We start from the raw sequence: 110,066 nt of genomic DNA on the forward strand, positions 1-110,066 counted from the left end.
GCCAGGACGGCATCGCGTTCTGGTGGAGCAGCGCGTAGGCCAGGTCGGCGCGGCCCTCGTCGGTGAGGACCGGGGCGAGGACGTTCACGCCGAGGAAGCCGACGGAGAGGGTGTTCTCGGCGTACTGGACGCGGGTGCTGCCGGGGTGGGCCTCCTTGTAGGCGGCGTCGTTGCCGATGTTCTCCGCGAGCAGGCCGACGAGGGCCCGGCGCTGTGCCTCGGTGTCGTAGAAGCCGAGTTTGAGGACCCAGAGGAGGGCGGTCTGGCTGTCGTCCTCGGGGTCGGGGCCGTTGATCGGTTTGCCGCCGCGGCTGGAGCGGACGGTGACCTTGCCGTCCGCCGTGTCCAGGTAGGCGGCCATGAAGGCGCGGCGGATACCGGCGAAGAGGCGGTCGTAGGTGTCGGCCTCGCCGGCGCGGCCGGTGGCGCGGGCCATGTGGGCCATCAGGCGGACGCTGTAGCCGTAGTAGACGTCGCTCATGAGCTGGGTGCCGGTGCTCTGCGGGGCCAGCCAGTCGGCGAACAGGGCGCCCTGGCCGGTGTGGCCGTCGGCGCTGCGGCCGCGGATCCAGTCGACGTAGCGGGTCATCGCCTCCCAGCTGCGGTCGACGACGGTGCGGTCGCCGGTCATCTGCCACACCGTCCACGGGACGACCACTCCGCAGTCGGCCCAGCCGCTGACCGGTTGCGCGGCGTTGTAGCGGTTGCCCGGTGAGACGGCGGTGAACTGGGCGCCGTCGACGCCGTAGATCCGCTGGGAGTCGATCAGGTTGTCCTGGAAGTGGCTGAGGAAGGTGACGGCGTCGGCGTTGTAGAGGCCGGTGGCGGCGAAGACCTGGGTGTCGCCGGTCCAGCCGAGGCGCTCGTCGCGCTGCGGGCAGTCGGTGGGCACCCAGAAGTAGTTGCCGCGCTGTCCCCACCGGACGTTGCCGATCAGCTGGTTGACCTTGGCGTCGTCGGTGGTGACCGTGCCGGTGTCGTGGACGGCGGAGGTGGCGACCCGGCCGGTCAGCGCGGTGAGCGTGACCTCGGCCGTGGTGGTGACGGAGACGTAGCGGAATCCGTAGAACGTGAGGGAGTCCTGGTGCGTCTCGCCCGTCGGGTCGCCCTTGAGGACGTAGGTGCTGGTGGCCTTGGCCGAGCGCAGGTTGGCCCGGTAGACGGAGCCCTCGGGGCCGTCGGCGCCCGCGCTGGTGTCGTTGAGCATCTCGCCGAAGGTGAGGACGACCTGGGCGCCGGACGGGCCGCGCAGGCTGTAGCGGGGGACGCCGACCATGTTCTGGCCGAGGTCGAGGACCGCGGTCTCGCCGGGCCGCAGGACGACCTGCGCGCGGGCGGCGCGGCCGGGGTCGGTGACGGTGCGCTCGGGGTCGGCGACGACGCGGCCCCTGCCGTTCGGGCTACCCTCCTGGCCGGTGACGCCCGTGTGGACGGTGACGGAGCGCGGGCGCAGGTCCCACTCGGGCACGATGCGGGCCGATTCGCCGGGATGGGCGACGACTCGGGCGTCCGGGAACCGGGCGGCGAGGTCGTGTTCGGCGACCTCGGCCCAGCCGGAGGTGTCGTAGCCGCCCGCCGCCCAGCCGGGCAGCTCCCGGCGGGCGTCGTAGGTCTGGCCGTCGTAGATGTCGTCGGCGCGCCAGGGACCGGTGTCGGTGGCCCGCCAGCCGTCGTCCGGGGCGGTGACGAGGCTCTGCGTGGTGCCGTCGGCGTAGCGGATCAGCAGTTTCGCCTTCAGGGCGAGCGGGTTTCCGTCCGCCGAGTAGTACGTACTGCCCTCGGAGACGCGGCTGTTGTACCAGCCGTTGCCGAGCACCGCGCCGAGGGTGACCCGCGAACGGTCGGCCGTCACCAGGTCGGTGACGTCGTAGGTGAGGTAGTCGACCCGGGCGTCGTAGTTGGTCCAGCCCGGGGTCAGCAGTTCGGCGGTGCTGCCGTCGCCGTGCGGTACCTCGACGCGCCGCCCGTTGACGTACGCGTCGTACACGCCGAGCGCCGAGACGTACAGCCGGGCCTCGGCGACCCGGGCGCGGCGCAGCGGCTCCTGGCGGCGCAGGAGTGGGGCTCCGGCGCTGTTCGGCGCCTTGCCGGCCATGCCGATCCAGCGGGCGCCGTCCCAGTGGGTGACGCCGTCGGTGCCGAGCAGGCCGGTCTCGAAGCGGGCGGCGGGGGCGGTGCGGGCGCGGCCGTGCTCGTCCCAGACCGTCACCGTCCAGTGGTAGCGGGTCGTGGCGCGCAGGCCGGGCCCCGCGTAGGGCACGGCCACCGAGTCGGGTGAGGTGACGCGGCCGCTGTCCCACACGTCCGTGCGGCCGGCGGCGAGGCGGCGCGGGTCGGTGGCCACCAGGATCCGGTACGCGGTCTGCCTGCGGCCCCGGGCGGTGGAGTGCGTGCGCCAGCCGAAGCGCGGGCGGGGGGCGTCGGTGCCGAGCGGGTTCGTGCGGTGTTCCGTGGTCAGGCCGGTCACCGAGGTGCCGCCCCCGTCGGCGGGGGTCTCGACCGGTGCGGCCGTGGCGGGGGATGCGGCGCCCGCCTGGTAGGCCATGACCGCCGGCAGCGCGCCGAGCGTGGTGGCCAGGACCGTTCTGCGCCGCACCGTGGTGCGCTCCTCGTGCTCTCCGTGCACTCCGTCCTCCATGCCGTCATCCCTTTCGGCCGTCGGTATTCCCGGGGAGTTGTATCGATTCAGAGCGAACGACGGCGAACCTAGTGACAGTTCCGGCAGGTGTCCACGGGTCGAACCGAAATATTTCGACCGCTGCACTTCAGACAACTTTTGAAACTTTTCAAAACCGGATTGAACCGTTCATCCTCCGACGGGACGTCACCGGTGAGCGGCGGGCCGCGCCCGCGTCTAGCGTGAGGTCATGATCCGGTTCGAGGACGTCACCAAGCGCTATCCGGACGGGACGACGGCCGTGGACGGCCTGAGTCTGGAGGTGGCCGAGGGCGAGCTGGTCACGCTCGTCGGCCCGTCGGGCTGCGGCAAGACGACCACGATGATGATGGTGAACCGGCTGATCGAGCCGACCTCGGGGCGCATCCTCGTGGACGGCGAGGACGTGGCGAGCGTCGACCCGGTGCGGCTGCGGCGGCGGATCGGGTACGTCATCCAGCAGGTGGGGCTCTTCCCGCACCGGACGGTGCTGGACAACACGGCGACGGTGCCGGCGCTGGTCGGCTGGAAACGGGCGAAGGCGCGGGAGCGGGCCGCCGAGCTGCTCGACCTGGTCGGCCTGGACCCGGCCCGGTTCGGGCCGCGCTATCCGGACCAGCTCTCCGGCGGGCAGCGGCAGCGGGTCGGCGTGGCGCGGGCGCTGGCCGCCGATCCGCCCGTGCTGCTGATGGACGAACCGTTCGGGGCGGTCGACCCGGTGGTACGGGCGCAGTTGCAGGACGAGTTCCTGCGGATGCAGGCCGCGGTGCGCAAGACGGTGCTGCTGGTCACGCACGACATCGAGGAGGCGGTGCGGCTGGGCGACCGGATCGCCGTGTACGGGGAGGGACGCATCGAGCAGTACGACACGCCCGGCGCGGTGCTCGGCACTCCCGCGACGCCTTACGTCGCCTCCTTCGTGGGCGCGGACCGCGGCCTGAAGCGGCTGTCGGTGACCGAGGTCGAGCCGGGCGACCTGGAACAGCCGCCGGTGGCGCGGCTGGACGAGCCGGCCGGGCGGGCCGCCGCCGGACTGCGGGCGCGGGGAGCGCGGTGGGCCGTCGTCCTGGACGACGAGGGCGAACTGCACGGCTGGGTCGGTGTCGACGACCTCGGCACGGACGGGACGGTCGGCGCGCACGCCCGCCGGATGAAGGCGTGGGTGCCGGTGGGCGCGCCGCTGAAGCAGGCGTTCGGGGTGATGCTCCAGCACGACGCGGGCTGGGTCGCGGTCCTGGACGGGGCCCGCTTCCTCGGCGTCCTGACGCCCGCCAAGCTGCACGAGGCGCTGCGCAGGTCGGTCGACGCGGACGCGCTGGGGGTGCCGCGGGACGAGGTGCCGTTCGACTCGGTGGCGGACGCCTGAGGGGTGGGTGCCGCGGCCGTCAGCCCTTCAGCAGGCCCTTGTCCCGGAGGTAGGAACGGGCCACGTCCTCCGGCAGCCGGCGCCAGCTGTCCACCTGTTGGTTCAGGTCGGCCAGGTCGGCCGTGGTCAGCACCGCGTTGAGCTGGTCGAGCGCCTTGGTGACGCCCTTGCCGCCCGCCCGGGCCCGGTTGACGACCGGGACGATGTAGTCGGCGTTCTGGAGCTTCTTGTCGTCGGCGAGCAGCACCAGGCCGAAGGCGTCCAGGGTGGCGTCCGTGGTGGTGGTCAGCACGAGCTGGTCCTCGCCGTTCTGCACCGCCCGTTTCGCCTGCGTCGTGCCGACGCCCTTGGGGTCGACGGCCGTGATGTCGATGCCGTACGTCTCGCGCAGTCCCGGCGCGCAGTACGGCCGCTCCACGCACTCGTCGCCCGCCGCGAGCCGCACCTCCAGTCCCGAGTCCCCGAGGTCGCCGAGGGTCTTCAGACCGTGCCGGCGGGCGTAGGACCCGCTCACCGCGAAGGCGTTCTGGTCCACCGCCCGGCCGGGGTCCAGGACGGTGAGTCCGCGGGGCGCGGCCAGCCCGCGCAGCGCCCGCATCGTGGTGTCCAGGTCGGGCGAGCCGACCGGGGGCGCGTCGGCGCCGCGGCTCTTGGCGTTCAGCCAGTCGGCGAAGGTGGCGGCGTACTCGGGGACGACGTCGATCTGCCCGGACTCCAGGGCGGGTTCGTACAGCTCGCGGTTGGCGACCGTGATCAGCGACGTCTCGTACCCGGCGTCGCTCAGCAGCAGGGCGTACATCTGGGCCAGCAGGTCGCTCTCGGTGAATCCGGCGGACCCGACGGTCAGCCGTCGGCTGTCGCCGGGCGGCGCGGTGACCGACCCGCGGTCCTCCAGGGACGGGCCGGTGGCGCATCCGGTGAGGACCAGGAGGACCAGGAGGACCGTGGGGGCCGGCCCGCGTCGGGTCTGGGGCGGGCGGGTCATCCCGCGCCTCTCGCCCACCGCGGGGACAGCCGTTCGGCGAGTTCGAAGAGGCCCTCGACGACCAGCGCGAAGGCGGCGACGAGGACGGCACCGGCCACGACCTGCGGCGTGCTGGCGAGGTTGAACCCCGCGGTGATGATCCTGCCCAGCCCTCCCCCGCCCGCGAGGGCGGCGATGGTGGCGGTCGCGACGAGCTGGACGGCGGCGATGCGTACCCCGTTCATCACCATGGGAAGCGCAAGGGGCAGTTCCACGCGGAAGAGCATCTGCCGCCCCGTCATCCCCATGCCGCGGGCCGCCTGGACCACGCCCCGGTCGACCTCGCGCATGCCGACGTAGGCGTTGGTGAGCAGCGGCGGCACGGCGAACAGCACGAGGGCGACGACGGTCGGGCCCTCGCCCCAGCGGCCCACGGGGGTGAGGAGCAGCAGGACCAGCACGGCGAAGGTGGGGACGGCCCGGCCGACGTTGGAGATGTTGACGGCCAGGGCGCCGCCCCTGCCGAGATGGCCGAGGACCAGGGCGACCGGCAGGGCGATCAGGCAGCTGATGACCAGGCAGACGACGGTGAGGACGAGGTGCTGCACGAGACGGTGCGTGATGCCGTTCTCGCCCGGCCAGTGCGCGGGGTCGGTGAGCCAGTCCCAGGCCGCCGTCAGTGTGGTCATCCGCGGGCCGCCCTGGTCCAGGGGGTCATCAGCCGCTGGGCGCCGAGCAGCAGCAGGTCGGCGGCGACGGCGATCAGCACGCACAGCACGGAGGCGGTCAGCACCTGTGCCTTGAAGTAGGTGTTCATCCCCGAGTAGATGAGGTTGCCGAGACCGCCGAAGCCGACGATCGCCCCCACCGTCAGCAGCGACACCGCGGAGACGGTCGCGATCCGCAGGCCGGCCATCGCGGCGGGCAGCGCCAGCGGCAGTTCGACGGCCAGCAGCAGCCGGACCGGGCCGTAGCCCATGCCGCGCGCCGCCTGCCGGATCTCCTCGGGCACCGCCCGCAGCCCGGCGAGGATGTTGCGGACCAGGAGCGTCAGTGAGTACAGCACCAGCCCGGCGACGACGAGGCTCGCCGACAGCCCGTACACCGGCAGGAGCAGGGAGAACATGGCCAGGGACGGGATCGTGTACAGGATCGTGGTCACGGCCAGCACGGGCCCGGCCGCCCAGCGGCGGCGGCGCGCCAGCACCGCGAGCGGCAGGGCGACGACGAGCGCGACGAGCACCGAGGCTGCGGTCAGCTCCAGGTGCTGGAGCACGGCGTCGAGGAGGATCTCACGGCGGGTGCTCAGATACTCCCCGCAGATCCACTCGTTGCGCGCGAGACAGTCGTCCGGAGGTGCGGTCACCTTCCCATTGCATCGGCCCCGCGCGGCGGCGGGCGCGTTGTGGTGGCCCGTACGGGGCGCCGGCCACCGGACGGTGGTGTCGCTGAGTACACCCCCCGATACGGGTTCTGCGCCCAGTGTGGCCCGGCCCGCCGCTCCGTAGCGTCTTGGACGAGGCACCGCACAGGGCGTGCCACCCGGAAGGTGATGACGATGTTCCGTTCCCGCACACGCGGCGGCCACGACCAGGGCCCCGCCCCCGAGGCCCTCCGGCTCGTCAAGGTGACCCGGACCTACGGCTCCGAGGAGAACGCCGTGACCGCCCTGGACGGAGTCACCCTGAGCCTGGGCCGCGGCACGTTCACGGCGGTCATGGGACCGTCGGGCTCGGGCAAGTCCACGCTGCTGCAGTGCGCGGCGGGGCTCGACCGGCCGGACAGCGGCATCGTGTGGGTGGACGGCGCGGAGCTGACCGGGGGCACCGAGGCGGAGCTGACCAAGTTCCGGCGCGGCCGGGTCGGGTTCGTGTTCCAGCAGTACAACCTGCTGGACACGCTGACGGTCGCGCAGAACACGGTGCTCCCGCTCAAGCTCGCCGGACGCCGCGTCGACCGCGGCCGGGCCCGCGAGATCCTGACCACCGTCGGTCTCGGGGACCGGCTGGGGCACCGCCCCGCCCAGCTCTCCGGCGGTCAGCGGCAGCGGGTGGCGATCGCCCGCGCCCTGGTCACCGAGCCCCGGGTGATCTTCGCCGACGAGCCGACGGGCGCGCTGGACACGCGCAGCGCCCGGCAGGTGATGCTGCTGCTCCAGGAGGCGGTGCGGGTGCACGCGCGGACCGTGGTGATGGTGACGCACGACCCGGTCGCCGCCTCGTACGCGGACTCCGTGGTGTTCCTCGCCGACGGACGGCTGGCGGGGCGGATGGACGCGCCGACTCCGAACGCGGTCGCGGAGCGGCTGGCGCACCTGGGCGACACCGTGACGGCGGGGGTGTGAGCGATGCTGGCACTGGCCCTTCGGTCGATCCGGCAGCGCCCCGGACGGTTCCTCGCGACGCTGCTGTCCGCCTTCCTGGGCGCGGCGGTCGTCATGACGTTCAACTCGATGCACGACACGGCCGGGCAGGACGGCGTCGACGCGGTCAGCTCGGAGACGCTGGGCACAGCCGCGGGCGTCGTCGGCGGCTACGGCACCCTGCTGGTGTTCTTCGCGGTGGCGTCCACGCTGACGGTCAACGTGCGCCAGCGCACCGCCGAACTGGAGCTGCTGCGCTGCTCGGGGGCGACCCCGGCGCAGATCAAACGGATGGTCGTGGGTGAGGCGGTGGCCGTGGCGCTGGCGGGCGCCGTGCTGGCGGTCGGCCCGGCGATGCTCGGCGGGCGGGCGCTGCTGGAGATGTTCCAGGACAGCGGGCAGGTCGCGCACTCCGTCGACTACTCCTTCGGCCCGATCGCGCTGATCAGCGGCGTGGACATCACGCTGCTCGCCGCCGCGGGCGCCGCCTTCCTGGCGGTGCGGCGGGTGACGCGGGCCAGCAGGGAGCGGGCCGGGGCCAAGCGGTTCCTGGCGTACGCCGCGCTGGTCACCGGCGCCGCGGGCGCCGGCTCCACCTTCCTGTTCTCCGCGACGGACGAGATGCTGATGGCACCGCCGGCCTACGGGGCGATCCTGCTGTCGGTCGGTCTGGCGCTGCTCTCACCCGGGCTGCTGCGGGGCGTGCTGGACCGGCTGCCGCTGAGCGGCCCGAGCGGCTGGCTGGCCGTGCGCAACCTGCGCGAGCGGTCCGAGCACCTCGCCGGGATCCTGGTGTCGCTGATCCTGTTCACGGCGGTGTCGACGGCGACGCTCACCATGCAGGCGGTGGAGAGCGACGCGGTGGCGGCCTCGGGGCTGGTCAAGTCGGTCGACGCGAAGAACCTGGAGACGCTGAACCTGACGGTGGTCGGCATCATCGCGGTGTTCGTCTGCGTGATGCTGGTGAACTCGCTGTACGCGGCGACGACGTACCGCTCCCGTGAGTTCGGGCAGCAGCGGCTGGCGGGCGCGACACCCGGGCAGGTGCTGCGCGTGGTGGCCGCCGAGGGCGTCGTCCTGACGCTCACCGGGGTGTTCTTCGGCACGGTGGCCGCGCTGGCCGGCGTGGTGCCGTTCACGGTGGTCCGCACCGACGCGGTGCTGCCGGACCAGTTCCTCGGCGTCTGGCTCGCGATGGCCTCGGTGTCGGCGGCGGTGACGCTGGGGACGAGCGTGGGGACGGCCCGGCGGGTGCTGCGCACGCCGGCGGTGGGGGCGGTGACACTCGCCGCGTGAGCCGGGCACGGGAAGGGAGGGGCGACCGCGGTCGCCCCTCCCTTCGGCCTTCCCGTGACAGCGGAGGTGAACAAGCGCTTAGATAGAGGCGTGTACGTAGCGGCTGCACGCACCGCCACAGAGCTGGAGGCCCCCGGTGTTCACTTCCGTCGACGACGTCTCCGCACGCCTCGCCGAGACCGGCTACCTGGCGTCGCCCGCGGTCGCCACGACCGTCTTCCTCGCCGCCCGGCTCGGCAAGCCGCTGCTGGTGGAGGGCCCCGCGGGGGTCGGCAAGACCGAGCTGGCCAAGGCCGTGGCCCAGGTCTTCGACGCCCGGCTGGTCCGGCTCCAGTGCTACGAGGGCGTCGACGAGTCCCGGGCCCTGTACGAGTGGAACCACGCCAAGCAGTTGCTGCGCATCAGCGCGGGCCGCGACGAGAGCTGGGACGAGGCGCGGACCGACATCTTCGGCGAGGAGTTCCTGCTCCCCCGGCCGCTGCTGACCGCGATCCGCGGGGACGACGCCAAGGTGCTGCTGATCGACGAGACCGACAAGGCGGACGTCGAGGTCGAGGGCCTGCTCCTGGAGGTGCTGAGCGACTTCCAGGTGACCGTGCCGGAGCTGGGCACCATCACGGCGACCCGCCGCCCCTTCACCGTCCTCACCTCGAACGCGAGCCGCGAGCTGTCCGAGGCGCTGCGCCGGCGCTGCCTCTTCCTGCACATCGGCTTCCCGGAGGAGGAGCTGGAGCGGCGGATCGTGCGGCTGAAGGTGCCGGGGCTGGACGAGGCCCTGGCCGCTTCACTGGTGCGGGTGGTGGGCGCGCTGCGCGCCATGGAGCTGCGCAAGGTGCCGTCGGTCGCCGAGACCATCGACTGGGCCCGCACCCTGCTGGCACTCGGCGCGGACACCCTGGACGAGACCGTCGTACGGGACACCCTCGGCGTCGTCCTCAAGCACCAGGAGGACGTCCTGCGGGCCGCCGCCAAGCTCGACCTGGACGCGCTGTGACCACGGGCGTGGCCACGGGCGTGGCCGAGCGGCTGACGTCGCTGGTGGCGGCGTTGCGGGCGCACGGTGTGCGGGTGGGCACCGGGGAGAGCGTGGACGCGGCGCGGGCGGTGGAGTCACTCGGTCTCGCGGACCGGGAGCTGCTGCGCGAGGGCCTGGCGGCGACCCTGCTGCACACCGCGGACCAGCGGCGGGTGTTCGACCCGGTCTTCGAGGTGTACTTCCCGCGCGGCGTCGGCGGCCCGGGCACCGGTCCCGCCGGCCGGGAGGCGCTGCGCGACCGGCTCGCCGCGGCGCTCGCCGACGACGACCGCGCGCTGCTGGCCCGGCTGGCCGGGGAGGCGGTGGACGGGTTCGGCGCCTACGGTTCCTCCGGTGCGGGCGGCGGCCCGGGCACCCCGGGCACCTCTCCCGGTTCGGACGGCTGGTCCTCGCACCAGACGCTCGACCGGCTCCGTCCGCAGACGCTGCTCGCCCGGGTGAGGGACGACGTGCGGGCACGGGGTGGTGCCCCGGGGTTCACCGACCGGCTCCTCGAGGACGAGATCCGGCGCCGCATCGAGGTCTTCCGGCGGATGGTCGCCGCGGAGGCCCGGCGCCGGGTCGCGGAGCGGCGCGGACGCGACGAGATCGCCCGGCGGGCGGTGGCCCCGACGCCGGATCTCGTCGACTTCCTGCTCGCCGGGCAGGCCCAACTGGCCGATCTGCGGCGGACGGTGCGGCCGCTGGCCCGCAAGCTCGCGACCCGGCTGACGGCCCGTCGGCGCCGCGCGTCCCGCGGCAGCATCGACCTGCGACGCACGCTGCGCGGGTCGCTGTCCACGGGCGGCGTGCCGATGAAGCCGGTGCTGCGCCGACGCCGTCCGGTACGGCCCGAACTGGTGCTGCTGTGCGACGTGTCCGGGTCGGTGGCGGGATTCTCGGACTTCACGATGCTGCTGGTGCAGGCACTGCACGACCAGTTCGCCAAGGTGCGGGTGTTCGCCTTCGTCAACCGCATCGACGAGGTGACCGGACTGCTGGCGCACGGCACCGCGGACCCGGAGGGGCTGGGCGCACGGATCGGTGCGGAGGCGCGGCTCACCGGGTGGCACGGCAGCAGCGACTACGGCGTCGCCCTGGGCGAGTTCGCGGAGCGGTACGCCGACGTGGTCGGCCCGCGCACGACGGTCTTCGTCCTCGGCGACGCCCGCACCAACATGAGCGATCCGAACCTGCCCGCCCTGCGGCGGATCACCGAGCGCTCGCGACGCAGCTACTGGCTCAACCCGGAACAGCGCTCCCGCTGGGGCACCGGCGACTCGGCGGCCCCGGCGTACGCCGAGCTGATCGAGATGCACGAGTGCCGCAACGTCCGTCAACTCGGCACGCTGGTCACCCGGTTGCTGCCGGTGTGAGACCCGGGAACCGCCCGGGCGGTCACGCCGACGCGCGCTCGTACCTGGTCAGGACCACGCCGCCGTCAAACGTCCGCGTCTCCACCAGGTTCAGCTTCGCCCAGCTGTCCAGTGCGGTGAAGAACGGTGTGCCGCCGCCCACCAGGACCGGATGGGTGACGACCGTGTACTCGTCGATCAGCCCGGCCCGCATCGCCGCCCCGGCGAGCGCCGCGCCGCCGACCCTCATCGGCCCGCCGTCCCCGGCCTTGAGCCGGGCGATCTCCGCGACCGCGTCGCCGGTGACCAGGCGTGTGTTCCAGTCGACCGTGTCGAGCGTCGAGGAGAACACCACCTTCGGCGTGTCCCGCCAGTTCCGGGCGAACTCGATCTCCGCCGGGGTGGCGCCCGGCTGCTGGTCGCCGGTCGGCCAGTAGGCGCTCATGGTCTCCCAGAGCTTGCGCCCGTACAGCAGCAGACTGATCGCCCGCTCCTCGTCGAGCCACCACTGGAACAGCTCGTCGCTGGGATCGCTCCAGCCGATGTCGTCGCCGGGCGCGGCGATGTAGCCGTCCAGGGACAGGTTCATGCCGTAGAGGAGTCTCCGCACGGCGCCGGCCTTCCGTCAGTCGGTCTCGGAAGTTCGGAAGTCTAGACGGGCCGCGACCCCGGCGGGCGTCATGGCAGGGAGGCGCGGGCGATGGTGCCCGCGGTGAGCGTGGCCAGCATCTCCCGCAGTGCGGTCACGAAGTCCAGCTTGAACGCGGTGAGCGAAGGGTCGGCTTCGTAGGCGGCGAGCATGGCCGGGGAGGGCCGAGCGTGCGTCCACACGGCGCCGACGGCCATGATCATGGCCGCGGTCAACTGCGGTGCGCATCATGGGCTCGGCCCAGGGTGCGGCCTGGCCCTCGCTGTACGCGGCGACCAGCCCTCACGTCCCGTCGGGCAGCTTCATCGGCCCCGCCGGGCGGGACCAGACCTCCGGCACCCCCAAGCCCGCCAAGCTCCCCACCGGCGCCGACGACCCCGTGGAGGGCGGGCGGCTGTGGGCGGCGAGCGAGCAGCTCACGGGCGCTTCCTTCGACCTGTGAGCCCGGTGCCGCCCTCAGGGGCACCGGGATCCGCTCAGTCGGCCTTGGCGTACTCCTTCGCCATGGCGCCGGCGAAGTCGTACACGACGCACTGTCCGTCGCCGACGACCCAGGCGTCGTGGCCCGGTGAGCAGACGAACACGTCGCCCGGGCCCACCTCGCTCTCGGTGCCGTCGTCCATGTGGATGTGCATGCGTCCCTCCACCACGTAGCAGTTGTGATGGATCATGCAGCTGTCGGTGCCCGCGATCGGCGCCACCGACTCCGACCAGCGCCACCCCGGCTCGAAGGTGGCGACGGCGAAGTCGAGTCCCTCCATGTGCACGGCCTCGATGTGGCCGCGCGGGAAATCGCGGCGCTCGTCGGGCTTGTCGAGCGTCTTCGCCTGCAACATGACGCTCCTCCTTGTCCTGACCGTCCCTGGGCCCACCACTCCATCGTCCGCCTGTCAAGTCGGCGACGCCATCCGGGGGACGTGTGCGGTCAGCCCGGCACGCCGCAGAGTTCGGCGAAACGGGCGGCGTCCACGTTGCCGCCGGAGAGGATCACGCCGACCCGGCGGGGCAGGCCGTCGATCCGGCCGTTCAGCAGCGCGGCCAGCGGGGTGGCGCCGCTCGGTTCGAGGACGGTCTTCAGCCGCTCGAAGGCGAAGCGCATCGCGTCCCGGATCTCGTCGTCGGAGACCAGCACGACACCGTCGAGCAGCCGCCGGTTGACGGAGAACGTCAGCTCGCCCGGGGTGGGCAGGGCCTGGCCGTCGGCGATGGTGCGCGGGACCGGCACGGTGACGCGCCGGCCGGCCGCCAGGGAGCGCCGCGTGTCGTCACCGGCCTCGGGCTCGACGCCGATCACCCGGGTGGCGGGGTGCAGGCCCTTGACGGCGGTGGCGCTCCCGGCGATGAGTCCGCCGCCGCCGACGGGTGCGATCAGCGCGTCCAGGTCGCCGGTCTCCTCGACGAGTTCGAGGGCGGCGGTGCCCTGTCCGGCGATGACGTCCGGGTGTTCGTACGGCGGGATCAGGGTGAGGCCCCGGTCGGCGGCCAGCGCCTCGGCGATGGCCACACGGTCGCCGGTGTAGCGGTCGTAGGTGACGATCTCCGCGCCGTACCCCGCGGTCGCCGCGCGCTTGGAGGGCGGCGCGTCCTCGGGCATGACGATCACCGCGGTGGTGCCCAGCTCGCGGGCGGCGAGGGCGACCGCCTGGGCGTGGTTCCCGGAGGAATAGGCGGCGATGCCCCGGGACAGCTGCTCCGGCGTGAGGCGGGAGGCCGCGTGGTAGGCGCCGCGGAACTTGAAGGCGCCGACCCGCTGATGGTTCTCGCACTTGAGGAAGACCTCGGCGCCGACCAGGGCGTCCAGGGTGCGGGAGCGCAGCACCGGGGTGCGGTGCGCGACGCCCTCGATGCGGGCGGCGGCGGCCCGTACGGCGTCGAGGGTGACCGGCGGGGTGGTGGTCGTCACGAGTGTCCTCCGGCGGGGTCGGCGGCCGGGCCGCTCACGGCGCGGGCCTGGGAGAGGTAGTGGTAGGCGGAGGCCCGGGAGATGCCGAGCCGGGCGGCGACGTGCTCGACCGAGCGGCGTACGGCGAACACGCCGCGCCCGTCCAGGTCGCGGAAGAGCTCCAGGCGCTGGGCGCGGTCCAGGGCCGCCCAGCCGGCGCCCCGGCGCAGCGGGTGGGCGTCCACGATCGCCTCGACCACCGCGTCGATGTCGTCGCCGAAGGTGGTGGCCGGCGGATCGGCGGGGGTGCCCGCGGTCCCCGCCAGGGAGCCGAGCAGGGCGTGCGCCCGGTCGACGGCGGTGACGTCCAGGTTGACGCACAGGGCGCCGAACACGGCGCCCGTGGAGTCGCGCAGCACCATCGTGGAGGACTTCAGCAGGGTGCCGCCGTCCGTGCGGGTGACGTAGTTCAGCTCGTCCCGGGCCTCGTCGCCGCGGGCCAGGACGCGCATGCCGATCTCGCTCATCGCCCCGCCGACCGTCCGTCCGGTCACCGAGCCGGCGACCGCGACCACCGACCGCTCGGGGTTCCGGTAGTCGTGCAGGACCGCCTCGCAGACCGGCCCGAAGGTGGCGGCGATCCCCTCGACGACCGGGCGCAGGGCGGCGAGGACCGCGTCGCGCTCGGCGTCCAGCGCCGTTTCGCTCATCAGGGGCTCCTTGCTCGGACTCCAACGAACCTCAGACTACACGTCCAGCCTCTGGACTGACAGTCCAGTCCGACCCGCGACACGGCGGTCCTGTCATTGCGCCCCCGGCTCTGGCACCCTTCCCCGCACCTCGCAGTGTCCGAGTCCCTCGTACGGAGGTCGCTTCCGCCATGCCCAAGGACGCCAGGTCACCGAAGAAGCTGCGCAGCAACCGCGCGGCGCTCACGCACAAGGTCGGGTACGCGCTGCGCCACCCCGAGCGGGTCGGCCCCTACGTCCGCCGGGCCGGGCGGGACGCGTGGCTGCGGCTCAGGCACCCCGACCACGTCGGCTACTACCGGGCCGTGATGGCCTCCGACACCCGCCGCGACCCCGAGGCCGCCGTCGGCAGCCAAACCCACGACCGCTGGCTGGCTCTCGGGCAGATGCAGTTCGACTACCTCGTCGAGCACGGACTCCGGCCGGAGCACCGCATGCTCGACATCGGCTGCGGCAACCTGCGCGGCGGCTGGCGCTTCATCGACCACCTCGACGCCGGCCACTACTACGGCATCGACATCTCGCCGGACATCCTGATCGCCGCCAAGAGGACACTGACCGAGCGCGGACTCCAGGCCAAGCTGCCCCACCTGACCCTCACCGGGGACCTCACGCTGGAGTTCCTGCCCGACGCCCACTTCGACGTCGTGCACGCGCACAGCGTCTTCTCGCACTCCCCGCCGGGCGTCATCGACGAGTGCCTGCGCAACGTGGGCCGCGTCCTGACCGACACCGGGTTCTTCGACTTCACCTTCGACCGCACGGAGGGCGCCGAACACCAGGTGCTGCGCGAGGACTTCTACTACCGCACGGACACCCTGCTCACGCTGGCCGCCCAGCACAACCTGCACGCGCGGTTCATGGAGGACTGGGAGAAGCGCCCGCACGGCCAGTCGAAGATCAGGGTGAGCCGCTCACCGCTGCCGTTCTAGGTCGTGTCCGACGCGGCCGGAGGCGGGCACCGCGGGTCCGGCCCGGGCGCCCGCGCGTACCTCCTCCTGTGTGATCACTCCGCAAGCCCTGCCCGTTTCAGGTGTTTTGTCTGCTTAGCATGCGGGGTCCGCCACGCCCCGTACGAGAGGACACCAGATGGCGCCCACGGGCCGTCACAGCGCACTGGCCGAGCACGCGTTCTCCCCGCACGACGCGGTGCTGCGTGCCGCCGCCCGGCACCTCGGCCGCAGGCGCTTCCTCACCGTGACCGCGGCCACCGCGGCACTCGCCTTCGCCACCAACCGGCCGGCCCGCGGCGCGGTCGCCGCCCGCGAGCGCGAGGCCGCCCGGATCACCAAGGACCCCTTCACCCTCGGCGTCGCCTCCGGAGACCCGCTGCCGGACTCGGTGCTGCTGTGGACCCGGCTGGCGCCCGAGCCGTTCCTGGAGGACGGCGGGATGGGCACGGAACGGGTCACGGTCGAGTGGGAGGTGGCCTTCGACGAGTACTTCGCGGCGGTCCTGCTGCGCGGCACCGCCGAGGCGCACGCCGAGTACGCCCACAGCGTGCACGTCGACGTCAAGGGCCTGACCCCCGGCACGGTCTACTACTACCGCTTCCGCGCCGGCGCCTGGATCAGCCCGGCCGGCCGCACCCGCACCGCGCCGCCGGCGGGCAGCGCCACGTCGGGTCTGAAAATCGCGACCGTCGCCTGTCAGGCGTACCAGGACGGCTACTACACGGTGCACCGGCACGTCGCCCAGGACGACGTCGACGTGGTCTTCCACCTCGGCGACTACCTGTACGAGTACGCGGTGAACTCGGCGGGCGGCGAGCGCAACTACACCGACGTCACGCTGCCCGACGTGTTCAACCGCGAGACGATGACCCTCGCGGACTACCGGATGCGGTACTCGCTCTACAAGAGCGACGAGGACCTCCAGGCCGCGCACGCCGCGCACCCGTTCGTCGTGACCTGGGACGACCACGAGACCGAGAACAACTACGCCGGGGGCGTTCCCGAGAACGACGTCCCGCCGGAGGAGTTCCTGCTGCGGCGGGCCGCCGCCTACCGCGCGTACTGGGAGAACCAGCCGCTGCGCGCCGAGCAGCTGCCGCAGGGACCGGACGCCCGGCTCTACCGCCGGCTGCACTGGGGCACGCTCGCCCAGTTCGACTTCCTCGACACCCGCCAGTACCGCTCCGACCAGGCGTACGACGACCGGCCGCACGCCCCCGGGCCCGAGTCCGACGACCCGGCGCGCACCATGACGGGCGCCGCGCAGGAGCAGTGGCTGCTGAACGGCTGGCAGGGCTCGACCGCGCTGTGGAACGTGATGCCCCAGCAGGTCTGCTTCTCGCAGCGCAAGTTCGACGACACCGCCGACGCCGCGCTCTCGATGGACGCCTGGGACGGCTACCGCGCCTCGCGCGACCGGCTCGTCGCCGGGGCGAAGGCCGCCGGGGTCGACAACTGGCTGATCCTCACCGGCGACGTGCACGTGGGCTACGCCCTGGACGTCAAGGAGGACTTCGACGACCCGGCGTCGGCCACCGTCGGCACCGAGATCACCTGCACCTCGGTGGCCAGCGGCCGGGACGGCGTGGAGCAGCCCGCCAACTGGGACCTGTACCTGCGGGCCAACCCGCACATGAAGTTCTACAACGCCAAGCGCGGCTACGTCCGGGTGGAACTGGACCTTCAGGCCGCCCATCTGGACTTCCGGACGGTGTCCGCCGTCACCACGCCCGGCGCCGCGATCACCACGGCCGCGTCCTTCGTCACGGAGGCCGGCGCACCGGGTCTGAAGCCCGCCTGAGCCCCGGGCCGGCGGACGGGCGGGTGCCGCGCGTACTGCACTTGCCACCCACCGCGTCCCCCATAGCGCGAAAGACGGCCGGGGCCGGTGTCGCCTTCGGTCTTTCCGGCAAGACCTGTGACTTCGTCGCAGTCGCACCGTGATCCACGGTCGCGCACCGAACACCGCTGTCTCGCACAGCCCTCGAAGGAGGCACATCGCATGGTCGGCAGACACGCCGCGCGCAGCCGCCGCGCAGCCCTCACCGCGCTCGGCGCCCTGGTCCTGACCGCACTCCCCTCGGCCGCGTCGGCCGCGCCGCTCCCCGCTCCCGGTGCGCAGCCCACCGCCGTCCGGACGCCCGCCCCGGCGGCGCCGTCGGCGCGGATGCTGCGCGCGATGGAGCGCGACCTCGGGCTGGCGCCCGGGCAGGCGGCGGCACGGCTGGCCAACGAGCAGGAGGCGGGTACGCGCGCGGGCATGCTGCGCAACACGCTGGGCGACCGCTTCGCGGGGGCCTGGGTGAGCGGCGCGACCTCCGCCGAACTGACCGTCGCCACCACGGACGCGGCGGACACCTCCGCCATCGAGGCGGGCGGTGCCAAGGCGGCGGTCGTCGAGCGGGGCCTGGCCGAACTCCGCTCGGTCAAGGAGAAGCTGGACGCGTCCGCCGTCCGGGTGCGGACCCGGCAGACGCCGGTCTGGTACGTCGACGTGAAGACCAACCGGGTCGTGGTCCAGGCCACCAGCCGGTCCGCGGCGGACGCCTTCGTCGAGACCTCCGGTCTGGCGGGGCGGGACGTGGGCGTCCGGATCTCCGCGAACCAGCCGCGGCTGCTGACGGACCTGGTCGGCGGCGACGCCTACTACATCAACGACCAGGCCCGCTGCTCCATCGGGTTCGGCGTCACCAAGGACGACCAGCAGGGCTTCGCCACGGCCGGGCACTGCGGCGACCCGGGCGCCACCACGACCGGGTTCAACGAGGCCGCCCAGGGCACCTTCCAGGCCTCCACCTTCCCCGGCAAGGACATGGCCTGGGTGGGCGTCAACTCGGACTGGACGGCGACGCCGGACGTGAAGGGCGAGGACGGCGCGAAGGTGCAGATCGCCGGCTCGGTGGAGGCGCTCGTGGGTGCCTCGGTGTGCCGCTCGGGCTCCACCACGGGGTGGCACTGCGGCACCGTCCAGCAGCACGACACGAGTGTCACGTACCCGGAGGGCACCGTGAACGGGCTCACCGAGACGACGGTGTGCGCCGAACCCGGCGACTCGGGCGGCCCCTACGTCTCGGGCACCCAGGGCCAGGGCACCACGTCCGGCGGCTCCGGTGACTGCACCAACGGCGGGACCACCTTCTACCAGCCGATCAACGCGACCCTGAGCGACTTCGGCCTCACCCTGAAGACCACCTCGGCCGCGGCCGGGACCCCCGCGCCGCCGCAGGACAACGCGGCGGCGGACGCGTGGACCGCGGGCCGCGTGTACGAGGCGGGCGCCACGGTGTCCTACGCGGGCGCGCGCTACCGGTGCCTCCAGGGCCACCAGGCGCAGGGCGTGGGCTCGCCGGAGAGCACCCCGGCCCTGTGGCAGCGGGTCTGACGAACTGACGGCCGCCGCGAGGCGGTCCTGGGCGCGGGGCCGCCGCCGGACGCGGCCCCGCGCCTACCGCTGTGTCTGCGCGAGGAAGGCGTAGGCGCCCGCGATGAAGGGGTCCGCGGGGCGGAAGCGCCTGCCGCACACCGCCGCCAGGGCCGTGCCCGTGTCGGGGCGGAAGCCCAGGAACGCCTGCTGCCCCAGGGTGGCCCCGCTGTGGAAGTACATCGGCCCGCCGTCGGTGGGGTGCCGGAACCACGCCACCGTGTGCACGTGCCGGTGCCCCAGGCCCCGCCGCAGCACGGGTACGCGCACGGCGCCCAGCGCTCCGGCGGCCGGTGAGCCGGCCGGGTCGAGGTGGGCCTCCAGGAAGGTGAGCAGGTCGTGCGGGGTGGACCTGACGGCCCCGGCCGCCTGGAAGCCGCCCGCGTCGAACGGCGGGACGACGGTGCGGCCGTCCTTGCCGTGTCCCACGGCGTCGGTGCCGGGGCCCTCGGCGCGCAGGGCGGTGCCGTGGAGGCCGAGGGGTTCGAGGACCTGACGGGTGAGCAGGTCCTCCCAGGGCGTCCCCAGGACGGCGGCGACGGCGTGTCCGAGCACCGAGACGCCGTAGTTGGAGTAGTGCCAGCGGGTTCCGGGACGGTGCCTGGGCCGGTGGCGCAGGAAGGTGTCCGTCAGCCGCTCGGCCGGGTAGCGCGCGTAGGGGTTGGTGCGCCAGGCGGGCAGGCCGGTGCGCAGGAAGCCGGCCGGGAGGGCGGGCAGCCCCGCCGTGTGGGTGAGCAGGTGGGCCAGCGTCACGGGGTGCGGGCCGGCCGGGCGGCCCGGGTCCAGGCAGGTGACGGCCGCCTCGCCGCCGGTGAGCGCGCCGCGCCGCACGAGCCGGGTCAGCAGCAGTCCGGTGAACGTCTTGGAGGCCGACCCGATCTCGTAGCGCAGGTCCTCGCGGGGGGCGTCGGCGGGTGGTGCGGTGCCGCCGCCGACCAGGGTGCGCCGGCCGTGCCGGGAGACGGCGAAGACGACGTCGGGGGCGTCGCAGGCGGCGACGGCCTCGGCCAGCCGTTCACGCAGGGCGGCGTCGTCGGCGGGTCCGGGTCGCGTGTGCGGGCCCGCCGGGAAGTCGCCCGCGTCGTCGGGGTCGCCCGGCCAGGGCGTGGGACGGCCCGTCACGACGCCGTGTGCGCCAGCTCGCTGAGCGCGCGGGAGGTGGCGAGCAGGGAGGCGAAGGCGGCGACCAGGGTCGGGTGGTAGACCAGGTCGAACAGCGATTCGGGGTCGCCCTCGGGCATGGTGCGTACGGCGGGCATGGCGCCGTCGGGCTGCTGCGCGGCGGCGAAGCCCCGCCAGGCGGCCTCGTCGAGGGTGGGCCGGGGCAGGCAGGCGTCGACCACGAGGAGTTCGCCGAGCAGGTCCCAGCGTTCGAGGTCCAGCCAGTCGTCGATCCACACCGGCAGCCAGGTGGCGAGGTACTCGGCGACGGAGGGCGGCAGCCCGCCGGGGTTCTCGCCCCAGTCGGTCAGGTGGAAGACGGTGTGCGTGATGTCGTACGCGGTGTGGCCCTCGACCGTCCACGGCTCGGGAGTCCCCGCCAGCCAGGTGGTGGCGACCAGGTCGGCCTCGGGCGGCCGGGCGGCCAGGCCGAAGCGGCGCTGGAACGCGGACAGGCCCAGGCGCCGGGTCGGCGTCACGGGGAACCGCGCCCAGCTGTCCAGCCGGTGGTTGAGGACCGTGGCCTCCTCCACCTCGGGCTGGCTGTAGCCCAGCTCCTTGAACGGCAGGTACACCTCGAAGGGGACGGGCGAGAAGGGCTCGATCCGCTGGCCGCGCACCAGCATCCGGCCGCCGTCCAGGGTCTCGCGCCAGGTGTGGTCGAGCAGTTGGCGCGCGAGCTGGGCCTGCCGGGAGCCGGCGACGCCCTCACGGAAGAGCACCTTGCAGATCAGGGCGAGTTCGCCGATCGGCTTGAAGCGCTCCAGGAAGCCGGTCTCGGGGTCCACGTCCTGCTCCAGGCGGAAGCCGTCGCGGTGGGCCCAGAGCCACTCCAGCGCGCCGGTGCCGACGCCGTGGATCAGGCGGGTGTCCGTCATCCCGGCACTCCTTGTCCGGCGTGGTCCGTGTCCCGCAGCCGTGCGGTGGTGAGGGCGGCCGCGAACACGGCCATCAGCGTGGAGTGGTAACAGTCCGTGAAGTCATAGGGATCGCTTCCCGCGTGCTCCCCGGCGGCGTCCTGAAGGACGCCCTCCTCGGGTATCGCGCCGGACGTGTCCTGGGCCGCCGCGACGCGCCGCCAGGCGTCCTCCAGGACGGCCGGCTCCGGCGGGTGCGGCAGGCTGGCGGCGACCGCCAGCAGTTCGCAGCTCAGGTCCCACATCCGGGCCTCCAGGCAGGTGTCGAGCCAGGGCGGCAGCCAGTGCGCCAGGTACTCCGCGAGATCGGGTGGCACGCCCTGGGCGCTGCGTCCCCAGTCGGTGAGGTGGAAGACGACGTGGGTGAGCGCGTAGCCGGCCGCGCGTTCGAAGGTCCACGGCTCGGGCAGGCCGCCCAGCCAGGTCCGGCCCAGCGCCTGCGGGAGGTGTCCGTGCGGGTGGATGCCGCTGTGCCGCTCGGCCTCCAGGACGCCGAGCCGCCGGGTGGGGTACTGCTCGGTCAGCCGCCAGCCGCGGGTGCGGGCCACCACCGCGGCGGACGCCTCGTAGCCCGGGTGGCGGAATCCGGCCGAGGCGAAGGCGGCGTACACCTCCAACGGGTAGGTGGCGAACGGCTCCAGCGACTGCATCAGCGGGAACAGCTCGCCCCGGTGGGTCTGCTGCCAGGCGAAGTCCAGCAGGTCGGACACCCGGCGGTGCAGCGGATCCGGTGGCGGGGTGCACAGGGACACGGAGGCGCAGACCCGGGTCAGTTCGCCCAGCGGTTTCCACGTCCGGTTGACCTGGCCCTCCGCCGCCAGCGCGTCCTCGCCGAGCGCGAAGTGGTCGCGGTGGTCCCACACCCAGTCCAAGGCCGCCTCCTCGACGCCCCGGACGCTCACAGGAGGACTCCGGCGGGCATCAGCCGCGCCGCCTCCAGCTGGAGCGCCACCCTGGGGTCCGAGCCGCCCATCAGGCGTACGAAGTCGAGTCCCGCTTCGAGGCCCAGACTCTCCGGCACCCCGTCCAGGAGGGTGAGCCAGCGTCCGGCTCCGGCCGCCTGCTGCCAGTCCCGGCGGCGTACCGCCCGGACGAATCCGCGGGCCACGTCCACCGGGCGGCGCCGGGCCAGGCGGGTCACCGCGCACTCCTCGCCGGGCAGCGCGAGCGGCGCGAGGACCGCGAGCTGATGGGTCAGCACCTGCCAGCCGGCCTCGTCGAGCCAGCCGGTGCCGGGTTCCGCACCCGGCTCGCCGGCGGTCGGACCCGGCGGCTGGTCGAGCCGGCGCAGGGCACGGGCCATGGCCCAGTGGCTCCATACGACGGTGGGGGCCGCGTCGGGACGCGGCGGATGGGCCGTGACGGCGTCCTTGAACACCGCGAGTTGCCCTGGGTCGGGCGGAACGCGCAGGAGGGCGGCGGGCAACAGCGTGTCGGCGCCCAGGACGCGTACCGCGGCACGCGCGACGCCCTCACCGGCGCCGCCGGTCGTCAGGGTGCTGCCCGCTCGCACGTGGTCTCCGCTCCGAAGAGCGGAGACCACGTCGGAAGCGAGGTCCAGCACCGCGCCCTGCAGGAGGGCCGACGTGCTCGACTGCTCCATTTCACTGCTCCCGTCGGTCCGTCAACCCTTCTTCGGGCGCGGGGCCGGCGGCGAAAGCAGCAGGCTGCCACCTCCGGACTGGAGGGCGAGCGCGGCGCACTCGCGGCTGTCACGGAAGACTCCGTCAGCCTCGGCGGGGTCGAGTACCGCGTCGATCTCGATGTTCTCGGTGCGGGTGACTTCCTCGAGCACCTTGTCCTTGGAAGGCATTTCACCATCTCCCTCTGGTAGCCAAATGGCCTTCACACCCAAGGGTGTCCGGTGAGTCCCAAAACATGCCTCTCTTCTCAAAATTCTCAGAAGATAACTTCTTCAACAAAAGCCACATACCAGACACATCGGGGCTCTCACGCCCGGCGCAGGCGCCACACGTTGTCCTCGCGGAAGCCCTCGGCACCCTCCGGCGAGAGGCTCGGACGGCGGACGGTCTCCGCGGTCTCGACGGTCCACTCGCCGTCCGGCAGGGCGAGTTCGGCGAGGACCCCGTCCAGCGTGGGGAAGACCGCGTCGAAGGGCGGCTCGGTCTGCCAGGAGGGCCAGCCGGCGTGCATCACGACCAGCAGCGTGCCGCCGCGCGCCACGGCCCGCGCCGCGGCGTCCAGCACCGCCCGCTGGTCGAAGGCGACCGGGGACTGCAAGTACTGCGCGTTGACCAGGTCGAACACACCCTCGGGGAAGGAGAGTCCCAGCTCGTGGCGTTCCCAGTCGACCCGGTCGCCCACCCCGGCCTCGGCCGCGTGCCCGGCGGCGCGTTCGAGGGCGGTGCCGGAGATGTCCACGCCGGTGACCCGCCAGCCGCGGGCGGCCAGCCACACGGCGTCCGCGCCCTCACCGCAGCCGAGGTCCAGCGCGGTCCCGGGCGTGAGGCCGCTCGCCTCGCGCACCAGCAGGCCGTTGGGGCGGCCGCTCCAGACCCGGTCGGTGTCGCGGTAGCGGGCCTCCCAGAATTCCGCGGCGGGGGCGGGGAGGGGCAGGTCGGTCATGGTGCCTCCTGGGCGGCGGTGGGTCGCGTCTGCGACACGGGACGCGCGCTGTGTGCACGCGCCCGTACGCAGGCTGCACCTACCGCCCCGGCGACGCCAAAGGGGTTTGCCGAACCGGCAAACCCCGGCCCTCACGTGTCAGCGGGTGAACGCGTCCGCCTCGGCGTCCGACGGCTCGGTGCGCAGCCACACGGTCCGCCGCGGGAAGGGAGTCTCGATGCCCGCGTCGTCCAGCGCGTCCTTGACCCGGCGGCGCAGTTCGCGGGTGACCCCCCACTGCTGGAGCGGCACGGTCTTGACCGCGAGGCGCACCAGCACGCCCTCGGCGTCCAGGGACTGCACGCCCCACACGGCGGGGTCCTCCAGCAGGACGTCCGCGAACTCCGGTTCGTCGCGCAGCGCGCGGCCGGTGTCCTCCAGCACGCGGTAGACCGTGTCGAGGTTGGCGTCGTGGGCGACGGCGACGTCCAGGACGGCCCGCGCCCACTCCTGGCTGTCGTTGCGGACCCGCAGGATCTCGCCGTTGCGGATGTGCCACAGACCGCCGTTGAGGTCGCGCACGTGGGTCAGCCGCAGGCCGACGTGCTCCACCTCGCCGATGGCCTCTCCGAGGTCGACGGAGTCGCCGACGCCGTACTGGTCCTCGACCATGATGAGCAGGCCGGACAGGTAGTCGGCGACGAGGCTCTGCGCGCCGAAACCGATCGCCAGGCCGACCACTCCGGCGCTGGCGAGCAGCGGACCCAGCGCGATGCCGACCTGGTCGAGCACCATGGCCACGCCGACCATGAACAGCACGATGGTCACGACGCTGCTGAGCACCGAGCCGATGGTGCGGGCCCGCTGTTCGCGGCGTTGCCGCGCCCGGGACCGGTCGCGGTGCAGGACGGCGGCGCCCCGGCCGGACCTGCGCGGCCTGCTCCGTTCGGCCTCGCCCGCCGGTGGTTCCAGGACCCGCTGGACGACCCGGGTGATGGCCCGCTTGGCCACCGCGCGCAGCACCAGGAGGACCACGACGATGAGCGCGATGCGCAGGGGTATCCCGATGAGCGCCTCGGTGTGGTCGCCGAACCAGTCCGACCAGGAGGCCGCCAACTGCGTGTCCGTGCCCTGGCCGGTGGGTGGGAAGGTGTGCGACATCGGCTCGACTGCTCCGTTCTTCGGGGGTGACGTGTCCGCCGTCGGGGCCGCCTACCCACCCGAGGCGCGAACATGACGGCCGGTGAGTCGCGACACACCCGCCCGCCCTTCCGTCACTTGCCCCTTATGTCCGACAGTTGCGTCATCTTCACCCGGTACCGGCCCATCACCGGCGTCCGCCGGGGCACCCGCAGGGAGTCGTCCACAGCGGAGGGGGACCCGCGCCGTGGTTTTCGTTGCCGTCCTGCTGTTGCCCGGAGTCGGGCTGCTGCTTTTCACCATGACGTATCTGGAGGACCGGCTCTTCGCCGATCCGGCCCCGGCCCGGCACGCCCGGCGCCGCCATCTGAGACTCCTCCCGGGCGGCCGCGGCCAGGACGCCCCGGCCCGCCTCCCCGAATCGGCCGCGCCGCGCCCCGCGGAACGGGACGCCGCCGCCTGATCCCGGTGCGCACCCCGCCGAGCGGCGCCGCGGCGCCCCGGGCGATGCTGTTCCCGACGGGACACACGCGGCTCGGACGAGGAGTACGGATGGACACCGGGGAACGGCACGACGCGGACGAGGAGTTCGTCGGGTTCTGGCGGGAGCGCCGGGTGTGCTTCCTGTCGACGCCGCGCGCGGACGGGAGCCCGCACCTGGTCCCGGTCGGAGTGACGTACGACCACACCACGCGCACGGCCCGGGTCATCACCGGCCGGGGCACCGCCAAGGCCCGCAACGTGCTGCGGGCCGGGTCCGCCGTCGTCGCCGTGGGGCAGGTGGACGGCAGACGCTGGTCCACGCTGGAGGGCGTCGCGACCGTGCGGGAGGACGCCGGGTCGGTCCGCGACGCGGAGATCCGGTACGCGGCCCGCTACAAGCAGCCCCGGGAGAACCCGGAGCGGGTCGTCATCGAGATCGAGGTGCGGCGCTTCCTCGGCACGGTGCGGCCCGTCGCGGGGTCTCCCGGCGCGTGACGTCCCGCCCGGGTCACTCCGTCCCGGGCGGTGTGCGGTGGCCGAGCCGGCTCGGCCACCAGGCGACGCGGCCGATGTCGCGGGCGAGCGCGGGCACCAGCAGGGAGCGCACCACGAGGGTGTCCAGCAGGACGCCGAAGGCCACGATGAAGGCGATCTGCACCAGGAAGGCCAGCGGGATCACCCCGAGCGCGGCGAAGGTGGCGGCGAGGACGACACCGGCCGAGGTGATCACGCCGCCGGTGGCGGTCAGGCCCCGCAGGATGCCCTCCCGCACCCCGTGCCGCAGCGACTCCTGGCGCACCCGGGACATCAGGAAGATGTTGTAGTCCACGCCCAGGGCGACCAGGAACACGAACCCGTACAGCGGGACGGAGGCGTCCGTGCCGCTGAAACCGAACACGTGGGTGAAGACGAGGGCCGAGATGCCCAGGGTGGCCAGGAAGTTCAGCGCCACCGTGGCCACCAGCAGCACCGGCATCAGCAGCGAGCGCAGCAGGGCGACCAGGATGACCAGGATGATGGCGAGGACCACGGGCACGATGAGCGTGCGGTCGTGTTCGGCGGTGCGCTGGGTGTCGTACTGCTGGGCGGTGTAGCCGCCGACCAGGGCGTCCGCGCCGGGCACCTCGTGGACGGCGGACCTGAGCCGGGCCACCGCGCTCTTGGCGGCGTCGCTGTCGGCCGGCGCCTGGAGCGTCGCGTCGATCCGCACCCGGCCGTCGACGACCTTCGGCTCCCCGCCTCCGGGGCGGCCGGAGGAGGTGACCGGGGCGGCGGAGGCGACGCCGCGGGTGTCGCGGGCGGCCGTGAGCACCGGGTCGAGACGGTCGGCGTCGGCGATGATCACGGCGGGGTTGCCGGAGCCGCCCGGGAAGTGCCGGGCCAGCGTCTGCTGGGCGGAGACCGAGGGCGCGTCGTTGACGAAGATCTCGTCCAGCGGGACGCCCCGGGAGGTCAGGGTCGGGGCGAAGGCGGCGCAGGCGATCAGCGCGGCCAGGGAGATCGCCCAGATACGGCGCGGGGCCCGGTCCACGCGTTCGGCGACGCGGTGCCACAGGCGGTGCCCGGCCTCGGGGTCGCCGGTCCGGACGGGCTTGGCCGGCCAGTAGGCGGCGCGGCCGAGCAGCACCAGCACGGCGGGCAGGAAGGTGAGCGTGCTCAGCACCGCGCAGACGATGCCGATGGCGCCGACGGGCCCGAGCGCGCGGTTGTTGGTGAGGTCGCTGAGCAGCAGCGCCAGCAGACCCAGGGCGACGGTCGCCGCGCTGGCGACGACGGCGCCCCAGGACGCCCGCAGCGCGGCGAGGACGGCGCCGAACCGGTCGGGGTGCCGGGCGAGTTCCTCGCGGAAGCGGGCGGTGAGCAGCAGCGCGTAGTCGGTGGCGGCGCCGATGACCAGGATGGAGAGGATGCCCTGGACCTGCCCGTCCACGCGCACGACGCCGCGGTCGGCGAGGGCGTACACGATCGCGCAGGCCAGGCCCAGGGCGAAGACCGCGCCGAGGATGATGACCAGGGGCAGCAGGACGCTGCGGTAGACGAGCAGCAGGATCACCAGCACGGTGATCAGGGCGACGCCGAGCAGCAGTCCGTCGATGCCGGAGAAGGCGTCGGAAAGGTCGGCCTGGGAGGCGGCCGGTCCCGCGAGCTGCGCCTCGGTGCCGGGCACCTTCCCGACGGCGTCCTGGACGCGTTCCAGGGCGTCCGGCAGAGCCTCGCCGAGGTCGGGCCTCAGCTGGACGACGGCCTGGAGAGCCTCGCCGTCCTCGGAGGGCAGCGCCGGTGACGGGGACCCCACGACGCCGGGCTCGCCCTCGACGGAGGCGACCGACCGGGTGGCCGCCGCGCGGTGCTCGGTGACGGAGCCGCCGTCGTCCGCGGTCCACACGACGATCACCGGGAGCGTCTCGTCCTGCTGGAACGCCTTCTGGGCGTCGACGACCCGGGTGGACTCCGCGCTGCGCGGCAGGAAGGCGGCCTGGTCGTTGGTGGCGACCTCGCCGAGCTTCCCGGCGTACGGGCCGAGCACTCCGCCGATGCCGAGCCAGGCCAGGAGCAGGACGACGGGGACGAGCCAGCGGGCGCGTCGGGTGGGGATGGACATCGTTCTTCAGGTCTCCTGGTCTCCGGCGGCGAGGAAAGTAACTCGATCATAAACAATCTCAATGATTGAACTACTGAGGGCCCTCGTGACACACCGGACTTCTGCCCCGGCAGGTCCTCCGGATGCGGTGGACGGCGGTCGGTCAGCCGGCGTCGGACCGTACGAGCCCCAGTTCCTGGTTCATCGCCGCCAGGAAGCGCACCACGACCGCCAGTTCGTCCTCGTCGAAGCGCGAGCGGGCCGACGCGGCGGCCTCGGCCAGCGGCCTGAAGTACGTCCGGGCCGCCGCCCGCGCGTCCGGCACGTAGTGCAGATGGACGACCCTGCGGTCGGCGCTCTCCCGGACCCGGCGCACGTGCCCCGCGCGCTCCAGCCGGTCCACGCACGCGGTCACCGCGCCCGAGGTGAGCCCGAGGTGCTCGCGCAGCCGGCCCGGCGTCATGGGCTCGGGCGAGTCGAGGATCGCCGCGAGCGCCTGCACGTCGGTGGCGTGCAGACCCTGGCTGCCGGCGAAACCGTGCACGAGGCGGTTGATCTCGCCGTTCATCCGCCTCAGGTGCGAGGCGAGGACGTGCAGGTCACTCGCCTCGGGACCGGCCCCGGTCCCCCGTTCGTGCGCGTGCTGCCCGCGCTGGTTCGCTGTCGCCACGCGATCAGCGTATAGAAGGGTCAACCTGGGAACCCGCGCATCCATCACCGTGCGCCCGCGGGAAGTGATCACGTGACGACAGTCCCGTGAGAGACGGAGCCCCATGAGTGCAGAACGCGACCGCGCGAGCGGCGAAGGCCCGGGTGAGGGCGGCGGAACGAACCTGCGCTGCCTCGTCACCGGCGCCACCGGCTACGTCGGCGGGCGGCTCGTGCCGGAGCTGCTGGGCGCCGGCCATCGGGTGCGGTGCCTGGCCCGCTCGCCCGAGAAGCTGCGCGACCACCCGTGGGCCGGCGAGGCCGAGGTGGTGCGCGGCGACGTCCTGGACGCCGACTCGGTGTCGCGGGCGATGGAGGGCGTCGATGTCGCCTACTACCTGGTGCACGCGCTGGGCAGCGGCGACGACTTCGAGGAGACGGACCGGCGCGCGGCGCGCACCTTCGCCGAGCGGGCCGAGGCGGCCGGGGTGCGTCGCATCGTCTATCTCGGCGGCCTGACCCCGTCCGACGTGCCGGAACGCGAACTCTCCCCGCACCTGCGCTCCCGTGCCGAGGTCGGCCGCATCCTCCTGGCCTCGGGGGTGCCCACGACCGTGCTGCGCGCCGCGATCGTCATCGGCTCCGGGTCGGCCTCCTTCGAGATGCTGCGCTACCTCACCGAGCGGCTGCCGGTGATGGTCACGCCCAGCTGGGTGCACACCCGCATCCAGCCGATCGCCGTCCGGGACGTGCTGCGCGCGCTCGTCGGCAGCGCGACGATGCCGGCGGAGGTGTCCCGCGCCTTCGACGTGGGCGGGCCGGACGTCCTGACCTACCGCGAGATGATGGTCCGCTACGCCGAGGTGGCGGAGTTGCCCAAGCGTCTGATCGTCTCGGTGCCGATGCTGTCACCGGGCCTGTCCAGTCACTGGGTCGGCCTGATCACGCCCGTCCCGGCCTCGATCGCCCGCCCGCTCACCGAGTCGCTGCGGCACGAGGTGGTGTGCCGGGAGAACGACATCCTCAAGTACGTGCCCGCGCCGCCGGGGTATCCCCTCGGCTTCGACGGCGCGCTGCGGCTGGCCCTGCAACGCGTGCGGGACGCCCAGGTCACCACCCGCTGGTCGTCCGCGTCGGTGCCGGGGGCGCCCAGCGACCCGCTGCCCACCGACCCGGACTGGGCGGGCGGCAGCCTCTACACCGACCACCGCACGCTGACCGTCGACGCCTCGCCCGCCGCGCTGTGGCGGGTCATCGAGGGGATCGGCGGCGACAACGGCTGGTACTCCTTCCCGCTGGCCTGGGCGGTACGGGGCTGGCTCGACCGGCTGGTCGGCGGCGTCGGCCTGCGCCGCGGCCGCCGGGACGCCGCCCGGCTGCGGGCCGGCGACTCGCTCGACTTCTGGCGGGTGGAGGAGATCGTCCCCGGCCGGCTGCTGCGGCTGCGCGCCGAGATGCGGCTGCCGGGCCTGGCCTGGCTGGAGATGTACGCCGACACCGACGACTCCGGCCGGACGCGGTACCGGCAGCGGGCGCTGTTCCATCCGCACGGGCTGGCCGGGCACGCCTACTGGTGGAGCGTGTGGGCGTTCCACGCCGTGGTGTTCGGCGGCATGGCCCGCAACATCGCCCGGGCAGCCACCCGTGGCCCGGCGGCCCGATGAGACCGCCGCGCGTCGCCCCCGCCCGGTCCGGCGGCCCGACCCCCCTGCGAGGAGCGTCATGACCACGTCGGTCGTCCTGTTCACCCGCGACCTGCGGCTGCACGACCACCCGCCCCTGCGCGCGGCCCTCGACGGGTCCGCGGCCGTCGTACCGCTGTTCGTCCGCGACCGGGCCGTCGACGCGGCCGGCTTCGCCGCGCCCAACCGGCTCGCCTTCCTCGCCGACTGCCTGCGCGACCTGGACACGGGGCTGCGGGAGCGGGGCGGGCGGCTGATCGTCCGCTCCGGCGACCTGGTCGAGGAGGTGTGCGCGGTGGCCGGCGAGGCGGGGGCCGACGAGGTGCACATGGCGGCCGACGTCAGCGGGCACGCGCACCGGCGCGAGGAACTGCTCCGGGACGCCCTCGGGGCGCGGGGCTGCCGACTGCACGTGCACGACGCCGTGACGACGGTGCTGGCGCCGGGGGCGGTCACCCCGGCCTCCTCCGACCACTTCGCCGTCTTCACGCCGTACTTCCGTCGGTGGAGCGAGTGCTCCGTCCGCGACGCGCTCGCCGCGCCCCGCAAGGTCCGGGTCCCGGACGGCGTCGACTCGGAGCCGCTGATGAGCCGAAGCGACCTCACAGGACTGTCCCCGGGGCTGGCGGCCGGCGGCGAGGAGGAGGCCAGGAAACGTCTGACGGCTTGGCTGCGCGACGGCATCACGGGCTACGCGGACCGGCACGACGACCTGGCCGGCGACGACACCTCACGCCTCTCCCCGCACCTGCACTTCGGTGCCCTCTCCCCCGTCGAGCTGGTGCACCGCGCCCGCGGCAAGGGCGGTGCCGGCGCCGAGGCGTTCGTGCGGCAGGTCGCCTGGCGGGACTTCCACCACCAGGTGCTGTCCGCGCGGCCGGGCTCCTCGGCGCACGACTACCGCACCCGGCACGACCACTGGCGCACCGGTGCCCGGGCCGACGAGGACACCGCCGCCTGGAAGGACGGGCGCACGGGCTACCCGGTCGTCGACGCGGCCATGCGCCAGCTGCGGCACGAGGGCTGGATGCACAACCGGGCCCGGCTGCTGACCGCCAGCTTCCTCACCAAGACGCTCTACATCGACTGGCGGGTGGGCGCGCGGCACTTCCTGGACCTGCTCGTGGACGGCGACGTGGCCAACAACCAGCTCAACTGGCAGTGGGCCGCCGGTACCGGCACGGACACCCGCCCGCACCGCGTCCTCAACCCGCTCACCCAGGCACGGCGCTTCGACCCGGACGGCGCGTACGTGCGGCGCTGGGTGCCCGAACTGGAGGGTCTGGAAGGGCGGTTGGTGCACGAGCCGTGGCGGCTGGCGGGCCCGGAGCGCGCGAAGTACGACGCCTACCCGGACCCGATCGTCGACCTCGCCGAGGGCCTGGACCGCTTCAAACGGGCCCGCGGACGCGACTGAACGCAGGCGCCGGACACTCAGCGGCAGCCGTCGGGCTGCCGTCAGCCGTCAGGTGGGAGGGGCGTCGGGGCCGGCCGTGTGGTCCGGGTGGTTCCGGGTGCGGCGGGCCTCCTTCAGCTCCGCCTCGTACAGGTGGACGCGGCCCTCGGCGAGCCGGTCCACGGCCTCGCGCTCCAGGTCCCTGAACGGCTCGTAGTAGGTCCGGTCGTACGCCTCGACGACCTGGAACGTCCAGTGTCCGGGGATGACGTTGCGGCCCAGGATCTCGGTGCGGACCCGTTCCGCCCACTCCGGGTGCCCGGCGGCGCGCAGCAGTTCGACGGCGCGGTCCAGCTCGAAGTCCGCCGAGCCGGTCAGCTGGTGGAAGGCGAACAGGTGCCCGCGGGCGCACTCGGTCGTCTCCAGGGCCTTGGAGAGGGAGCCCAGTGCCTCCACGGTCTCGTCGCTGACGCCCTCGGGGCGCCGGTGCGCGTCTCCCATCGGGTGTGTCTCCTTCCGGCGGGCTCGACGGCGGTGTCACGCGAGGGGGTCGTGGCCCCAGTTCATGAGCGAGTAGCGCCACCTGGACTCCTCGACGTCGCCCGACGGGCGCTGGGCCAGGTGCCGGCGGACGTAGCCGACGACCTTGCGCATGTGCTCGTAGTCGTCGTCCGAGAGGTCCTCCTCGTTCGTCCGCCGGATCCGCACGATCCGGCGGCCGGACGCGTGCCCGGTGGACTCGCCCCCGTCCTGGTGGTGACCGGCGTCCTGGGACTCGTCGGTCTCCAGCCACGCCTCCAGATCGGCCGGCGCCATGTTCACCACCTCGCGGAAGCCGTCCCGGATCTCCTGCAACTCGTCACCGTCCATGCCGCCTCACTTCTTCTTCAGCGCCGACGGCTTGTGCACCGCCGATCCGCCCGACTTGTCGCTGCGGACCTTGTACTGCGGGTCGTCGGGCGAAGCGTCCACCGTGCGTCCCCCGGCCTCCGTGCGCTTGGTGATCTTCTTCTCCACCTCGCCCTCGGCCCGGGAGCCGTGGCTGCTCCAGGTGACCTTGTCGCCCTTCTCCAGGCCCTCGCCCTTGCCGCCCTTGCCCCGGTTCCTCGCCATGGCGCCGCTCCCTTCGTCCGCAGGCCCCCCTCGGCTTCCCCACCTGGGTTCCCAGCCGGGGGCGGGCCACTCGGAAGACGGCCCGTTCAGCGGCGGAACTATCCTGGTCGCGGCCCGGGCACCGGCGTCCGGGGCCCTCTCCTCGCCGCCGTCGTTCCAGGAGCAGCCCGTTGAACACCAGCACCGCGACCCCGGACAGCTACTACGAGCGGATCGACGAGCACCGCTACAAGCCCACCTCGCACGCCGGCGGGGCGTGGAGCGCGGACGAGCAGCACTTCAGTCCGCTCGGCGGCCTGATCGTGCACGCCGTCGACCGCCACCTGGCCGGGCGGGAGGGTGCGGCCATGTCCCTGAGCCGGATCAGCTTCGACATCCTCGGCCGCCCGGCGCTGGACGAGTGCGAGATCCGGGTGGAGACCGTCCGCCCCGGCCGCACCATAGAGCTGGTCGAGGCGACCGTGCTCATCGCGGGCCGGTCGGTGACCCGGGCCCGGGCGTGGCTGCTGGCCGACGTGGACACCCGCGCCGTGGCGGGCGGCGGCGCGGACCGGCTCGCCGCGCCGGAGACCCTCGCCCCCTGGCCCATGGACACCGCGTGGCCCGGCGGATACATCGCCTCCCTGGACGTGCGCCCGGTGGCACCGCCGCTCCCGGGCCGTACCACCGCCTGGGTCTCCACCGGCCTCGACCTGGTCGCCGGGGAGACGGCGAGCCCGCTGGCCTCCTACGTCACCCTGGTGGACACCGCCAACGGCATCGCCGTACGGCAGTCGCCGAGGGAGTGGATGTTCCCGAACGTCGACCTGACCCTGCACCTGCACCGCGCGCCCAGCGGCCCCTGGACCGGCCTGGACACCACCGTCGTCTTCGGCCCCACCGGCCAGGGCATCACCAGCACCGTGCTGCACGACGTCGACGGCCCCGTGGGCCACGCGCAGCAGATGCTGACCGTCCGCCCACTGGGGTGACCCGCCGGCGGAGCGCGGTCACGAGGGCGTGAGGACCAGCCGTCCCCGCACCTCCCCGGCCTCCAGCCGGCGGTGGGCCTCCGCCGTCATCGACAACGGCAGCCGGTCGGCGACACGCGGCCGCCACGGCGTCTCCGTGAGCACGCCCACGACGCCCTCGGCGGCCTCGGCGAGGTCGGCGGTCGTGGCGTTGCTGATGGCGAAGCCCACGATGCTCGCGTCCCTGGTGTAGAGCCGGCTCACCGGCAGCGGGGAGGGCCCGCCGCCCAGCCCCACCATCGCGACCAGCCGTCCGCCCATGGCCAGCGACTCCACGGCGTCGGCGAGCACTCCGTGCCCCGACGTGTCGAGGTGGACGTCGTAGCCGTCGGGCGCCGCCCGGCGCACCCGCTCGGCGAGGCCGGGCGACCGGTGGTCGAGGACCTCGGTGGCCCCCAGCTCCCGGACCGACGGGGCGTCCTCGGCACGTGCCGTGGCGACCACCCGGGCACCGGCGCGGGCGGCCAGCGCCACCGCCGCGCCGCCGACGTTCCCGGCGCCGCCGCCGACGTACACCGTCTCGCCCGCCCGCAGCCGTCCGTGCCGGAACAGCGCCAGCCAGGCGGAGGCCGCCGGGTGGGCGGCGGCCACGAGGTGTTCGGCGTTGATGCCGGGCGGCGCCGGGTAGAGGCGTTCGGCGGCGACCGCCGCGTACTCGGCGAAGGAGCCCTGCCGGCCCGCGTGGCCCAGGCTGTTGCACCACACCCGCTGCCCGGGGGTGAAGCCCGCCGCGCCGGAACCGGCCAGGGCGACCTCGCCCACCAGGTCGCGGCCGACGACGAAGGGCAGCGGCAGCGGTGTGGCGTAGGCGCCGGACCGTACGAAGGTGTCGACGGGGTCGACCGCCACGGCCGACACCCGCACGAGCACGTCGGTGGGTCCCACCGGCGGCACCGGGAGCGGGCCGTGGCGGATGGCGTCGGCCGGACCGACGGCGTCGATGTACGCCGCCCGCATCACGTCGGGGACTGTGCCGTTCATGACGTCATGCTACGAACCGTCCCCTCCCGTCGCAGCCCGCCGGGGCTGCGGCGAAGCCTGCGTCCGCGGCGCGTCGGCCCCCAGGGCTTGAGGACCGAGACCACCGTCATGAAGACGTAGGCGGACAGTGAGACGACCGGCCCGAACAGCACGTCCCCGGCGTCCGGCAGCGGCTCGCCCGCGGCGACGGCGGTGAACGCCGCGTTCACGCCGGGACGCAACGCGAAGACCGTGGCGGTCGTGGTGGCCAGGGTCAGCCAGAACTTGGTGACCACCCACCGGTGCCGGGCCAGCCCCCACGCCGTGCCCAGGGCCAGCACCACTCCGCTGACCAGGGTGAGGACGGCGAGCGGCAGCAGCAGCCAGTCGGCGAACAGCTTCATGCCGCGGACACCGGCCTCCACCGTGGCGGGGGACGCGGTGGCGGCCGCGGTCAGTCCGAGGGCCAGCAGCCCGAGGGTGAGCCCGAGCCAGCCGGCGGAGGCGACGACGTGGACGACGAGGAGGGCCCGGCGTGCGGGTCGGCTGAGTTTCACGCCATCCACGCTGCCGGGAACCGGGCGCGAAGACGTCCGGCGGCGGGAGTAACCCCGGCTACTGAGCCGGGCGTACGCGGCGGCATCCGCGGTGCCCCGGCCGGAGCAGCCGGAAACGCGGGGTTGCCTTTGAATTAACGGCAGACCGCGGAATCCGGAATGCCGCGATATCCCGATCGAATTTCGTCGGAATACCACTCCATTCGTACCTGACCGCACATCTGCATCCCTATGCTGATCACGCTTCGCCGAAAGGGTGCGGAGAAATTTGGGGGGGATCTCGTATCCCTGTGACGAAAACCGAGGAATTCCTGTGAGACGTACGACCTCTGTCCTGCTGTCCCTGAGCGCCCTGGTGGCGGCCTCCGCCCTGGCCGCTCCCGCGGCGGCGGCCGCGCCGGTGGGCGACCGGCCGGCCGCCGCGCCCGCCGGCTGGGAGGCGGTGGACGCGTCCGCGCTGGCGCGCATCACCGACGACGCGGACGCCCGACGGGCCCCGCTCGCCGCCGGAGACAGCGCCTCGGCGGCGGCCGCGGAGCCCGAGCTGCTGGCCGTGCAGTCGGTCCGCAACAACCGCTTCGTGGCGACCGAGGTGAACTACCCCGCCCCGAACACCGGCGTGCAGCGCGCCCGTTCCGCCGAATTCGGCGGTTCGTGGGAGAGCTTCGCCTTCGAGTGGGACGAGGCCACCCAGACCTACGCGCTGCGTTCCCTCGCGAACAACCGCTACGTGGCCGTGGAGAAGAACTACACCGGCAGCGCGCAGAACGTCCTGCGCGCCCGCTCCACGAGTGTGGGCGGCTGGGAGCGGTTCGTCCTCTTCTACAACGAGAGCCTCGACCGCTACGCGCTCCAGTCGACGCTGAACGGGCTCTTCGTCACCATGGAGAACGGCTACACCGGTTCGCTCCAGTACGCGCTGCGGGCCCGCTCCGCCGAGATCACCGGGTCGTGGGAGGAGTTCGTCCTGTACGACATCGGCGCCTGAGGCAGGCATCCGTCCGGCCGTGTCAGGGCCGGACGGGCACCTTCCAGTCCTCGTCGGTGAGGTCCAGCAGCGCCTCGGTCGTGGCCGCGTCGGGCAGGGGCCCGTGGTCCCCGACCACCCGCAGCGCGGAGGCCGCCGTGATGTGGCCGAGGCGCAGGGCCCGGGTGAGGCCGGCGCCCCGCCACAGTCCGGCGAGGAATCCGGCGGCGAACGCGTCCCCCGCGCCCACCGGTTCGACGACGTCCGTCCTCAGGGCGGGCACCGTGCACGCGCCGTCCTCGGTGAACGCGGTCGCGCCCCGCCCGCCGTCCTTGACGACGAGGACGCGGGGGCCGCTGAGCAGCCCGCGGACATCGGCGGCGGTCAGCCCGGCGCCCCACAGGTCCTGTGACTCGTCGAGGCCGACGAAGGTGATGTCGGCTCGGTCGGCCAGGTCGCGGAGTACCGAGGGGGCGGTGTCCGGCGGCCACAGCGCGGCGCGGTGGTTGACGTCGAAACTGACCGCGTGGGGACGCTCCGCACGCGGCGCGTGCAGCGCCCGTTCCACCAGGGCCCGGCAGGACCCGGAGAGTGCCGGGGTGACGCCGGTCAGGTGCAGGAGGGCGGCCCCGCCGAGCCGGTCGTCGTCCAGGACGCCGGGGCCCAGGGCGGAGGCCGCCGAGCCCTTCCGGTAGTAGTGCACGCGGGTGCCCTCGGGGCCCGGGTCCTTCAGCAGCAGGCCGGTCGGCCGGGCCGGGTCGGTCCGCACGCCAGAGACGTCCACGCCCGCCTCCGCCACGGCCGCCCGCACGCGTCGGCCGAGCGCGTCGTCACCGACGGCCGACAGCCATGAGACGGGCAGCCCGTGGTCGGCGAGGTACATGGCGACGTTCGACTCGGCACCCGCCACCGAGAGGCGTACGGACTCGGCGCCGTCCAGGGTGTCGGGCGGGGCGGGCGACACGGCCGCCATGGTCTCCCCCACGCAGACCACGGGACCCGGTGCGGGACGCCAGGGGCTCGCGGCGCTCACGTCCGCGCCCCCGATGCCGTGCCCCGGGGTCCGGGACGGTCGGCGACCGGTGCCACCGCGCCGGGGGCGCGGGGCGACCGGTCCGGTGTCCGCGTCGGCGCGCCGTCCGGGCCGGGTGCGCCGGTCACGGCCGGGCCTCCCGGACGGCGGCGCGGAAGGCGCGGGCGCGGGCGCGGAGGCCGTCGAGGCTGCCGCCGTCCGCGGCGTCGCCGATCAGCGGGGAGCCGACGCCGACGGCGGTGGCGCCGGCCGCCAGATGGGCGCGGGCGGCCACCTCGTCGACACCGCCGACGGGCACGAGCGGTTCGTGCGGGAAGGGTCCGCGCAGCGCCTTGACGTAGTCGGGACCGCCGGCCTGGGCGGCCGGGAAGATCTTCAGTGCCGTGGCGCCGAGGGTGCGTGCCGTGAGGATGTCGGTGGGCGTCATGACGCCGGCCAGCACCGGCATGCCCAGCTCGCGGGCGGCGGGGACGCCCTCGCCCAGGCCGGGGGTGACGGCGAAGTCGGCGCCGGCCCGGTGGGCGGCCCGCGCGTCGTCGGCGGTCAGGACCGTGCCGGCGCCCAGCGGCCGGTCGGGGCCGAGGGCCTCCCTGGCACGCTCGATGACCCGGAGGGCGTCCTCGCCGGTCAGTGACACCTCGATGAGGTCCACGCCCTCCTCGGCCAGGGTCAGTACGGTGCGCAGCGCGGCGTCGGCGTCGGCTCCGCGCACGATGGCGACGAGTCGGTGGGCGGCCAGGGCCGCTCGCAGATCCACAGGAGGTCTCCTTCTCGGGGTGTTACAGGTCGGGCGTCGCACAGCGGCGGCCGTCGGCCAGGGTAGGACGCCACCGGAGCGCGCCGGGGGCCGGGACCCCGGTCACGTGATCGGCCCTCACCACTCGGCGAACGATCCGTCGGCGTGCCGCCACACCGGGTTGCGCCAGGCGTGCCCGTGGCGGTCGGCGGCGCGTACGGCCTTCTCGTCGACGTCGATGCCCAGGCCGGGCGCGTCGCTGCGGGGCGCGTGTCCGTCCACGAAGCGGAAGGGCTCGGTGTCCACGAGGTAGGTCAGCAGGTCGGCGTTCTTGTTGTAGTGGATGCCCCGGCTCTGTTCCTGGATGAGGAAGTTCGGCGTCGCGAAGGCGACCTGGAGGCTGGCGGCGAGGGCGATCGGGCCGAGCGGGCAGTGCGGGGCGAGCAGGGCGCCGTAGGTGTCGGCGAGCGAGGCGATGCGGTGCACCTCGGAGATGCCGCCGGCGTGCGAGAGGTCGGGCTGGGCGACGGCGACGCCCGCGGCGAGCACGGGCAGGAACTCGCTCCGGCCGTAGAGCCGTTCGCCGGTGGCGAGGGGGATGTCGGTGGCATCGGCGAGCCGGGACAGCAGGTGGCTCTGCTCGGGGACGACCGGTTCCTCGACGAACAGCGGGTGCAGCGGCGCGAGTTCGGCCAGGACCCGGCGGGAACTCGCGGCGGTGAAGCGGCCGTGGAAGTCGACGGCGACGTCGCGGTCCGGTCCGAGGGCCTCGCGGGCGGCGGCCACCCGGTCGACGACGGCCGCGGTCTCGGCGGGGGTCGTCAGGGGTGAGACGGCTCCGGCGCCGTTCATCTTCACCGCGGTGAAGCCGGCCTCCACCTGGGCGGCGATCTGCTCGGCGAGGGCGGCGGGCTCGTCGCCGCCGACCCAGGCGTAGACCCGGACCCGCTCGCGCACGGGGCCGCCCAGCAGGGCGTGCACGGGTGCCCCGTAGGTCTTGCCCGCGATGTCCCACAGGGCCTGGTCGAGGCCGGCGACAGCGCTGGACAGGACCGGGCCGCCTCGGTAGAAGCCGCCCTTGGTGAGGATCTGCCAGTGGTCCTGGATGCGCAGGGGGTCCTTGCCCATCAGCTGCTCGGCGAGGACGTCGACGGCGGCGCGGACCACCTCGGCGCGGCCCTCGACCACGGGTTCGCCCCAGCCGACCACGCCGTCGTCGGTTTCGACGCGGCAGAACAGCCAGCGCGGCGGGACCAGGAACGTTTCGATGCGGGTGATCTTCACTTAGCGGGGCCGCCTTTCCGTGTGGCCGGTGTTGCCGGTGACGCCTGTGCTGTCGGGGTCGCGCATGCCGTCGGGGTTGCCGATGCGCTCCTGGTCGCGGCCGGCCTGATCGAGCAGGGCGCGCATGGCCGCCTCCGCCGCCCGCGGGTCGCGGTCGCGGACGGCGTCGAGGACCGCCCGGTGGGCCGGTACCGGGTCGCCGCTGTGCGGGGAGCTGTGCACGATGCGGTCGCGGTGGGCGAGCCCGGACGAGATCACCATCTCCATGCGCTCGAGGAGTTCGTTGTGGGTGGCGGCGAGCAGGGCGCGGTGGAACGCGAGGTCGGCCGCCACGGCGCGGGCCGGATCGGGGTCCCCCTCCCCCATCGCGGCCAGCGCGGCGTCCAGCGCGGCGAGGTCGTCGTCGGTGCGGCGGCCGGCGGCGAGGCGGACGGCAGCCGGTTCGACGATGGCCCGCACCTCGGCGAGGTCGCGCAGCAGCGCGAGGTCGGAGCCGGCGCTGCCGCCGCCCTCGAACTGCCAGCGCAGGACGTCGGCGTCGAGCAGGTTCCAGTCGGCGCGGGAGCGGACGAAGGTACCGCGCTTCTGCCGGGCGTCGACCATGCCCTTGGCGGCCAGCACCTTCAGCGACTCGCGCAGCGCGGTCAGGCTCACGTCCAGCTCGCTCTGGAGCGCGACGAGGTCGAGCGTGGCCCCCTCGGGGATCCGTCCGCCCAGGATGCGGCGGGCGAGGGCTTCCACGGTCTGGCCGTGTACGCCGCGGCGGGCGTAGGGCGTCATGTCGTACGGCCTTTCCAGTACGGGGCGGGGCCAGATACTCGTCGACGGTGGCCTCGATTATTACTAATTTAATCAGAGAGCGCGGCGGTGGCTCCATCCGGTTGACAGGCGCGCCACGTTTTGCCCCATTCCTCCCGGTAACCCGTCTGGAGGACATCCGGATGCGACGAGGTGAGAACCATGCTGGTGCTGGGTCTCCTGCTGATGGCGGGCGCCGCCGCCTTCACGGGGCTGCTGATCGCGGACAACCTGTCCGGCGGTCCGGACTACACGGTGACCCTGATGGGGACCGAGCCCTTCACGATCAGCACGCTGGGGGCGTTCCTCGGCGGTATCGCGCTGACCCTGATCTTCGGCCTGGGCATGTGGATGCTGCTGGCCGGGACGGTGCTGGCCCGCCACCGCAGCAAGAAGCGCCGCACGGACCGGCTGGCCGCGCGGCAGGCCTACGCGGAGCGCGACGAACTCGCCGGCCGCCTGGAGGGCCGGGACGACCCCGCCGCCCCCACGGCCGAGCCCGCGGGGCACCGCAGGCCGCCCCTCCACCGGCCGGGGTGGCTCCGGCCGCACGGCCACTGACCCCGGCGCGCCGCGGCGACCGGCTCACGCGTGCGGCGTCGGCCGGTAGACCAGCTCCTGGATGTGGCCGTCGAGCGTCCGCCGGTCGATCAGTTCGAGATCGAAGTCGTCCGCGCCCCGGAAGACCGGGTCGAGCCCGCTCTTCCCCGTGATCACCGGGAAGAGCGTCACCTGGACGCGGTCGACCAGGCCGGCGGCCATGAGGGCCCGGTTCATCGACAGGCTGCCGTGGGAGCGCAGCGGCACCTCCGACTCCTCCTTGAGCCGGGCGACGACGTCGACGGCGTCACCGCTCGCGACGGTCGCGTCCGGCCAGTCGAGGGGTCCTTCCAGCGTCGTCGACACCACGGTCGTCGGCAGGTTCCGCATCCGGGTGACCCAGGGGTCACGCACGTCGGACCCCTCGGTGCTCTCGGCCAGCATCTGGGCGAACGCCCGGTACGTGTTGGCCCCGAAGACCATGCGCTGCTCCTCGTCGTACAGCGCGAGGCGGTGGTCGAGGAGCTCGGGGCCCTGCTTGCCCCAGTAGCCGGTCCAGTCGCCCCCGGCGGCACCGAAGCCGTCGAGGCTGGAGAAGACGTCGAACGTGTAGGTGGTGGTCATGATCGGCTCCTGAACTGCGATTGCGGTTGACGGCGTCCTGGAGATACAGACCGGCGATCGGGGCACAAGTCATCGGCCCGGAGCACACCGGCGACGCGCTCCACCGCCGCGCACCCGCTGGGGGGGGTTAACCCCACCCCGCATCCTGCCGGGCGCCCCATCGCACCGACTCGCCCGCCCCGGACATCCTGGTACGGCGCCGACACCGGCGACCCCGACGACCGAGGAGTCCACGTGATCGAACGCCGGCGAGCCCGAGGCCGCTTACTCACTCTGGCCATGGCGATGGCCATGACCGTCGGGGTCGCGGGGAGCGCGTCGGCAGGCAGCGCCCTCTCGGCCTCCCCCACGTCGGACCGGGCCCGGGCATCGGACCACGCCCGGCTGCGCGCCGTCCTTCAGCGCCTCACCACCGTCGACGGTGCGCCCGGAGCGCTCGCCGAAGTACGCACGAGGCGCGGCAGTACGGTGCTCACCAGCGGAGTCGCCGACGTGCGGAGCCGCACGCCGGTGCGTGGTGACAGCAGGTTCCGGCTCGGCAGCATGACCAAGCCGTTCGTGGCGACGGTCCTGCTCCAGTTGGTGGGCGAGCGGCGCGTGCGCCTCGACGCGCCGGTGGAGCGCTACCTGCCCGGTGTCGTCCGCGGACACGGCAACGACGGACGGGCGATCACCGTCCGGCAACTGCTCCAGCACACCAGCGGCGTACCCGACTTCCTCCAGTACCTCCGCCCGCAGGAGATCGTCGCGGACCCGCTGGCCCGGCGCGACACCCGCGAACTCCTCGACATCGCGCTCGCCCACCCCCCGACCTTCGCACCGGGGACCGGCTGGCGCTACTCCAACACGGGTTACCTCCTCATAGGCATGATCATCGAGAAGGTCACCGGACGTTCCTACGGCGATGAGATCCGGCGACGCGTCATCAGGCCGCTGCACCTGCACGACACGTTCGCGCCGGGCGACGCCTCCGGCATTCCCGGACCGCACCCGCGCGGGTATGCGCGGCCCGGCCCGGACGCGCCGCTCGTGGACGTCACCGCGGTCAGCCCGACGATCGGCGGCGCGGCCGGTGAGCTGATCTCCAGCGCCTCCGACGTCAACCGGTTCATGGCGGCGCTCCTGCACGGCGCGCTGCTGCGCCCGGCGCAGCAGCGGGAGATGATGCGGACCCGTCCGACCGGAGGCTCGGACGGCCGGGCCTACGGCCTCGGCCTGGAGAGCTCGCCGCTCCCCTGCGGCGGTCTCTACTGGGGACACACCGGTGACTTCCTCGGCTACGAGACGGCGACCGGCATCGCCGGCGGCCGGCAGGTGACCGTCATGGCGAACCTCGGCCCTGGCGCCTCGGACGCGCAGAGCGACGACATCGAGACGGCCGTCGAGACCGCCCTGTGCGAAGGCCGCCACACCTCAAACCGGTAGTTCCGCTTTCTGCCCGGCGCGACCCGGTCGGGCAGATTCCGGTGACCTGTTCGCCTCCCACGGCTGCCCCTTCGATCCTCCGCCCGCACGGCCGGTCGTCCCGCAACACCGCAGCCAGCGGCGCTACGCGCGGGTAACCGCGACTCCGCCCGGGCCGCCCCCGAACTCTCCATCATCCGCTCACAACCCCTCTACCCGGTCGACACGCCGAGGTGCGTAGCCTCTGAGCGCGTCGTCCGCTTGCGAGGGATGACGTCACTGAGTTAAGTCTTGCCCAAAGATTGATGTTCAGTTGTGAGGCACCCGGGCACTCTGGGGCACGTGAAAGAAGACAGCAGCGTGGAAGGCCGGCCCAAGGACATGACGTTCAGAACACCGTCAGCCCCCGCGCGAGGCGCCGCGTGACGCTCGGCACCCACCGTGCCCACCTCGACGGGTATGACAGTCCCCCCACTCCGCAGGCCGCGAACGAGCCGTTCCACCAGCCGCAGCAGGGCGCCCTCCCCCTTCCCCAGCCGCTGGGCCCGCACGAGTGCGACCTCGTCCGCCGCAGCGTCGCGGTGGTCGAACCGCAGGCCGGGGACTTGGCCGTGTACTTCTACGCCATCCTCTTCGTGCGCTACCCCGAGGTCCGTCCCCTCTTCCCGGAGAACATGGACGTCCAGCGGGACCGCCTGCTGCGCGCCCTCCTGCGGATCGTGGACCTGGTCGACTCGCCCGAGCACCTGGCCCAGTTCTGCTCCCGCCTGGGGCGCGACCACCGCAAGTTCGGTGCCGTGACGGCTCACTACGCCGCGGTGGGCGAATGCCTGCTGGAGACGCTCGCCCGGTTCGCCGGCCCCGCGTGGACCCCGGAGATCGCACTGGCCTGGGAGCGTGCCTACGGCATCGCCGCCGAGACGATGATCCTGGCCGCGGACAGCGACTCCCGGCTCCGGCCCGCCGTGTGGAACGCCCAGATCGTCGGCCATCGCCACCTGGGCAACGCGCTGGCCGAGGTCACGGTCGCCACCGACCCCGTCTATCCGTACCAGGCGGGCCAGTTCGTCAGCATGGAGACACCGTGGCGTCCCCGGGTGTGGCGGCACTACTCACCGGCCAACGCCCCCCGGCCCGACTCGACCCTGACCTTCCACGTCCGGCACGTCGCCGGCGGCCATGTCAGTCACGCCCTGGTGTACCGGGCGCGGATCGGCGACATGGTGCGCCTGGGGCCGCCCGAGGGTGACATGGTGCTGTCCGCGCCCTCCGGCCGCGATCTGCTGCTCGCCGCGGGAGGCACCGGGCTCGCCCCGATCAGGGCCCTGATCGAGGAGATCGCGAACGACCCGCACCGGCTCCAGGGCCGTCACGTGAACCTGTTCGTGGGCGCGCGCACCGGCAACGAGCTGTACGGGCTCGACGAGATGCTGCGCCTGTCCCAGCGGCACCACTGGCTGACGGTCCGGGCCGCCGTTTCCCACGAGCACATTCCCGGCGCCGAGGGCAACCTGCCGGACGTCATCGCGGCCTCGGGCACCGGCGCCCACGCGGAGGCGTACCTCAGCGGGCCGCCCGGCATGGTCGCCGCCGCGCGGCAGGTGCTCCTGCGGTGCGGGCTGCCCCCCGCCCAGATCCACCACGACCCGCTGGGCGTTCCGGTGCTGGACGCCCCTCTGGATCCAGGCCACCCGGAGAAGGAAGAGGACAACCGCATATGAACGACCGGCCCGCAGGCCGCCCCGGCTCCGCCGGCGAACGCCTCCTGCAGAGCCACCTGGGGACGGCCGACCGGGCCGCGACCTTCTACGACCGGCAGGTCCAGCCCCATCTCACCGATCAGATGCGCGACTTCGTCCGGCGTCAGACCATGGTCTTCCTCTCGACCGCCGACGCCGGCGGCAACTGCGACACCGGATTCCGGGCCGGGCCGCCCGGATTCGTCACCGTCCTCGACGAACACACGCTGACCTACCCCGAGTACCGGGGCAACGGGGTCCACGCGGGCAACGGGAACATCCTGGAGAACCCGCACATGGGCATGCTCTTCATCGACTTCACCCACCATCACATAGGGCTGCACGTCAACGGGGCGGCCCAGTTGGTGGGGGACGCCGAGCAGCGTCGCGTGTACCCGCATCTCCCGGTCGACTCGGCGCACGGCCGGCAGCCCGCCGTATGGGTGCACTTGAGGGTGGACGAAGCCTACGTGCAGTGCTCGAAGTACATCCCGCACCTCGAACCGGCTCCGCGGCCCCGCGGGCTGGCGGCGGACCGCCCCAAGGACAGCGACTACTTCGTCCCACCGGTGGCCGGTCGCGGGGAGTCCCGCGGCTTCCGTCCGGCGCCCACGGTGCCGATGGGATACTAGGCCGCCGGTGCCGGCCGTCCCGGCCGCGCTCATCCGGACAGTTCCTGCTCGACCCAGATGGTCTTGCCGGTCCGTCCGTACCTGCTCCCCCAGCGGCGGCTGAGCTGCGCCACCAGGAACAGCCCTCGCCCTCCCTCGTCGGTGGTGCGGGCGCGGCGCATGCGGGGCTGTGTGTTGCTGGGGTCGGAGACCTCGCAGATGAGGACGGAGTCGCGGATCAGCCTCAGCCCAACGGGGCCGCCCGCGTACCGGATGGCGTTGGTGACGAGTTCGCTGACGATCAGCTCGGTCACGAAGGCGCTGTCCTCCAGTCCCCACTCGGCGAGCTGGCCGGTGGCCGCCTCCCGCGCCCGGGCCACTGCCTCCGGGTCGGCCGGGAACTCCCATTGGGCCACGGCGTCCGCCTCCAGGGCGGAGGTGCGCGCGAGCAGGAGGGCCGAGTCGTCCGGCATGGGCTGCCTTCCGGCGCCGCTCGACAAGGTCTGCGCGAGGGCGGGCAGGTCGTGCCCGTCACGTTGCAACTGCTCAAGCCGGTTGGCGAGTTCGCGGGTGGAGCTGTCGATGTCGACGCCGTAGCGCCGGAGCAGTCCGTCGGTGTACAGGGCGATGACGGCGCCGGGCGGCACGTCGACGCTCCGGGTCTCGAACGGCAGGCCGCCGACGCCGAGGGGCGGCCCGGGCCGCACGGGGACCGGACCGACGCGGCCGTCCGGCAGGGCCAGCAGGGGCGGCGGGTGACCCGCGGCGGCCATCGTGCAGTGCCCGGCGACGGGATCGTGCACGGCCACCAGACAGGTGGCGCCGACCACGTCCCGGAACGCCGGGTCCTCCTCGGCGGCCAGCCGGGTCACCAGGTCGTCGAGGTGGGTGAGCAGTTCGTCGGGGGGCAGTTCCAGGTCGGCGAGCGTCTGCACGGCCGTGCGGAGCCGGCCCATGGTGGCGGTGGCGTGCAGCCCGTGGCCGATGACGTCCCCGACGACGAGGGCGGTGCGCAGCGAGGGCAGTTGGATCGTGTCGAACCAGTCGCCGCCGATCTCCGCGCCGCCTGCCGCGGGCAGGTACACGCCCGCCGTCTCCATGACCCGGGTCGCGTTGTGCGTCTGGGGCAGGAGACGCCGCTGGAGGGTGACGGCGGCACGGTGCTCACGGGTGTAACGCCGGGCGTTGTCCACCCCGAGGGCGGCGTGAGCGGCGATCTCGGTGAGCAGGGCGGCGTCCTCCTCGTCGAACGGCTCGACGTGGTCGGTGCGCCAGCAGGCCACCACCCCCAGCAGCAGGCCGCGGGCGAAGAGCGGGGCCACGGCCATCGAGTGACCACGATCGGGTGTCGCGACCCGTACGTGGGCGGGGTCGTTCAGAAGCCGTTCCAGGGCGGGCCGGTCCACCGTGATGGTGTGGCCTTCCTGGAGTTCCCGGACGAGCGGCACGTCCGGGAAGGCCGGCACCACCTCACCGAGCTGGAGCATGCCGGGTGGCCACGGGCCGTGGGCGATGCGGTTCGCGGCCCTGCGCAGGTGGAGGTCGCCCCCGCCGAAGGTCTTGGGCGGTTCCTCTCCCGTGAGGACGGCGTCGGCCAGGTCGACCCAGGCGACATCGGCGAAGTCGGGTACCAGCGTGTCGACGATGTCCTGAGCGGTCCTGTTGATGTCGAGGGTGCCCCCGATCTCGGCCGACGCCCGGTGGCGCAGTTCGCGTCGGCATTCGGCCTGCCAGTGTCTCGTCGCGTCGGTGATCAGTACCGCGACGCCCGTGGGACGCCCGTCCTCGTCCTCCGTCCGCACGGCCGAGACGGACAGCGACCAGTCGCCGAAAGGCGGCCGGGTCGACCTCACCCGCTGCTCGCGCGCCGCGGAGGGCACTCCGGTCTCCAGTACGCCCCGCAGAGCGGCCTCCGCCTCGGCCGCGTCGTCCGCGCCCATCACGTCGGACAGCCGGCTTCCCACGGTGAGCGCGGGGCCGGCGGCGCCGCGAACGAGGTTGGTCCGCACCACGGCGAGATCCGTGTCCCGGAGGACGAAACCGATGAGGTCCTGACCGAGCAGCGCCCTCGCCAGCGGCTCGTCCCGCGCGGGGCCGGCGGCGCGGTCCGCGTCGACGGCCAGGATCAGGGTGGGCCCGGCGCCGTGCAGCCGCTCGGCGCGGTAGCTCACCGTGATGACCTCGCCGGAACCGCACAGCACCCTGGTGTCGCCGCTGTCCGGCGGCGGGCCCGCGGTGGCCGCACGGGGCTCGGCCAGCAGGCGGAGAACGGAGCGGCCGAGGACGTCCGCGGCCGGCCGCGCCAGGAGCTCCTCGGCGGCCCGGGACCAGCCGACCAGGACGCCTCGACGATCGGTCAGCGCGGCCGCCACCCCGGCGGGCGACGCCCGGTCGTCTGCCCTGCTCATACCCATGTCGGGTCCACCGCCTCCTGTCGGGCCGGTGAACCCATCATGGCGCGCTGCCGGAATCTTCGCCTTTCCGCAGGTCAGTCCACGGTCCGCGCCGTCGAGCGGGTCGGCGTCCGGCCCGCCCCGGCCGGTCACGTCCCGAACGGGGCGGAGCGGCCTACGACGATCACGGCGGCGTCGTCGTCCAGGTGTCCGTCGACGTGGTGCATCAGGTCGCGCCGGAGGCGGTTGAGGAAGGCGGCGGGATCCTTCTCCGCCCAGCCGGTGATGCGCTCGGCCAGCGGATAGAAGGTGCCGGCGGAGTCGCGCGCCTCGGTGACGCCGTCCGTGTACAGCAGCAGCAGGTCGTCCGGCTCGAACGGGAAGCTTTCGACGTGGTAGCGGGGGTTCGCCAGGTGGCCCAGGCCGAGTGGAGGCGCGGGGTGCAGGACGCTCATCGTCACCGGCTGCCCGTCTCGGACGACGACGGGCGGCGGATGGCCGCAGGAGACCATCCGGACCCGCCCGTCCCGGTCGGGGACGTCCAGCACGGTGGCGGTGATGAACGCCTCCCCGTGGCGGCCCGGCTCCGTGAGGTCCCCGCACACGCTCCGGTCCAGGTGCCTCACCAGCTCCCCCAGCCCCGCCCGGCGGCCGGCCATGACGCGGAACGCTCCCAGCAGCAGGGCGGCGTCATTCACGGCGGTCAGCCCCTTGCCCCGCACGTCTCCGACGATCAGCCGGGTACCCGAGGTGGTGCGGACCGCCGCGTACAGGTCCCCGCCGATCTGGGCCTCCGCCTCCGCGGCGAGGTAGAGCGAGGCGAGGCGCAGGGGTCCGAGCTGCCCGGGGAGGGGCGGCAGGACGACGCGCTGGGCGGCCTCGGACACGTGCCGGACCTGTCTCAGCTCCTTCGCCCGGCGCTCCCGCACGACACAGAAGACGACGAGGCTGGCACCGACCAGCACCAGGGCGAGGATCTGTGCCTCGTGGTTGGCCGAGAGCAGTTCAGCGGGGTCGCGCAGAATCCCGATGACCGTCTGCGCGATCACCGCCAGCGCGGCCACCAGGGCCACCGTCCAGGGCCCGCCGAACAGGGGCGTGATCGCCGGGGCCGCGACGAGCAGCGGCCCCAGATGGATGTGGGGCGGCGCGAGCACGTCGACCACGGACACAGCGACGATCCACGCGATCGGGACGGCGACCAGCGGCCGCCGCGCGCGCACCGGCCGGCGAGGCTCTCCGAGGCGCTGCGACATGCCTCCTCTCTACACCGTCCCCGGTCCTCCCGCACCGGCGGGGAGCGGCGGAGCGACCACCCGTACGGGCGCACTTCGGCGCGGGTACGGCCAGCCTCTCCCCGTCGTGCCGACCGGATTGGATGATCGGTGCCGCCCGTCCGTCGCCGCGTGCGGCACGCACCCGGCCCGACACGTCGCCGCTGGAGGATGCCCGCATGTTCCGTTCGATGCGCACGGCGCCGGCCTCCGGGGAGGACGACCTCGCGGACCGGGACGACGGCGTTCGCACACCCCCCACGCGCACCGTCGTCCTGGTGACGGTGGCGGCGACGGTGGTGACGGTCGTCCTCGGGGTGCTGACCGGGACCGCCGTCCTCCTGCTCGGGCTGCTGGTGTTCCTGCCGGCCTTCGCCGCCGCGCTGTGCACCCCGGTCCAGACGGCGATGGTCTCCACCTGGGTGAGCGTCGTCGTGGTCGTGCCCGTGGCCCTGTCCGGGGAACGGATCGCCGACCGGGTGGTGCTGGCGCTGTTCGCCGTCGGCTTCGGCGCGCTGGCCGTGTACGCGGCCCGGCTGCGAGTCTCGCGCGAGGGGGCGCTGGTACGGCTGCGGTCGACCGCCGCCGCGATGCAGCGGCAGATCCTGCGGCCGCTGCCCCTGCTCACCGACGACGTACTCGTGGACGGCGTCTACGAGCCGGTGCAGCAGGACAAACTCGTCGGGGGCGACATCTACGACGTGGCGGCCACCCCGTGGGGCACCCGGGTGCTCATCGGCGACGTCCAGGGCAAGGGGCTCGCGGCCGTCGGCATGGCCATCGACGTGGTCGGCGCCTTCCGGGAAGCCGCCCACCGCGAACCGACGGTGACGGCCCTCGTCGACTCGCTCGAGGCGGCGGTGGTCCGCCACAACGACTACGCGGAAACGCGCGGCGAGCCGCAGCGATTCGTCACCGCCGTCGTCCTGGCGGTGGACGCCGGCACCGAGACCCAGCTCGTCACCTGCGGCCACGTCCCGCCGTACCTGCTGCACGACGGCACCGTCACCGCCGTCGGCGCGGGGACGGAGCACACCCCGCTCGGCCTGGCGGACCTGGTCGAGGAGGCGCGCACGGTGTCCTGGTTCCCGTTCCCGGCCGGAGCGACCCTGCTGCTGTGCACCGACGGCCTGACCGAGGCCCGCTCGGCCGGGGGCGCCTTCTACCCTCTGGAGTCCCGCCTCTCCGACCGGGCCGACATCACCGCGGGCCGGCTCACCGAGTCACTCGTCGACGACGTCCACGCCTTCACCGCGGGCACCCAGCAGGACGACCTGGCGGTCCTCGCCGTCCGCCGCTCCCCGCGCCGGGTACCGGGGTAGCCCGGTACCCGGAGCCTGCCCGCGCGAGGTCTACTCGTCGATCGCCGCCCCGAACCGCGCGTTGGCCGTCGGCGCCCCGAGACGTGCCCCGTCGTAGGTCCACGTGCCCTGGGCGACCAGACCCGACGACGACGCGGGCAGGACCCAGATGAAGCCGTCGTCGGTGTTCTCGCCCGGTGCCGCCGCCAGGAGCCCGAAGAGGCGGTCCTTGTTGGCGTCGATGAGCCGGACCTGGCCGCCCCAGCGGTCCGACTTCTCGGCCGCGCCGGGGATGGCGGCGAGCTGCTGGTCGAAGCTCTTCACCCCTGCGCTGCTGAAACCGGTCGGGTCGCCGCGCAGTACCCACACGGCACCCGCGTCGGGCACGCTGCCGATGTCCTCGCCGGGCGCTCCGACGGCGAGGTCCGGGTGACCGTCGCCGTCGGTGTCCCCGGCCGACAGATCGGCGCCCCACTGGTCGCCCGCCTCCGCGGTACCGGGCACGCCGGGCGAGTCCTGGGTCCAGTACTGCGCCGGCTCCGGTTCGAGTCCCGACAGGTCGCCGCGGCCCAGATAGAGGGTGATCCCGCCGCCCTTCGGTGCGCCGGCCCCCGTGTCACCGATGACGAGGTCGTCCTGCCCGGTGCCGTCCCAGTCGCCGGAGACCACGGCCGGACCGCCCGGGAACGTGCCCCCGTCACCGAGAGCGGTGATGTCCGGCGCGCCGTGCAGCACGTGCACCGACCCGGCGCCCGGTTGCTGCCCGGTGGTGACGCCGGAGACGGCCAGGTCGGCCCAGGAGTCCTCGTTGTAGTTGCCGTGGCTGAGGCTGCGGAACTCGAAGCCGCCGCTGCGCGGTGCGAGGTCCGTCGCCCGTATGCCGCGGTCGGACATGGCCGGCCGCTGCGCCCCCTGGCCGGGTGCGAGGGTGAAGAACAGCAGGGCGTCGTCCTCCAGGACGGCGATCGAGTCGCGCGGGTCGGCGTTCGGGTCCGCCGGGTCGGGGGCGGAGTAGCGGGCCGCTTCGACGGCCCGCCCGAAGTGGGCGCCCGCCCGCGGGTCGTCGTTCTCCAGCCAGGTGCTTTCGGATCCGTGCAGTCCGGTCGGCGATCCCCAGAAGATGACGGCGCCGCCCGCGTCGGACAGGCCGGTGAGATCCTCGCCCGGGATGCCGACCACGGCGTCGTCGTACCCGTCGTTGTCCAGGTCACCGGAGGCGACGGCCCCGCCGAAGCCGTCGCCGGCCTCGGCGCCGCCGGGAACGCCGGACACGTTCTGGTGGAGCACGCTCTTCTTCGTCGTGCTGAGACCGCCGGACGAGCTGTACTGCACGGTGACGTAGCCGGCGCCCGAGGCACCGCCCACCGTCGCACCGGGGGCGCCGGTCAGCACGTCGTCGAAACCGTTGCCGTCGTAGTCGCAGTTGCGCTGCTGCCACCCGATGGACGGGAACGGCACGGCAGCGGGGGCGGCCTGGGCCGCGGGGGCCGCGGCGACCACGCCGCCGCCGAGGGTGAGGAGTGCGGTGGCCGTGACGGCCGCCTGTCTGAGGTGACGCACAGGAAATCTCCCTGGTCTCCGAAACTGCCCACGGCCACGGGCCGGCCGCGTCGCGGGCGAGGACGTGCGGCCCCTCGCCTCCGGCCCGGAAGGGGGGCGCGACCGTGTGCGTCTCCCGCCGTCGGGCGGTACGGAGAGGCACGGACCTTGCTGCGTACACCAAGGAGACATCCGCGGTTGGCCAAAGGTTGTGCACGAGGCGGAATGCCCCGACGACGGGCGCGGGGCGTTCCTCGTGGCCACACCGGCCGGAGCGGTCCCGGCACCCTGGATCACGCGGCGGGGCCCGGTGGATCAACGGGCGGGGAAGGTGTCGGGAGTACGGACGCGGTCACGGATCCAGGCGCCGGCGGGCTTCAGCGGGGAAGTGCCGGCCCACGGCCCGTTCCTGTCGCAGGTGCCGGTCTTGAAGACGGCGCCGGAGCGCTGGTCGTCGGAGAAGTTCCAGTTCACCCAGCTGATCTTCTTGCTCGCCATGAGGTCGAGGTAGCGCTGGGACATGGCGAAGTCGTTGCTCCCCTCGCCGGCGTAGTTCTGCGTCCCGAACTCGGTGACGAAGACCGGGAGGGCGTCGGCGGCCCGGGCCAGGGTCGCCAGGTACTCGTCACGGTGCGAGTACGCGTAGAAGTGGAACGTGTACATGATGTTGGCGGCGCGGACGGGGTTGTCGACCACCTCGGACTCGTCGGCGCCCTCGGAGACGCCGAACGAGGACCAGGCGCGCGTGCCGACCAGGACCGGGGCGTCGGCGTCGACGGCGCGGATGGTCGGGATGATCTGCTCGGCGTAGCTCTTGACGCGGGACCAGCTCACGCCGCTGGGCTCGTTGGCGATCTCGTAGATGATGTTGTTCTTGTTCTTGTTGCGGTTGGCGATCTCGGTGAAGAACTGCCGGGCCTTGCCGAGGTTGGCGTTCGGGTCGCCCGGAGTGAGCATGTGCCAGTCGACGATCACGTACATGCCGCGGTCGGTCGCCTGCTGGACCAGGGAGTTCGCCAGGTCGGTGAAGCGCTTCGGGTCGGTTTCGTAGCCGCCCTCCTGCACGTAGGTGGAGACCCGCAGGACGTCCGCCTTCCAGTCCTGGGCGAGGGCGTCGAGCGAACCGCCGGTCAGGCAGTGCGGGTACCACTGGGTGCCGTGGCTGCTCATGCCGCGCAACTGGATGGGGTTGCCGCGGCTGTTGCACAGTTTGGTGCCGCAGACCCTGAGCTGACCGTTGGCGCCGACGGGGGTTTCCGCGGCGGGCGCGGTCGGCACCTGCCGTGCGGTGGTGGCACCGGCGCCGGGAGCCACGCCCAGGAGCAGGAGCAGGGCGCTGCCCGCGACGCCTGCCGACACAGAGGATCGCCATGAGGTGCGGTGTGCGTGCATACGAACTCCGTTCATGGGACTGTCTGATAGGAAACTTTCCTAACTCCAGGGAAGCAAGCGCCGCCCGTCCCATCAAGAGTGCCGACGACATCCGGCCGACAGGGCATTCACAGCGCCCTGTGAACGGGGCACATCCGCGCGAAGTCCGTGCCGTCCGGTCTTGACGCCCCGGAGAAGCGCCCCTACTTTCCCCTCAGCCTGAATCACATTGGCAATCAGCGGTCATTCATATGAACCAACACCCATCACGTCCAGGACTCAGGAGGTCCCCCATGCGCACGCGCTCCCGCTCGCTGCTCACCTCCCTGCTCGCCGTGACCGGCGGGCTGGCCCTGCTCCCCACGCCGGCCCCGGCCCTCGGGTCGGCGGCCGTCATCGAGGTCTCCACCGCCGCCCAGTTGAAGTCGGCGCTCGCGGCGGCCGCGCCCGGCGACACGATCCGGCTCGCCGACGGCACGTACACGGGCAACTTCAAGGCCACCCGGGCCGCCACCGCGGGGTCCCGCATCACGCTCACCGGATCGTCCAGGGCGGTGCTCACCGCCGGCGGCGGCTACGGCCTCCACCTGAACGCGGCCTCCTACTGGACGGTCCACGGGGTGACGGTGACCGGCGGCCAGAAGGGCATCGTGATCGACGCCGCGCGCGGGGTGGTCGTGGACGGCGTGACGGTCCACGGCCTGGACATGGAGGGCGTCCACTTCCGCAAGTCCAGCGCGGACGGCGTCATCCGCGACTCGCGCATCCACGACACCGGCAACGACGGGCGCGGCATGGGCGAGGGCGTGTACGTCGGCACGGCGAACACGCTCTCCGACAGGAGCGACAACGTACAGATACTGAACAACACCATCGGACCCGGCGTCGGCGGCGAGAACATCGACGTCAAGGAGGGCACCACCGGGACCCGGATCATCGGGAACACCTTCGACGGCGGCGGCCTCACCGGCGTCCACTACGACGACTCGTGGGTGGACGTGAAGGGCAACGACGTCCTGGTGGAGAACAACACCGGCACCCGGACCACGAACGACGGCTACCAGACGCACACCCAGCAGCCGGGGTGGGGCTGCGGCACGGTCTTCCGCAACAACAGGTCCGACCTGAGCGGCGCCGGCGGGTCCACCAGGCTGGCCGTCAACGTCACGAATTCCGGATCCGGTTGCCGTACCACGGTGTACGCGAGCAACACCGTGACCGGCGGCCGGGGGCTGACCAACATCGCGGTGACGCCGTGACACCGGCACCATGAGGGGGTGGCACCGACCCCCTCATGGTGCCCCGCCGGCTGACCCGGGGGGCGGGTCAGCCCGCTATGGAGTCCAGTTGCTCGGCGGCCGGGCGAAGTGCCCACAGATCGCCGCCGGGTGGCGTCTCCAGCAGGGGCAGGGCGCGCCGCGCGGCGCCGTCGCCGGCGTCCGCGGCCGCGTGCACGACGTCGCTCGCCGCGAACCGGTGGAACTCGAGCTCGGGGTGGGGCCAGGGCTCGCGGCCCGTCGCGGCGGGCAGCAGATACCGCACCGCCACGAACAGGCTCTGCCCCTGCGGGCCCCGGTGCGCCCATAGATCCACCCCGACGTTCTCGCCGATCGCCGCCAGCCGGGTGTAGGCGACGAGGTCGAAGGTGGAGTAGTGCCAGCTCCTGGTCCTGGCCAGTTCCAGCGGCTGGCTGCCGTCCGCCGCGATCTGGGCGTCCACGCGCCTGGCGGCGGCCTCGCGCACGGTGCGGCGGGCAAGTTCGCGGTCGCCCGTGGCGTACGCGAGTCCGGCCACCAGCATGTCGTAGAAGGTGCCGTGGTTGTTGGCGGCCGCGGCCTCCTGTTTCCCGAAGTCGCTGTTGCGCAGCCAGCCCAGGAAGTCGCTGTTCCACTCCCCCATCGCCTCCCGGTCGGCGCTGGTCCACGACGGCGCGCCCGTCTCCAGGAGGGCCACGGCGTCGACGACGGAGGTGTAGGACTGGGAGAAGTCGATGATGCCGATGGCCCGGCCGTCGTACTTGCAGGGGATGAACTGGGCGTGGTCCAGGTTGGGGTTCATCCGGGTGTCCGGGGAGAGGAACCAGGTCCGCAGGATGTCCGCCGCCTTGCGCGCGTACTGCCGCTCCCCGGTGTAGTACCAGGCGAGCGCGAGGTCGTACGAGGAGTCGAAGACCTTCTCCAGGTCCTGGCGGTCGGTACCCGAGTCCACCTCGGGGTTCCGTTCGCCGTCGCGCTGGACGTAGGGGCAGCCCCACGGATTGTCCGCGGTCGGGGTCCGGCTGGGCCACCAGTAGGGCGCCTGGCTCAGGTAGTCGTGGACGTCACCGCCGGGCGCCGGTCGAGGCTTGTCGACGACGGTCCAGGGGCCCTGGTCGAGCCACCGATCCGCTCTACGGGTCAACTGCCCGACGGCAGTGCGAAGTTCACGGTCACCCAGCGCGAGCCGGATCTTGGCGTACCGCATGCGTTCACCCGGAAGGACGGCGGTCCTGGGAGCACGGGCCACGGCGTGGACCGCGGAGGCCGGCTGCTCGGACATGGCCGGCCGCGCGGACGCGGCCGGGCCGACCAGGCCGACGAGCGTCACCGCCGCCAGCAGGGCCGTGATCGGGCGGAGTCGTCTACCCATCGCTCTCCGTTCATGAACATGAATGAGGTTCACGATTAAGGACGAGCAGAGACTAGGGGTGCCCTCCGGGTTTGGCAATGCGTCACGCGTCGGTGACCGGATCGGCGCCCGGCCGTGCCGCACACCCCCGCGAAGTCGGGTACTCGTCAGTCATGGCCAGTCTGACCATCCATGCGGTGGGACCGATCGACGCCGACACGGCGTGGCAGCGGTATGCCCGGCTGGACGCGTGGGCCTCGTGGGCTCCGCAGATCAGGTATGTGCACGCGGACCGCCGCCTGCTCGCTTCAGGGCTCACCGGTCAGGTGGAGTCGGTGGCCAGGATCAAGGTTCCCTTTCGGGTCGAGGCGGTCGACGACGAACGGCGTACATGGTCCTGGCGAGTCAAGGTCGGGCCGGTGCGGATGCGGCTGCATCACGAGGTGCACGCCTCCGAGGGCGGCTGCCGCACCGATCTCACCATGAACGGGCCCGGGCTCGTGCTGGCCGCCTACGCACCACTCGCCCGCTTCGCCCTGCGTCGACTGGTGAGGCGGTGAGGCGGCAGGTTTCCGACGCCGCTACGGCATCGCGTCACCACATCCCGGTCCCCGGCGCGCCCTTGAAGGGACCCCGCACCTCGGCCGTGATCCAGCCGCCGTAGAAGTCGCCCCTCTGCGCGCCGACCACTTGGTCGCCGACCGTGCATCGGTCCATCCGCCCGGGGTAGAAGGCGAGGAATCCGGCGATGCGCTCGTAGCCGGGTGCGGGAGCGGGATAGCTCCATGCGGCACTGGAACGCCGGTCGTCCCCCACCAGGACGTCCCAGTACGTCGCCTCGCCCTTCCACTCGCACCAGGTGGGTGCCTCGGCCGCCGGGCGCAGGAGGTCCGTGGTCACGTCCGACGGCGGTATGTAGAAGACCGGGGGGTGGCTCGTTTCCAGCACCTGGACGGCATGCCGTGTCTCGGCGACCACCCGACCCGCGCACTCGACGCGAACCACACGGCCGTCCTCCCGGAGCCCGGGCGGCCTCGGGTAGTCCCACACGGACTCCGGCTCCAGGGAGGCGGAGGGGGCCGGAGGTCCTCCAGGCGAAGGATCCAGGTAGAGCTGGTCCTCGTAGCACCACGCCCACTCCTCGCCGGGCGCCAGGGAACGCACCACCGGATGACCGCTGTCGTCGTAGTGGGCACTGGCGTGAGCGCCGGGCGAGCTGTCGCTGCACCCGACGTGCCCGCAGGTCAGGCAGTGTCGCAGGCCGACCTGGTGCCGCCCGCGCGCCGCGCACGGCAGGCACACCTCGCTGAGCGGGGCCGGCTCGGGGAACGGCGTTCGGGTGTGGGCACACAGATGCCCGTCCGGGCGGCCGCCGTCGGGACGGGGCTCCCACCTCGGCCCCGTCTCCGCCCCGCTCTGCGTCGTTCCCGCCTCCGCCCGATGCGACCGGTTCCCGCTTTCCATCTCCGCTCCTTCCCGTCCTCCCCGCCGAGCCGCCCCTCGGCTCACTGCTGTCTCGCCCCTGCTTCGCCCGTGGCCGGCGTGCCGGATGCGGTCGGCGGCCGACCGCCCGTGCCGCGGCCGCGGATCGCCGTGCAGGCGAGGGCGGAACCGAGGGGGCCGGCGTCAGGGCAGAGCCACCGGATAGGGCTCGTCGAAGTCCGCCGAGCGGCTGACCTCCTCCCAGGCTGCCGCCTCCGCCGTCTGGCGGCGGGAGTGGTCCAGGGCCATCGTCGCCGCGTTCACGCCGAGGGGAAGGTGACCGGGGACCTCCTCGCGGTGGACGGTACGCACGATGATCTCGGCGGCCCGCCGCGGGTCCCCCGCCGCGCCGTCCGTGCTCCCGCGCACCCGGCGGTTCATCTCGCCGACGGTCGCGTCGTACGCCTCCGGGATGTCGTGGACCGTCATCGACGAGCCGGCCCAGTCGGTGGCGAAGCCGCTCGGCTCGACGACCATCACCCGCACGCCGAAGGGCGCCGTCTCCGCCGCCAGGACGCGGCTGAAGCCGTCGACCGCGAACTTGGCCGCCTGGTGGGAGGCGATGCCGGGCGACCCACCGACCCTGCCGCCGATCGACGAGAACTGCACGACCGTGCCCGCCCCCTGGCGGCGCAGCGTGGGCAGGGCGGCCTTGGTGACGTTGTAGACGCCCCAGAAGTTGGTTTCGAACTGGGCGCGGAAGTCGGGGTCGTCCGAGGTCTCGATCGGCGACACGTTCGCGTACCCGGCGTTGTTCACGAGCACGTCGATCCGCCCGAAACGGTCCACGGCCGCGTCGACCGCGCGGCTCGCGGCCTCGGGGTCGGTGACGTCCAGGGCCAGGGGCAGCACGCGCTCTCCGTACACGCCGAAGGTGTCGGTGAGGACTTCGAGGCGGCGCGCGGTGGCCACGACCAGGTCACCCGCTTCCAGGGCGGCGGTGACCAGCGCGCGCCCGAGACCTCGGGAGCAGATCTTCCTCGACCTCACCGCGGAGGGCTGGCGCGAATGGTCCGCCGCGCTGCGGGGGCGCCTCACGGCATGCGAGCGGGCCGCACCGGCGGCGGTCGCCGACGCCTTCGCCGCCACCCTGTCCGCGCGCCCCCTCTTCTGCGACCTGCTGGCCCAGGCCCCGCTCAACCTGGAGCGGAACGTGTCGCTCGAAGCCGTTCGCGCCTTCAAGCTCGGCACGCTGGAGGAGGTCGCGCGGATCGGCGCCGAACTGGACCGGCTGCTCGGCCTGAGCGAGGAGCAGGCCGTCGACACGGTCGCGACGGCGACCTCCATGGCCGGAGCCCTGTGGCAGATGGCCACGCCCCGTGCGGCCCTGCGGGAGCTCTACGCGAGCGAACCGCGGCTCGGCCACGCCGTCGTGGAGGTGGCACCCCGGCTGCGCCGCGTCCTCACCGCTCTGCTCGCCGGCATGAACGACGACAGCGGCACCCGTACGAACTGATCCGCCACGGCCCTTGAGAGAGAGCTCCGGGGTTCGCCCGCAGCGGACTACTTGACGGCGGAGGCCGGCAGGGCTTCCTGGTCCGTGGTGTCGCGCACGCCGAGGCGGAGATGTTCCACGTGGTAGAGGGCCTGGTCGAGGAGTTCGGACACGTGGTCGTCGTAGAGGGCGTAGACGATGGAGCGGCCGTGCCGCTCGCCGGTGACCAGGCCGAGATTGCGCAGCAGCCGGAGCTGATGCGAGCAGGCGGAGGCCTCCATGCCGACGGCTTCGGCGAGTTCGCCGACCGCGCAGGGGCCTTCCTGGAGGCGGGCCAGGATGTAGAGCCGCGAGGGCGTGGCAAGGGCCTGCAGTGTCGCCGCGACATCGGCGATGCCGACCGCCTCGAGGCGCTCGCGGGTGCCGGCGCTGCTGGTGGTGTCGCGTCCATGGCCCATGTCTTCATCATACCGATGACACCTGAAGAGCTGTTCAGATGTTCCTGTACCGTGGAGGTGTCACTCTCTCTCCCACCCGCGAAGGGTTCCCCCGGCATGACTTCTGTTCTGGATCAGCGGTACGCGCGTCCCGCCGGGTCCGGGCGCCCGCGGCCGCCCCGGCGTCGTACGCGGCTGCTCGCGCTGCCGGAGGCACGCTGGGCGCTCGCGGCGCTGGTGCTGTTCCTCCTCGCGCTCCCCGTCGACCTGCTCGGCGGCCCCGCGTGGCTGTGGGGCACCCTGTTCGCCGCGGCCTGCGTCACCGGGGGCTGGGAGCCGGGCTGGGAAGGTCTGAAGGCCCTGCGGCACAAGACGCTCGACGTGGACCTGCTGATGGTCGTCGCCGCCGTCGGGGCCGTCGCGATCGGCCAGGTCCTCGACGGGGCCTTGCTGATCGTCATCTTCGCCACCTCCGGCGCCCTGGAAGCGGTCGCCACCGCACGGACCGCCGACTCCGTGCGGGGCCTGCTCGACCTCGCTCCCGCCACCGCCACGCGCCTCCTGCCGGACGGCATCGAGGAGACGGTCGGCGTCGGGTGCCTGACGGTCGGCGACACCGTTCTGGTCCGGCCCGGCGAGCGGCTGGGCGCGGACGGACGGGTCGTCGACGGAGCCAGTGACGTCGACCAGGCCACCATCACCGGTGAGCCGCTGCCCGTCGCGAAACAGGCCGGGGACGAGGTGTTCGCCGGCACCGTCAACGGCACGGGGGCCCTGCGCGTGCGCGTCGAGCGCGATCCGTCGGACTCGGTCATCGCCCGGATCGTGAAGATGGTCGAGGACGCCTCCAGGACCAAGGCCCCCACCCAGCTGTTCATCGAGAAGGTCGAACAGCGGTACTCGCTCGGCATGGTGATCGCGACCCTCGCCGTCTTCGGGGTCCCCCTCGCCCTGGGCGACTCCCTGTCGTCGGCACTGCTGCGGGCCATGACGTTCATGATCGTGGCCTCACCGTGCGCGGTCGTCCTGTCCACCATGCCGCCCCTGCTGTCCGCGATCGCCAACGCCGGGCGCCGCGGCGTCCTCGCCAAGTCCGCCGTCGTGATGGAACGCCTCGGCCAGATCGACACCGTCGCCCTGGACAAGACCGGGACCCTCACGGAAGGCACCCCGCGCGTCACCGACCTGCGCCCCCTGCACGGCAGCGGCCTTGCGCCGGACACGCTGCTGGCCCTGGCGGCAGCCGCCGAGCACCCGAGCGAACACCCGCTCGCCCGGGCCGTCGTCGCCGCCGCCCGCGAACGCGGCCTCCCCCTGGCCGACGCCAGGGACTTCACCGCCGCCCCCGGCCAAGGCGTCACCGCCCTCATCGGTGGCAGCACCATCGCGGTCGGCTCCCCCGCCCGGCTGCTGGACGCCGTCGCCCACCCGTCGCAGCTCGCGGTGGCGGCCGAGTTGGAGGAAGCCGGACGCACGGCTGTCGTCGTCCTGCGCGACCAGGAGCCGGTGGGCGTGCTCGGCGTCGCGGACCGGCTGCGCCCGGACGCGGCGGCCACCGTCGCCGCCCTGACCCGGCTGACCGGCCGGACTCCCGTACTGCTGACCGGAGACAACGAACGCGCCGCCCGGCGTCTGGCCGCCGAGGTCGGCATCACCGACGTCCGTGCCCACCTGCTGCCCCAGGACAAGGTCGCCACCGTCAAGGCGTGGGAGGCTCGGGGTCGCCACGTGCTGGTCGTCGGCGACGGCGTGAACGACGCGCCCGCTCTGGCGGCCGCGCACTGCGGGATCGCCATGGGCAGGGCCGGCTCCGACCTCGCCCTGGAAACCGCGGACGCCGTCGTGGTCCGTGACGAACTGGCCGCCATCCCCTCGGTCGTGCAGCTCTCCCGCACCGCACGCCGCCTCGTCGTCCAGAACCTGGCCATCGCCGGAACGTTCATCGCCGTCCTGGTCGTCTGGGACCTGACCGGCACCCTCCCCCTGCCGCTCGGCGTGGCCGGCCACGAGGGCTCCACCGTCATCGTCGGCCTCAACGGCCTGCGCCTGCTGCGGGAGACCGCCTGGCCCCGGCTCGTCCGGGAGACGGCCTGAGCGGAGGCCGCCCTTGAGAAATCCGGACCGGGGCAGGCGGGATGCCAGGGGCCGGGGCCGAGCCTCCGGAGCGGGAAGGGGCTTGCGGTGTTCGAGGGTTTCGCCACCGAGACGGTGGACGTCGGCGAGGCATCCGTCTTCGTGCGGCACGGAGGAGAGGGGCCGCCCCTGCTGCTGTTGCACGGCCATCCCCGTACTTCGGCGACCTGGCACCGCGTCGCGCCCCTCCTGGTCCGGCGCGGCTTCACCGTGGTCTGCCCCGACCTGCGCGGCTACGGCCGCTCCCGCGGCCCCGCGCCCGCCGCCGACCACGCCCCGCATGCGAAGCGTGCCGTGGCCGGGGACATGGTCGAGGTCATGCGAGCACTGGGGCACCGGCGCTTCGGGCTCGCCGGCCATGACCGCGGGGTGCCGGTGGCCCTTCGTCTCGTGCTGGACCACCCGGAGGCGGTGACCCGGGTGGCCTTCCTGGACGGGATACCCCTCAGTGAGCATCTGGCCCGCGCCGACGCACGGTTCGCCACCGCGTGGTGGCACTGGTTCTTCTTCGCCCAGCCGGAGATCCCCGAACGCGTCATCAACGCCGACCCGGACGCCTGGTACCGCGGCGACGCACGGGTCATGGGACAGGAGAACCACGACGAGTGGCGGGCCGCCACGAGGAACCCGGAGGTCGTCCGCGCGATGCTGGAGGACTACCGCGCCGGGCTCACCGTGGACCGCCGCCACGAGGAGGAGGACCGGGCCCGGGGCACACGGATCCACTGCCCGGTCCTGGTTCTGTGGTCACTGCGGGACGACCTGGAGGACCTTTACGGCGACCCGCGCGCCATCTGGCGCGACTGGGCCGACGACGTGCGCGGCCGGGGTATCGACGCGGGCCACCACGTCGCCGAGGAGGCCCCCGGCCCACTCGCCGCCGCCTTGGGCGACTTCTTCTCCCCCTGACTGCCGCCGACTCGCCCTGCACCTGGGCTTCGTCGGTCCAAGGTGCTCGTCGAGCCGTAGGGGCATCCTGCGGGGAGTTCACCTGGTGCGGCTCGCCGGTGGTCACGTTCTGGAATCGCCCGGCGACCTCGAACTTTGATTCGATTACCATCTCACCCGTGCATGAGAACCCACCTGTTCGGCGACGCGGCCGCTCCCGCCGGGAGCAACGACGTCGCCGCCGGGCCAGGCGTCGCCGCATGACGTGGACCGTGACGTCGGTCGTGATCCTTGTCAGCGGCGCCACCACCTATGCCATCACCCGGAGCGACCCCGGTGACCCGTCCGCGCTCGACCGGGCGAAGGCTCCGTCCCCGACGACCTTCTCGGCCCGGGCGAAGGCGGGCGAGGCACCTGCGGATGCTCCGAAACCGCCGCCGTCGCCCACCCCGTCACAGAAATCGTTCGATCTCGGACCGGCTCTGGCCCCCGTGACCGCGCTCTTCGGCGACAACCGGATGTCCGTGGCGATGCTGGACGTCGAGAGCGGCGCCATGGCGACGTACGGACACGACGCCTTCGACACCGCCAGCGTCGTGAAGGTGGACATCCTGGCGACCCTGCTGCTCCAGGCCCAGGACCGGGGGCGGAGGTTGAGCACCGAGGAGCGCGCCCAGTCCGCTGCCATGATCCAGAAGAGCGACAACGACTCCACCAGTGCCCTGTGGACCCGGATAGGCAGTGCTCGGGGGCTCGACGCGGCCAACGAACGGCTCGGCCTGCTCCAGACGCGGGGCGGTCACGGGACCGTCTGGGGCATCACCCAGACCACGGCGGAGGATCAGATACGCCTGCTCCAGGCCGTGTTCGGCGACAAGTCGCCCCTGAGTGAGGCGTCGCGCACCTACATCCAGGACCTGATGCGGCACGTCGTGCCGAGCCAGACCTGGGGCGTGTCCGCGGCGGCCGACTCGGGCGCGACCGCGCTGAAGAACGGGTGGCTCAAGCGGACGCAGACCGAGAAGTGGGACGTCAACAGCATCGGCCGGATAGAGCATGAGGGCCGCGTCTATCTGATGGCGGTACTCCTCAACGGCTGTAGCACCCAGGAGGTCGGCATCAGCATCGTGGAGCAGGCGGTGCGCGCGTCCGCGACGGCGTTCTCCCGAAAGCTCGGGGAGACGTCGGGCAACTGACGCCCCCCCTGGAGACCGGCCGACGCTCACCGCGTGTCCGGGCGACGACGTCACGAGGGGTCGGCGCCGCCCAGGACGAGCGAAAGGCGGTCGCTCGCCCCCTCGACGAGACGGACCGGGATCTCCCACTCCTCCTCGTGTACGTGGCAGGCCGGGTACGGGATGTCCGGGTCGTCGTCGCAGGACGCGGCCGTCGCGGAGACGTACAGCACGCCCTCGGGCACCGACGGGTTCAGGCCGAGGGAGCGGGACAGGCCGGTGCCCGCGCCCTCGCCCGCACACAGCAGTTCGGGCGGGGTCGCCGAGACCACGAGCCGAGTCGCGGGCCCGTAGCGCAGGTCCGGCTTCTGACCGGTGGGCGCCCGGAAGGCCACCTCCAGGCGCAGGGTGCCCGGCGCCGCCTCCGTCGTCTCCCGCCGTACGCCGTCACCGGGCCCCGCGCCCAGGACCTCCTGCGGCAGCCGAAGCCGGGTCAGCCGGTGCCGGGCCGACTCGACGACCAGGATGTCGTCGCCGACGACCACGGCGTCACTGGGCTCGCGCAGATCGGTCGCCGGCGTGGTCACCTCACCGGTGGGCGGTGCGTAGCGGCGCAGGGCGTGGTTGTAGGTGTCGGCGACGGCCACCGAGCCGTCCGGCAGGGCCGTGACACCCAGGGGATGCTGGAGCAGTGCCCGGGCGGCGGGGCCGTCGCGGTGCCCGAAGTCGAAGAGCCCGGTGCCCACCGCCGTGCGGACCGTACCGTCGCGGTCCACCCAGCGCAGGGCCGAGGTCTCGGCGTCGGCCACCCAGAGCCGGTCCTCGGTCGCGGACAGCCCGGACGGCTGCGCGAACCAGGCCTCCGGACCGGGTCCGTCGACCAGCCCCTCGTTGCCGGTCCCGGCGGTGACTGCCACCGTCCCGTCCCGCGGATCGTAGGCCCAGAGCTGGTGCACCCCGGCCATGGCGATCCACACCCGGCCGTGCCACACCGCGACGTCCCAGGGCGAGGAGAGGCTCACGGCACGGGCGGCCCCGCGGGTGGGCCCGCCCGGCCTTCCCTGCCTGCCGGTCCCCGCCAGAGTGGTGACGTCGCCGGTGACGGGCTCGTACCGGCGCAGCGCGTGGTTGACGGTGTCGGCGACGACGACCGAACCGTCGGCGAGCAGGGCGAGTCCCTGCGGCTCACTGAACTCCGCCCGCTCGGCCGGGCCGTCCGTGAATCCCCGCCTCCCGCTGCCGATCCGCCGCACGAGGCTCTCCCCGTCCTCGGCGAGCTCCACGAGCTGATGCCGGGTGGTGTCGCTGACCAGGAAGGTGCCGGAGGGCAGGAGCACGCCCTTGCCGGGAAACCGCAGGGTCGTCGGCTCCGGCCGCGGCGCCACGTACGGGGCGTCGCCGCGCCGCAGGGTGCCCTTGGCCTCGTGCCGGACCTCCAGCTCCTCGACCAGCCGCCGGATGGCGGGTGCGTGTCCCTCACCCGCGTACTGGGCGACGACATAACCCTCGGGATCGATCACGGCGAGGGTGGGCCAGGCGCGTACGGCGTACTGCTTCCACGTGGCCCGTTCCGGGTCGTCCAGGACGGGATGCTCGACGCCGTAGCGCTCGACGGCGTCCAGCACCGCCCGGTGTTCGGCCTCGTGCGTGAACTTGGGCGAGTGCACGCCCACGATCACCACGGTGTCCCTGTGGCTCTCCTCCAGCTCGCGCAGTTCGTCCAGGGCGTGCAGGCAGTTGATGCAGCAGAACGTCCAGAAGTCGAGGAGCACGATCCGTCCGCGCAGCGCCGCGAGACTCAGCTCCTGGTCACCGGTGTTGATCCAGCCGCCCCTGCCCACCAGCTGGGGAGCGCGGACCCGTGCGTGCTTCACCACGGTCCGAGCCAACCACACCGCAGGACGGCCGGCGAACTGATCGCCGCCGGCCCGTCAGCCGTCTCGCGGGTCAGCGTTGCCTTCCGCGTGGCTTCAGGGGCACCGCGGGCAGCGCGGGAGCAGGCAACGGGGCGCCCTCGTAGCCCTTCACCTCGCCGAAGCGTGTCCCTTCCATCCAGTCCCGGCGCGCCTGCTCGATCTCCTCCTGCGACCGTCCGATCCAGTTCCAGAACATGATCAGCTCTTCCTCGAACGGCTCGCCGCCCAGCAGCATCAGGCCCGCGTCCGAGTCGGCGCGCAGGGGCAGTTCGTCGCGGCCGCAGCCGAGGTAGAGCATCGAGCCCGGCACCAGGGGCACGCCGTCGACGTGGGCCTCGCCGGACATGGAGAGGACCGCGTACTCGAAATCCCGTTCCAGGGGGAGGCGTACGTCCGTGCCGCCGGCGAGGGTCAGGTCGGCGCCGACGAGTGGGGTGTACGTCGTGCCCGGGGACGTGGTGCCGTCGAGGGTGCCAAGGAGCAGGGTGGCCGACAGGCCGGGGGCGGTGACCAGGGGCAGTTCGGCGTGGTACTCGAAGTGCGGGTCGGTGTGGCGGTGGGCGTCCGGGAGGGCGACCCACAACTGCGCGCCGTGCAGGCGGCGGGCGTGCGGGCGGGGGCTCTCCTCGGAGTGGCTGATCGCGCGGCCGGAGGTCATCAGGCCCAGCTGTCGCGGGTGGATGGTCTGGAGGCTGCCGGTGGAGTCGCGGTGCAGGACCTCGCCCTCGTGCAGCCAGCTGACCGTCTGGAGGCCCATGTGCGGGTGCGGGGGCACCTGCATGCCGGGCTCGTCGGCGATGTCGTCGGGGCCGTAGTGGTCGACGAAGCACCAGGCTCCGACCATGCGGCGGCCGAGGTTGGGCAGCAGTCGGCGGACCTCGGTGGACTCGCCGAGCTTGACGTTCCGAGGGCTGAGGAGTTCGCGCACGGGTTCCGTCACGACGAAGCCGCGGCCGCCGCACAGGCTGGGTACCGCCGCGCGATCAAGATTGCTCATGCCGCCCAACCTAGCCCCGGACGGCCCCGCGCGTCAGACGGTCACCGGGGCGTCACCTTCGCGGGGCGGCAACCGGCCACGCACCGAAGTGGTGGAATGTTCAACCACCTGTCGTGGTTGCAGGTGCCGAAGGAGGTCACGAGTGGACATGACGTACTACGACCACGGAACCCCGGCCGAGCGCTGGGAGCGCGGGCGGATGTTCTTCGACGCCAAGGACTACGCCGCCGCCGCGCGCGTCCTGGACGGACTGGTCGGGGAGGTGCCCGAGCAGACCGGACCGCGCCTGCTGCTGGCGCGCTCCTACTACCACTCGGCGCAGCTGCGGCGGGCCGAGTCCGAGCTGCGGATCCTCGTCGAGCGCGATCCCGTCGAGCACTACGCGCGGCTGATGCTGGGCCGGACCCTCGAACGGCAGGGGCGGCAGGAGGAGGCCGACGTCCAGCTGCGGATCGCCGCCGCCCTGGCGGGTGACTTCGCCGGGCGCTGAGCGGCGGCCGGGCAGTGGGCGGGAGTGGCGCGGCGGATGCGGGGGATGCGGCGGAGCGCGGTGTGTCGGCGCTCCGCCGCCCCTGTCAGACGCCCGCCGCCGCGTCTTCCGTGCGTGTCCGGCGTTCCCGCCGGTGGGCGATCTCGCCGAGTAGGACGTCCAGCGCGACGAAGGTGGCGAGGGGGATGCCCAGCAGCGGGACGAAGTAGCCGAGCACGGCGACCGCCGCCAGCAGCGGGACGAGGAGCAGCGGCGGGACCTGCTGCCACGCGCCGCGCGGGATCGGACGGCCGAAGGCGGAGCCCCGGCCGCGCCGCCACCACATGCGGTAGCCCCAGACGATCAGCAGGATCAGGGACGCGGCGAGGAGCATCAGGCCGATCTGGTTGGGCAGCCCGAACAGGCTGCCGGTGTGCAGGTCGATGCCCCAGCGGCTGAGCTTGGCGAGCACCGGGTAGTCGGCGAAGCGGAGGACGTCGGTCACCTCGCCGGTCGCCGGGTCCACGGCGGCCGAGTCCTGCTTCTCGGGCCAGCTACGCTGCACCTGCTTGACGACGTAGGCGGAGGAAGCGTCGGCGGGCGGCACGATCTCGACGGGGTCGCCGAGGCCCTTGGCGCGCGCGGCGGCGAGGACCTTGTCGAGGCCGACGCCGTGCGCCGCGTCCCCGCCGGCGCCGGCGGCCGCGCCGTGGCCCGAGTGCTCGCCGCCCCCGGTGGCCGACGCCGACACGGACGGCGTGGTCTGGTCGAGCGAGACGCGCAGGTCCTCGATGTTCGCGCCGGCGTACGTCGACCAGGTGAGGCCGGTCGCCGAGAGGAAGATGAACCCGGCCGCGGTCCAGGCGCCGACCGTGCCGTGCAGGCCCAGGGTGCGGCGCCGGCCGGTGGTGCCGCGCACCTTGCGCCGGGCCCGGCGGCGGGAGAACCACAGCACCAGACCGGCGCTCGCGATCACCCACAGCCAGCTGGCGGCGAACTCGCTGTACAGCCGCCCGGTCTCCCCCAGGTGCAGGTCGCGGTGGAACTCGTCGATCCAGGTGCGCAGCGGCAACGCCCCGCTGGAACCGTACTGTTCGAGGGCGCCGCGCACCTTCGCCGTGTACGGGTCGACGAAGACCGCGAGCGTGTGGCCGGGGTCGACGCCCTCGACGCCGGACAGCATCACCCTGGTGGTGGCGTCGTCCTCGGGCGAGGGGCGGACGGCCGACACGGCGCCCTCGGGGTAGGCCTGCCGGGCGGCGGCGACCTGCTCGGATATCGGCAGCTTGCGCTCGCCCACGTCGTCGACGGTCAGTTCGTGGGCGTAGACCAGCTTCTCGGCCTGGAAGGAGGCGGCGTAGAGCAGGCCGGTGACCGCCGCGACCAGCAGGAAGGGGGCCACGAAGACACCGGCGTAGAAGTGCAGGCGCAGGACCAGGGGGCGCAGGGTGGACCATCTGCCGCGGGTGGGCGGTGGCGCGGCCGTGGCCGGGGACTCGTCCGTCGAGGCCGGGGAGGTGGTGGTCATCGGTGGGCGCTCCGGGGACGTCGTGGGGAGGGGACGGTCCCAGTGGTCGGTTCGGACGCGCGCCGGGTTCCCGGCCCGTGAAGTGGTGTGCGTCACACGGGCGGAGTCGGTGAGGGCGGCGGCCGTGGCATGCTGGCGCGATGGGAACTCCGCGTGAACGCTCCCCTCTTGCCGAGCGGGTCGAGGAACTGCTCGCACCGGGCGGCCCGTTGCCGATCGTCGAGGCGGGTGATCCCGTGCTGCGCCGCGCGGCCGAGCCGTTCGACGGGCAGTTGCCGCCCGCGCTGCTGGCGCGTTTCGTCGAGGCGCTGCGGCTGACCATGCGCGCGGCGCCGGGCGTCGGGCTGGCCGCGTCGCAGGTGGGGGTGGGACTGCGGATCGCGGTGATCGAGGACCCGGCGCCGGTGCCGGAGGAGGTGCGGGTGGCGCGCGGGCGGGTGCCGCAGCCGTTCCGTGTGCTGGTCAATCCGTCGTACGAGCCGGTCGGTGACGCGCGGGCCGCCTTCTTCGAGGGCTGTCTGAGCGTGCCGGGCTGGCAGGCCGTGGTGGCACGCCCCGCGCGGGTGCGGCTGCGGGCGACGGACGAGCACGGGCGCGCGGTGGACGAGGTGTTCTCGGGGTGGCCGGCCCGGATCGTGCAGCACGAGACGGATCATCTGGACGGCGTGCTGTACCTGGACCGGGCCGAGTCGCGGTCGCTGTCGTCGAGCCGGGCCGTGGCCGATCTGTGGGCGCAGCCGACGCCGGAGCGGGCCGCGGCGGCGCTGGGGTTCGAGCTGCCGGGTCCGGCGGCCTGACCGGCCGCCGGATCCGGCGGGCGAACGTCAGTTGTCGCGGTACGCCTCCAGGAGCCGCAGCCACACCTCGCTGATCGTCGGGTACGACGGGACGGCGTGCCACAGGCGGCTGAGGGGCACCTGGCCGACGACGGCGACGGTCGCGGAGTGGATCATCTCGCCGACGCCGGGGCCGACGAAGGTGACGCCTCGGATGATCTCGTCCTCCAGGTCGACGACCATGCGGGCGCGGCCCTTGTAGTCGTCGCCGTACAGGCTCGCGCCGGCCACGGTGCCCAGGTCGACGTCGACGGCGCGGACCCGGTGCCCGGCCTGCTCCGCCTCGGCGAGGCTCAGGCCGACGGAGGCCGCCTCGGGGTCGGTGAACACCACCTGGGGCACGGCGGCGTGGTCGGCGGTCGCGGCGTGCGCGCCCCACGGGTCGGACTCCAGGATCGGCACCCCGGAGGCGCGGGCGGCGATGGCGGCGCCCGCGACGCGCGCCTGGTACTTGCCCTGGTGGGTGAGGAGGGCGCGGTGGTTGACGTCCCCGACGGCGTACAGCCAGTCCTGGCCGTCCACCCGGAGGCTGTCGTCGACGGACAGCCAGGAGCCCGGTTCCAGGCCGACGGTCTCCAGGCCGATGTCGCCGGTGCGGGGCACCCGGCCGGTGGCGAAGAGGATCTCGTCGGCCTCGATGCGGTCGCCCGTGTCGGTGACGGCGACGACGGTGCCGTTCTCGCGGGTGACGGACCGGACGGAGGTGCCGGTACGGAGGTCCACGCCGGCCTCGGTGAGCCCCTCGGCGACCAGTTCCCCGGCGAAGGGCTCCATCCGGGCGAGCAGCCCGCCCTCGCCGCGCACCAGGAGCGTCACCCGGGAGCCGAGGGCCTGCCAGGCGGTGGCCATCTCGACGGCGACCACTCCGCCGCCGACCACGATGAGCCGGCCGGGCGCGCTCTCGGCGCTGGTGGCCTCGCGGCTGGTCCAGGGGCGCACGTCGGCGAGCCCCGGCAGGTCGGGCAGGGCGGCGGCGCTGCCGGTGCAGACGGCGACGGCGTGCCGGGCGGTCAGCACCCGACGGGTGCCGTCGGGCGCGGTCACCTCCACGGTGCGCGGCCCGGCCAGCCGTCCCAGCCCACGGTAGAGGTCGGCGCCGATGCCCTCCACCCACTGGACCTGGCCGTCGTCCTTCCAGTGGGAGGTGAATCCGTCACGGCGGGCGAGGACCGCCGCGGTGTCGAGAGGGCCCTGCGCCGAGTCGGCGAGGCCGGGCAGGCGGCGGGCGTCCGCGCGGGCGAGGACCGGGCGCAGCAGGGCCTTGCTGGGCATGCACGCCCAGTAGGAGCATTCGCCGCCGACCAGTTCGCTCTCCACGATCGCCGTGGACAGACCGGCGGCCCGGGTGCGGTCGGCGACGTTCTCCCCCACGGGGCCCGCGCCGATCACGACGACGTCGTACGCGATGGAATCCGATTGCGTCATGGGGTCAGTCTGGTGGGTGGTGTGCGACGTGGCCACATGGGTACGTGCGCGGAATACCCACCAGGTCGGCAGTGTTGTGCCGACGGTTGTACCCCGATTTCAGGAAGAGGGATCACCTCATGACCAGCACCGTGGAACTCACCAAGGAGAACTTCGACCAGACGGTCACGGACAACGAGTTCGTTCTGATCGACTTCTGGGCGTCGTGGTGCGGTCCGTGCAAGCAGTTCGCGCCCGTCTACGAGAAGGCCGCGGAGGCCAATCCCGACCTGGTGTTCGGGAAGGTGGACACCGAGGCGCAGCCGGAGCTGGCCCAGGCCTTCGGGATCCAGTCGATTCCGACGCTGATGATCGTCCGGGACCAGGTGGCCGTGTTCGCACAGCCCGGCGCGCTGCCCGAGGACGCCCTGACGGACGTGATCGGCCAGGCCAGGAAGCTGGACATGGACGAGGTGCGCAAGGCGGTCGCCGAGCAGCAGGCGCAGGCCGACGGCGAGAGCGGCCAGTAGGACGGGTTCAGCTCGACTCGCGGTGGACCACCGCCGCGCCCAGCACCTTGTGACGCTCGGGCGCGGCGCCGGGGTCCTGGACCGCGCGGTCGACCAGTGCGGCCAGGTCGCGGCCGGAGGGCAGCTCCAGGTGGACGGTGCTGAGCCGGGGCCGGAGCAGGCGGCCCAGCATCAGGTCGTCGGCGCCGATCACGGCCGCGTCGCCGGGTACGGCGAGGCCGGCGTCCTGGAGGGCCCGCATCAGCAGCATCGCGTACTCGTCGTTGTACGCGAACACCGCGTCGAGACCGAGGGAGCCCCAGCGTGCGGCCAGCCGGGCGGCGTCCCGCTCCTCGTAGGCGAGGGGCAGCTCGGTGACGGTGGCGTCGGTGCCGCGCACGGCACGGCGGGCGCCGTCGAGGCGGGGCACGGAGAAGACGTCGAGGCCGGGTTCGGCGGGGACGACCACGCCGATGGCGCGCCGGCCCCGGTCGTAGAGGTGGCGGACCGCGCCGTGACCGACGCTCTCCTGGTCCGTGAGCAGGGCGTGCGCTCCCTCGACCGCCTCGGGGCCGAGGGTGACGACCGCGCGGGCGCCGGAGCGCTTGAGGACCTCCACGCCCTGCGGGTCCAGACCGGCGCCCGGCACGAGGACGGCGACCGGGCGCAGCTCCGCCCAGGCGCGGGCGGCCTCGTAGCCGTGCAGCCCGACACTGCCGTACTGCACGACCGTGTAGTCGAGGCGGGCCAGGGCCCACTGGAGTTCGCTGAGGAACCGGCTGTAGAGGGGGCCCGCAGGGAAGGACGGCGCGGGCATCAGGACCATCCGGCTGTGTCCGGCGCGCAGGGAGCGGGCCGCGGCGTGCGGGACGTATCCCAGCTCCCTGGCCGCCTCGTGCACCCGGCGGCGGGTGGGTTCGCTGATCCGGACGGCGCCGGTGTTGTTCAGGACGTAGGAGACGGTCGCGCGCGAGACGCCGGCCAGCCGGGCCACATCGGCGCTCGTGGGCACGGAGCGCGGTGCGAGGGACTCGGCGGCGGACGGTTTCGGTATCTGCACCATGACGTACGGCATCTTGGCAGAAGCCGGATACGGGGCTCCGGCCGGGGCTCAGGCGGCCGGGGGCTCGGTGCGGGTGACCCGTGCGACCAGGTCCAGCCAGCCCTCGCGCAGCCGCTCCGAGGGCATCCCGCACTGTTCGGTGAGGTGGTGGAGCAGGGCGACGTCGAGGTAGGCCAGGAGGGTGTGGGAGAGCAGTTCGCTGTCTCCGTCCGGGTCCGCCTGCCGCAGCAGCAGGGCCAGGTGGCCGCGTAGGAAGCGGCGCGGCGCGAAGGTGTGGCGGCGCTCCGCGCTGGGCTCGGCGGCCAGTTGCAGGTCCAGTTCGTCGATCGAGCGGCGCAGCATCGCGCAGCCGAAGGCGCGCAGCCGCTCGACGGGCGGGGCGCCGGGGCCGAGCGGCGGCGGTCCGCTGAGCAGGGCGGCCTGGAACTTGCGCTCGGAGTGGTCGAGGAGGGCCGCGAGCAGCCCTGTGCGGTCGCCGAAGCGGCGGAAGACCGTCCCCTTGCCCACCGAGGCCGCGACGGCCACCGCCTCCATGGTGACGCCGGCCGCGCCGTGCTCGGCGACCAGCCGCTCGGCGGCCTCCAGCAGCCTGGCTCGGTTGCGGGCGGCGTCGGCGCGCAGGCAGGGCTCGTCCTCGGCCGGCCCCGGGCCGAGTTGCAGCAACTCCAACTCGGTCTGGCCGACGGTCTCTTCGGACTTCGGGAAGGGCGGCAGGGCGGCGGACATGAACCCAGCGTAAAGCATGGGAAGAAAACTGGACCGCGGTCCGTTTGGGATGTTAGAACTTAAACGGACCCCGGTCCGGATCTATCGCGGCAACCTTTTCAGTGGGAGTACTCATGTCTGTCCGCATCCTTGCGCTCGTCGGCAGCCTTCGCGCCGGTTCGCACAACCGCCAGCTCGCCGAGGCGGCCGTCAAGTACGCGCCGGAGGGCGCCGAGGTCCGCGTGTTCGAAGGGCTCGCCGACATCCCCTTCTACAACGAGGACATCGACGTCGAGGGCAGCGTCCCGGCCGCCGCCGCGAAGCTGCGCGAGGCCGCCCAGACCTCCGACGCCTTCCTGCTCTTCTCCCCCGAGTACAACGGCACCATCCCGGCCGTCCTGAAGAACGCCATCGACTGGCTGTCCCGCCCCTTCGGCGCGGGTGGCTTCGCCGGCAAGCCGGTCGCCGTGGTCGGCACCGCCTTCGGCCAGTACGGCGGCGTGTGGGCGCAGGACGAGGCCCGCAAGGCCGTGGGCATCGCCGGCGGCAAGGTGATCGAGGACCTCAAGCTGTCCATCCCCGGGTCGATGACGCGCTTCGCCGAGACCCACCCGTCGGACGACGCCGAGGTGGCCGCCCAGCTGACGGAGGTCGTCGCGCGGCTGCACGGCCACGCCGACGAGGCCGTCGCCGCCTGAGCGTCACCCAGGACACGTACGGGACCGGAGCCGGAGCGGGCTCCGGTCCCGTACGCATGTGCTGCCCGGCCCGCGGTTCACCACCCGCCGCCCGGATCCGCCGCCTAGGGCCTGTCTGACAATTCCCGTCTGCCTCGCGACGCCATGCACGCACTCTCGCCGCACCGGGCGCAGAGCCAAGTACATCCAGTACGAGGCTCTACGCCCGGCACGCCGAGAGCACGCACCTGACGCCGCGAGGCCGCCCTCCGGGCGACGACGGGAATTGTCAGACAGGCCCTAGTGCTGCTCCTGCCGCCGCGTGGCCCACAGGCTCGTCGCCGTGGTGACGGCGAGGACGAGCACGATGAAGCCGAGCGAGAACGGGATGCTGATCTCCGGGACGTGCACGCCGGACTCGTGCAGGGCGTGCAGCACCAGTTTGACGCCGATGAAGCCGAGGATGACCGACAGGCCGTACGAGAGGTGGACCAGCTTCTTCAGCAGGCCGCCGATGAGGAAGTACAGCTGGCGCAGGCCCATCAGGGCGAACGCGTTGGCCGTGAACACGATGTACGGGTCCTGGGTCAGCCCGTAGATGGCGGGGATGGAGTCGAGCGCGAACAGGATGTCGGTGAAGCCGATGGCGAGCATCACGACCAGCATCGGCGTCATGACCCGCCGGCCGTTCTCCTCCACCCACAGCTTGGTGCCGTGGTAGCGGTCGGCGACGCCGAAGCGGCGTTCGATCGACTTCAGCAGCTTGTTCTCCTCGTACTCCTCGTCATGCCCGCCCTTGCGAGCGTCCTGGATCAGCTTCCACGCGGTCCAGATGAGGAAGGCGCCGAAGATGTAGAACACCCAGGAGAAGGCGGAGATGATCGCCGCGCCGGCCGCGATGAAGGCGGCGCGCAGGACGAGGGCCACGATGACGCCGACCATCAGCACGCGCTGCTGGTACTGCGAGGGGACCGCGAACTTCGCCATGATCAGGACGAAGACGAAGAGGTTGTCGACGCTGAGCGACTTCTCGGTGATGTAGCCGGCGAAGAACTCGCCGCCCGGGCCCCCGCCGCCGACCAGGATCAGCCCCACACCGAACAGACAGGCCAGGATCACCCAGACGGCGGTCCAGATCCCGGCCTCCCGGATCGACACGTCGTGCGGCTTGCGGCCGATGAAGAAGTCCGCGGCGATCAGGACGCACAGGCCCGCGACGGTCAGCAGCCAGACGCTGAGGGAGACGTTCACCGGTGCTCCTCGGGCGGGCGGGGACTAGAAGCGCGTACGGGTTCTCCGTCAGGGTGTTTCCGGGATGCGGTCAGGGCAACCCGGCCGCGCGTCCGGCCCGCGCACCGGCGTGGTCAGCTCGCCCAGTCCAGCAGGCGGTCCCGGGTCTCGGGGGCGCGCAGATGGGCCAGCGAGGCCTTCTCCAGCTGGCGGACGCGTTCCCGGGTGAGGCCCACGTGCTGGGCCACCTGGTGCAGCGTGCGGGGGCGGCCGTCGTGCAGGCCGTAGCGGAGGCTGAGGATCAGGGCCTCGCGGGGGGCGAGGGTGCCGACGGCCTCCCGCAGTTCCGCCGCGAGGGCCTGGAACTCGGCGACCTCCGGGGCCCGCAGCACCTCGGTGTCCGGGATGAGGTCGCCGACGACGGTCTCGCCGGTCTCGTCCACCGGGGTGTCCAGGCTGACCGCGTCCCGTCCGACCCGGCGCAGCCAGACGACCTTGTCGGCGTCGATGCCGCTCTCGGCGGCGACCTCCTCAACGGTCGGCTCGCGGTCCAGCCCCGCGCGGAGCCCCCGTTCGACCTTGGCGAGCTTCTGGAGCTGCTCCACGACGTGCACCGGCAGCCGCACCGTGCGCGCGTGCGTCGCCAGACCCCGCTCGATGGCCTGGCGGATCCACCAGGTGGCGTACGTGGAGAACTTGAAGCCCTTGGTGTGGTCGAACTTCTCCACGGCCCGGATCAGTCCGAGGTTGCCCTCCTGGATGACGTCGAGGAGGGGCAGCCCGCGGTGGGCGTGGCGCTTGGCCATCGACACGACGAGCCGCAGGTTGGCCCGAACCATGTGGTCCTTGGCCGCCCGGCCGTCGTGGACGGTCTCCTCCAGCGCGCGGCGCCTTCCGGGCGTGGGGGCGGGTTCGCCGGTGTCGGCCGACTCCAGTTCCTCCCTGGCCCGGACGCCGGCCTCGATGCGCACGGCCAGCCGTACCTCGTCCTCGGCGGTCAGCAGGGGCGTCGCGCCGATCTGGTTCAGGTACTGGCCGAGCAGGTCGGGTTCCTCGTCGGGTTCCGGGATCCGGCTGCGCAGCCGCGCGGTGCGGGCACTGGCGCGGCGGTCCTCCCCGGTGTCCGCCCGGGGGGTTCGTGCCAGGGGGGCCATGTCGCTTCCTCCGTCCCTGCCGTGCGCCGGGCCGTCGCGCCGCCGGCGCCCGGGTACCTCAGTGGCCGGGTGCGGCCCGGCTGATGTCCGCCAGCGCGGAGTCCGGGTCGTCGGCGGTGGCGAGGTCGCCGAGGGTGACCACGCCGACCGGGACGCCGCCGTGCTCGACGACGGGGAGCCGGCGCACGGCGTGGTGCCGCATCAGTTCGGCGGCGTGGTCGGTGGTGTCGTCCGGGTCGAGGGTGACGACGGGCGGCGGCGTGCACACCGCGCCGACGGTGGTCTCGTCGGGGTCCCGGCCGTCGGCGACGCCGCGGATCACGATGTCGCGGTCGGTGAGCATGCCGAACAGGTCGCAGTCGTAGGTCACCAGGACGTCGCCGACGTTCTCCTCCCTCATCAGCCGGGCGGCCCGCGCCACCGTCGTCATGGGCTCGACGGCCACCGCGGCCGGTGACATCACGTCTCGGATGCGCCGTGTCATGATCGCGCCTCCTGGGCGTCGCTACGGGGTTCCGCCCGGCCCGGGTCGATCAGGGCCAGGCCGATGTCGGGGTGGTGGGTCTTGGCGAGTTCGGCCGGGCTGTCCCGCACGACGACCTCCAGGGTCGGCCAGACCCGTCCGGACAGCAGGTGCCCTCCGCGGGTGGAGCCGTCGGAGAGGCCCAGTACGGCGTGCAGGTGCGGGGTGGGCCCCTCGTCGGCCACGGCGACGTCGCCGATCAGCGACAGGACCTCGCACTGCTCCTCCACGGGGATGCGCCGGTAGTCCTTCGCCCGCCGGTCGAACCAGCCGACGACCGCCTCGGAGAAGGCACCCACGGCGGTGACCTGGGACGCTCCGAGCGACCGGTCGCGGGCGAAGGCGCCGAGTTCGGCGACCGCGTCCTCTCCGGCCTCCAGCACCACCACGTACACCGCGGACGGACCCCCCTGCACCTGCTGCCACTTCATGCCCACCGGGTACCCGGCGCGGATCCGGGCAACCGGGCGACGGCCGGCCGCCGAGCCGCCGGCGGTCACCGCGTCAGGGGCCCGCCGCGAGGTCCGCCTCCAGGGCCCGCGCGGCCGCTTCGAGCGTCGCGACCAGGGAGCGCAGGCCGCGCGGGTCGTAGCGCACGCTCGGCATCGACACCGACAGGCCCGCCACGGCCCTGCCGTCCTCGTCGCGCACCGGGACGCCCACGGCGACCAGGCCCCGCTCGGAGCGCTCCCGGTTCACGGCGAAGCCGCCGCGGGCCACGCGGTCCAGTTCGGTGCGGAGGGCGCCGAGGTCCGGTCGGTCGCCGGGCCGGTCGCGGTAGCGCTCGGGCGCGTACACGTCGGCCAGTTCCGCGCCGGTCAGTTCGGCGAGCAGCAGCAGGCCGGCGGTCGTGCGGTGGGCGGGGAAGACCATGCCCTCGCGGGAGCCGGCCCGCAGCGCCCGCGCGCACTCCTCGCTCGCGATGAAGCGTGCGGTGTCGCCGGTGCGGATGGTCAGGTTCGCCGTCTCGTCCAGGAGGTCCACGAGCCTGCGCAGGTGGGGCAGCGCGGCGGCGCGCAGCAGGGAGACCTGGGAGCGGGAGTGCGCGGCCAGCTCCAGGACGGGTCCGGCGTGGTAGACGCGGTGGTCGTCCCGTACGGCGAAGTCCCGGTAGACGAGCATGGCCAGCAGCCGGTGGGCGGTCGAGCGGGCCACGCCCAGCCGTTCGGCGATCTCCGAGACGGTCAGCGCGCCCTCCAGCTGGAGCATCGTGGCGGCGCGCAGGGCGTGGTCGACGCTGGCGATGGCGTAGGCCGGCGGGTTCTTGAGCGGCTTGTCCACGGGGCGGCCTCCGGGCATCGTCGTACGATTCTGCACTCCAGAATCTACATGTCCTCCCTGCGGAAGCGGCGGCACGCTGAGGCCGTGACTTCCTCCCTCACCACAGAGACCGACTCCCCCGGCACCGACGGCTCCCCCGTCCGCCTCCAAGCCGTCGCCGCGACGGACCAGCCCGAGGTCACCCCGGCGCTGGAGGAGCTGTACCGGGGCTTCGAACAGGAGCTGCTCGTCCCGCTGTGGACCGAGATCGGCGACCTCATGCCCTCCCACCCGCGCTCCCGCGCCGTTCCGCACCTGTGGCGCTGGGAGCGGCTGCGCGAGCTGGCCGCGCGGGCCGGCGACATCGTGCCGGTCGGGCGCGGCGGTGAGCGCCGGGCCATCGCGCTGGCCAACCCGTCGCTGGGCGGACGCCCGTTCGCCACGCCGACGCTGTGGGCGGCCATCCAGTACCTGATGCCGGGCGAGGACGCGCCCGAGCACCGGCACACCCAGCACGCGTTCCGCTTCGTCGTCGAGGGTGAGGGCGTGTGGACGGTCGTCGGCGGTGATCCGGTCGCGATGCGGCGCGGCGACTTCCTGCCGCAGGCCGGCTGGAACTGGCACGCCCACCACAACGCCACCGCCGAGCCGATGGCCTGGATCGACGGTCTGGACATCCCGTTCCAGTACGTCACCGAGGCGCAGTTCTTCGAGTTCGGCCGGGACGGGATCGATGACGCGGAGCGCGTCACCCCTGAGCGTTCGCGGGCCGAGCGCCTGTGGGGCCACCCCGGCCTGCGCCCGGTCTCCGCCGGTACGACGGGTCCCGGATCCCCGCTGCTCGCCTACCGCTGGGAGCACACCGACCGGGCGCTCGCCGACCAGCTCGCGCTGGAGGCCGAGGGCCACGGCGGCACCGTGGGGCCGGGGCACGCGGCCGTGCGCTTCACCGACCCGGCGTCCGGGGCCGACGTGCTGCCGACGATCCGCGCCGAGGTGCACCGTGTGGCGCGCGGCGCCGAGACCGCGCCGGTGCGCGAGACCGGTTCGTCGGTCTACCAGGTCTTCGACGGCTCGGGCACGGTCACCGTCGGGGACGCCTCGTGGTCCGTGACCCGCGGTGACCTGTTCGTCGTGCCGTCCTGGCAGCCGTTCTCGGTGCGCTCCGAGGCCGGGGCCTCGGACTCCGACTCCGGCGCCCTGGACCTCTTCCGTTTCAGCGACTCACCGGTCTTCGAGGCGCTGCGCCTGGACCGCACCCATGTGGAAGGAACCACCCGATGAAGCTCGCCACCCTCCGTTCCGGCGGCGCCACCCGTGCCGTGAGGCTGGACGGCGACGTCCTGGTCGACCTCGGCGTCCCCGACGTCGGCACCCTGCTGGAGCGGGAGGACTGGGCGGAGCGGGCCGCCGCTGCGTCCGGCCCGGCGTACCCCGTGGCGGGCGCCGACTTCGCGCCCGTGGTGCCCCGCCCGTCCAAGGTGGTGTGCGTCGGCCTCAACTACCGCAACCACATCCAGGAGATGGGCCGGGACCTGCCCGAACACCCGACCCTGTTCGCCAAGTTCGCCGACGCGCTGATCGGCGCCACCGACGACATCGCGCGGCCCGGGGAGACCGACGCGTTCGACTGGGAGGTCGAACTCGCGGTGGTCGTCGGCGCGCCGGTGCGCCGGGCGAGGGGCGCGGAGGCGGAGCGGGCAATCGCCGGGTTCACCGTGCTCAACGACATCACCTGCCGGGACTGGCAGTTCCGCACCCGCGAGTGGCTCCAGGGCAAGACGTGGGACTCCAGCACACCCGTCGGGCCGTACCTGGTCACCCCGGACGAGCTGCCCGGCGGTGTCCGCCCCGCGCTCGATGTACGGCTGAGCGTGGACGGTGAGGTGATGCAGTCCGACACCACGGGTGACCTGCTCTTCGACCCGGTGCACCTGGTGGAGTACGTCTCGACGGTCGTGCGCCTGAACCCCGGCGACCTCATCGCCACCGGCACGCCGGGCGGCGTCGGGCACGCCCGCAGGCCCGAGCGCTATCTGCTGGGCGGCGAGACGGTCGTCGCCGAGGTCGACGGCATCGGGCGCCTGGAGAACCGGGTCGTGAAGGAGAAGTCGGCCTGATGCCCCGTACGTTCGACCAGGCGCTGGAGTGGACGGGGCTCGGCACCCGCCTGCTGACCGGGGCGGCCGACGCCGCCCTGGACGAGCCCAGCGCGTTGCCGGGCTGGACGCGGGGGCACGTCGTCGCGCACGTCGCCGCCAACGCGGACGCGCTCGGCAACCTCGTGCACTGGGCCGCCACCGGCGAGGAGACCCCGATGTACGCCTCGCCCGAGGACCGCGCCGCCGGGATCGAGAAGGGCGCGCTGCTGCCCGCCGCCGGGCTGAGGGTGTGGCTGCGCGATTCGGCGCGGCGCCTCGAAACGGCGATGGACGCGCTCGGTGCGCGGCAGTGGCGGGCGCCCGTCGTCACCGCGCAGGGCCGGACCGTGCCCGCCACCGAACTGCCCTGGATGCGCTCGCGCGAGGTCTGCGTACACGCCGTCGACCTGGACACGGGCGTGTCCTTCGCCGACCTGCCGGCCGGGTTCCTGTCCGCGCTCTGCGAGGACGTCGTGGGCAAACGCGCCGCGGGCCCCGGCCCGGCGCTGCTGCTGACGGCCTCGGACGCCGACGCCCGCTGGGAACTGCCGGGCGCGGGCGCCCCGGTGGAGGTCACCGGCGCGCTGGCCGGGCTGACCGCCTACCTCACCGGCCGGGCGCACACCCTCACCACCCCTCGGGGCGGACCGGTCCCGGCTCTGGGCCCCTGGCTCTGAGCGGGACGCCCACGACACACGGAAGTGATCATGAACCTTGCGACACCTGCCCGTCCGGGCACCCCCGACGTGATCGTCGTCGGCGGCGGCATCGGCGGCCTCAGCACGGCGTTCGCCCTGACCCGGCAAGGGCTGCGGGTGCGCGTCCTGGAGCGGGCCGAGGAGTTCGGCGAGGTCGGCGCCGGCATCCAGCTCGCGCCCAACTGCACCCGCGTCCTGAACGAGTACGGCCTGCTGGAGGAGGCGAAGAGCCTGGGCGTGCTCCCGGAGAACATGGTGATGCGCGACGCCCTCGACGGCCGGGAGCTGACCCGGCTCGACCTGCGGGACCTGGAGCGGCGCTACGGCTTCCCGTACCTGGTCATCCACCGCAGCGACCTGCACGGCCTCTTCCTGCGCGCCTGCCGCGCCGCCGGGGTCGAGCTGCTGACCGACCGCACGGTGGTCGCCTACGAGCACACCGACGGGGGCGCCCGGGTACGCCTGGCGGACGGCCGCACCGAGGAGGCGCCGCTCGTCGTCGCCGCCGACGGGCTGCACTCGGTGGCCCGCCGGCAACTGGTCGGCGACGACGTGGTCAGCTCCGGCTACGTCGCCTACCGCGCGGCCGTCCCGATCGACGCGGTGCGCGGCAACGGCGTCGCGGAGCAGGACGTCACCGTGTTCGTCGGCCCGCGCTGCCACTTCGTGCAGTACGCGCTGCGCGGCGGGGTGATGCTCAACCAGGTCGCCGTCTTCGAGTCGCCCGGGGCGCTGGCCGGACAGGAGGACTGGGGCACGCCGGACGAGCTGGACGCGGCCTTCGACGCCACCTGCGACACGGTCCGCAAGGGCATCCCGCTGATGTGGCGGGACCGCTGGTGGCAGATGCTGGACCGGGATCCCGTCGAGACCTGGGTGCACGGCCGCGTCGCCCTGCTCGGCGACGCCGCGCACCCCCCGCTCCAGTACATGGCGCAGGGCGCGGTCATGGCGATCGAGGACGGCTGGGTGCTCGCCCGGCACGTGGCCCGTCACACGTCACCGGGCGGCCCGGACTGGGACGCGGTGCTCGCCTCGTACGAGGCGGTGCGCGTGGAGCACTGCCGCCGGGTGCAGTCCACCGCCCGTGCCTGGGGCGAGCTGTGGCACCTGGACGGCGAGCGGCGCCTGCGGCGCAACGCGGTCCTGCGGGAGCGGGACGTCCACGACTACGGCTTCACGGACTGGGTGTACGGCCGCACCGCGCTGACCCCCGACGAGGAGCCCGCGATGTTCACGCCGATCCCGCTGTCCCCAGCGCCCGCCTGATCGCCGCGAGCCAGTCGTCGACCGGCCCGAAGGTGAGCAGCCCGCTGCCCGCGCCAGCGAGTTCGCCGGACGCGGGCAGCAGCCGTGCGTGGGTGCGCTCCAGGGCCGCGCGGTCGCCGAGTCGGAGGGCGAGCGCGGCCTCGGCGCAGCACAGCGCCTCGTACAGCAGGTCGGGCGGCGGCTCCGTCAGGGCGGCGAGGGCCGTTCGGGCCTCGGCGGCGCGACCGTCGGCGAGGAGGGCGAACGGCTCGGCCCACGGGCGGTACGGCCCCCAGTCCGCGCCCGGGTCCACCTCGGCCGCCCGTCCGTGGGTGAGGCGCAGGCCGAGCAGGGCGAGGGGCAGCAGTCCGCGTTCGAGGCCGGGCATGCCCGCGCCGTCGAGCCGGGTGGCGGCTGCGCGGTAGGCGGCCGCCGCGGTGTCGTACGGGCTGCCCGTGGCGGCCAGGCGCAGGGCCCGGTACCAGTCGGTGAAGACGGCGACCAGCGGCCGGTCGTGCCGTGCGGCAAGGCCGTCCACGGCCGTGGCCTGCTCGTCGGCGGCGGTGAGGTCGGCGAGGGCCGAGCGGGCCTGGAGGCGGATCAGGTGGCCGAGGACGGTGTGGTTGACCAGGCCGTGCCGGGTGCCGAGGGCGACGAGTTCGGCGCCGATGGCGTCGCGGCGAGGGGCCAGCCCGGCTCTGGTGCAGGACTGCATGAAGACACCGTTGAGGGCGAAGGCGAGCAGCGCCGGGTCGTCCAGGCGCCGGGCGACGCGCTCGGCCTCGGCCGCCGCGCGCGGGCCGCGCTCGGACCGTACGCCCCGGGACTCCAGGGCGACGGTGGCCAGCAGGCGGCAGCGCGCCGCGTCGGCGGTGGCGTCGTCGGGGAGGGCGGCCAGGGTGCGTTCGGCCGCCTCGACGATCCGGCGGGCGCCCTCGGGGTCGTCCCCGCGGGTCCAGACGGCGGGGACGTCGTAGGCGCCGATCACCCGGGCCGTCAGCTCCGCGTCGCCCGTCTCCTCGGCCGCCGCGATCGCCGCAATCCGGTGCTCCCGGGCGGCCTCCAGACCCCCGCCGCCGGTGACGGCGAGGGTGCGCAGCAGGCCGACGGTGGACTCCAGACGGGCGTGCGCGCCGGCGGCGACGGTGCGGTCGTACGCCTCGGTCGCCGCCGCCCACAGCCGGGCCGCCGCGTCCGCCGGTTCACCGGGCGGGTCCAGTTCCGGGTCCTGGGCGAGGATGCGGGCCTCCAGGCGGCGCAGCCGGGGACCGGGTTCGAGCCCGAGCTGTCCGGCCAGCCGGCCGCGGGCCCGGCGCAGTACGGCGAGGGCGTCCCCCTGACGGCCGGTCCGGTACAGGGCCAGGGCGAGCAGGCGCCAGGCCTCCTCGCGCCAGGGGTGCCCGGTGAGGTGCGCGTCCAGATCGGGGACGGCCTCGGCGGCCCGGCCCAGGTCCACGAGCAGCTCCGCCCGGCGTTCCACGGCCCGCAGCCGCAGTTCGGTGAGCCGGGAGCGCTCGCCGCGGGCCCACTCCGCCCCGCTGAACTCGGCGTACGCGGGCCCCCGCCACTCCTCCAGGGCCGCCCGGAGCCGCTCCGGCGCCTGCGCGGCGGGCCCGTGCTCGGCCTCGGCGACGGCCGTTTCGAAACGCCACGCGTCCACGGAGCCGGGCGCCGCGCGCAGGGTGTATCCGGGGCCTTCGGTGACCAGCAGCCGGGCCGGGGCGCGTGGCGGGCGGTCGGGTTCCAGGGCCCGGCGCAGGTCCCCGACGAAGGTGCGCAGCGCTCCCACGGCTCGCGGCGGGGGTGCCTGGGACGTCTCCCACAGGTCCTCCACCAGGCGGGCGACGGGGACGACCCGCCGTCGGGCCAGGACCAGCCGGGCCAGTACGGCGCGGTGCCGGGGGCCCTTGAGGGCGAGCGGGTCGCCGCCGCGCTCGGCCGTGACCGGTCCGAGCACACCGAACGTGACCGCTTCCATGTTCCGTCCGTTCCGATCCGTCCCGCCCGTGCGAGCACCACGGTACGCGTGCTGATCGGTTGCTGATCCGGGCGCGGCAGGCTCGGAGGCAGTCACCGGCACGACGTACGGCCAAGGACACGGCGTACGGCAGAGGCCATGGCGTACGGAACGAGAGAGGCACGGCCCACCCATGACACCGACCATTCCCGACTTCACCCACGACCGCGTCACGGTCGCCGACGGTGTCGCCCTGCACGTGGCGGTCGGCGGCTCCGGCAGCCCGGTCGTACTGCTGCACGGCTTTCCGCAGACCCATCTGATGTGGCGGCACGTCGCCGCCGACCTCGCGGCCGACCACACGGTCATCTGCCCCGACCTGCGCGGCTACGGCGCCAGCGACAAGCCGTCCGATCTCGACGGCACCGCCTACTCCAAGCGGACCATGGCCGCCGACGTCGTCGCCCTCGCCCGGGCGCTCGGGCACGAGCGGTTCGCGCTGGCGGGGCACGACCGGGGCGCGCTCGTCGCGGTGCGGGCGGGGCTCGACCATCCCGACGCGGTGACGCACCTGGCGGCGCTGGACGTGCTGCCGACCCTCGACATGTGGGACGTCCTGCACGGCACCACGGCCGCGGTCGGCTTCCACCTGTATCTGATGGCGCAGCCGCCGGGCCTGCCGGAGCAGCTCATCGGCGCCGCTCCGGACGCGTTCTTCGGTCACTTCCTCGACGTCTGGACCCGCGACCCGGGGGCCCTGCCCGCCGACGTCCGGGCCGCGTACCTCAAGGCGTCCCGTGAGGCGGTGCCCTCCGTCGTGGCCGACTACCGGGCCTCGGCCGGCATCGACGTCGAGCACGACCGGGCCGACCGGGAGCGCGGCAACAGGCTCCGGATGCCGGTGTCCGTGCTCCAGCAGGACTGGGGGGCGGCCCTCGGCTACGACGCCGCCGCGTTGTGGCGTGCCTGGGCACCGGATCTGTCGCACGGCACCGTCGACTGCGGGCACTTCATGGCGGAGGAGGCGCCGGGCGAGGTCACGGGGGCACTTCGGAAGCTGCTGGCGCGGTAGGGACAGACCGGGGCGCTGACGGCTCGGCCCGCGCGCCCCGGTCGACGCACAACCGCCAGTTGTTCTACGTCGACGGTCGGTTGTTTGATCCCGTGGCGTCGGCTCGCTTGGATGTCGGGCGTGACGGAATCGGGTGCGGGGGGATCGGGTGCGGCGGACTCGGGTGCGGCGGGTTCTGGCGGGGCGGGCGGCGGGTCGCTGGGGCGGGGGTTCGGGTGGCTGTGGGCCTCGTACGCCGTCAGCACCTTCGGCACGCGGCTCGCGTTCGACGCCTTCCCGCTGATCGCGGTCCTGGCACTCAACGCGGGTCCGGCGCAGGTGTCGGCGCTGGCGGCGGCCGGTCTCGCGGTGGGCGCGGTGGTGGCGGTGCCGCTGGGTCCGTGGGTGGAGTTCCGGCGCAAGCGGCCGGTCATGATCGCCACGGATCTGATCCGTGGCGCGGCGCTGCTGACCGTGCCCGTCGCGTTCGCCTTCGGGTGGCTCGGCTTCGCGCAGTTGCTGGTCGTGTCGGTGGTCGTCGCCGCGGCGGACATCACGTTCCGGGCGGCCGCCGGTTCCTGTCTCAAGTCGCTGGTGCGGCGGGAGGACCTGCTGGCCGCGAACGGCCGCTTCGAGGCGACGAGTTGGACCGCGACGATGCTCGGGCCCCCCGTCGGCGGGGCTGCCGTCGGTCTCTTCGGGCCCGTGGTGACGGTGGCGGTCGACGCGGCCAGCTACCTGCTGTCGGCGCTGGGCATCCGTGCGATCGGCCGCGGCGAACCGCTCCCCGAGCACGCGGGCCCTGCCCGGACTTCCCGGCTGCGGTCCAGGGACCTGCTGGAGGGGTGGCGGTACGTCCTCACCTCGCCCGCGCTGCGTCCGCTGTTCTTCAACACGGTCCTGGTCAACGGCCTCATCATGGCGACCGCCCCGCTGCTGGCCGTCCTCATGCTGGGCGATCTGGGCTTCGCGCCCTGGCAGTACGGGCTCGCCTTCGCGGTGCCGTGTGTCGGGGGCCTGATCGGCTCCCGGCTGGCCGGACCGCTCGTGGCGCGCTTCGGGGAGCACCGGGTGCTGGTCACCAGCGGGGTGCTGCGGGTGTGCTGGCCGGTGGGGCTGGCCTTCGTCGGCCCGGGTGTGCCGGGTCTGGTCCTGGTGATGGCCGTCGAGCTGGCGCTGATCACGTCGGTGGGGGTGTACAACCCGGTGTTCGCCACGCGCCGGCTGGAACTGACCCCGCCGGACAGGGTCGCGCGCACCCTGACCGCCTGGACGATCAGCGGCAAGCTGACGACCGCGACACTGACGGCCCTGTGGGGCCTCCTGGCGTCGCTGACCGGCCTGCGCACGGCGGTCGCCCTGGCGGGCGTACTGCTTCTGGCGACGCCCTTGCTGCTGCCACGCCGGGGCGTGGGGTCCGGACCGGAGGGGAGCCGGGGCTCCGACCCGGCCTCGGCCCCGCGTTCGGGCGCGGATCCGGACCCAGGGCAGGGGGCCGGTTCCCCGAGCCCGGTCGCGTAGACCCGTCGAGGACCGGGAACTCCCGGCGGGCGGCGGCAGAGGAGGCAGTCGTCGCCGTACGCAACCGCTGCCCCCGGGAGACGGCGGCGCCGATCCCGACAGCAGACCCGGCCCCGGACCCGCGCCCGGCGACGGGCTCCCCCGGACCGGCGGCCCAGCCCTCCCGAACACGCCCCCACAATGACGGCGCCCGGGTGCGGCACGCGCAAGATCCCGCCCAGAGCCAGCGCCCGACTCCCCTACCCCGGCGGCACACCCCGCCCCAGAACCGGGAACTCCCGCCGCGCCGCCGCGAACAACGCAGGGCAGTCCGAGCCGTACGCCACCGCCGCGGCGAAGACCGCGCCGATCGCGGCGCGCAAGGGGTCCGGGTCGGCGGCGGCGCGCAGCGCGGGCAGGGCCATGGGCCGCCGTAGTGGGCTGCCCTGGCAGTCGGTGGACGGGTCCACCGCCGCCGCGGCGATGCGCTCGTCGGTGAAGAAGTGGTCCCAGACCCGGCAGGGGTCGTCGAACGGGGGCGGCAGGGGCGCTCCCCGGTCCAGCGCGGCCAGCCCGGCCGATATCCAGTCGACGTCGGCCAGTCCCGCCACGGTGAGGGCACGGTGTGCCGCCCACCGCGCGAGACTCCGCTGCGTCGCCGGACTCGCCGCGTCGACGGCGTCGAGGAGGTCCCGGTCCAGCGGTACGAGCCCGCGCGCGTCGGCGCCGACCTCGCGCACCCGGCGGCTGGGGAGCCGGCCACCCCAGGAGCGGACCTCGGCACGCTCGCGCTCGGTCGGCGCACCGCACCGAGGGGCGGGCAGCGCGCGGGCGTACCGGTGCCGGTCGCGGGCGCTGCGCGAGGTCTGCCGGACGACCAGGTCCGCGGCGGGCGGGGCCGGCCAGAACTGGAGCAGATAGTGGCCGACGGGCCCGGCAGCCGCGGTGGCGCGGAGGCCGGGCGCCTCACCCCGGCCCAGACCTCGCCCGCAGTAGCGCACCCGGTGGTCGGCCGCCGGCAGGTCCACCTCGCAGAGCGCCGCGTGTCCGCAGGGCAGGACGGCCGTCGACGCGGAGACCGGGCGGAAGGACGCCTCCACGACCTCCTCCCAGCCGTCGTCGAGGGGCGGCGGCGCCCGGTGCACCTCGACGGTCAGGCCGACCCTCCCGGTGCACGGCCCCGTGTCCAGCAGGAGACAGCCCGGGACGGCCGCGCCACACAGACCGTTGGTCTGCCCGGCGCAGGCCTCCGACGGCCCCGGGGCGTACGGGTCCCGGCGGCTGTCCACGTGGAACCGTCCCTGGACGACCGGCAGTTCACCTCGGTACACCGTCCGCACGCCCCATCCCCCCTCGCATCCCACACATCCGGCTCCCTGAAGCCACCAGTATGCGGAGGGGGACTGACAACGGGCCGGTTCAGCGGGCGAGCCCTCTCATGTCCCCCATCCGTCCCCTACTCGACCCCGACTTGTCCCCGACTTGCCCCCGAGATGTGTCAGGAATCTTTGACAGGTCTCCGCGCCCCCTGTCAGCCTTCACTGACAGGTACGACGGAAAGGGGCCCCGATGCCCGAGGTCCCACCTCCGGCACCGACCGGCGACGAACTGCTCAAGGTGCTCTCCGCACTCGGCAACCCGCACCGCATGCGGATCGTCGCGGCGCTCCTGGAGAGCAGGAACTACGTCAGCGCGCTGGCCCGCCTGATCGGCATGGGCCGCCCGCTGCTGCACATGCACCTGCAACGGCTGGAAGCGGCGGGGCTGGTCGTCGGCACGCTGGAGGTCGGAGAGGACGGCAAGTCGATGAAGTACTACGACGTCACCCCGTTCCTCTACGAACTCACCCCGCATGTCGTCGCGCGGGCGGCCGCGACGCTCACCGAGACCACCGACCCCGGCCGCACCGCCGGCCGGACCGCGAAAGAGGAAGCGAAGTGAATGAGGACGTGGTGACTCTCGCCGCAGGAGCCGAGGAACTGGGGGTCCTGGTCGGTGCCGTGGGCGCGGCCGGGTTCTTCGGTCTGATGATCGTGATCGTCTGGCAGGTCGCCGCCACCTGGCGGGCCCGGATGCTGGCGGCGCGCGAGGAGCAGTACAAGGAACTCGCCACGAGGTACGCGCGGCTTCTGGAGGACACCGTGGAGCTACAGCGCCGCACGGCGGAGGAGCAGCGGCAGACCCTGGACGAGCTGACGCAGACCCGGCTCTCGGTCGGCTCGATGGAGAAGATGATGCGCGAGATCGAGTAGCCGCCGCGGACGTACGGCCGGGAGCGGCAACTCCCGGCCGTACCACGGCGGCACACCGCGTGTCGCGCGGGTCAGCCGGACGCCTGGTCGCTGTCCTTCAGGGAGCCCCAGCCGTGCCAGCGCTCCACCTCGATCCAGGCGCTGACCCGGGGGCGCTCCCGGTTCGGATACGGCTTGCCGGTGTACTGCGTGGAGAGCCGGTCGATGCCCGTGAGGTCCTCGTCGTCGCGCATCTCGGTGACGCGGCCGATGAGGGTGACATGCGTGTACCAGTCGTCGTCCGCGAGGACGGTGAGGGTGACGCGCGGGTCCCGGCGCAGGTGTCCCAGGCGGACGCGCCCGGCGTCGAGGTTGACCAGCACGCGGCCGTCGTCCTCCCACAGGTACCAGGTGGCCGTGGAGACGGGCGCGCCGTCCGAGCGGAGGGTCGCCATGACGGCCGGGTTGGGACGGCGCAGCAGTGCGACGGCCTCGGGCGGCAGCGGTGGCTTGGACATGCGGGCTCCTTCTCGTCCTCGGGTGCGCCGAGATCGGCTCGGCGTCGCGGTCTCGGGTTCCCCCTACCCCGGGCGCTCAGGGCGACGACTTCTCCTCGAAACTGGCGAAGTACGCCGCCGCCATGTCCTCGTCGCCGTGCCCCTGCGCGGCGGCGCGTGCCAGGCGTTCCGCGCCGGCTGCGGCGAGGTCCAGGCGGACGCCGTTGGCCTCACCGGCCTCGACGATGAGCCGGGCGTCCTTCTCGGCGGTGCCGACCGCGAACTGGGCGGGTGTCAGCGCGCCGTCGCGGATCAGGCCCGCCTTGGCACGCAGATAGCCCATGTCGAGGGGCCCGCCGGCGATGGCGTCGAGGAAGGCGCCCGGGTCCACGCCCAGGGCCTTGGCGAGCGAAAGGCTCTCGCCCGCCGCGTTGTTGACGGCGAGCACCCAGCTGTTGGCCACCAGCTTCAGCCGGGTCGCGCTGCCGGCCGCGCCGTCCTCGCCGGTCCACACGGTGCGGGAGCCGACGGCGTCGAACACGGGCCCCACCCTGTCCCGGGCCGCGGCCGGGCCCGCGGCCAGCACCAGCAGCTGACCGGCCTCCGCGGGCTGCCGGGTGCCCAGAACCGGCGCGTCGACGAAGAGGAGGCCGTGCTCGTGGGCGAAGGCGGCCAGGTCGGCGACCGCGTCGACGCCGGCGGTGGTGGACTGCGCCCACACCGTGCCGGGCCGCAGACCGGGTACGGCGCGCCCCATGACGTCGAGCGCGGCCGGGCCGTCGTACAGCATGGTGAGGACGACGTCCGCGCCCCGTACGGCCTCCTCGGGGTCGGCGGCGACGTACGCGCCGTCGGCGGCCAGCGGCTCGGCCTTGTCCCGGCTGCGGTTCCAGACGCGGACGGTGTGTCCGGCGCGGGCGAGGTTGCGGGCCATCGCGGCACCCATGATGCCGGTGCCCAGGACGGTCACGGTGAGCTGGTCGGTCATGACGTCGCTTTCTGACTCGTGCGGTCGCGGCCACGCCCCCGGGCGGCGGAAGCGGGGGCCCGGTGATCAGCCTGCCACCCGATCACGAACGGCGCCGACCCGAGGCGGGCGGGCCGGGGGCCCGGACGGCCCGTCGCGGGTCCCCTCACGGGCCCGCGGAGGCGTCCCGTACGGTACGGCCCGTGAGCGCCTCTACCGACGACATCGACAGCGACGGTGACACCGTCCCCGGCCGTTACGGTCCCTCCGCGACCACGGAGGCCGATCCCGGGAGGGTGGGCCGGGTCCGTACCGAGTACTCCCCCGCGCACGACGGCGATCCCGATCCCGGTGAGATCGTCTGGACCTGGGTGCCCTACGAGGAGAACGACGGCAGGGGCAAGGACCGGCCCGTCCTCGTCGTCGCCCGGGAGGCGGCCGGCACCGTGCTGGCGGTGCAGTTGTCCAGCAAGCGGCACGACGGGGACCGGGAGTGGGTGCCGATCGGGAGCGGGCCCTGGGACCGCTCCGGACGGGACTCGTGGGTCGACGTGGACCGGGTGCTGAGGCTGCACGACGCGGGCATGCGCCGCGAGGCGTGCGCCCTGGACCGGATGCGGTTCAATCTCGTACGGCAGCGGCTCCGGGAGCGCTACGGCTGGAGCTGAGGCGCTCCCGGCCGCCGGTCACCCGCCCTCGGGGAAGACGCGCGCGAACGCCTCCCGGACCGTGGAGTCCGGCGTGCGGTCCAGGATGCCGAACGTCACCCGTTCGAACGCGGTGGCGAAGCGTGCGCCGGGGCCGAGCAGCGTGCGGAACGCGCCGGCCACCTGGGCCGGGTCGTTGCGGAACACCCCGCAGCCCCAGGCGCCGAGCACCAGCCGCCGGTACCCGTGGGCCACGGCCGTCTCCAGCACCCGCTCGGCGCGCGCGGACAGCGCGGCCGGCAGCTCGGCGGCGCGCTCCGGGGCCGTGCGCAGCACCACGCCCGCGTTCGGCGCGGCGGAGGTCAGGAATCCGGCCGTGTACGGCTCGTCGAGCAGGCGGCCGCGGTCGTCCCGGAAGACGGGCACGCCCGGGGAGTGGATGACGCGGTCCGTGTAGAACGGGTCGCGGTGGGCGCGGTGGTGGTCGTAGAACTCGGGCGCCCGCAGCAGGCAGGTGTACAGCGCGGAGCCCCGGCACAGGGCCTCCTCCTGGGCCTGGGCGCCGTTCAGGTAGCCGCCGCCGGGATTGCGGGCGGAGGCGAAGTTGAGCACGGCGACCTCGCCGCCGAGCCGCCGGGCGGCCTCCAGGCTGCTCTCGCCGGTGACTTCGAGGACGGTCCGCACCGGGGCGGGAACGCCCGGGGCCACGGGCTCCGGCCCGTACATCCGCGTGCCCGCGCGGGCCCGTTCGATGGCCGCGCCGACCGGCACCTCGCGGCCGTCGGCCGTGCGGTAGCTCCCGGCCGCCACGATCTGCTCCGTCTGCTGGGCAAGGCCACGCAGGCGCGCGCTCACGGCGCCACCCCCGTGGACGCCCTGACCACGCGCCGCGCGGTCTCCCCCATCGTGCTCATGCGGGAATCCTGGGTGATGCTGGTGGTGCGTCGCAACGGAGTTTTGCTGTCGGCAGACGCCGGGGAAAGTCCCCGGAAACAACCGGGTCGCGGACATTACCGATCTGGAACGTCCCGAAATGCGTCCTTGTGCGGACCGGCACGAGGGTCTTGGGTGGGACGAGTGTGCCGACCCGGCCCACCTGATCTTGGGTCGGCGGCATGGTGGAATCTCAGGAGGATCCCGACATGTCCGATTCGGTTGGTGGCTGTATCCGGCCACGTACCGCCGTCAGTGAGGCCGAGGTCGAGGCGCTGGTCCACGGCATCTGCTTCAAAACCGGTCCGCCCAGGCTCCTCGGCGTCGAGGTGGAATGGCTGGTCCACGAGCTGCGCGCGCCGCGGCTCCCCGTATCACCCGAACGGCTCCAGGCGGTGTACACCGCGCTGCGGGCCGTGCCCCTGAGGTCGGCGCTGACCGTCGAACCAGGTGGCCAGCTGGAGCTGAGTTCGCTCCCCGCGGCCTCCCTGATGGAGTGCGTCCGCACCGTCTCCGCCGACCTGGACGCCGTCCGCGCGGTCCTGCGCGAGGACGGCCTCGCCCTCGTCGGCCTCGGCCACGACCCCTGGCACCCGCCCCGCCGCTTTCTGCGGCAGCCGCGCTACGACGCGATGGAGACCTGTCTCGACCGTACCGGCCCCGCCGGGCGGTTCATGATGTGCACCTCGGCGTCCGTGCAGGTCTGCGTGGACGCCGGGCAGGAGGAACCCGGCCCGCTGGGGCACGTACGCCGCTGGTGGCTGGCCCACCAGCTGGGCGCGGTCCTGGTGGCCGCGTTCGCCAACTCCCCGCTGGCCGCCGGCCGGCCCACCGGCTGGCGGTCCACCCGGCAGCTGCGGTGGGCCCAGATCGGCGCCGAGCGGGCCGGCGGCCCACCGCTCGACTCCGACCCGCGCGGCGCCTGGACCCGGCACGTCCTGGACGCGCCGGTGATGTGCGTGCGCGACGACGGCGGGCCCTGGGACGTTCCGGAGGGCATGACCTTCCGGGAGTGGACCCGGAGCCGGGCGCCGAGGCCCCCCACCCGGGAGGACCTCGACTACCACCTGACCACGCTGTTCCCGCCGGTCAGGCCGCGCGGCCACCTGGAACTGCGCATGATCGACGCGCAGCCGGGGGACGACGGCTGGATCGTGCCGCTGGCCGTGACGGCGGCGCTGTTCGACGATCCGGAGGCCACCGAGACCGCCTACCGGGCCGTCAAGCCGCTCGCCGAACGCACCCTCGGCCTGCCCGGCCCGCACAACCCGCTGTACGAGGACGCCGCGCGTGACGCCCTCACCGATCCGGAGCTGCGGGAGGCGGCCGTCACCTGCTTCACGGCCGCGCTCGACGCGCTGCCCCGGCTCGGCGCCACGACCGAGGTCACGGACGCAGTTGCCGGGTACCTGGAGCGCTACGTCCGCAGGGGCCGCTGCCCCGCCGACGATCTGCTGGACCCGCCGGACGGCGCGAGCCCTGGCCCGCACGGGAGGGAGACCCGCTCATGAACGATCCCGCCATGGACACCGCCACCGACACCCACTCCGCCGCCGACCCCGGCGACGGAGACGCGCTGCGCGAGCGGGCCCTGTCCGCGCTGGTCCGCGCCCGCGCCCGCACCACCCTGCTGACCAGCTGCGTGGAGGGCCCCGACCTGACCGGCCAGGTGTCTCCGCTGATGTCGCCGCTGGTCTGGGACCTGGCGCACATCGGCAACCAGGAGGAGCAGTGGCTGCTGCGCGCCGTCGGCGGGCAGGAGGCGATACGGCCCGAGATCGACAGCCTGTACGACGCCTTCGAGCATCCGCGAGCCGAACGGCCCCGGCTGCCGCTGCTGTCGCCCGCCGAGGCCCGCGGGTACGCCGCCGACGTGCGCGGCCGGGCGCTGGACGTGCTGGAGGGCTCCGCGTTCCACGGGACGCGGCTCACCGAGGCGGGCTTCGCCTTCGGGATGATCGCCCAGCACGAGCAGCAGCACGACGAGACGATGCTGATCACCCACCAGCTCCGCAAGGGCCCGCAGGCGCTGGAAGCCCCGGACCCCGACCCGGTGGGGCTGTTCACCGGCCCGTCGGAGGTCCTGGTGCCCGGGGGCCCGTTCACGATGGGCACCTCGACCGAGCCGTGGGCGCTGGACAACGAACGCCCCGCGCACCGGCGGGAGGTGGCGCCGTTCTTCCTCGACACCACGCCGGTGACCAACGGCGCGTACCGGGCGTTCATCGACGACGGCGGCTACGACGACCCGCGCTGGTGGGCGCCGGAGGGCTGGGACCACGTCCGCCGGCACTCCATCACCGCGCCGCTGTTCTGGCGCCGGGACGGCGGGCAGTGGCTGCGGCGCCGCTTCGGGGTCACCGAGGTGGTGCCGGCCGACGAGCCGGTGGTGCACGTGAGCTGGTACGAGGCCGACGCGTACGCCCGCTGGGCCGGCCGCCGGCTGCCCACGGAGGCCGAGTGGGAGAAGGCGGCCCGGCACGACCCGGCCGGCGACCGCACCGCCCGCTACCCGTGGGGCGACGCCGATCCGGGCCCCGAGCACGCCAATCTCGGCCAGCGCCATCTGCGCCCGGCGCCCGCGGGCAGCTACCCGGCCGGTGAGTCGCCGCTCGGCGTGCGGCAGTTGATCGGCGACGTGTGGGAGTGGACGTCGAGCGACTTCGCCCCGTACCCGGGCTTCCGGGCGTTCCCGTACAAGGAGTACTCGGAGGTGTTCTTCGGCCCCGAGTACAAGGTGCTGCGCGGCGGTTCGTTCGCCGTGGACGCGGTGGCCTGCCGGGGCACGTTCCGCAACTGGGACTATCCGATCCGGCGGCAGATCTTCTCCGGGTTCCGCACCGCACGGTCGGCGGAGGTCGCCTGATGTGCCGGCACCTCGCGTACGTCGGCCCCGAGGAGCCGCTCGGCCGGCTCCTGGTGGCGCCGCCGCACGGCCTGTACCGCCAGTCGTGGGCGCCCAGGCACCAGCGGTACGGGACGGTCAACGCCGACGGGTTCGGTGTCGGCTGGTACGCCGCGGGCGACCCGGTGCCGGCCCGGTACCGGCGGGCCGGGCCGATCTGGGCGGACCAGTCCTTCGCCGACCTGGCCCGGGTGGTGCGCACCGGTACGCTGCTGGCCGCCGTACGGGACGCCACGCTGGCGGGCGCCGACGCGGAGGCCGCGGCGGCGCCCTTCGCGGCGGACACCTGGCTGTTCAGCCACAACGGAGCCGTGACCGGCTGGCCGGGCTCCCTGGCGGGGGTGGCCGGGACACTGCCGGCCGGGGAGCTGCTGTCGCTGGAGGCCCGCAACGACTCGGCGCTCGTGTGGGCGCTGGTGCTGGCCCGGCTGCGGGCCGGGGACGACGAGGGCCGGGCGCTGGCCGAGACGGTGCTGGAGGTCGCCGCGGCGGCCCCCGGCTCCCGGCTCAACCTGCTGCTCACCGACGGTGCCGCGATCACGGCGACCACCTGGGGCGACACCCTGTGGTACCTGACCCGCCCCGGCGGCGGCACGGTCGTCGCCTCGGAGCCGTACGACGACGACCCGCACTGGCGGGAGGTCCCCGACCGCACGCTGCTCGTGGCGGGCCGCACGGAGGTGCAGCTCACCCCGCTGAAGGAACCGGGCGATCCCGCCCCCGCAGACGCTTTCGCCTCTCCCAAGGAGCCCCGCACGTGAGCCAGTTCCGACTGACCCGCACCCTGCCCGAGGACGCCACGGGCGCCGCCCTGCGCGCCGACGTCCTGGCGGGCCTGACGAGCACGCCCAAGTGGCTGCCGCCCAAGTGGTTCTACGACGCGCGGGGCAGTGAGCTGTTCGAGGAGATCACCGCGCTGCCCGAGTACTACCCGACCCGGGCCGAGCGGGAGATCCTGGTCGACCGGGCCGGCGAGATCGCCGCGGCGACCGGCGCCCGGACCCTGGTGGAGCTGGGTTCCGGCTCCTCGGAGAAGACCCGCTTCCTGCTCGACGCGCTGACCGGCCTGCGCGGCTACGTGCCCGTCGACGTCAGCGAGAGCGCCCTCACCCAGGCCGGGGAGGCGATCGTCGCCGAGCGGCCGGACCTCCGGGTGCACGCGCTGATCGCCGACTTCACCGGCGGGCTGACGCTGCCCGACACGCCGGGGCCCCGGCTGGTGGCGTTCCTCGGCGGCACGATCGGCAACCTGCTGCCGGACGAACGTGCCGCGTTCCTGTCCGCCGTACACGCCCTGCTCTCCCCGGGCGACGCCCTGCTGCTGGGCACCGACCTGGTCAAGGACGAGGGGGTGCTGGTCCGGGCGTACGACGACGCGGCCGGGGTGACCGCCGAGTTCAACAAGAACGTGCTGTCCGTGATCAACCGGGAGCTGGAGGCCGACTTCGCGCCCACCGCCTTCGAGCACGTGGCGCGGTGGAACGCCGAGCGGGAGTGGATCGAGATGCGGCTGCGTTCGCGCGCCGCGCAGACGGTCAAGGTCCAGGCGCTCGACCTGGCCGTGGACTTCGCGGACGGGGAGGAGCTGCGGACCGAGGTGTCCGCGAAGTTCCGGCGGGAGGGCGTGCGGGCCGAACTCGCCGCGGCCGGGCTGGATCTGACCCACTGGTGGACCGACGGCGAGGACCGGTTCGCGCTGTCGCTGAGCGTGGTGCGCTGAACCCGCCCGGGCTCAGCGGGCGTTGACGTCCAGCAGTTCGGTGACGCGGTCGGAGGCCCGGCGGGCCTCCGACTTCGCGTCGGACCCCGAGAGCACCTTGGTCATGTAGTCCTTGATCGGGTTGTCCGCCTCCACGGCGCCCCAGCGGGGCGTCCCGGGGGTGGCACGGCCCTGGGCCGCGCCGGCCGCCATGGCCTCGGCGCCCTCCTCACCGGCGACGGCCTTGGCGAGGGACGCCTTGTTGGGGACGTAGTTCATGGTGCGGGCCAGGTCGGTGTTCCACTTGGCGCCGGCCAGCGCGTCGACCACGGCGAGGGCGCCCTCGTGTTCGTCGGCGTTCTTCGGGACGACCAGGTCGGAGCCGCCGGTGAAGACGGCGCCGGGCTCGCCGGCCGTCTTGCCGGGCACCGGGAAGAAGCCCAGTTCGCCCTTGAGTTCGGGGTTCGCGCGGACGATGGACTGGGCGAGGCCGGGCACCGCGACGATCTGCGCGACCTGCCCCTTGGCGAACACGTCGCCCTGCGGGGGGTGTTCCTCGTCGGCGTCGACCGGCCCGTCGCCGAGGGCTTGCAGCTCCCGGTAGAAGTCCATGCCGCGCAGGGCGGCCTCGGAGTCCAGTGCGCCCGTCCAGGTGCCGCCGTCGCCGGCCTGGGTGGCCAGCTCCCCGCCCTCGTCCCAGATGAAGCCGGAGAGCGTGTACCAGTCCTGTCCGGCGAGGTAGATGCCCTGGCGGCCGTCGGCGTCGAGCTTCTCGGTGGCGGTGATCCACTCCTCGCGGCTGCGGGGCGGCTCCGCGACGCCGGCCTGCTCGAAGAGGTCCTTGCGGTAGATCACGACGCGGTTGGCGGCGTACCAGGGGATGCCGAACTGCTGGGACATGTACTGCCCGGGTTCGGCGAGGCCCGGCAGCCAGTCGCGGATGCCCCAGTCACGCATCGACTCCAGGGTCAGGTCCTGGAGCCGGCCGCCCTCCGCGTACTGCGGCACCTGGGTGTTGCCGACCTCGATGACGTCCGGCCCGTCCGTGCCGTCGCCCTTCAGCGCGGTCTGCACCTTGTCGCCGATGCCGGTCCACTCCTGGATGCGGATGTCGAGGTCGAGTTCGGGGTTGGCCTTCTCGAAGTCCTCGGTGAACCGCCGCAGGAAGTCCTGCGAGGCGCTGTCCTTCATCAGCCACACGGTGACGGTGCGCCGCTCGCTCCCGCCGTCCTGCGAGATCAGTCCGCAGCCGCTGAGCAGGGAGGCGGACACACAGACAAGGGCGAGGGGGCGTCGTCTCACGAGGGGTCCTTCTGTCTGACGGACAGGGGGTCGGCGGCGGACAGGGGCGTCCTGCGCACGCGAAGGGAGACCCGACATGGGGGGCGAGCCCGAGGCTCGAACGGGTGTCTGGAATTTTGGTATGTACCAATAGGAAGGGTCAAGGGGGTGACGCAGGGTTACCCGCCCGGGAGAGCGATGCCTCGCGCTCCGCCGCGACTTGGGGCACGGTGGAGTGACGCATGACACACCGCCGCCCGCGCGGAAGGGAGCACCCGCATGTCGAACCACACCTACCGGGTCACCGAGATCGTCGGCACCTCGCCGGACGGCGTCGACCAGGCCGTCCGCAACGGCGTCAGGCGCGCCCAGCAAACGCTGCGCAACCTGGACTGGTTCGAGGTGACCCAGGTGCGCGGCCAGATCGAGGACGGCGAGGTCGCGCACTGGCAGGTCGGCCTCAAGGTCGGTTTCCGCCTGGAGGAGTCGGACTGACCTCGGCGCCTCACCGGACGGTCAGGTGCGCCCCTCGCGCTCCTGCGCCACCCGCAGCGCGGCCGAACGCTCCGCCCAGCGCGCCCGGACGACGGCGAAGCCGGCCCGCGCGGCGTCGTCGCAGACCAGCTCGTCGTCATCGACGAGGACCCGCACCTCGCGGGTGCGGGCGAGGTGCCGCAGGATCTCCAGCTTGGTGCGCCGGGCGGGCCGCCGGTCGGCGTTGCCCCGCATGTGCACGGGTCCCTCGGGCAGGCCGTGCGCGGCCAGCCAGTCGAGCGTGTCGCGGCGGCAGCGCTCGGGCCGCCCGGTCAGATAGACGATCTCGCACTCCTCGGCGCGCTCCCGCACCAGCGCGACGCCCTCCGCGAGCGGCGGATCGTGCGGGGCGGCGGCGAAGAACGCGTCCCAGTCGCGCGGCCGGCGCTCCAGGAAGCGCTGCCGGTGCGCGGTGTCCGCGAGGGTGTTGTCCAGGTCGAACACGGCCACCGGGGGCCTGCTGCTGTCGGTCACCCGACCACACTAGAACGCGGCACCGGGAATCTGTGCGGGCCCCGGACGTTGAACCGGATGTGACCTCGACGATCGCCACCACGCGCTTCTCCGTCCTCGACCGCTCCCGCATCCGGGCCGGCCGGAGCGCGGCCCAGGCGCTGCGCGACACCGTGGAGCTGGCGCGGGAGGCCGAGCGGCTCGGTTACCACCGGTTCTGGGTGTCGGAGCACCATGGCGTGCCCGGCGTGGCGGGCTCGGCGCCGACCGTGCTGGCGGCCGCGGTGGCCGGCGCCACCAGCCGCGTGCGCGTCGGCACCGGGGGCGTGATGCTGCCCAATCACCGGCCCCTGGTGGTGGCCGAGCAGTTCGGCGTACTGGAGTCGCTCTTCCCCGGCCGGATCGACATGGGTCTTGGCCGCTCGGTGGGCTTCACCGACGGGGTCCGCCGGGCGCTGGGCCGCGACAAGGACGACGCCGACGACTTCGAGGGGCAACTGACGGAGCTGCTGGGCTGGTTCCGCGGCACCTCCCCGACCGGCGCGCACGCCCGCCCCGCCGAGGGGCTGACCGTTCCGCCCTTCGTCCTGGCGATGGGCGAGGGCGCGGCCGTGGCGGCCCGCGCGGGCCTGCCGATGGTCATCGGCGACCTGCGCGACCGCGACCGCATGCGCCGGGGCATCGACCGCTACCGCGCCGGGTTCCGCCCCTCCGAGTGGAGCCCGGAGCCGTACGTCGTCGTGTCCGGCACCGTGGCCGTGGCCGGCACTCCCGAGGCGGCCCGGCGGCTCCTGGTCCCGGAGGCCTGGTCCATGGCCCACGCACGCACCCGTGGCACCTTCCCGCCACTGCCCCCGGCCGAGGAGGTCGAGGCGCGGACGATGACCGCCAAGGAACGCGACCTGTACGAGTCCGGGCTCGGCGGGCACATCGCCGGCACCGAGGAGCAGGTCGCCGACGCGCTGGAGACGCTGGTGAGGGAGACCGGCGCCCAGGAGGTGCTGGTGACCACCAGTACGTACGACCGCGGGGCGCTGCTGGACTCCTACCGGCGGCTCGCCCGCGTCGTCGGCGCGGGGACGTCCGCCGCCCCGGCGTAGAATCGCGGGGTTTGTCCCCCCGCTCCCCCGCCGCCGAAGACCGTACGGAGTTCCCCGCGATGCACAGCCCCCACGACCCGTACGTCCGGGTGCGCGACGCCCGCGAGCACAACCTCAAGGGCGTGGACGTGGACGTCCCCCGGGACGTGGTCGCGGTCTTCACCGGTGTCTCCGGGTCCGGGAAGTCGTCGCTGGCCTTCGGGACGGTCTACGCGGAGGCGCAGCGGCGCTACTTCGAGTCGGTCGCGCCGTACGCCCGCCGGCTGATCCACCAGGTCGGCGCGCCGAAGGTGGGCGAGATCACCGGGCTGCCGCCCGCCGTCTCGCTCCAGCAGCGCCGCGCGGCTCCGACGTCCCGGTCCTCGGTGGGCACCGTCACGAACCTCTCCAACTCCCTGCGGATGCTCTTCTCGCGCGCCGGCGACTACCCGCCGGGAGCCGAGCGGATGGACTCCGACGCCTTCTCGCCGAACACGGCGGCCGGTGCCTGCCCCGAGTGCCACGGGCTCGGCCGGGTGCACCGCACGACGGAGGAACTGCTGGTCCCGGACCCGGCGCTGTCGATCCGGGACGGCGCGATCGCCGCGTGGCCGGGCGCCTGGCAGGGCAAGAACCTGCGGGACGTCCTCGACGCGCTCGGGTACGACGTGGACCGTCCCTGGCGCGAGCTGCCCGCCGCCGAGCGCGAGTGGATCCTGTTCACGGACGAGCAGCCCGTGGTCACGGTGCACCCGGTGCGCGACGCGGGACGCATCCAGCGGCCGTACCAGGGCACGTACATGAGCGCGCGGCGGTACGTGATGAAGACGTTCTCGGACTCCAGGAGCGCCACGCTGCGGGCGAAGGCCGAGCGCTTCCTCACCAGTACGCCCTGTCCGGTCTGCGGCGGCGGGAGGCTGCGGGCCGAGTCGCTGGCGGTGACCGTCGGCGGCCGGACCATCGCCGAACTGGCCGCGCTGCCGCTCACGGAGCTGGCCGGGATGCTGCCGACCGAGGGCGAGACGGCGAGGGTGCTCACCGGGGACCTGGTCTCCCGCATCACGCCCGTCGTCGAGCTGGGCCTCGGCTATCTGAGCCTGGACCGTCCGGCGCCCACCCTGTCGGCGGGCGAGCTGCAACGGCTGCGGCTCGCGACGCAGCTGCGCTCCGGGCTGTTCGGGGTGGTGTACGTCCTCGACGAGCCGTCTGCGGGGCTGCACCCGGCGGACACCGAGGCGCTGCTGACGGTGCTGGAGCGGCTGAAGGCGGCCGGCAACTCGGTGTTCGTGGTGGAGCACCACCTCGGCGTGATGCGCGGCGCCGACTGGATCGTGGACGTCGGCCCGCTGGCGGGCGAGCACGGCGGGCGGGTGCTGTACAGCGGCCCGGTGGCCGGACTGGCGGAGGTCACCGGGTCGGCGACCGCCCGTCATCTCTTCGACCGCTCCCCCGCCCCCGTGCGCCGGGCGCGAGTCCCCCGGGGCACCGTGACGGTGGGTCCGGTCACCCGGCACAACCTGCGCGGGGTGACCGCGGACTTCCCGCTCGGCGTGCTCACCGCGGTGACCGGCGTGTCCGGCTCGGGCAAGTCGACGCTCGTCGGCGAGATCACCGAGGACCTGCCGGGGGTGGGGCGGCTGGTCTCCGTCGATCAGCGGCCGATCGGGCGCACCCCGCGCTCCAACCTGGCCACGTACACGGGCCTGTTCGACGTCGTGCGCAAGGTGTTCGCCGCCACCGGCCAGGCCCGGGAGCGCGGGTACGGCGTGGGCCGCTTCTCCTTCAACGTGCCCGGCGGGCGCTGCGAGACCTGCCAGGGCGAGGGGTTCGTCAGCGTCGAGCTGCTGTTCCTGCCGAGCACGTACGCGCCGTGCCCCGACTGCGGCGGGGCGCGCTACAACCCCGAGACGCTCGAAGTGGCGTACCGGGGAAGGAACATCGCCGAGGTCCTCGACCTCACGGTGGAGGACGCGGCGGAGTTCTTCGCGGACACCGCGCCGGTGGCGCGCAGCCTGGCCGCGCTGCTCGACGTCGGGCTCGGCTATCTGCGGCTCGGCCAGCCCGCCACCGAGCTGTCCGGCGGGGAGGCGCAGCGCATCAAGCTGGCGAGCGAACTCCAGCGGGGCCGCCGCGGCCACACCCTGTACCTGCTCGACGAGCCGACGACCGGCCTGCATCCCGCGGACGTCGAGGTGCTGATGCGCCAGTTGCACGGTCTCGTGGACGCCGGGCACACGGTGGTCGTCGTGGAGCACGACATGACCGTGGTGGCGGGCGCCGACCACGTGATCGACCTCGGGCCGGGCGGTGGTGACGCGGGCGGGCGGATCGTCGCCGCGGGGACGCCCGGCGAGGTGGCGCGGGCCGGCGGCAGTGCCACCGCGCCCTATCTGGACCGGGCCCTGGACGGCGGGACGCGCCGGTGAAGCCGGTTCACCGGCGCTCGGTCTCGCGGTGAGGGCGGGGAACGGTCACTCGCGGCCCCGCGGGATGTCGTCCTCGTCGAAGGACTCGGTCTCGGCCTCGATCCGCTCCTTGCGGACCTGGCCGCGCACCGTCTCGTTCTCGGTGTGCTCCTCCATGGTCATGCGGACGCGCTCCACCGGGACCGCCTCGGTCTCCACGACGGGGCGTTCCGCGTGCAGCGTGATCTCGTGCTCGGCCTCGCTGATCTCCGGCCCGGACAGCGCGTCGCCGCGGTTGGCGTCCGTGATCGGCTCGCGCACCACACGCACTTCCTCGTGCTTCAGGGGCACGGTCTGCTGCACCTCTTCGGTGACCACGTACTTGCGCAGCCTGGCGCGGCCCGTCTCACGTCGTTCGACGCCGACGTGCATCTGCTCCTCGGAGCGGGTCATGGCCTCGTCCTCGCGCAGGCCCGTACGGTCGGGGGCGTCCCGGCGTCCGGCCATTCCGGCCGCACTGCCCGTGCCCATGTCCGTACCGGTGCCGATGCTGGTGTCGTGGCCCATGTCCGTGTCACGGCCCATGTCCGCGTCCCGGCCCATGTCCGTGTCGCCGGCCCCACGGGTCGTGCCGGCCAGACCCGCGGCACCCGCCGCGCCGGCGGCACCCGCGGTGCCCGCCGGTCCGGGACCGGCGGCCCAGCGGCCGTCGTCGGTCCGCTCGGCCTCGGACAGCACGCTGTCCCAGTTGATGCCGTAGTAGTCGTAGAGCCGGTGTTCCTCGGTCTCCGACAGATGGCCGCCCGCGTCGACGTCGACACTGGGCGCGCCCTTGACCTGGTCCTTGCCGTAGGGAACCTCTAGGTGGTCCTGCACCAGCGCGGCGTCGCGAATGGGCACGAAGGACTCGCTGGAGCCGAACATGCCCGTCTTGACGCTCACCCACTCGGGGCGCCCGGTCATGTCGTCGAAGAAGACATGCTTGGCGTCGCCGATCTTGTTGCCGTCCCCGTCGTAGACCGGTTGGTCCAGGACGTTGGCGATCTCTTCACGGGTGATCATCTGCCATCACCCTCCTTTCGAGTGCCTGCCTTCCGGTTGTCCGCATCCAGCGCTACGGAAACGGCACATACCTCATAAAACACACATACTTTTCGAAGGTGCTTTCCCCAGGTGACCGTGCGGGTCGGCGGGCGGAGCCATCCGCTGGGCCGCCTCCGCCAGGGAGCGGCGGTCGTGGTGGCGGCCCGGCGGCACGACCGGGCACACCTCCACCTCGGCGGTCAGCCCGCGGGCCGACGCCACCCGCCACATCGAGGCGAGCAGGGTGTCCGCGCCGACGAACGCCGGTGCCGTGCTCACCCCTTGCTCCCCCGCCCGGTACCGAAGACGCACCGGCTGGACCGGCACCCCGGCGTCCAGCGCGGCCTGGAACACCGCCCGGCGGTAGGCACCCCCGGCGCGCCCGCACCAGGTACTGCCCTCGGGGAAGGCGGCGACGGCGGCGCCCGCGCGCAGGGCCAGCGCGAGGTCGGCGACCGTGTCCGGCAGCGCCCGCAGCCGGTCGCGTTCGATGAACAGCACCCCTCCGCGTGCGGCCAGCGCGCCCGCCACCGGCCAGCCCCGGATCTCGCTCTTGGCCAGCATCCTGGCGGGGCGTACGGCGGCCAGCAGCGGGATGTCGAGCCACGAGACGTGGTTGGCGACGAGGAGCAGCCCGCCCGCGGGCGCGGCGGCACCGGTGACACGGACCCGCACACCCGCGGCCCGCACCACCCACCGGGACCAGGACGCCACCACGACGGACGGCACCCGCCGCCGGACCGGTGTCAGCACGACCGCGACCGCGGCGAGGACCAGCACGGCGACCGCGGCGAGCCGCAGCACGGCGCGCGGTAGGGCCACCGCGGCCCGGGACGGGTCCAGGCAGGTCGCCGGGGTGCAGGGGGCGACCGGCAGCCAGGCGCCCATCAGGCCGGGACGAGCGAGAGGAAGTGCCGCAGGTAGCGCGGGTCGACCCGGCTCATCGGCAGCAGCACGTACAGGTCGGCGACGCCGAAGTCCACGTCGTGCGCGGGTTCCCCGCAGACCCAGGCGCCGAGGCGGAGGTAGCCGCGCAGCAGGGCGGGCAGTTCGGTGCGGGCGGCGGGCGCGGCCGGGCGCGGGATCCACGGCAGCAGCGGCCGCACCCGGTACTCCTCGGGCGCCAGGTTCTTGGCCCGCACCCGGTCCCAGGTGCCGGCGGCGAGCGATCCGCCGTCGGCGAGCGGGAGCGAGCAGCAGCCCGCCAGCCACTCGTGGCCCCGGTCGGTCATGTAGCGGGCTATGCCGGCCCAGATGAGCCCGATGACGGCGCCGTCGCGGTGGGCCGGGTGCACGCAGGAGCGCCCGACCTCGACCAGCCCGGGCCGGATCGCGTCGAGCGCCGTGAGGTCGAACTCGCTCTCCGCGTACAGCCGTCCGGCGACCGCCGCGCGCTCCGGGGGCAGCAGCCGGTAGGTGCCGACGACCTGCCCGGTCGTCTCCTCGCGCACGAGCAGGTGGTCGCAGTACGCGTCGAAGGGGTCGACGTCGTACCCGGGCTGCGCGCTCGCCAGCAGCGCGCCCATCTCCCCCGCGAAGACGTCGTGCCGCAGCCGCTGCGCGGCCCGCACGTCCTCCTCGTCGCGGGCGAGGGCGACCGTGTAGCGGTGGGGTGCGGCGGGCTTCGAAGGACGGTCTGCGGTCAGTACGCCGGTCATGGGTGCTCTCCTGGTCGCGGTGCGGGTCCGCCACAGTTCTTCCGACGCCGGCTGTACTGCGCGTGACCAGTGCCGGGAGAGCGGATGTGCGCTTGCTGAATGCCGGGAGCGAACGCGAGACGGGGCCGGGGGGAGCACCTCCCCCGGCCCCGCCCGTCCGCACCTGACGGCGAACGTTCGTCCGGCTAGCGCCTGCCCGCCCTGCGGGTCGCTCGCAGCCACTCCTTGTTCATGCTGGTGATGGACATCAGCGGAATGCCCTTGGGGCAGGCGGTCGCGCACTCACCCGTCAGCGTGCACCCGCCGAACCCCTCCTCGTCCATCTGCCCCACCATGTCCAGCACCCGCGTCTCCCGCTCGGGCGCCCCCTGTGGGAGGACGTTGAGATGGTTCACCTTCGCGGACGTGAACAGCATCGCCGCCCCGTTCGGGCACGCCGCGACACACGCCCCGCACCCGATGCACTCGGCGTGCTCGAAGGCGAAGTCGGCGTCCGGCTTGGGCACCGGCGCGGCGTGGGCCTCCGGGGCCGCGCCGGTCGGCGCGGTGATGTACCCCCCGGCCTGGATGATCCGGTCGAAGGCGGACCGGTCGACGACCAGGTCCTTCACGACCGGGAAGGCCGAAGCCCGCCACGGCTCGATGTCGATGGTGTCGCCGTCCTGGAAGGACCGCATGTGCAGCTGGCAGGTGGTGGTGCGCTCGGGTCCGTGCGCGTCGCCGTTGATGACCAGCGAGCAGGCGCCGCAGATGCCCTCGCGGCAGTCGTGGTCGAAGGCGACGGGGTCCTCGCCCTTGAGGATGAGTTCCTCGTTGAGGGTGTCGAGCATCTCCAGGAAGGACATGTCGCGGGAGATCCCGTCCACCTCGTACGTGGACATGGCGCCGTCGGCGTCGGCGTTCTTCTGCCGCCAGACGCGCAGGGTGAGCTTCATGCGTAGCTCCGCTGGGTGGGGTGGACGTACTCGAAGACCAGGTCTTCCTTGTGCAGGGTGGGCGCGTCGCCGGTGCCGGTGAACTCCCAGGCGGCGGTGTAGCCGAACTCGTCGTCCTTGCGGGCCGCCTCGCCGTCGGGGGTCTGGGACTCCTCGCGGAAGTGGCCGCCGCAGGACTCGGAGCGGTGCAGCGCGTCGAGGCACATCAGCTCGGCGAGCTCCAGGTAGTCGACGACGCGGTTGGCCTTCTCCAGCGACTGGTTGAACTCCTCGCCGGTGCCCGGGACCTTGATGCGGCGCCAGAACTCCTCGCGGATCTGCGGGATGCGCTCCAGCGCCTTGCGCAGGCCGGAGTCGGTGCGGGCCATGCCGCAGAACTCCCACATCAGCTCGCCCAGTTCGCGGTGGAAGGAGTCCGGGGTGCGGTCGCCGTCCACGGAGAGGAGCAGGTTGAGCCGGTCCTCGGTCTCGGCGACCACCTCCTGCACCGCCGGGTGGTCGTCGTTCACCTCGTCCTTGTGCGGGTTGCGGGCGAGGTAGTCGTTGATGGTGGCCGGGAGGACGAAGTAGCCGTCCGCCAGGCCCTGCATGAGCGCGGAGGCGCCGAGCCGGTTGGCCCCGTGGTCGGAGAAGTTCGCCTCGCCGATCGCGAACAGGCCGGGGACGGTGGTCTGGAGGTCGTAGTCGACCCACAGACCGCCCATCGTGTAGTGCACCGCGGGGTAGATCCGCATCGGCACCCGGTACGGGTCCTCGTCGGTGATCCGCTGGTACATGTCGAAGAGGTTCCCGTACTTGGCCTCGACCGCCTTGCGCCCCATGCGCTCGATCGCGTCGGCGAAGTCCAGGTACACGCCCTGGCCGCCGGGGCCGACGCCCCTGCCCTCGTCGCAGACGTTCTTCGCGGCGCGGGAGGCGATGTCGCGGGGGACGAGGTTGCCGAAGGACGGGTAGATGCGCTCCAGGTAGTAGTCGCGCTCGTCCTCGGGGATCCTGTTCGGCGGCCGGTCGTCGCCCTTGGCCTTCGGCACCCAGATCCGGCCGTCGTTGCGCAGCGACTCGCTCATCAGCGTGAGCTTGGACTGGTGGTCGCCGGTGCGCGGGATGCAGGTGGGGTGGATCTGCGTGAAGCAGGGGTTGGCGAAGTAGGCGCCGCGCCGGTGCGCCCGCCAGACGGCGGTCGCGTTGGAGTTCATGGCGTTGGTCGACAGGTAGAAGACGTTGCCGTAGCCGCCGCTGGCCAGCACGACGGCGTCCGCGAAGTAGGTGTCGATCTTCCCGGTGATCAGGTCCCGGGCGACGATGCCGCGCGCCCGCCCGTCCACGACGACCAGGTCGAGCATCTCGGTGCGCGGGTGCATCTCGATGTTGCCGGCCGCGATCTGCCTGCTGAGCGCCTGGTAGGCGCCCAGGAGCAGCTGCTGGCCCGTCTGGCCCCGCGCGTAGAAGGTGCGGGAGACCTGGACCCCGCCGAAGGAGCGGGTGTCGAGCAGGCCGCCGTACTCGCGGGCGAAGGGCACGCCCTGCGCGACGCACTGGTCGATGATCTCGACCGAGATCTGCGCCAGCCGGTGCACGTTGGACTCGCGGGAGCGGAAGTCGCCGCCCTTGACCGTGTCGTAGAACAGGCGGTGGATCGAGTCGCCGTCGTTGCGGTAGTTCTTCGCGGCGTTGATGCCGCCCTGCGCGGCGATGGAGTGCGCCCGGCGCGGGGAGTCCTGGTAGCAGAACTGGACGACGTGGTAGCCCTGTTCGGCGAGGGTGGCGCCGGCGGAGCCGCCCGCGAGGCCGGTGCCGACGACGATGACGGTCTGCTTGCGCCGGTTGGCGGGGTTGACCAGCTTCGCCTCGAAACGGCGCGTGTCCCAGCGCTCGCTGACCGGGCCCTCGGGGGCCTTGGTGTCGGCGACCGGCTCACCGGTCGTGTAGTCGGCGTAGGTTGTCATGTCAGCTCACCACTCCGGTCATGACGCCCACGGGTACGGCGACGAAGCCGGCCGTGAGCAGCAGCGCGAGGACGTTCGCGACGGTCTTCAGGGCGCGGTCGCGGGTGCGGCTGCCGACGCCGAGGGTCTGGGCGGCGCTCCACAGGCCGTGCCGGACGTGGAAGCCGAGGGCGACCACGGCCGCGATGTAGATGACGTTCCCGTACCACGTGGAGAACGTGTCGATGATGTTCTGGTACGGGCGCAGGTGCTCGTAGCCGCCCGGGTGCACGGTGCCGGTCGTCAGGTCGAGGATGTGCCAGACGATGAACAGGCCGAGGATGATCCCGCCCCAGCGCATCGTACGGGTGGCGAAGCTCTTGCCCGCCTTCTTGTTCGCGTATTTGGTGGGGCGTGCCTTGATGTCGCGGCGGCTCAGCTGGTACGCGGAGGTGGCGTGCGCGACCACGGCGGCCACGAGGACGACGCGGATCAGCCAGAGCGTCCACTCGTAGTGCATGAACGGCTCGCCGACGGTACGCAGCCAGTGGGCGTAGTGATTGATCTCCTGAGGCCCGAAGAAGATCTTCAGGTTCCCGATCATGTGGGCGACCAGGTAGAGCAGCATGACGAGACCGCTGACCGCCATCACTGTCTTCTTGCCGACGGTCGAGTCCCACACGGTGCGCGCCATGGACGGCCGTCGGTCCGTCCGCGTTGCCAGAGCCATGTCACAGGACGTTACGGGGAGGATGTCCCATCGGTCCAAGACATGGTTGACCTTGATCCCATAGGCACTCTCTATCGAAGGCGTATGCTCGCCGTATGCAGTTGCAACAGCTTCAGTACTTCGTGGCGGTCGCCGAGACGCGGCACTTCACGCGCGCCGCGGAGGCGGTCCACGTGGCGCAGCCGTCGCTGTCCCAGCAGATCAGGGCGCTGGAGCGGGAGCTGGGCGCGGACCTGTTCCTGCGGGCCCGCGGCAACATCACCCTCACCGACGCCGGGGAGGCGCTGCTGCCGCTGGCCCGGCGCATCCTGGCCGACGCGGACACCGCGCGGCACGAGGTGCTGGAGCTGGTGCAGCTGCGTCGCGGCCGGGTCCGGCTGGGCGCGACGCCGAGCCTGTGCACGGGCCTGCTCCCCGACGTGCTGCGCGCGTTCCACGACCGCTACCCCGGCATCCAGCTGCTGATCGAGGAGGGCGGCTCGCTCGACCTGGTCCGGGAGCTGGCGCGCGGCGCGCTCGACCTCGCGCTGGTCGTGCTCCCCCTGCCCACCGCCTCGCCGGCGCTGACCACGGTGGAGCTGCTGCGGGAGGACCTGGTCGTGGTGTCGTCCCCGGAGGCGGCCCGGCCGGGCGGGGGACGCCGGACCGTGGACATCGCGGACCTGGAGGGCGAACGCCTGGTGATGTTCCGGCACGGCTACGACCTGCGGGAGCTGACCGTCGCCGCGTGCCGCTCCGCGGGGTTCGAGCCGGACTTCGCGGTGGAGGGCGGGGAGATGGACGCGGTGCTGGGATTCGTCCGGGCGGGGCTGGGGATGGCGGTCGTCCCCCGCATGGTCGCGGCCCGCTCCGGCCGCGGACTGCGGGTGACACCACTGGCCCGGCCCGGGCTGCACCGGACCATCGCGCTGGCGCACCGCAGCGATGTGGCTCCGCCGCGGGCGGCCCGGGAGTTGCAGCGGATGCTGCTTGAACGGTGACGGTTCCCTCTTCCGAGCCCCCGGGGGCGCCGTTTTCGTTCAGCGCCGTCCGGGGCCGCGGGTGCGTCGTAGCTGGTCGCGCAGTTCCCCGCGCCCCTTCGGGGCGCTAGGCCGTCGCGTCCACCAGGGCCAGCTCGTGCAGGCGGTCCGGTGGGCCGGGGCGGGCGTAGTACCAGCCCTGGGCGGTGTCGCAGCCCAGTATGCGCAGCTGTTCCGCCTGGGCGCCGGTCTCCACCCCCTCGACGGTGACCGAGAGATCGAGGCTGTGGGCCAGGGCGACGATGCCCTCGACGATCTTGAGGTCCACGGGGTCGGCGGGGAACCGCTGCATGCTCTGCGTGAAGGAGCGGTCCAGTTTGAGGACGCTGACCGGCAGCCTGCGCAGGTTGGCGAGGTTGGAGTAGCCGGTGCCGAAGTCGTCCAGGGCGATGTCGACGCCCATCTCGGCCAGCCGGCGCAGCGGCTTGAGCAGGTCGTCGTCCGCGCCGATCAGCGCCGACTCCGTCACCTCCAGGCACAGCGCGTCGGGCGCGACCCCGGCCCGCTCCAGGATCTCGACGGTGTCCTGGACCAGGCCCGGGTGGGTGAGCTGGCAGGGCGAGAGGTTGACGTTGATGCGCAGCGGGCCCGCCGCGGTCGTCTCGCCGTACCGTTCCCGCCAGGCGCGGGCCTGCCGCACGGACTGCTCCAGGACCCAGCGGCCCAGCGGCACGATCAGCCCCGTGTGCTCGGCGAGCGGGATGAACCGGTCCGGGCCGAGCACCCCGTGCTGCGGGTGCAGCCAGCGCACCAGCGCCTCGGCGCCGCGCACACTGCCGTCGCCGAGGTGGACCAGCGGCTGGTACTCGATGAAGAACTCGGCGCGCTCCAGGGCGGCCGGCAGCGCGGTGGTCAGCCCGTGCCGGGTGATGACGCGCGCGTCGGCCTCCGGGTCGGCCAGCTCGAAGCGGTTGCCGCCCGCCGACTTGGCCCGGTACATGGTGATGTCGGCGCTGCGCAGCACCTCCGCCGGGCTGCGTTCGCCCGCCGGGCCCTCGACGATGCCGATGCTGCCGCGCACGGTCAGTTCGCGGCCGTCGACGCTGATCGGCGCGAGCAGCGCGTTCATGATGCGGCCGGCCAGCTCGTCGACCTCGTGCCGGGTGTCGGGGCCGGTGGTCAGGGCGACGAACTCGTCGCCGCCGAGCCGGGCGACCATCTCGCCGGGCGCCGTGGCGCAGGCCTGGAGCCGGTCGGCGACCTCCACCAGCAGCCGGTCGCCGGCCGCGTGGCCGAGGCTGTCGTTGACGGTCTTGAAGCCGTCGAGGTCGAGGTAGCACAGGCCGAAGCGCTGGCCCGGGCCCGCGTTCAGGGCCTTCTCGAGGCGTTCGAAGAAGAAGCTCCGGTTGGGCAGCCCGGTGAGCGCGTCGTGCGTGGCCTCGTAGCGCAGCCGCAGGTTGAGCAGCCGCCGCTCCGTGGTGTCCTCCATCAGCGCCAGCTGGTACTGCGGGATGCCGTCGGCGTCCCGCAGCAGCGAGACGGTCAGGTTGGTCCACAGGACGGTGCCGTCGGGCCGGTAGAAGGCCTTCTCCACGTGGTAGTGCTCGCGCTCGCCGCGCACCAGCTC

General features: G+C 73.4%; 106 protein-coding genes and 3 pseudogenes (2 of these 109 running past the window's edge). 47 read left to right on the forward strand and 62 right to left on the reverse strand.

All coding sequences use genetic code 11. The features are described 5' to 3' along the window. Window positions 1-2,638: the 5' portion of a family 78 glycoside hydrolase catalytic domain gene (locus ACZ67M_RS19325; RefSeq protein WP_469851867.1), read on the reverse strand. 491 nt of this gene lie to the left of the window's left edge; 2,638 of the gene's 3,129 nt are visible here — the first part of the coding sequence; the start codon lies at window positions 2,636-2,638; its stop codon lies off the left edge, out of view. A 229-nt stretch (window positions 2,639-2,867) separates the two neighbouring features. Here ACZ67M_RS19325 and ACZ67M_RS19330 point away from each other — a divergent pair, with 229 nt between their 5' ends. Continuing rightward, entirely contained in the window at window positions 2,868-4,022 is a 1,155-nt protein-coding gene (locus tag ACZ67M_RS19330) for an ABC transporter ATP-binding protein (protein ID WP_469851869.1), read from the forward strand. 19 nt (window positions 4,023-4,041) lie between these two features. Here ACZ67M_RS19330 and ACZ67M_RS19335 read toward each other — a convergent pair whose 3' ends face one another. From ACZ67M_RS19335 to ACZ67M_RS19345, 3 genes are read right to left on the reverse strand one after another with little or no spacing between them, the layout of a single operon-like run. Continuing rightward, complete coding sequence (locus tag ACZ67M_RS19335) at window positions 4,042-5,007, reverse strand: ABC transporter substrate-binding protein (RefSeq protein ID WP_469851871.1); 966 nt, start codon at window positions 5,005-5,007, stop codon at window positions 4,042-4,044. Further along, window positions 5,004-5,675 (reverse strand): ABC transporter permease, encoded by a 672-nt coding sequence (locus ACZ67M_RS19340; protein WP_361359468.1) that lies wholly within the window; start codon window positions 5,673-5,675, stop codon window positions 5,004-5,006. The genes ACZ67M_RS19335 and ACZ67M_RS19340 overlap by 4 nt, the downstream gene beginning before the upstream one ends. Further along, a complete protein-coding gene (locus ACZ67M_RS19345; RefSeq protein WP_122615259.1) occupies window positions 5,672-6,352 on the reverse strand; it encodes an ABC transporter permease in 681 nt (226 codons plus the stop codon). The genes ACZ67M_RS19340 and ACZ67M_RS19345 overlap by 4 nt, the downstream gene beginning before the upstream one ends. A 186-nt stretch (window positions 6,353-6,538) precedes the next feature. Here ACZ67M_RS19345 and ACZ67M_RS19350 point away from each other — a divergent pair, with 186 nt between their 5' ends. The 4 genes from ACZ67M_RS19350 to ACZ67M_RS19365 all read left to right on the forward strand — a co-directional run bounded on the left by ACZ67M_RS19350 (window position 6,539) and on the right by ACZ67M_RS19365 (window position 11,035). Continuing rightward, window positions 6,539-7,330 (forward strand): ABC transporter ATP-binding protein, encoded by a 792-nt coding sequence (locus ACZ67M_RS19350; RefSeq protein ID WP_469851873.1) that lies wholly within the window; start codon window positions 6,539-6,541, stop codon window positions 7,328-7,330. A 3-nt stretch (window positions 7,331-7,333) separates the two neighbouring features. Then, a complete protein-coding gene (locus tag ACZ67M_RS19355) occupies window positions 7,334-8,644 on the forward strand; it encodes an FtsX-like permease family protein (RefSeq protein WP_469851874.1) in 1,311 nt (436 codons plus the stop codon). A 136-nt stretch (window positions 8,645-8,780) separates the two neighbouring features. Further along, a complete protein-coding gene (locus ACZ67M_RS19360; RefSeq protein ID WP_469851876.1) occupies window positions 8,781-9,638 on the forward strand; it encodes an AAA family ATPase in 858 nt (285 codons plus the stop codon). Beyond that, complete coding sequence (locus ACZ67M_RS19365) at window positions 9,635-11,035, forward strand: VWA domain-containing protein (RefSeq protein WP_469851878.1); 1,401 nt, start codon at window positions 9,635-9,637, stop codon at window positions 11,033-11,035. The genes ACZ67M_RS19360 and ACZ67M_RS19365 overlap by 4 nt, the downstream gene beginning before the upstream one ends. Window positions 11,036-11,057: 22 nt before the next feature. On the opposite strand, the gene ACZ67M_RS19370 is transcribed toward ACZ67M_RS19365, so the two are convergent. Together ACZ67M_RS19370 and ACZ67M_RS19375 are read right to left on the reverse strand one after the other, a co-directional pair. Beyond that, complete coding sequence (locus tag ACZ67M_RS19370; RefSeq protein ID WP_469851879.1) at window positions 11,058-11,624, reverse strand: dihydrofolate reductase family protein; 567 nt, start codon at window positions 11,622-11,624, stop codon at window positions 11,058-11,060. A gap of 68 nt (window positions 11,625-11,692) precedes the next feature. Next, window positions 11,693-11,887: pseudogene (locus tag ACZ67M_RS19375) on the reverse strand (TetR/AcrR family transcriptional regulator); the annotation flags it as partial. Window positions 11,888-11,892: 5 nt separating this feature from the next. Between ACZ67M_RS19375 and ACZ67M_RS19380 the strand changes: the two are divergent. Beyond that, complete coding sequence (locus ACZ67M_RS19380; protein ID WP_469851881.1) at window positions 11,893-12,105, forward strand: hypothetical protein; 213 nt, start codon at window positions 11,893-11,895, stop codon at window positions 12,103-12,105. A gap of 34 nt (window positions 12,106-12,139) precedes the next feature. On the opposite strand, the gene ACZ67M_RS19385 is transcribed toward ACZ67M_RS19380, so the two are convergent. From ACZ67M_RS19385 to ACZ67M_RS19395, 3 genes are all read right to left on the reverse strand, one after another. After that, window positions 12,140-12,499 carry a cupin domain-containing protein gene (locus tag ACZ67M_RS19385; RefSeq protein ID WP_122615267.1) on the reverse strand — a complete coding sequence of 120 codons (360 nt, stop codon included), beginning with the start codon at window positions 12,497-12,499 and terminating at the stop codon, window positions 12,140-12,142. A gap of 89 nt (window positions 12,500-12,588) precedes the next feature. Then, entirely contained in the window at window positions 12,589-13,566 is a 978-nt protein-coding gene (locus ACZ67M_RS19390) for a pyridoxal-phosphate dependent enzyme (protein ID WP_385796572.1), read from the reverse strand. After that, complete coding sequence (locus tag ACZ67M_RS19395) at window positions 13,563-14,255, reverse strand: helix-turn-helix transcriptional regulator (RefSeq protein ID WP_392104173.1); 693 nt, start codon at window positions 14,253-14,255, stop codon at window positions 13,563-13,565. The genes ACZ67M_RS19390 and ACZ67M_RS19395 overlap by 4 nt, the downstream gene beginning before the upstream one ends. Window positions 14,256-14,425: 170 nt before the next feature. On the opposite strand from ACZ67M_RS19395, the gene ACZ67M_RS19400 reads away from it, so the two are divergent. The 3 genes from ACZ67M_RS19400 (at window position 14,426) to ACZ67M_RS19410 (ending at window position 18,629) form a co-directional block, all read left to right on the forward strand. Continuing rightward, complete coding sequence (locus tag ACZ67M_RS19400) at window positions 14,426-15,226, forward strand: class I SAM-dependent methyltransferase (protein ID WP_361359444.1); 801 nt, start codon at window positions 14,426-14,428, stop codon at window positions 15,224-15,226. A 157-nt stretch (window positions 15,227-15,383) separates the two neighbouring features. After that, window positions 15,384-17,048, forward strand: coding sequence for an alkaline phosphatase D family protein (locus ACZ67M_RS19405; protein WP_385796569.1), 1,665 nt, complete (start codon window positions 15,384-15,386; stop codon window positions 17,046-17,048). 201 nt (window positions 17,049-17,249) lie between these two features. Continuing rightward, entirely contained in the window at window positions 17,250-18,629 is a 1,380-nt protein-coding gene (locus tag ACZ67M_RS19410) for an alpha-lytic protease prodomain-containing protein (protein ID WP_361359438.1), read from the forward strand. 63 nt (window positions 18,630-18,692) lie between these two features. On the opposite strand, the gene ACZ67M_RS19415 is transcribed toward ACZ67M_RS19410, so the two are convergent. The 7 genes from ACZ67M_RS19415 to ACZ67M_RS19445 all read right to left on the reverse strand — a co-directional run bounded on the left by ACZ67M_RS19415 (window position 18,693) and on the right by ACZ67M_RS19445 (window position 24,472). Then, window positions 18,693-19,790 (reverse strand): serine hydrolase domain-containing protein, encoded by a 1,098-nt coding sequence (locus tag ACZ67M_RS19415; protein ID WP_469851884.1) that lies wholly within the window; start codon window positions 19,788-19,790, stop codon window positions 18,693-18,695. After that, window positions 19,787-20,707: a DUF6895 family protein gene (locus ACZ67M_RS19420; protein ID WP_469851886.1), complete on the reverse strand. Its 921-nt coding sequence runs from the start codon at window positions 20,705-20,707 to the stop codon at window positions 19,787-19,789. Before ACZ67M_RS19420 ends, ACZ67M_RS19415 begins: the two co-directional genes overlap by 4 nt. Continuing rightward, a complete protein-coding gene (locus ACZ67M_RS19425; protein WP_392239798.1) occupies window positions 20,704-21,648 on the reverse strand; it encodes a DUF6895 family protein in 945 nt (314 codons plus the stop codon). Before ACZ67M_RS19425 ends, ACZ67M_RS19420 begins: the two co-directional genes overlap by 4 nt. Further along, a complete protein-coding gene (locus ACZ67M_RS19430; RefSeq protein WP_392017048.1) occupies window positions 21,645-22,349 on the reverse strand; it encodes a hypothetical protein in 705 nt (234 codons plus the stop codon). Before ACZ67M_RS19430 ends, ACZ67M_RS19425 begins: the two co-directional genes overlap by 4 nt. 21 nt (window positions 22,350-22,370) lie before the next feature. After that, window positions 22,371-22,559, reverse strand: a complete 189-nt coding sequence (locus ACZ67M_RS19435; protein WP_122615275.1) for a hypothetical protein — start codon at window positions 22,557-22,559, stop codon at window positions 22,371-22,373. A 137-nt stretch (window positions 22,560-22,696) separates the two neighbouring features. Beyond that, window positions 22,697-23,332 (reverse strand): class I SAM-dependent methyltransferase, encoded by a 636-nt coding sequence (locus ACZ67M_RS19440; protein ID WP_392239800.1) that lies wholly within the window; start codon window positions 23,330-23,332, stop codon window positions 22,697-22,699. Window positions 23,333-23,470: 138 nt separating this feature from the next. Continuing rightward, window positions 23,471-24,472 (reverse strand): mechanosensitive ion channel family protein, encoded by a 1,002-nt coding sequence (locus tag ACZ67M_RS19445; RefSeq protein ID WP_361359420.1) that lies wholly within the window; start codon window positions 24,470-24,472, stop codon window positions 23,471-23,473. 226 nt (window positions 24,473-24,698) lie between these two features. Between ACZ67M_RS19445 and ACZ67M_RS19450 the strand changes: the two genes are divergently transcribed. Together ACZ67M_RS19450 and ACZ67M_RS19455 are read left to right on the forward strand one after the other, a co-directional pair. Further along, the gene (locus ACZ67M_RS19450; protein ID WP_392239801.1) at window positions 24,699-24,914 is read left to right on the forward strand and encodes a hypothetical protein; all 216 of its coding nucleotides are present in this window, start codon (window positions 24,699-24,701) and stop codon (window positions 24,912-24,914) included. An 89-nt stretch (window positions 24,915-25,003) separates the two neighbouring features. Further along, a complete protein-coding gene (locus ACZ67M_RS19455) occupies window positions 25,004-25,429 on the forward strand; it encodes a PPOX class F420-dependent oxidoreductase (RefSeq protein WP_469851888.1) in 426 nt (141 codons plus the stop codon). Between the two features lie 13 nt (window positions 25,430-25,442). On the opposite strand, the gene ACZ67M_RS19460 is transcribed toward ACZ67M_RS19455, so the two are convergent. Together ACZ67M_RS19460 and ACZ67M_RS19465 are read right to left on the reverse strand one after the other, a co-directional pair. Beyond that, window positions 25,443-27,536: an MMPL family transporter gene (locus ACZ67M_RS19460; RefSeq protein WP_469851890.1), complete on the reverse strand. Its 2,094-nt coding sequence runs from the start codon at window positions 27,534-27,536 to the stop codon at window positions 25,443-25,445. 142 nt (window positions 27,537-27,678) lie between these two features. Then, the gene (locus tag ACZ67M_RS19465; protein WP_385796550.1) at window positions 27,679-28,185 is read right to left on the reverse strand and encodes a MarR family winged helix-turn-helix transcriptional regulator; all 507 of its coding nucleotides are present in this window, start codon (window positions 28,183-28,185) and stop codon (window positions 27,679-27,681) included. Between the two features lie 103 nt (window positions 28,186-28,288). On the opposite strand from ACZ67M_RS19465, the gene ACZ67M_RS19470 reads away from it, so the two are divergent. Further along, complete coding sequence (locus tag ACZ67M_RS19470; protein WP_469851892.1) at window positions 28,289-29,827, forward strand: SDR family oxidoreductase; 1,539 nt, start codon at window positions 28,289-28,291, stop codon at window positions 29,825-29,827. A 58-nt stretch (window positions 29,828-29,885) separates the two neighbouring features. Further along, on the forward strand, window positions 29,886-31,262 hold the full coding sequence (locus tag ACZ67M_RS19475; protein ID WP_469851894.1) for a cryptochrome/photolyase family protein: 1,377 nt from the start codon (window positions 29,886-29,888) through the stop codon (window positions 31,260-31,262). Window positions 31,263-31,310: 48 nt separating this feature from the next. Here the strand turns inward: ACZ67M_RS19475 and ACZ67M_RS19480 are convergent, their stop codons facing one another. The 3 genes from ACZ67M_RS19480 to ACZ67M_RS19490 are packed head-to-tail and all read right to left on the reverse strand — an operon-like array spanning window position 31,311 to window position 32,354. Beyond that, window positions 31,311-31,742 carry a hypothetical protein gene (locus tag ACZ67M_RS19480; RefSeq protein WP_385796542.1) on the reverse strand — a complete coding sequence of 144 codons (432 nt, stop codon included), beginning with the start codon at window positions 31,740-31,742 and terminating at the stop codon, window positions 31,311-31,313. Window positions 31,743-31,778: 36 nt separating this feature from the next. Continuing rightward, window positions 31,779-32,111: a DUF3140 domain-containing protein gene (locus ACZ67M_RS19485; protein WP_450734524.1), complete on the reverse strand. Its 333-nt coding sequence runs from the start codon at window positions 32,109-32,111 to the stop codon at window positions 31,779-31,781. Between the two features lie 6 nt (window positions 32,112-32,117). Beyond that, window positions 32,118-32,354, reverse strand: coding sequence for a hypervirulence associated TUDOR domain-containing protein (locus tag ACZ67M_RS19490; RefSeq protein ID WP_361359395.1), 237 nt, complete (start codon window positions 32,352-32,354; stop codon window positions 32,118-32,120). Window positions 32,355-32,524: 170 nt separating this feature from the next. Here ACZ67M_RS19490 and ACZ67M_RS19495 point away from each other — a divergent pair, with 170 nt between their 5' ends. Continuing rightward, entirely contained in the window at window positions 32,525-33,325 is an 801-nt protein-coding gene (locus tag ACZ67M_RS19495) for a thioesterase family protein (RefSeq protein WP_361359392.1), read from the forward strand. 18 nt (window positions 33,326-33,343) lie between these two features. Here ACZ67M_RS19495 and ACZ67M_RS19500 read toward each other — a convergent pair whose 3' ends face one another. Together ACZ67M_RS19500 and ACZ67M_RS19505 are read right to left on the reverse strand one after the other, a co-directional pair. After that, the gene (locus tag ACZ67M_RS19500; protein WP_469851897.1) at window positions 33,344-34,345 is read right to left on the reverse strand and encodes an NADPH:quinone reductase; all 1,002 of its coding nucleotides are present in this window, start codon (window positions 34,343-34,345) and stop codon (window positions 33,344-33,346) included. Further along, window positions 34,342-34,881 (reverse strand): DUF2269 family protein, encoded by a 540-nt coding sequence (locus tag ACZ67M_RS19505; RefSeq protein WP_361359386.1) that lies wholly within the window; start codon window positions 34,879-34,881, stop codon window positions 34,342-34,344. The genes ACZ67M_RS19500 and ACZ67M_RS19505 overlap by 4 nt, the downstream gene beginning before the upstream one ends. A 313-nt stretch (window positions 34,882-35,194) precedes the next feature. Here ACZ67M_RS19505 and ACZ67M_RS19510 point away from each other — a divergent pair, with 313 nt between their 5' ends. After that, the gene (locus ACZ67M_RS19510; RefSeq protein ID WP_125490582.1) at window positions 35,195-35,869 is read left to right on the forward strand and encodes a fascin domain-containing protein; all 675 of its coding nucleotides are present in this window, start codon (window positions 35,195-35,197) and stop codon (window positions 35,867-35,869) included. Between the two features lie 22 nt (window positions 35,870-35,891). On the opposite strand, the gene ACZ67M_RS19515 is transcribed toward ACZ67M_RS19510, so the two are convergent. From ACZ67M_RS19515 to ACZ67M_RS19530, 4 genes are all read right to left on the reverse strand, one after another. Then, complete coding sequence (locus ACZ67M_RS19515) at window positions 35,892-36,881, reverse strand: sugar kinase (RefSeq protein ID WP_469851900.1); 990 nt, start codon at window positions 36,879-36,881, stop codon at window positions 35,892-35,894. Between the two features lie 124 nt (window positions 36,882-37,005). Further along, on the reverse strand, window positions 37,006-37,638 hold the full coding sequence (locus ACZ67M_RS19520) for a bifunctional 4-hydroxy-2-oxoglutarate aldolase/2-dehydro-3-deoxy-phosphogluconate aldolase (RefSeq protein WP_361359379.1): 633 nt from the start codon (window positions 37,636-37,638) through the stop codon (window positions 37,006-37,008). A gap of 117 nt (window positions 37,639-37,755) precedes the next feature. Beyond that, window positions 37,756-38,901, reverse strand: coding sequence for a galactonate dehydratase (gene dgoD, locus ACZ67M_RS19525; RefSeq protein ID WP_469851902.1), 1,146 nt, complete (start codon window positions 38,899-38,901; stop codon window positions 37,756-37,758). Next, the gene (locus ACZ67M_RS19530) at window positions 38,902-39,681 is read right to left on the reverse strand and encodes a FadR/GntR family transcriptional regulator (RefSeq protein WP_469851904.1); all 780 of its coding nucleotides are present in this window, start codon (window positions 39,679-39,681) and stop codon (window positions 38,902-38,904) included. Between the two features lie 180 nt (window positions 39,682-39,861). Here ACZ67M_RS19530 and ACZ67M_RS19535 point away from each other — a divergent pair, with 180 nt between their 5' ends. Beyond that, window positions 39,862-40,260, forward strand: a complete 399-nt coding sequence (locus ACZ67M_RS19535) for a hypothetical protein (RefSeq protein WP_469851906.1) — start codon at window positions 39,862-39,864, stop codon at window positions 40,258-40,260. Window positions 40,261-40,284: 24 nt separating this feature from the next. On the opposite strand, the gene ACZ67M_RS19540 is transcribed toward ACZ67M_RS19535, so the two are convergent. Next, the gene (locus tag ACZ67M_RS19540) at window positions 40,285-40,863 is read right to left on the reverse strand and encodes a dihydrofolate reductase family protein (RefSeq protein WP_361359366.1); all 579 of its coding nucleotides are present in this window, start codon (window positions 40,861-40,863) and stop codon (window positions 40,285-40,287) included. Between the two features lie 279 nt (window positions 40,864-41,142). On the opposite strand from ACZ67M_RS19540, the gene ACZ67M_RS19545 reads away from it, so the two are divergent. The 3 genes from ACZ67M_RS19545 (at window position 41,143) to ACZ67M_RS19555 (ending at window position 44,638) form a co-directional block, all read left to right on the forward strand. Further along, window positions 41,143-42,288, forward strand: a complete 1,146-nt coding sequence (locus ACZ67M_RS19545) for a serine hydrolase domain-containing protein (RefSeq protein WP_451856090.1) — start codon at window positions 41,143-41,145, stop codon at window positions 42,286-42,288. A gap of 401 nt (window positions 42,289-42,689) precedes the next feature. Beyond that, window positions 42,690-43,988, forward strand: a complete 1,299-nt coding sequence (locus ACZ67M_RS19550) for a globin domain-containing protein (protein WP_392017013.1) — start codon at window positions 42,690-42,692, stop codon at window positions 43,986-43,988. Next, window positions 43,985-44,638, forward strand: a complete 654-nt coding sequence (locus ACZ67M_RS19555; RefSeq protein ID WP_392017010.1) for a pyridoxamine 5'-phosphate oxidase family protein — start codon at window positions 43,985-43,987, stop codon at window positions 44,636-44,638. Before ACZ67M_RS19550 ends, ACZ67M_RS19555 begins: the two co-directional genes overlap by 4 nt. Before the next feature lie 29 nt (window positions 44,639-44,667). On the opposite strand, the gene ACZ67M_RS19560 is transcribed toward ACZ67M_RS19555, so the two are convergent. Together ACZ67M_RS19560 and ACZ67M_RS19565 are read right to left on the reverse strand one after the other, a co-directional pair. Then, window positions 44,668-47,025, reverse strand: coding sequence for a SpoIIE family protein phosphatase (locus ACZ67M_RS19560; RefSeq protein WP_469851908.1), 2,358 nt, complete (start codon window positions 47,023-47,025; stop codon window positions 44,668-44,670). A 134-nt stretch (window positions 47,026-47,159) separates the two neighbouring features. Then, window positions 47,160-48,266, reverse strand: a complete 1,107-nt coding sequence (locus ACZ67M_RS19565) for a PP2C family protein-serine/threonine phosphatase (RefSeq protein WP_469851910.1) — start codon at window positions 48,264-48,266, stop codon at window positions 47,160-47,162. Window positions 48,267-48,463: 197 nt separating this feature from the next. On the opposite strand from ACZ67M_RS19565, the gene ACZ67M_RS19570 reads away from it, so the two are divergent. Beyond that, a complete protein-coding gene (locus ACZ67M_RS19570; protein WP_469851912.1) occupies window positions 48,464-49,606 on the forward strand; it encodes a PP2C family protein-serine/threonine phosphatase in 1,143 nt (380 codons plus the stop codon). 30 nt (window positions 49,607-49,636) lie between these two features. Here the strand turns inward: ACZ67M_RS19570 and ACZ67M_RS19575 are convergent, their stop codons facing one another. Together ACZ67M_RS19575 and ACZ67M_RS19580 are read right to left on the reverse strand one after the other, a co-directional pair. Further along, entirely contained in the window at window positions 49,637-51,145 is a 1,509-nt protein-coding gene (locus tag ACZ67M_RS19575; RefSeq protein ID WP_469851914.1) for an esterase, read from the reverse strand. A gap of 294 nt (window positions 51,146-51,439) precedes the next feature. Beyond that, window positions 51,440-52,438, reverse strand: coding sequence for a glycoside hydrolase family 5 protein (locus tag ACZ67M_RS19580; protein ID WP_469852056.1), 999 nt, complete (start codon window positions 52,436-52,438; stop codon window positions 51,440-51,442). Between the two features lie 350 nt (window positions 52,439-52,788). Between ACZ67M_RS19580 and ACZ67M_RS19585 the strand changes: the two genes are divergently transcribed. Further along, window positions 52,789-53,754 carry a right-handed parallel beta-helix repeat-containing protein gene (locus tag ACZ67M_RS19585; RefSeq protein ID WP_469851916.1) on the forward strand — a complete coding sequence of 322 codons (966 nt, stop codon included), beginning with the start codon at window positions 52,789-52,791 and terminating at the stop codon, window positions 53,752-53,754. Between the two features lie 67 nt (window positions 53,755-53,821). On the opposite strand, the gene ACZ67M_RS19590 is transcribed toward ACZ67M_RS19585, so the two are convergent. Beyond that, entirely contained in the window at window positions 53,822-55,123 is a 1,302-nt protein-coding gene (locus ACZ67M_RS19590; RefSeq protein WP_469851918.1) for an alginate lyase family protein, read from the reverse strand. Between the two features lie 152 nt (window positions 55,124-55,275). Between ACZ67M_RS19590 and ACZ67M_RS19595 the strand changes: the two genes are divergently transcribed. Next, window positions 55,276-55,662 (forward strand): SRPBCC family protein, encoded by a 387-nt coding sequence (locus ACZ67M_RS19595; protein ID WP_392016990.1) that lies wholly within the window; start codon window positions 55,276-55,278, stop codon window positions 55,660-55,662. A gap of 34 nt (window positions 55,663-55,696) precedes the next feature. On the opposite strand, the gene ACZ67M_RS19600 is transcribed toward ACZ67M_RS19595, so the two are convergent. The 3 genes and pseudogenes from ACZ67M_RS19600 to ACZ67M_RS19610 all read right to left on the reverse strand — a co-directional run bounded on the left by ACZ67M_RS19600 (window position 55,697) and on the right by ACZ67M_RS19610 (window position 57,496). Next, window positions 55,697-56,152 carry a DUF427 domain-containing protein gene (locus ACZ67M_RS19600; RefSeq protein WP_392239855.1) on the reverse strand — a complete coding sequence of 152 codons (456 nt, stop codon included), beginning with the start codon at window positions 56,150-56,152 and terminating at the stop codon, window positions 55,697-55,699. Between the two features lie 60 nt (window positions 56,153-56,212). After that, window positions 56,213-56,455, reverse strand: a pseudogene (locus ACZ67M_RS19605) (UBP-type zinc finger domain-containing protein); the annotation flags it as partial. A 273-nt stretch (window positions 56,456-56,728) separates the two neighbouring features. Further along, entirely contained in the window at window positions 56,729-57,496 is a 768-nt protein-coding gene (locus ACZ67M_RS19610; RefSeq protein ID WP_469851921.1) for an SDR family NAD(P)-dependent oxidoreductase, read from the reverse strand. On the opposite strand from ACZ67M_RS19610, the gene ACZ67M_RS19615 reads away from it, so the two are divergent. Further along, window positions 57,411-58,040 carry a TetR/AcrR family transcriptional regulator gene (locus tag ACZ67M_RS19615; RefSeq protein WP_469851922.1) on the forward strand — a complete coding sequence of 210 codons (630 nt, stop codon included), beginning with the start codon at window positions 57,411-57,413 and terminating at the stop codon, window positions 58,038-58,040. The genes ACZ67M_RS19610 and ACZ67M_RS19615 overlap by 86 nt on opposite strands. A 47-nt stretch (window positions 58,041-58,087) precedes the next feature. On the opposite strand, the gene ACZ67M_RS19620 is transcribed toward ACZ67M_RS19615, so the two are convergent. Beyond that, complete coding sequence (locus tag ACZ67M_RS19620; protein WP_385796497.1) at window positions 58,088-58,477, reverse strand: ArsR/SmtB family transcription factor; 390 nt, start codon at window positions 58,475-58,477, stop codon at window positions 58,088-58,090. A gap of 96 nt (window positions 58,478-58,573) precedes the next feature. On the opposite strand from ACZ67M_RS19620, the gene ACZ67M_RS19625 reads away from it, so the two are divergent. From ACZ67M_RS19625 to ACZ67M_RS19635, 3 genes are all read left to right on the forward strand, one after another. After that, window positions 58,574-60,550 (forward strand): heavy metal translocating P-type ATPase, encoded by a 1,977-nt coding sequence (locus tag ACZ67M_RS19625; RefSeq protein ID WP_469851924.1) that lies wholly within the window; start codon window positions 58,574-58,576, stop codon window positions 60,548-60,550. Window positions 60,551-60,637: 87 nt separating this feature from the next. Beyond that, window positions 60,638-61,498 (forward strand): alpha/beta fold hydrolase, encoded by an 861-nt coding sequence (locus ACZ67M_RS19630; RefSeq protein WP_361359321.1) that lies wholly within the window; start codon window positions 60,638-60,640, stop codon window positions 61,496-61,498. Between the two features lie 239 nt (window positions 61,499-61,737). Continuing rightward, window positions 61,738-62,673 carry a serine hydrolase gene (locus ACZ67M_RS19635; RefSeq protein ID WP_469851926.1) on the forward strand — a complete coding sequence of 312 codons (936 nt, stop codon included), beginning with the start codon at window positions 61,738-61,740 and terminating at the stop codon, window positions 62,671-62,673. Between the two features lie 50 nt (window positions 62,674-62,723). Here ACZ67M_RS19635 and ACZ67M_RS19640 read toward each other — a convergent pair whose 3' ends face one another. After that, entirely contained in the window at window positions 62,724-64,529 is a 1,806-nt protein-coding gene (locus ACZ67M_RS19640) for an NHL domain-containing thioredoxin family protein (RefSeq protein WP_469851928.1), read from the reverse strand. Window positions 64,530-64,599: 70 nt separating this feature from the next. Next, window positions 64,600-65,565, reverse strand: a complete 966-nt coding sequence (locus tag ACZ67M_RS19645) for a pirin family protein (protein WP_385796488.1) — start codon at window positions 65,563-65,565, stop codon at window positions 64,600-64,602. A 142-nt stretch (window positions 65,566-65,707) separates the two neighbouring features. On the opposite strand from ACZ67M_RS19645, the gene ACZ67M_RS19650 reads away from it, so the two are divergent. Continuing rightward, complete coding sequence (locus ACZ67M_RS19650; protein WP_361359310.1) at window positions 65,708-66,055, forward strand: tetratricopeptide repeat protein; 348 nt, start codon at window positions 65,708-65,710, stop codon at window positions 66,053-66,055. Between the two features lie 85 nt (window positions 66,056-66,140). Here the strand turns inward: ACZ67M_RS19650 and ACZ67M_RS19655 are convergent, their stop codons facing one another. Next, window positions 66,141-67,562, reverse strand: a complete 1,422-nt coding sequence (locus tag ACZ67M_RS19655; protein ID WP_469851931.1) for a PepSY-associated TM helix domain-containing protein — start codon at window positions 67,560-67,562, stop codon at window positions 66,141-66,143. A 140-nt stretch (window positions 67,563-67,702) separates the two neighbouring features. Here ACZ67M_RS19655 and ACZ67M_RS19660 point away from each other — a divergent pair, with 140 nt between their 5' ends. Beyond that, window positions 67,703-68,359 carry a peptide deformylase gene (locus tag ACZ67M_RS19660; RefSeq protein WP_453439682.1) on the forward strand — a complete coding sequence of 219 codons (657 nt, stop codon included), beginning with the start codon at window positions 67,703-67,705 and terminating at the stop codon, window positions 68,357-68,359. A gap of 27 nt (window positions 68,360-68,386) precedes the next feature. Here the strand turns inward: ACZ67M_RS19660 and ACZ67M_RS19665 are convergent, their stop codons facing one another. After that, the gene (locus ACZ67M_RS19665; RefSeq protein ID WP_392016969.1) at window positions 68,387-69,823 is read right to left on the reverse strand and encodes a dihydrolipoyl dehydrogenase family protein; all 1,437 of its coding nucleotides are present in this window, start codon (window positions 69,821-69,823) and stop codon (window positions 68,387-68,389) included. Window positions 69,824-69,942: 119 nt separating this feature from the next. Between ACZ67M_RS19665 and trxA the strand changes: the two genes are divergently transcribed. Further along, window positions 69,943-70,332, forward strand: a complete 390-nt coding sequence (gene trxA / locus ACZ67M_RS19670; RefSeq protein WP_234955653.1) for a thioredoxin — start codon at window positions 69,943-69,945, stop codon at window positions 70,330-70,332. Window positions 70,333-70,339: 7 nt separating this feature from the next. Here trxA and ACZ67M_RS19675 read toward each other — a convergent pair whose 3' ends face one another. Continuing rightward, the gene (locus ACZ67M_RS19675) at window positions 70,340-71,374 is read right to left on the reverse strand and encodes a LacI family DNA-binding transcriptional regulator (protein ID WP_469851933.1); all 1,035 of its coding nucleotides are present in this window, start codon (window positions 71,372-71,374) and stop codon (window positions 70,340-70,342) included. 48 nt (window positions 71,375-71,422) lie between these two features. Next, on the reverse strand, window positions 71,423-72,100 hold the full coding sequence (locus ACZ67M_RS19680) for a TetR/AcrR family transcriptional regulator (RefSeq protein ID WP_392104201.1): 678 nt from the start codon (window positions 72,098-72,100) through the stop codon (window positions 71,423-71,425). A gap of 113 nt (window positions 72,101-72,213) precedes the next feature. Here ACZ67M_RS19680 and ACZ67M_RS19685 point away from each other — a divergent pair, with 113 nt between their 5' ends. Beyond that, complete coding sequence (locus tag ACZ67M_RS19685; protein ID WP_361359293.1) at window positions 72,214-72,777, forward strand: NAD(P)H-dependent oxidoreductase; 564 nt, start codon at window positions 72,214-72,216, stop codon at window positions 72,775-72,777. 279 nt (window positions 72,778-73,056) lie between these two features. On the opposite strand, the gene ACZ67M_RS19690 is transcribed toward ACZ67M_RS19685, so the two are convergent. From ACZ67M_RS19690 to ACZ67M_RS19710, 5 genes are all read right to left on the reverse strand, one after another. Continuing rightward, entirely contained in the window at window positions 73,057-74,007 is a 951-nt protein-coding gene (locus ACZ67M_RS19690; protein ID WP_392016960.1) for a TerC family protein, read from the reverse strand. Between the two features lie 113 nt (window positions 74,008-74,120). After that, window positions 74,121-75,140, reverse strand: coding sequence for a sigma-70 family RNA polymerase sigma factor (locus ACZ67M_RS19695; protein WP_392239810.1), 1,020 nt, complete (start codon window positions 75,138-75,140; stop codon window positions 74,121-74,123). Between the two features lie 58 nt (window positions 75,141-75,198). After that, window positions 75,199-75,624: a CBS domain-containing protein gene (locus ACZ67M_RS19700; protein WP_392239811.1), complete on the reverse strand. Its 426-nt coding sequence runs from the start codon at window positions 75,622-75,624 to the stop codon at window positions 75,199-75,201. Beyond that, window positions 75,621-76,094 carry a PPC domain-containing DNA-binding protein gene (locus tag ACZ67M_RS19705; protein WP_361359281.1) on the reverse strand — a complete coding sequence of 158 codons (474 nt, stop codon included), beginning with the start codon at window positions 76,092-76,094 and terminating at the stop codon, window positions 75,621-75,623. The genes ACZ67M_RS19700 and ACZ67M_RS19705 overlap by 4 nt, the downstream gene beginning before the upstream one ends. Window positions 76,095-76,167: 73 nt before the next feature. Then, window positions 76,168-76,944 carry an IclR family transcriptional regulator gene (locus ACZ67M_RS19710; protein ID WP_392239857.1) on the reverse strand — a complete coding sequence of 259 codons (777 nt, stop codon included), beginning with the start codon at window positions 76,942-76,944 and terminating at the stop codon, window positions 76,168-76,170. 84 nt (window positions 76,945-77,028) lie between these two features. On the opposite strand from ACZ67M_RS19710, the gene ACZ67M_RS19715 reads away from it, so the two are divergent. Genes ACZ67M_RS19715 through ACZ67M_RS19730 form a run of 4 tightly spaced genes read left to right on the forward strand, consistent with a single transcriptional unit; the run spans window position 77,029 to window position 81,031 of the window. Next, window positions 77,029-78,207: a cupin domain-containing protein gene (locus tag ACZ67M_RS19715; protein WP_469851936.1), complete on the forward strand. Its 1,179-nt coding sequence runs from the start codon at window positions 77,029-77,031 to the stop codon at window positions 78,205-78,207. Continuing rightward, window positions 78,204-79,043 (forward strand): fumarylacetoacetate hydrolase family protein, encoded by an 840-nt coding sequence (locus ACZ67M_RS19720; protein ID WP_469851938.1) that lies wholly within the window; start codon window positions 78,204-78,206, stop codon window positions 79,041-79,043. The genes ACZ67M_RS19715 and ACZ67M_RS19720 overlap by 4 nt, the downstream gene beginning before the upstream one ends. Next, a complete protein-coding gene (locus ACZ67M_RS19725; protein ID WP_469851939.1) occupies window positions 79,043-79,741 on the forward strand; it encodes a maleylpyruvate isomerase family mycothiol-dependent enzyme in 699 nt (232 codons plus the stop codon). Before ACZ67M_RS19720 ends, ACZ67M_RS19725 begins: the two co-directional genes overlap by 1 nt. Before the next feature lie 30 nt (window positions 79,742-79,771). Then, window positions 79,772-81,031, forward strand: coding sequence for an FAD-dependent oxidoreductase (locus ACZ67M_RS19730; RefSeq protein WP_392239814.1), 1,260 nt, complete (start codon window positions 79,772-79,774; stop codon window positions 81,029-81,031). On the opposite strand, the gene ACZ67M_RS19735 is transcribed toward ACZ67M_RS19730, so the two are convergent. Further along, window positions 80,997-82,988 carry a BTAD domain-containing putative transcriptional regulator gene (locus ACZ67M_RS19735; RefSeq protein ID WP_469851940.1) on the reverse strand — a complete coding sequence of 664 codons (1,992 nt, stop codon included), beginning with the start codon at window positions 82,986-82,988 and terminating at the stop codon, window positions 80,997-80,999. The two genes, ACZ67M_RS19730 and ACZ67M_RS19735, sit on opposite strands and share 35 nt — an antisense overlap. Before the next feature lie 172 nt (window positions 82,989-83,160). Here ACZ67M_RS19735 and ACZ67M_RS19740 point away from each other — a divergent pair, with 172 nt between their 5' ends. Both ACZ67M_RS19740 and ACZ67M_RS19745 read left to right on the forward strand, forming a co-directional pair. Further along, window positions 83,161-84,039 carry an alpha/beta fold hydrolase gene (locus ACZ67M_RS19740; RefSeq protein WP_469851941.1) on the forward strand — a complete coding sequence of 293 codons (879 nt, stop codon included), beginning with the start codon at window positions 83,161-83,163 and terminating at the stop codon, window positions 84,037-84,039. Between the two features lie 198 nt (window positions 84,040-84,237). Further along, window positions 84,238-85,539, forward strand: a complete 1,302-nt coding sequence (locus ACZ67M_RS19745; RefSeq protein ID WP_469852058.1) for an MFS transporter — start codon at window positions 84,238-84,240, stop codon at window positions 85,537-85,539. Window positions 85,540-85,778: 239 nt separating this feature from the next. Here ACZ67M_RS19745 and ACZ67M_RS19750 read toward each other — a convergent pair whose 3' ends face one another. Beyond that, complete coding sequence (locus ACZ67M_RS19750; RefSeq protein WP_392104211.1) at window positions 85,779-86,858, reverse strand: hypothetical protein; 1,080 nt, start codon at window positions 86,856-86,858, stop codon at window positions 85,779-85,781. Between the two features lie 229 nt (window positions 86,859-87,087). Here ACZ67M_RS19750 and ACZ67M_RS19755 point away from each other — a divergent pair, with 229 nt between their 5' ends. Both ACZ67M_RS19755 and ACZ67M_RS19760 read left to right on the forward strand, forming a co-directional pair. Further along, window positions 87,088-87,459, forward strand: a complete 372-nt coding sequence (locus ACZ67M_RS19755) for an ArsR/SmtB family transcription factor (RefSeq protein WP_361359254.1) — start codon at window positions 87,088-87,090, stop codon at window positions 87,457-87,459. Next, window positions 87,456-87,770, forward strand: a complete 315-nt coding sequence (locus tag ACZ67M_RS19760) for a hypothetical protein (protein WP_361359251.1) — start codon at window positions 87,456-87,458, stop codon at window positions 87,768-87,770. The genes ACZ67M_RS19755 and ACZ67M_RS19760 overlap by 4 nt, the downstream gene beginning before the upstream one ends. A gap of 71 nt (window positions 87,771-87,841) precedes the next feature. Here the strand turns inward: ACZ67M_RS19760 and ACZ67M_RS19765 are convergent, their stop codons facing one another. Continuing rightward, window positions 87,842-88,267, reverse strand: a complete 426-nt coding sequence (locus ACZ67M_RS19765; RefSeq protein WP_234955614.1) for a PPOX class F420-dependent oxidoreductase — start codon at window positions 88,265-88,267, stop codon at window positions 87,842-87,844. Between the two features lie 76 nt (window positions 88,268-88,343). Then, window positions 88,344-89,264, reverse strand: a pseudogene (locus tag ACZ67M_RS19770) (NAD(P)-dependent oxidoreductase); the annotation flags it as partial. A 152-nt stretch (window positions 89,265-89,416) separates the two neighbouring features. Here ACZ67M_RS19770 and ACZ67M_RS19775 point away from each other — a divergent pair. Next, entirely contained in the window at window positions 89,417-89,881 is a 465-nt protein-coding gene (locus ACZ67M_RS19775) for a type II toxin-antitoxin system PemK/MazF family toxin (RefSeq protein ID WP_361359245.1), read from the forward strand. Window positions 89,882-89,899: 18 nt separating this feature from the next. On the opposite strand, the gene ACZ67M_RS19780 is transcribed toward ACZ67M_RS19775, so the two are convergent. Further along, entirely contained in the window at window positions 89,900-90,715 is an 816-nt protein-coding gene (locus ACZ67M_RS19780; protein ID WP_469851944.1) for a TIGR02452 family protein, read from the reverse strand. Between the two features lie 287 nt (window positions 90,716-91,002). On the opposite strand from ACZ67M_RS19780, the gene egtA reads away from it, so the two are divergent. From egtA to egtD, 4 genes are read left to right on the forward strand one after another with little or no spacing between them, the layout of a single operon-like run. Beyond that, complete coding sequence (gene egtA, locus ACZ67M_RS19785) at window positions 91,003-92,304, forward strand: ergothioneine biosynthesis glutamate--cysteine ligase EgtA (RefSeq protein ID WP_469851945.1); 1,302 nt, start codon at window positions 91,003-91,005, stop codon at window positions 92,302-92,304. Further along, window positions 92,301-93,659 (forward strand): ergothioneine biosynthesis protein EgtB, encoded by a 1,359-nt coding sequence (egtB, locus tag ACZ67M_RS19790; protein ID WP_385796447.1) that lies wholly within the window; start codon window positions 92,301-92,303, stop codon window positions 93,657-93,659. Before egtA ends, egtB begins: the two co-directional genes overlap by 4 nt. After that, on the forward strand, window positions 93,659-94,459 hold the full coding sequence (gene egtC, locus ACZ67M_RS19795) for an ergothioneine biosynthesis protein EgtC (RefSeq protein ID WP_361359236.1): 801 nt from the start codon (window positions 93,659-93,661) through the stop codon (window positions 94,457-94,459). Before egtB ends, egtC begins: the two co-directional genes overlap by 1 nt. Continuing rightward, window positions 94,456-95,418, forward strand: coding sequence for an L-histidine N(alpha)-methyltransferase (gene egtD / locus ACZ67M_RS19800; RefSeq protein WP_361359234.1), 963 nt, complete (start codon window positions 94,456-94,458; stop codon window positions 95,416-95,418). The genes egtC and egtD overlap by 4 nt, the downstream gene beginning before the upstream one ends. A gap of 12 nt (window positions 95,419-95,430) precedes the next feature. On the opposite strand, the gene ACZ67M_RS19805 is transcribed toward egtD, so the two are convergent. Beyond that, a complete protein-coding gene (locus ACZ67M_RS19805) occupies window positions 95,431-96,699 on the reverse strand; it encodes an extracellular solute-binding protein (protein ID WP_392104214.1) in 1,269 nt (422 codons plus the stop codon). A gap of 258 nt (window positions 96,700-96,957) precedes the next feature. Between ACZ67M_RS19805 and ACZ67M_RS19810 the strand changes: the two genes are divergently transcribed. Then, window positions 96,958-97,173, forward strand: coding sequence for a dodecin (locus ACZ67M_RS19810; RefSeq protein ID WP_125493236.1), 216 nt, complete (start codon window positions 96,958-96,960; stop codon window positions 97,171-97,173). Between the two features lie 21 nt (window positions 97,174-97,194). Here ACZ67M_RS19810 and ACZ67M_RS19815 read toward each other — a convergent pair whose 3' ends face one another. Beyond that, window positions 97,195-97,686: a phosphatase domain-containing protein gene (locus ACZ67M_RS19815; RefSeq protein ID WP_361359228.1), complete on the reverse strand. Its 492-nt coding sequence runs from the start codon at window positions 97,684-97,686 to the stop codon at window positions 97,195-97,197. Between the two features lie 59 nt (window positions 97,687-97,745). On the opposite strand from ACZ67M_RS19815, the gene ACZ67M_RS19820 reads away from it, so the two are divergent. Both ACZ67M_RS19820 and ACZ67M_RS19825 read left to right on the forward strand, forming a co-directional pair. Then, window positions 97,746-98,765, forward strand: coding sequence for an LLM class flavin-dependent oxidoreductase (locus ACZ67M_RS19820; protein ID WP_469851948.1), 1,020 nt, complete (start codon window positions 97,746-97,748; stop codon window positions 98,763-98,765). Window positions 98,766-98,824: 59 nt separating this feature from the next. Then, window positions 98,825-101,170, forward strand: a complete 2,346-nt coding sequence (locus ACZ67M_RS19825; RefSeq protein WP_469851950.1) for an ATP-binding cassette domain-containing protein — start codon at window positions 98,825-98,827, stop codon at window positions 101,168-101,170. A 45-nt stretch (window positions 101,171-101,215) separates the two neighbouring features. Here the strand turns inward: ACZ67M_RS19825 and ACZ67M_RS19830 are convergent, their stop codons facing one another. From ACZ67M_RS19830 to ACZ67M_RS19855, 6 genes are all read right to left on the reverse strand, one after another. Beyond that, on the reverse strand, window positions 101,216-102,211 hold the full coding sequence (locus tag ACZ67M_RS19830; RefSeq protein WP_469851952.1) for a DUF2382 domain-containing protein: 996 nt from the start codon (window positions 102,209-102,211) through the stop codon (window positions 101,216-101,218). A 72-nt stretch (window positions 102,212-102,283) separates the two neighbouring features. Further along, complete coding sequence (locus ACZ67M_RS19835; protein ID WP_469851954.1) at window positions 102,284-103,120, reverse strand: lysophospholipid acyltransferase family protein; 837 nt, start codon at window positions 103,118-103,120, stop codon at window positions 102,284-102,286. Continuing rightward, a complete protein-coding gene (locus ACZ67M_RS19840; protein WP_382813681.1) occupies window positions 103,120-103,890 on the reverse strand; it encodes a GNAT family N-acetyltransferase in 771 nt (256 codons plus the stop codon). Before ACZ67M_RS19840 ends, ACZ67M_RS19835 begins: the two co-directional genes overlap by 1 nt. A 185-nt stretch (window positions 103,891-104,075) precedes the next feature. Continuing rightward, on the reverse strand, window positions 104,076-104,825 hold the full coding sequence (locus ACZ67M_RS19845; protein WP_307016588.1) for a succinate dehydrogenase/fumarate reductase iron-sulfur subunit: 750 nt from the start codon (window positions 104,823-104,825) through the stop codon (window positions 104,076-104,078). Then, window positions 104,822-106,771, reverse strand: a complete 1,950-nt coding sequence (locus ACZ67M_RS19850; protein WP_469851956.1) for a fumarate reductase/succinate dehydrogenase flavoprotein subunit — start codon at window positions 106,769-106,771, stop codon at window positions 104,822-104,824. The genes ACZ67M_RS19845 and ACZ67M_RS19850 overlap by 4 nt, the downstream gene beginning before the upstream one ends. Window position 106,772: 1 nt before the next feature. Beyond that, window positions 106,773-107,444 (reverse strand): succinate dehydrogenase, encoded by a 672-nt coding sequence (locus ACZ67M_RS19855; protein ID WP_361359677.1) that lies wholly within the window; start codon window positions 107,442-107,444, stop codon window positions 106,773-106,775. 131 nt (window positions 107,445-107,575) lie between these two features. On the opposite strand from ACZ67M_RS19855, the gene ACZ67M_RS19860 reads away from it, so the two are divergent. Further along, window positions 107,576-108,460, forward strand: coding sequence for a LysR family transcriptional regulator (locus ACZ67M_RS19860; protein WP_392016911.1), 885 nt, complete (start codon window positions 107,576-107,578; stop codon window positions 108,458-108,460). A 106-nt stretch (window positions 108,461-108,566) separates the two neighbouring features. Here ACZ67M_RS19860 and rmdA read toward each other — a convergent pair whose 3' ends face one another. After that, a protein-coding gene (gene rmdA, locus ACZ67M_RS19865) for a cyclic Di-GMP phosphodiesterase RmdA (protein WP_361359206.1) crosses the window boundary here: on the reverse strand, window positions 108,567-110,066 show its 3' portion. It continues 645 nt past the right edge of the window; only the last 1,500 of its 2,145 coding nucleotides appear in the window; the start codon falls outside the window, past its right edge; the stop codon is at window positions 108,567-108,569.

The sequence above is a fragment of the Streptomyces sp. NPDC107500 genome, assembly GCF_055582785.1.

Excerpts from the sequence above, each read along its gene's own strand:
- ACZ67M_RS19645 (WP_385796488.1), bottom strand. The coding sequence starts at position 65,565 with ATGAGCAATCTTGATCGCGCGGCGGTACCCAGCCTGTGCGGCGGCCGC.
- ACZ67M_RS19340 (WP_361359468.1), bottom strand. The coding sequence starts at position 5,675 with ATGACCACACTGACGGCGGCCTGGGACTGGCTCACCGACCCCGCGCAC.
- egtB (WP_385796447.1), top strand. The coding sequence starts at position 92,301 with ATGAACGATCCCGCCATGGACACCGCCACCGACACCCACTCCGCCGCC.
- egtA (WP_469851945.1), top strand. The coding sequence starts at position 91,003 with ATGTCCGATTCGGTTGGTGGCTGTATCCGGCCACGTACCGCCGTCAGT.
- ACZ67M_RS19625 (WP_469851924.1), top strand. The coding sequence starts at position 58,574 with ATGACTTCTGTTCTGGATCAGCGGTACGCGCGTCCCGCCGGGTCCGGG.
- ACZ67M_RS19540 (WP_361359366.1), bottom strand. The coding sequence starts at position 40,863 with ATGACCACCACCTACACGTTCGACGTCTTCTCCAGCCTCGACGGCTTC.
- ACZ67M_RS19440 (WP_392239800.1), bottom strand. The coding sequence starts at position 23,332 with ATGACCGACCTGCCCCTCCCCGCCCCCGCCGCGGAATTCTGGGAGGCC.
- ACZ67M_RS19660 (WP_453439682.1), top strand. The coding sequence starts at position 67,703 with ATGGGAACTCCGCGTGAACGCTCCCCTCTTGCCGAGCGGGTCGAGGAA.
- ACZ67M_RS19475 (WP_469851894.1), top strand. The coding sequence starts at position 29,886 with ATGACCACGTCGGTCGTCCTGTTCACCCGCGACCTGCGGCTGCACGAC.
- ACZ67M_RS19535 (WP_469851906.1), top strand. The coding sequence starts at position 39,862 with ATGCTGGTGCTGGGTCTCCTGCTGATGGCGGGCGCCGCCGCCTTCACG.
- ACZ67M_RS19860 (WP_392016911.1), top strand. The coding sequence starts at position 107,576 with ATGCAGTTGCAACAGCTTCAGTACTTCGTGGCGGTCGCCGAGACGCGG.
- ACZ67M_RS19590 (WP_469851918.1), bottom strand. The coding sequence starts at position 55,123 with ATGGGTAGACGACTCCGCCCGATCACGGCCCTGCTGGCGGCGGTGACG.
- ACZ67M_RS19595 (WP_392016990.1), top strand. The coding sequence starts at position 55,276 with ATGGCCAGTCTGACCATCCATGCGGTGGGACCGATCGACGCCGACACG.
- ACZ67M_RS19680 (WP_392104201.1), bottom strand. The coding sequence starts at position 72,100 with ATGTCCGCCGCCCTGCCGCCCTTCCCGAAGTCCGAAGAGACCGTCGGC.
- egtC (WP_361359236.1), top strand. The coding sequence starts at position 93,659 with ATGTGCCGGCACCTCGCGTACGTCGGCCCCGAGGAGCCGCTCGGCCGG.
- ACZ67M_RS19755 (WP_361359254.1), top strand. The coding sequence starts at position 87,088 with ATGCCCGAGGTCCCACCTCCGGCACCGACCGGCGACGAACTGCTCAAG.
- ACZ67M_RS19480 (WP_385796542.1), bottom strand. The coding sequence starts at position 31,742 with ATGGGAGACGCGCACCGGCGCCCCGAGGGCGTCAGCGACGAGACCGTG.
- ACZ67M_RS19470 (WP_469851892.1), top strand. The coding sequence starts at position 28,289 with ATGAGTGCAGAACGCGACCGCGCGAGCGGCGAAGGCCCGGGTGAGGGC.
- ACZ67M_RS19665 (WP_392016969.1), bottom strand. The coding sequence starts at position 69,823 with ATGACGCAATCGGATTCCATCGCGTACGACGTCGTCGTGATCGGCGCG.
- ACZ67M_RS19410 (WP_361359438.1), top strand. The coding sequence starts at position 17,250 with ATGGTCGGCAGACACGCCGCGCGCAGCCGCCGCGCAGCCCTCACCGCG.
- ACZ67M_RS19460 (WP_469851890.1), bottom strand. The coding sequence starts at position 27,536 with ATGTCCATCCCCACCCGACGCGCCCGCTGGCTCGTCCCCGTCGTCCTG.
- ACZ67M_RS19835 (WP_469851954.1), bottom strand. The coding sequence starts at position 103,120 with ATGGGCGCCTGGCTGCCGGTCGCCCCCTGCACCCCGGCGACCTGCCTG.
- ACZ67M_RS19855 (WP_361359677.1), bottom strand. The coding sequence starts at position 107,444 with ATGGCGCGCACCGTGTGGGACTCGACCGTCGGCAAGAAGACAGTGATG.
- ACZ67M_RS19735 (WP_469851940.1), bottom strand. The coding sequence starts at position 82,988 with ATGGAAGCGGTCACGTTCGGTGTGCTCGGACCGGTCACGGCCGAGCGC.
- ACZ67M_RS19405 (WP_385796569.1), top strand. The coding sequence starts at position 15,384 with ATGGCGCCCACGGGCCGTCACAGCGCACTGGCCGAGCACGCGTTCTCC.
- ACZ67M_RS19695 (WP_392239810.1), bottom strand. The coding sequence starts at position 75,140 with ATGGCCCCCCTGGCACGAACCCCCCGGGCGGACACCGGGGAGGACCGC.
- ACZ67M_RS19445 (WP_361359420.1), bottom strand. The coding sequence starts at position 24,472 with ATGTCGCACACCTTCCCACCCACCGGCCAGGGCACGGACACGCAGTTG.
- ACZ67M_RS19700 (WP_392239811.1), bottom strand. The coding sequence starts at position 75,624 with ATGACACGGCGCATCCGAGACGTGATGTCACCGGCCGCGGTGGCCGTC.
- ACZ67M_RS19845 (WP_307016588.1), bottom strand. The coding sequence starts at position 104,825 with ATGAAGCTCACCCTGCGCGTCTGGCGGCAGAAGAACGCCGACGCCGAC.
- ACZ67M_RS19620 (WP_385796497.1), bottom strand. The coding sequence starts at position 58,477 with ATGGGCCATGGACGCGACACCACCAGCAGCGCCGGCACCCGCGAGCGC.
- ACZ67M_RS19565 (WP_469851910.1), bottom strand. The coding sequence starts at position 48,266 with ATGTCGCAGCGCCTCGGAGAGCCTCGCCGGCCGGTGCGCGCGCGGCGG.
- ACZ67M_RS19730 (WP_392239814.1), top strand. The coding sequence starts at position 79,772 with ATGAACCTTGCGACACCTGCCCGTCCGGGCACCCCCGACGTGATCGTC.
- ACZ67M_RS19500 (WP_469851897.1), bottom strand. The coding sequence starts at position 34,345 with ATGAACGGCACAGTCCCCGACGTGATGCGGGCGGCGTACATCGACGCC.
- ACZ67M_RS19555 (WP_392017010.1), top strand. The coding sequence starts at position 43,985 with ATGAACGACCGGCCCGCAGGCCGCCCCGGCTCCGCCGGCGAACGCCTC.
- ACZ67M_RS19350 (WP_469851873.1), top strand. The coding sequence starts at position 6,539 with ATGACGATGTTCCGTTCCCGCACACGCGGCGGCCACGACCAGGGCCCC.
- ACZ67M_RS19720 (WP_469851938.1), top strand. The coding sequence starts at position 78,204 with ATGAAGCTCGCCACCCTCCGTTCCGGCGGCGCCACCCGTGCCGTGAGG.
- ACZ67M_RS19420 (WP_469851886.1), bottom strand. The coding sequence starts at position 20,707 with ATGACGGACACCCGCCTGATCCACGGCGTCGGCACCGGCGCGCTGGAG.
- ACZ67M_RS19395 (WP_392104173.1), bottom strand. The coding sequence starts at position 14,255 with ATGAGCGAAACGGCGCTGGACGCCGAGCGCGACGCGGTCCTCGCCGCC.
- ACZ67M_RS19765 (WP_234955614.1), bottom strand. The coding sequence starts at position 88,267 with ATGTCCAAGCCACCGCTGCCGCCCGAGGCCGTCGCACTGCTGCGCCGT.
- ACZ67M_RS19355 (WP_469851874.1), top strand. The coding sequence starts at position 7,334 with ATGCTGGCACTGGCCCTTCGGTCGATCCGGCAGCGCCCCGGACGGTTC.
- ACZ67M_RS19675 (WP_469851933.1), bottom strand. The coding sequence starts at position 71,374 with ATGGTGCAGATACCGAAACCGTCCGCCGCCGAGTCCCTCGCACCGCGC.
- ACZ67M_RS19400 (WP_361359444.1), top strand. The coding sequence starts at position 14,426 with ATGCCCAAGGACGCCAGGTCACCGAAGAAGCTGCGCAGCAACCGCGCG.
- ACZ67M_RS19850 (WP_469851956.1), bottom strand. The coding sequence starts at position 106,771 with ATGACAACCTACGCCGACTACACGACCGGTGAGCCGGTCGCCGACACC.
- ACZ67M_RS19490 (WP_361359395.1), bottom strand. The coding sequence starts at position 32,354 with ATGGCGAGGAACCGGGGCAAGGGCGGCAAGGGCGAGGGCCTGGAGAAG.
- ACZ67M_RS19330 (WP_469851869.1), top strand. The coding sequence starts at position 2,868 with ATGATCCGGTTCGAGGACGTCACCAAGCGCTATCCGGACGGGACGACG.
- ACZ67M_RS19485 (WP_450734524.1), bottom strand. The coding sequence starts at position 32,111 with ATGGACGGTGACGAGTTGCAGGAGATCCGGGACGGCTTCCGCGAGGTG.
- ACZ67M_RS19430 (WP_392017048.1), bottom strand. The coding sequence starts at position 22,349 with ATGGAGCAGTCGAGCACGTCGGCCCTCCTGCAGGGCGCGGTGCTGGAC.
- trxA (WP_234955653.1), top strand. The coding sequence starts at position 69,943 with ATGACCAGCACCGTGGAACTCACCAAGGAGAACTTCGACCAGACGGTC.
- ACZ67M_RS19725 (WP_469851939.1), top strand. The coding sequence starts at position 79,043 with ATGCCCCGTACGTTCGACCAGGCGCTGGAGTGGACGGGGCTCGGCACC.
- ACZ67M_RS19385 (WP_122615267.1), bottom strand. The coding sequence starts at position 12,499 with ATGTTGCAGGCGAAGACGCTCGACAAGCCCGACGAGCGCCGCGATTTC.
- ACZ67M_RS19335 (WP_469851871.1), bottom strand. The coding sequence starts at position 5,007 with ATGACCCGCCCGCCCCAGACCCGACGCGGGCCGGCCCCCACGGTCCTC.
- ACZ67M_RS19635 (WP_469851926.1), top strand. The coding sequence starts at position 61,738 with ATGACGTGGACCGTGACGTCGGTCGTGATCCTTGTCAGCGGCGCCACC.
- ACZ67M_RS19705 (WP_361359281.1), bottom strand. The coding sequence starts at position 76,094 with ATGAAGTGGCAGCAGGTGCAGGGGGGTCCGTCCGCGGTGTACGTGGTG.
- ACZ67M_RS19380 (WP_469851881.1), top strand. The coding sequence starts at position 11,893 with ATGGGCTCGGCCCAGGGTGCGGCCTGGCCCTCGCTGTACGCGGCGACC.
- ACZ67M_RS19740 (WP_469851941.1), top strand. The coding sequence starts at position 83,161 with ATGACACCGACCATTCCCGACTTCACCCACGACCGCGTCACGGTCGCC.
- ACZ67M_RS19455 (WP_469851888.1), top strand. The coding sequence starts at position 25,004 with ATGGACACCGGGGAACGGCACGACGCGGACGAGGAGTTCGTCGGGTTC.
- ACZ67M_RS19560 (WP_469851908.1), bottom strand. The coding sequence starts at position 47,025 with ATGAGCAGGGCAGACGACCGGGCGTCGCCCGCCGGGGTGGCGGCCGCG.
- ACZ67M_RS19435 (WP_122615275.1), bottom strand. The coding sequence starts at position 22,559 with ATGCCTTCCAAGGACAAGGTGCTCGAGGAAGTCACCCGCACCGAGAAC.
- ACZ67M_RS19545 (WP_451856090.1), top strand. The coding sequence starts at position 41,143 with ATGGCGATGGCCATGACCGTCGGGGTCGCGGGGAGCGCGTCGGCAGGC.
- ACZ67M_RS19825 (WP_469851950.1), top strand. The coding sequence starts at position 98,825 with ATGCACAGCCCCCACGACCCGTACGTCCGGGTGCGCGACGCCCGCGAG.
- ACZ67M_RS19840 (WP_382813681.1), bottom strand. The coding sequence starts at position 103,890 with ATGACCGGCGTACTGACCGCAGACCGTCCTTCGAAGCCCGCCGCACCC.
- ACZ67M_RS19570 (WP_469851912.1), top strand. The coding sequence starts at position 48,464 with ATGTTCCGTTCGATGCGCACGGCGCCGGCCTCCGGGGAGGACGACCTC.
- ACZ67M_RS19655 (WP_469851931.1), bottom strand. The coding sequence starts at position 67,562 with ATGACCACCACCTCCCCGGCCTCGACGGACGAGTCCCCGGCCACGGCC.
- ACZ67M_RS19685 (WP_361359293.1), top strand. The coding sequence starts at position 72,214 with ATGTCTGTCCGCATCCTTGCGCTCGTCGGCAGCCTTCGCGCCGGTTCG.
- ACZ67M_RS19810 (WP_125493236.1), top strand. The coding sequence starts at position 96,958 with ATGTCGAACCACACCTACCGGGTCACCGAGATCGTCGGCACCTCGCCG.
- ACZ67M_RS19530 (WP_469851904.1), bottom strand. The coding sequence starts at position 39,681 with ATGACGCCCTACGCCCGCCGCGGCGTACACGGCCAGACCGTGGAAGCC.
- ACZ67M_RS19585 (WP_469851916.1), top strand. The coding sequence starts at position 52,789 with ATGCGCACGCGCTCCCGCTCGCTGCTCACCTCCCTGCTCGCCGTGACC.
- ACZ67M_RS19830 (WP_469851952.1), bottom strand. The coding sequence starts at position 102,211 with ATGATCACCCGTGAAGAGATCGCCAACGTCCTGGACCAACCGGTCTAC.